The sequence below is a fragment of the Mycolicibacter sp. MU0083 genome, from assembly GCF_963378075.1.
In the GTDB taxonomy this organism is placed as follows: Bacteria; Actinomycetota; Actinomycetes; order Mycobacteriales; family Mycobacteriaceae; genus Mycobacterium; species Mycobacterium kokjensenii.
The window spans coordinates 3,086,297-3,200,964 of record NZ_OY726394.1 but is presented as its reverse complement, the minus strand read 5'-3'; the positions used below and the strand labels follow the sequence as shown (position 1 = coordinate 3,200,964).

General features: G+C 69.8%; 105 protein-coding genes, 1 pseudogene and 5 riboswitches (2 of these 111 running past the window's edge). Of the genes and pseudogenes, 58 read left to right on the top strand and 48 right to left on the bottom strand.

The genetic code is table 11. The features are described 5' to 3' along the window. The 3 genes in view from RCP38_RS15000 to rnhA are tightly spaced (at most 28 nt apart) and all read left to right on the top strand, a layout consistent with a single transcriptional unit that may run on beyond the window. Window positions 1–355, top strand: partial view of a DUF4436 domain-containing protein gene (locus RCP38_RS15000; protein WP_308477329.1) — the 3' portion only. 479 nt of this gene lie to the left of the window's left edge; the window shows 355 of its 834 coding nt (coding positions 480–834); its start codon lies beyond the left edge, outside the window; the stop codon is at window positions 353–355. Between the two features lie 28 nt (window positions 356–383). After that, on the top strand, window positions 384–1,010 hold the full coding sequence (locus RCP38_RS14995) for a VOC family protein (RefSeq protein ID WP_308473722.1): 627 nt from the start codon (window positions 384–386) through the stop codon (window positions 1,008–1,010). Beyond that, entirely contained in the window at window positions 1,007–1,495 is a 489-nt protein-coding gene (gene rnhA / locus RCP38_RS14990) for a ribonuclease HI (protein WP_308473721.1), read from the top strand. The genes RCP38_RS14995 and rnhA overlap by 4 nt, the downstream gene beginning before the upstream one ends. Window positions 1,496–1,523: 28 nt before the next feature. Here rnhA and RCP38_RS14985 read toward each other — a convergent pair whose 3' ends face one another. The 3 genes from RCP38_RS14985 to RCP38_RS14975 are packed head-to-tail and all read right to left on the bottom strand — an operon-like array spanning window position 1,524 to window position 4,554. Continuing rightward, entirely contained in the window at window positions 1,524–1,886 is a 363-nt protein-coding gene (locus RCP38_RS14985; protein ID WP_308473720.1) for a hypothetical protein, read from the bottom strand. Next, entirely contained in the window at window positions 1,883–2,620 is a 738-nt protein-coding gene (locus RCP38_RS14980; RefSeq protein ID WP_308473719.1) for an SDR family NAD(P)-dependent oxidoreductase, read from the bottom strand. The genes RCP38_RS14985 and RCP38_RS14980 overlap by 4 nt, the downstream gene beginning before the upstream one ends. Then, window positions 2,617–4,554, bottom strand: a complete 1,938-nt coding sequence (locus RCP38_RS14975; RefSeq protein WP_308477327.1) for a flavin-containing monooxygenase — start codon at window positions 4,552–4,554, stop codon at window positions 2,617–2,619. Before RCP38_RS14975 ends, RCP38_RS14980 begins: the two co-directional genes overlap by 4 nt. A gap of 199 nt (window positions 4,555–4,753) precedes the next feature. On the opposite strand from RCP38_RS14975, the gene RCP38_RS14970 reads away from it, so the two are divergent. From RCP38_RS14970 to groL, 9 genes are all read left to right on the top strand, one after another. Beyond that, entirely contained in the window at window positions 4,754–6,196 is a 1,443-nt protein-coding gene (locus RCP38_RS14970) for an NAD(P)H-hydrate dehydratase (RefSeq protein WP_308473718.1), read from the top strand. A gap of 10 nt (window positions 6,197–6,206) precedes the next feature. After that, window positions 6,207–7,592 (top strand): glutamate decarboxylase, encoded by a 1,386-nt coding sequence (locus RCP38_RS14965; protein WP_308473717.1) that lies wholly within the window; start codon window positions 6,207–6,209, stop codon window positions 7,590–7,592. A gap of 130 nt (window positions 7,593–7,722) precedes the next feature. Beyond that, window positions 7,723–8,877 carry an alanine racemase gene (alr, locus tag RCP38_RS14960; protein WP_308473716.1) on the top strand — a complete coding sequence of 385 codons (1,155 nt, stop codon included), beginning with the start codon at window positions 7,723–7,725 and terminating at the stop codon, window positions 8,875–8,877. Then, window positions 8,867–9,973 (top strand): alpha/beta fold hydrolase, encoded by a 1,107-nt coding sequence (locus RCP38_RS14955; RefSeq protein ID WP_308473715.1) that lies wholly within the window; start codon window positions 8,867–8,869, stop codon window positions 9,971–9,973. Before alr ends, RCP38_RS14955 begins: the two co-directional genes overlap by 11 nt. Next, the gene (tsaE, locus tag RCP38_RS14950; protein ID WP_308473714.1) at window positions 9,966–10,427 is read left to right on the top strand and encodes a tRNA (adenosine(37)-N6)-threonylcarbamoyltransferase complex ATPase subunit type 1 TsaE; all 462 of its coding nucleotides are present in this window, start codon (window positions 9,966–9,968) and stop codon (window positions 10,425–10,427) included. The genes RCP38_RS14955 and tsaE overlap by 8 nt, the downstream gene beginning before the upstream one ends. Then, window positions 10,424–11,512 carry a tRNA (adenosine(37)-N6)-threonylcarbamoyltransferase complex dimerization subunit type 1 TsaB gene (gene tsaB / locus RCP38_RS14945; RefSeq protein WP_308473713.1) on the top strand — a complete coding sequence of 363 codons (1,089 nt, stop codon included), beginning with the start codon at window positions 10,424–10,426 and terminating at the stop codon, window positions 11,510–11,512. The genes tsaE and tsaB overlap by 4 nt, the downstream gene beginning before the upstream one ends. Continuing rightward, window positions 11,509–12,555, top strand: coding sequence for a tRNA (adenosine(37)-N6)-threonylcarbamoyltransferase complex transferase subunit TsaD (gene tsaD / locus RCP38_RS14940; protein ID WP_308473712.1), 1,047 nt, complete (start codon window positions 11,509–11,511; stop codon window positions 12,553–12,555). Before tsaB ends, tsaD begins: the two co-directional genes overlap by 4 nt. Window positions 12,556–12,827: 272 nt before the next feature. Beyond that, entirely contained in the window at window positions 12,828–13,130 is a 303-nt protein-coding gene (gene groES / locus RCP38_RS14935; RefSeq protein ID WP_047321158.1) for a co-chaperone GroES, read from the top strand. 92 nt (window positions 13,131–13,222) lie between these two features. Next, entirely contained in the window at window positions 13,223–14,845 is a 1,623-nt protein-coding gene (gene groL, locus RCP38_RS14930) for a chaperonin GroEL (protein WP_308473711.1), read from the top strand. Between the two features lie 63 nt (window positions 14,846–14,908). Here groL and RCP38_RS14925 read toward each other — a convergent pair whose 3' ends face one another. The 3 genes from RCP38_RS14925 to RCP38_RS14915 form a co-directional block, all read right to left on the bottom strand. Further along, complete coding sequence (locus RCP38_RS14925; protein ID WP_308473710.1) at window positions 14,909–15,133, bottom strand: hypothetical protein; 225 nt, start codon at window positions 15,131–15,133, stop codon at window positions 14,909–14,911. Between the two features lie 91 nt (window positions 15,134–15,224). Beyond that, window positions 15,225–15,737 carry an HXXEE domain-containing protein gene (locus tag RCP38_RS14920; protein WP_308473709.1) on the bottom strand — a complete coding sequence of 171 codons (513 nt, stop codon included), beginning with the start codon at window positions 15,735–15,737 and terminating at the stop codon, window positions 15,225–15,227. Window positions 15,738–15,850: 113 nt separating this feature from the next. Continuing rightward, entirely contained in the window at window positions 15,851–16,825 is a 975-nt protein-coding gene (locus RCP38_RS14915; protein WP_308473708.1) for a PE-PPE domain-containing protein, read from the bottom strand. A gap of 210 nt (window positions 16,826–17,035) precedes the next feature. On the opposite strand from RCP38_RS14915, the gene RCP38_RS14910 reads away from it, so the two are divergent. Next, window positions 17,036–18,136 carry a ferritin-like domain-containing protein gene (locus RCP38_RS14910; protein ID WP_308473707.1) on the top strand — a complete coding sequence of 367 codons (1,101 nt, stop codon included), beginning with the start codon at window positions 17,036–17,038 and terminating at the stop codon, window positions 18,134–18,136. On the opposite strand, the gene RCP38_RS14905 is transcribed toward RCP38_RS14910, so the two are convergent. Continuing rightward, entirely contained in the window at window positions 18,133–18,702 is a 570-nt protein-coding gene (locus RCP38_RS14905; protein ID WP_308473706.1) for a TetR/AcrR family transcriptional regulator, read from the bottom strand. The genes RCP38_RS14910 and RCP38_RS14905 overlap by 4 nt on opposite strands. Before the next feature lie 151 nt (window positions 18,703–18,853). Here RCP38_RS14905 and RCP38_RS14900 point away from each other — a divergent pair, with 151 nt between their 5' ends. From RCP38_RS14900 to RCP38_RS14880, 5 genes are all read left to right on the top strand, one after another. Then, window positions 18,854–19,810, top strand: a complete 957-nt coding sequence (locus tag RCP38_RS14900; RefSeq protein ID WP_308473705.1) for an oxygenase MpaB family protein — start codon at window positions 18,854–18,856, stop codon at window positions 19,808–19,810. 41 nt (window positions 19,811–19,851) lie between these two features. Then, on the top strand, window positions 19,852–20,232 hold the full coding sequence (locus tag RCP38_RS14895; protein WP_308473704.1) for a carboxymuconolactone decarboxylase family protein: 381 nt from the start codon (window positions 19,852–19,854) through the stop codon (window positions 20,230–20,232). Further along, complete coding sequence (locus RCP38_RS14890) at window positions 20,229–21,110, top strand: NAD(P)-dependent oxidoreductase (RefSeq protein ID WP_308473703.1); 882 nt, start codon at window positions 20,229–20,231, stop codon at window positions 21,108–21,110. Before RCP38_RS14895 ends, RCP38_RS14890 begins: the two co-directional genes overlap by 4 nt. Before the next feature lie 93 nt (window positions 21,111–21,203). Beyond that, complete coding sequence (locus tag RCP38_RS14885) at window positions 21,204–21,503, top strand: GlsB/YeaQ/YmgE family stress response membrane protein (protein WP_308473702.1); 300 nt, start codon at window positions 21,204–21,206, stop codon at window positions 21,501–21,503. A gap of 29 nt (window positions 21,504–21,532) precedes the next feature. Next, window positions 21,533–21,811 (top strand): hypothetical protein, encoded by a 279-nt coding sequence (locus tag RCP38_RS14880; protein ID WP_308477325.1) that lies wholly within the window; start codon window positions 21,533–21,535, stop codon window positions 21,809–21,811. 141 nt (window positions 21,812–21,952) lie between these two features. On the opposite strand, the gene RCP38_RS14875 is transcribed toward RCP38_RS14880, so the two are convergent. Beyond that, the gene (locus RCP38_RS14875; protein ID WP_308473701.1) at window positions 21,953–22,243 is read right to left on the bottom strand and encodes a WhiB family transcriptional regulator; all 291 of its coding nucleotides are present in this window, start codon (window positions 22,241–22,243) and stop codon (window positions 21,953–21,955) included. Window positions 22,244–22,496: 253 nt separating this feature from the next. On the opposite strand from RCP38_RS14875, the gene RCP38_RS14870 reads away from it, so the two are divergent. Continuing rightward, on the top strand, window positions 22,497–23,282 hold the full coding sequence (locus RCP38_RS14870; RefSeq protein ID WP_308473700.1) for a hypothetical protein: 786 nt from the start codon (window positions 22,497–22,499) through the stop codon (window positions 23,280–23,282). A 15-nt stretch (window positions 23,283–23,297) separates the two neighbouring features. On the opposite strand, the gene RCP38_RS14865 is transcribed toward RCP38_RS14870, so the two are convergent. Continuing rightward, window positions 23,298–23,702, bottom strand: coding sequence for a DUF5319 domain-containing protein (locus RCP38_RS14865; RefSeq protein WP_308473699.1), 405 nt, complete (start codon window positions 23,700–23,702; stop codon window positions 23,298–23,300). 284 nt (window positions 23,703–23,986) lie between these two features. Here RCP38_RS14865 and guaB point away from each other — a divergent pair, with 284 nt between their 5' ends. Both guaB and RCP38_RS14855 read left to right on the top strand, forming a co-directional pair. Next, window positions 23,987–25,453, top strand: coding sequence for an IMP dehydrogenase (gene guaB / locus RCP38_RS14860; RefSeq protein WP_308477323.1), 1,467 nt, complete (start codon window positions 23,987–23,989; stop codon window positions 25,451–25,453). A gap of 83 nt (window positions 25,454–25,536) precedes the next feature. Continuing rightward, window positions 25,537–26,685, top strand: a complete 1,149-nt coding sequence (locus RCP38_RS14855; protein WP_308473698.1) for a GuaB3 family IMP dehydrogenase-related protein — start codon at window positions 25,537–25,539, stop codon at window positions 26,683–26,685. A 58-nt stretch (window positions 26,686–26,743) separates the two neighbouring features. Here RCP38_RS14855 and RCP38_RS14850 read toward each other — a convergent pair whose 3' ends face one another. Continuing rightward, window positions 26,744–27,334 (bottom strand): TetR/AcrR family transcriptional regulator, encoded by a 591-nt coding sequence (locus RCP38_RS14850; protein WP_308473697.1) that lies wholly within the window; start codon window positions 27,332–27,334, stop codon window positions 26,744–26,746. 94 nt (window positions 27,335–27,428) lie between these two features. Between RCP38_RS14850 and RCP38_RS14845 the strand changes: the two genes are divergently transcribed. The 4 genes from RCP38_RS14845 to RCP38_RS14830 all read left to right on the top strand — a co-directional run bounded on the left by RCP38_RS14845 (window position 27,429) and on the right by RCP38_RS14830 (window position 33,703). Then, window positions 27,429–29,447 carry a molybdopterin-containing oxidoreductase family protein gene (locus RCP38_RS14845; RefSeq protein ID WP_308473696.1) on the top strand — a complete coding sequence of 673 codons (2,019 nt, stop codon included), beginning with the start codon at window positions 27,429–27,431 and terminating at the stop codon, window positions 29,445–29,447. Then, on the top strand, window positions 29,447–30,484 hold the full coding sequence (locus RCP38_RS14840) for an NAD(P)H-dependent amine dehydrogenase family protein (RefSeq protein ID WP_308473695.1): 1,038 nt from the start codon (window positions 29,447–29,449) through the stop codon (window positions 30,482–30,484). Before RCP38_RS14845 ends, RCP38_RS14840 begins: the two co-directional genes overlap by 1 nt. Before the next feature lie 135 nt (window positions 30,485–30,619). Beyond that, a complete protein-coding gene (locus RCP38_RS14835) occupies window positions 30,620–31,912 on the top strand; it encodes a PE-PPE domain-containing protein (protein ID WP_308473694.1) in 1,293 nt (430 codons plus the stop codon). 60 nt (window positions 31,913–31,972) lie between these two features. Next, on the top strand, window positions 31,973–33,703 hold the full coding sequence (locus RCP38_RS14830; RefSeq protein WP_308473693.1) for a GMC oxidoreductase: 1,731 nt from the start codon (window positions 31,973–31,975) through the stop codon (window positions 33,701–33,703). On the opposite strand, the gene RCP38_RS14825 is transcribed toward RCP38_RS14830, so the two are convergent. Both RCP38_RS14825 and RCP38_RS14820 read right to left on the bottom strand, forming a co-directional pair. Continuing rightward, entirely contained in the window at window positions 33,700–36,060 is a 2,361-nt protein-coding gene (locus RCP38_RS14825; RefSeq protein WP_308473692.1) for a glycoside hydrolase family 65 protein, read from the bottom strand. The genes RCP38_RS14830 and RCP38_RS14825 overlap by 4 nt on opposite strands. A gap of 10 nt (window positions 36,061–36,070) precedes the next feature. Next, entirely contained in the window at window positions 36,071–36,805 is a 735-nt protein-coding gene (locus RCP38_RS14820) for a beta-phosphoglucomutase family hydrolase (protein ID WP_373692368.1), read from the bottom strand. A gap of 111 nt (window positions 36,806–36,916) precedes the next feature. On the opposite strand from RCP38_RS14820, the gene guaA reads away from it, so the two are divergent. Together guaA and RCP38_RS14810 are read left to right on the top strand one after the other, a co-directional pair. After that, window positions 36,917–38,470 carry a glutamine-hydrolyzing GMP synthase gene (gene guaA / locus RCP38_RS14815; protein WP_308473691.1) on the top strand — a complete coding sequence of 518 codons (1,554 nt, stop codon included), beginning with the start codon at window positions 36,917–36,919 and terminating at the stop codon, window positions 38,468–38,470. Between the two features lie 22 nt (window positions 38,471–38,492). After that, entirely contained in the window at window positions 38,493–39,410 is a 918-nt protein-coding gene (locus RCP38_RS14810) for a phytanoyl-CoA dioxygenase family protein (protein WP_308473690.1), read from the top strand. Window positions 39,411–39,418: 8 nt separating this feature from the next. On the opposite strand, the gene RCP38_RS14805 is transcribed toward RCP38_RS14810, so the two are convergent. Next, window positions 39,419–40,021, bottom strand: a complete 603-nt coding sequence (locus RCP38_RS14805) for a TetR/AcrR family transcriptional regulator (RefSeq protein ID WP_308473689.1) — start codon at window positions 40,019–40,021, stop codon at window positions 39,419–39,421. After that, window positions 39,999–40,871, bottom strand: coding sequence for an oxygenase MpaB family protein (locus RCP38_RS14800; RefSeq protein WP_308473688.1), 873 nt, complete (start codon window positions 40,869–40,871; stop codon window positions 39,999–40,001). The genes RCP38_RS14805 and RCP38_RS14800 overlap by 23 nt, the downstream gene beginning before the upstream one ends. Before the next feature lie 195 nt (window positions 40,872–41,066). On the opposite strand from RCP38_RS14800, the gene RCP38_RS14795 reads away from it, so the two are divergent. The 5 genes from RCP38_RS14795 (at window position 41,067) to RCP38_RS14775 (ending at window position 45,184) form a co-directional block, all read left to right on the top strand. Then, a complete protein-coding gene (locus RCP38_RS14795; protein ID WP_308473687.1) occupies window positions 41,067–41,762 on the top strand; it encodes a hypothetical protein in 696 nt (231 codons plus the stop codon). Between the two features lie 12 nt (window positions 41,763–41,774). Continuing rightward, window positions 41,775–43,373 carry a DNA polymerase Y family protein gene (locus tag RCP38_RS14790; RefSeq protein WP_308473686.1) on the top strand — a complete coding sequence of 533 codons (1,599 nt, stop codon included), beginning with the start codon at window positions 41,775–41,777 and terminating at the stop codon, window positions 43,371–43,373. Between the two features lie 57 nt (window positions 43,374–43,430). Continuing rightward, window positions 43,431–43,640 (top strand): DUF2191 domain-containing protein, encoded by a 210-nt coding sequence (locus RCP38_RS14785; protein ID WP_308473685.1) that lies wholly within the window; start codon window positions 43,431–43,433, stop codon window positions 43,638–43,640. A 38-nt stretch (window positions 43,641–43,678) separates the two neighbouring features. Further along, a complete protein-coding gene (locus RCP38_RS14780; RefSeq protein ID WP_308473684.1) occupies window positions 43,679–44,053 on the top strand; it encodes a PIN domain nuclease in 375 nt (124 codons plus the stop codon). Window positions 44,054–44,182: 129 nt separating this feature from the next. Next, window positions 44,183–45,184 carry an NAD(P)H-dependent flavin oxidoreductase gene (locus tag RCP38_RS14775; protein WP_308473683.1) on the top strand — a complete coding sequence of 334 codons (1,002 nt, stop codon included), beginning with the start codon at window positions 44,183–44,185 and terminating at the stop codon, window positions 45,182–45,184. Here the strand turns inward: RCP38_RS14775 and RCP38_RS14770 are convergent. The 3 genes from RCP38_RS14770 to RCP38_RS14760 are packed head-to-tail and all read right to left on the bottom strand — an operon-like array spanning window position 45,144 to window position 48,615. Further along, complete coding sequence (locus RCP38_RS14770) at window positions 45,144–47,183, bottom strand: SDR family oxidoreductase (protein WP_308473682.1); 2,040 nt, start codon at window positions 47,181–47,183, stop codon at window positions 45,144–45,146. The genes RCP38_RS14775 and RCP38_RS14770 overlap by 41 nt on opposite strands. Window positions 47,184–47,214: 31 nt before the next feature. Further along, entirely contained in the window at window positions 47,215–47,877 is a 663-nt protein-coding gene (locus tag RCP38_RS14765) for a TMEM175 family protein (RefSeq protein ID WP_308473681.1), read from the bottom strand. Window positions 47,878–47,898: 21 nt separating this feature from the next. Continuing rightward, complete coding sequence (locus tag RCP38_RS14760) at window positions 47,899–48,615, bottom strand: histidine phosphatase family protein (protein ID WP_308473680.1); 717 nt, start codon at window positions 48,613–48,615, stop codon at window positions 47,899–47,901. An 89-nt stretch (window positions 48,616–48,704) separates the two neighbouring features. Between RCP38_RS14760 and RCP38_RS14755 the strand changes: the two genes are divergently transcribed. Beyond that, window positions 48,705–49,574, top strand: a complete 870-nt coding sequence (locus RCP38_RS14755; protein WP_308473679.1) for a MaoC/PaaZ C-terminal domain-containing protein — start codon at window positions 48,705–48,707, stop codon at window positions 49,572–49,574. 160 nt (window positions 49,575–49,734) lie between these two features. Here RCP38_RS14755 and otsB read toward each other — a convergent pair whose 3' ends face one another. After that, window positions 49,735–50,826, bottom strand: coding sequence for a trehalose-phosphatase (gene otsB / locus RCP38_RS14750; protein ID WP_373692367.1), 1,092 nt, complete (start codon window positions 50,824–50,826; stop codon window positions 49,735–49,737). An 81-nt stretch (window positions 50,827–50,907) separates the two neighbouring features. On the opposite strand from otsB, the gene RCP38_RS14745 reads away from it, so the two are divergent. Continuing rightward, on the top strand, window positions 50,908–51,780 hold the full coding sequence (locus RCP38_RS14745) for a universal stress protein (RefSeq protein WP_308473677.1): 873 nt from the start codon (window positions 50,908–50,910) through the stop codon (window positions 51,778–51,780). Window positions 51,781–51,787: 7 nt separating this feature from the next. On the opposite strand, the gene RCP38_RS14740 is transcribed toward RCP38_RS14745, so the two are convergent. Both RCP38_RS14740 and RCP38_RS14735 read right to left on the bottom strand, forming a co-directional pair. Next, window positions 51,788–54,703 (bottom strand): MMPL/RND family transporter, encoded by a 2,916-nt coding sequence (locus RCP38_RS14740; protein WP_308473676.1) that lies wholly within the window; start codon window positions 54,701–54,703, stop codon window positions 51,788–51,790. Beyond that, entirely contained in the window at window positions 54,700–55,131 is a 432-nt protein-coding gene (locus RCP38_RS14735; RefSeq protein WP_308473675.1) for an MmpS family transport accessory protein, read from the bottom strand. The genes RCP38_RS14740 and RCP38_RS14735 overlap by 4 nt, the downstream gene beginning before the upstream one ends. A 114-nt stretch (window positions 55,132–55,245) precedes the next feature. Between RCP38_RS14735 and RCP38_RS14730 the strand changes: the two genes are divergently transcribed. Together RCP38_RS14730 and RCP38_RS14725 are read left to right on the top strand one after the other, a co-directional pair. Continuing rightward, entirely contained in the window at window positions 55,246–58,542 is a 3,297-nt protein-coding gene (locus tag RCP38_RS14730) for an error-prone DNA polymerase (RefSeq protein ID WP_308473674.1), read from the top strand. A gap of 22 nt (window positions 58,543–58,564) precedes the next feature. Beyond that, the gene (locus RCP38_RS14725; protein WP_308473673.1) at window positions 58,565–59,212 is read left to right on the top strand and encodes a nitroreductase family protein; all 648 of its coding nucleotides are present in this window, start codon (window positions 58,565–58,567) and stop codon (window positions 59,210–59,212) included. Window positions 59,213–59,300: 88 nt separating this feature from the next. Here RCP38_RS14725 and RCP38_RS14720 read toward each other — a convergent pair whose 3' ends face one another. Next, complete coding sequence (locus RCP38_RS14720) at window positions 59,301–59,765, bottom strand: tRNA (cytidine(34)-2'-O)-methyltransferase (protein ID WP_308477319.1); 465 nt, start codon at window positions 59,763–59,765, stop codon at window positions 59,301–59,303. A gap of 250 nt (window positions 59,766–60,015) precedes the next feature. Here RCP38_RS14720 and RCP38_RS14715 point away from each other — a divergent pair, with 250 nt between their 5' ends. From RCP38_RS14715 to RCP38_RS14695, 5 genes are read left to right on the top strand one after another with little or no spacing between them, the layout of a single operon-like run. Further along, entirely contained in the window at window positions 60,016–62,781 is a 2,766-nt protein-coding gene (locus RCP38_RS14715; RefSeq protein WP_373692366.1) for a HAMP domain-containing sensor histidine kinase, read from the top strand. Further along, a complete protein-coding gene (locus RCP38_RS14710) occupies window positions 62,781–63,239 on the top strand; it encodes a roadblock/LC7 domain-containing protein (RefSeq protein ID WP_308473672.1) in 459 nt (152 codons plus the stop codon). Before RCP38_RS14715 ends, RCP38_RS14710 begins: the two co-directional genes overlap by 1 nt. Next, window positions 63,239–63,637 carry a DUF742 domain-containing protein gene (locus tag RCP38_RS14705; protein ID WP_308477315.1) on the top strand — a complete coding sequence of 133 codons (399 nt, stop codon included), beginning with the start codon at window positions 63,239–63,241 and terminating at the stop codon, window positions 63,635–63,637. Before RCP38_RS14710 ends, RCP38_RS14705 begins: the two co-directional genes overlap by 1 nt. Beyond that, the gene (locus RCP38_RS14700) at window positions 63,615–64,220 is read left to right on the top strand and encodes a GTP-binding protein (RefSeq protein WP_308473671.1); all 606 of its coding nucleotides are present in this window, start codon (window positions 63,615–63,617) and stop codon (window positions 64,218–64,220) included. Before RCP38_RS14705 ends, RCP38_RS14700 begins: the two co-directional genes overlap by 23 nt. After that, complete coding sequence (locus RCP38_RS14695) at window positions 64,217–64,780, top strand: pentapeptide repeat-containing protein (RefSeq protein WP_308473670.1); 564 nt, start codon at window positions 64,217–64,219, stop codon at window positions 64,778–64,780. The genes RCP38_RS14700 and RCP38_RS14695 overlap by 4 nt, the downstream gene beginning before the upstream one ends. Before the next feature lie 8 nt (window positions 64,781–64,788). On the opposite strand, the gene RCP38_RS14690 is transcribed toward RCP38_RS14695, so the two are convergent. Both RCP38_RS14690 and RCP38_RS14685 read right to left on the bottom strand, forming a co-directional pair. Further along, window positions 64,789–67,539: an ATP-binding cassette domain-containing protein gene (locus RCP38_RS14690; RefSeq protein ID WP_308473669.1), complete on the bottom strand. Its 2,751-nt coding sequence runs from the start codon at window positions 67,537–67,539 to the stop codon at window positions 64,789–64,791. Between the two features lie 11 nt (window positions 67,540–67,550). Beyond that, window positions 67,551–68,735, bottom strand: coding sequence for an NADH:flavin oxidoreductase (locus RCP38_RS14685; RefSeq protein ID WP_308473668.1), 1,185 nt, complete (start codon window positions 68,733–68,735; stop codon window positions 67,551–67,553). 76 nt (window positions 68,736–68,811) lie between these two features. Here RCP38_RS14685 and RCP38_RS14680 point away from each other — a divergent pair, with 76 nt between their 5' ends. After that, on the top strand, window positions 68,812–69,660 hold the full coding sequence (locus RCP38_RS14680; RefSeq protein ID WP_308473667.1) for a bifunctional methylenetetrahydrofolate dehydrogenase/methenyltetrahydrofolate cyclohydrolase: 849 nt from the start codon (window positions 68,812–68,814) through the stop codon (window positions 69,658–69,660). Next, window positions 69,657–69,950 (top strand): DUF3017 domain-containing protein, encoded by a 294-nt coding sequence (locus RCP38_RS14675; protein ID WP_308473666.1) that lies wholly within the window; start codon window positions 69,657–69,659, stop codon window positions 69,948–69,950. The genes RCP38_RS14680 and RCP38_RS14675 overlap by 4 nt, the downstream gene beginning before the upstream one ends. A gap of 8 nt (window positions 69,951–69,958) precedes the next feature. Here the strand turns inward: RCP38_RS14675 and RCP38_RS14670 are convergent, their stop codons facing one another. After that, the gene (locus RCP38_RS14670; protein ID WP_308473665.1) at window positions 69,959–70,402 is read right to left on the bottom strand and encodes a DUF732 domain-containing protein; all 444 of its coding nucleotides are present in this window, start codon (window positions 70,400–70,402) and stop codon (window positions 69,959–69,961) included. A gap of 359 nt (window positions 70,403–70,761) precedes the next feature. Here RCP38_RS14670 and RCP38_RS14665 point away from each other — a divergent pair, with 359 nt between their 5' ends. Next, on the top strand, window positions 70,762–72,264 hold the full coding sequence (locus RCP38_RS14665) for a PE-PPE domain-containing protein (protein ID WP_308473664.1): 1,503 nt from the start codon (window positions 70,762–70,764) through the stop codon (window positions 72,262–72,264). 103 nt (window positions 72,265–72,367) lie between these two features. Here the strand turns inward: RCP38_RS14665 and RCP38_RS14660 are convergent, their stop codons facing one another. From RCP38_RS14660 to RCP38_RS14650, 3 genes are read right to left on the bottom strand one after another with little or no spacing between them, the layout of a single operon-like run. Then, on the bottom strand, window positions 72,368–73,114 hold the full coding sequence (locus tag RCP38_RS14660; protein ID WP_308473663.1) for a class I SAM-dependent methyltransferase: 747 nt from the start codon (window positions 73,112–73,114) through the stop codon (window positions 72,368–72,370). After that, window positions 73,111–74,244, bottom strand: a complete 1,134-nt coding sequence (metX, locus tag RCP38_RS14655; RefSeq protein WP_308473662.1) for a homoserine O-acetyltransferase MetX — start codon at window positions 74,242–74,244, stop codon at window positions 73,111–73,113. The genes RCP38_RS14660 and metX overlap by 4 nt, the downstream gene beginning before the upstream one ends. A gap of 11 nt (window positions 74,245–74,255) precedes the next feature. Continuing rightward, complete coding sequence (locus RCP38_RS14650) at window positions 74,256–75,596, bottom strand: bifunctional o-acetylhomoserine/o-acetylserine sulfhydrylase (protein ID WP_308473661.1); 1,341 nt, start codon at window positions 75,594–75,596, stop codon at window positions 74,256–74,258. 133 nt (window positions 75,597–75,729) lie between these two features. Then, window positions 75,730–75,850: riboswitch (SAM riboswitch) on the bottom strand. 144 nt (window positions 75,851–75,994) lie between these two features. On the opposite strand from RCP38_RS14650, the gene RCP38_RS14645 reads away from it, so the two are divergent. The 4 genes and pseudogenes from RCP38_RS14645 to RCP38_RS14630 all read left to right on the top strand — a co-directional run. Beyond that, a complete protein-coding gene (locus RCP38_RS14645; RefSeq protein ID WP_308473660.1) occupies window positions 75,995–78,229 on the top strand; it encodes an NADP-dependent isocitrate dehydrogenase in 2,235 nt (744 codons plus the stop codon). A 44-nt stretch (window positions 78,230–78,273) separates the two neighbouring features. Beyond that, window positions 78,274–79,857, top strand: a complete 1,584-nt coding sequence (locus RCP38_RS14640; RefSeq protein ID WP_308477313.1) for a PPE family protein — start codon at window positions 78,274–78,276, stop codon at window positions 79,855–79,857. A 10-nt stretch (window positions 79,858–79,867) separates the two neighbouring features. Continuing rightward, window positions 79,868–80,050, top strand: a riboswitch (cobalamin riboswitch). Between the two features lie 75 nt (window positions 80,051–80,125). Further along, window positions 80,126–81,781, top strand: a complete 1,656-nt coding sequence (locus RCP38_RS14635; RefSeq protein WP_308473659.1) for a PPE family protein — start codon at window positions 80,126–80,128, stop codon at window positions 81,779–81,781. Then, window positions 81,760–81,861, top strand: a pseudogene (locus RCP38_RS14630) (PPW family C-terminal domain-containing PPE protein); the annotation flags it as partial. The gene RCP38_RS14635 and the pseudogene RCP38_RS14630, both read left to right, overlap by 22 nt. A gap of 45 nt (window positions 81,862–81,906) precedes the next feature. On the opposite strand, the gene RCP38_RS14625 reads toward RCP38_RS14630, so the two are convergent. Genes RCP38_RS14625 through RCP38_RS14610 form a run of 4 tightly spaced genes read right to left on the bottom strand, consistent with a single transcriptional unit; the run spans window position 81,907 to window position 86,472 of the window. Beyond that, entirely contained in the window at window positions 81,907–82,485 is a 579-nt protein-coding gene (locus RCP38_RS14625) for a DUF7676 family protein (RefSeq protein WP_308473658.1), read from the bottom strand. Between the two features lie 14 nt (window positions 82,486–82,499). After that, window positions 82,500–84,248 (bottom strand): ATP-binding cassette domain-containing protein, encoded by a 1,749-nt coding sequence (locus tag RCP38_RS14620; protein ID WP_308473657.1) that lies wholly within the window; start codon window positions 84,246–84,248, stop codon window positions 82,500–82,502. Next, window positions 84,245–85,285, bottom strand: coding sequence for an iron ABC transporter permease (locus RCP38_RS14615; protein WP_308473656.1), 1,041 nt, complete (start codon window positions 85,283–85,285; stop codon window positions 84,245–84,247). Before RCP38_RS14615 ends, RCP38_RS14620 begins: the two co-directional genes overlap by 4 nt. Next, entirely contained in the window at window positions 85,282–86,472 is a 1,191-nt protein-coding gene (locus RCP38_RS14610) for an ABC transporter substrate-binding protein (RefSeq protein WP_308473655.1), read from the bottom strand. The genes RCP38_RS14615 and RCP38_RS14610 overlap by 4 nt, the downstream gene beginning before the upstream one ends. 37 nt (window positions 86,473–86,509) lie before the next feature. Then, a riboswitch (cobalamin riboswitch) is annotated at window positions 86,510–86,700 on the bottom strand. A 3-nt stretch (window positions 86,701–86,703) separates the two neighbouring features. Then, a riboswitch (cobalamin riboswitch) is annotated at window positions 86,704–86,849 on the top strand. Window positions 86,850–86,876: 27 nt separating this feature from the next. On the opposite strand from RCP38_RS14610, the gene cobN reads away from it, so the two are divergent. The 4 genes from cobN to RCP38_RS14590 are packed head-to-tail and all read left to right on the top strand — an operon-like array spanning window position 86,877 to window position 93,398. Then, complete coding sequence (cobN, locus tag RCP38_RS14605; protein WP_308473654.1) at window positions 86,877–90,458, top strand: cobaltochelatase subunit CobN; 3,582 nt, start codon at window positions 86,877–86,879, stop codon at window positions 90,456–90,458. Then, on the top strand, window positions 90,455–91,192 hold the full coding sequence (gene cobF / locus RCP38_RS14600; RefSeq protein ID WP_308473653.1) for a precorrin-6A synthase (deacetylating): 738 nt from the start codon (window positions 90,455–90,457) through the stop codon (window positions 91,190–91,192). The genes cobN and cobF overlap by 4 nt, the downstream gene beginning before the upstream one ends. Continuing rightward, the gene (locus RCP38_RS14595; RefSeq protein WP_308473652.1) at window positions 91,192–92,667 is read left to right on the top strand and encodes a cobyric acid synthase; all 1,476 of its coding nucleotides are present in this window, start codon (window positions 91,192–91,194) and stop codon (window positions 92,665–92,667) included. Before cobF ends, RCP38_RS14595 begins: the two co-directional genes overlap by 1 nt. Continuing rightward, the gene (locus RCP38_RS14590) at window positions 92,667–93,398 is read left to right on the top strand and encodes a cobalt-precorrin-6A reductase (RefSeq protein ID WP_308473651.1); all 732 of its coding nucleotides are present in this window, start codon (window positions 92,667–92,669) and stop codon (window positions 93,396–93,398) included. The genes RCP38_RS14595 and RCP38_RS14590 overlap by 1 nt, the downstream gene beginning before the upstream one ends. Here RCP38_RS14590 and RCP38_RS14585 read toward each other — a convergent pair. Continuing rightward, window positions 93,384–93,830, bottom strand: coding sequence for a hypothetical protein (locus tag RCP38_RS14585; RefSeq protein ID WP_308473650.1), 447 nt, complete (start codon window positions 93,828–93,830; stop codon window positions 93,384–93,386). The two genes, RCP38_RS14590 and RCP38_RS14585, sit on opposite strands and share 15 nt — an antisense overlap. 122 nt (window positions 93,831–93,952) lie before the next feature. On the opposite strand from RCP38_RS14585, the gene RCP38_RS14580 reads away from it, so the two are divergent. Together RCP38_RS14580 and RCP38_RS14575 are read left to right on the top strand one after the other, a co-directional pair. Beyond that, the gene (locus RCP38_RS14580; protein WP_308473649.1) at window positions 93,953–94,243 is read left to right on the top strand and encodes an antibiotic biosynthesis monooxygenase family protein; all 291 of its coding nucleotides are present in this window, start codon (window positions 93,953–93,955) and stop codon (window positions 94,241–94,243) included. A gap of 11 nt (window positions 94,244–94,254) precedes the next feature. Continuing rightward, window positions 94,255–94,680 (top strand): nitroreductase family deazaflavin-dependent oxidoreductase, encoded by a 426-nt coding sequence (locus RCP38_RS14575; RefSeq protein ID WP_308473648.1) that lies wholly within the window; start codon window positions 94,255–94,257, stop codon window positions 94,678–94,680. A gap of 5 nt (window positions 94,681–94,685) precedes the next feature. Here the strand turns inward: RCP38_RS14575 and RCP38_RS14570 are convergent, their stop codons facing one another. The 6 genes from RCP38_RS14570 to RCP38_RS14545 all read right to left on the bottom strand — a co-directional run bounded on the left by RCP38_RS14570 (window position 94,686) and on the right by RCP38_RS14545 (window position 101,641). Continuing rightward, window positions 94,686–95,174, bottom strand: coding sequence for a hypothetical protein (locus RCP38_RS14570; RefSeq protein WP_308473647.1), 489 nt, complete (start codon window positions 95,172–95,174; stop codon window positions 94,686–94,688). Between the two features lie 122 nt (window positions 95,175–95,296). Further along, a complete protein-coding gene (locus tag RCP38_RS14565) occupies window positions 95,297–95,731 on the bottom strand; it encodes a GNAT family N-acetyltransferase (RefSeq protein ID WP_308473646.1) in 435 nt (144 codons plus the stop codon). Beyond that, window positions 95,728–96,669, bottom strand: coding sequence for a cobalamin biosynthesis protein (locus RCP38_RS14560; protein ID WP_308473645.1), 942 nt, complete (start codon window positions 96,667–96,669; stop codon window positions 95,728–95,730). The genes RCP38_RS14565 and RCP38_RS14560 overlap by 4 nt, the downstream gene beginning before the upstream one ends. After that, complete coding sequence (locus RCP38_RS14555) at window positions 96,666–99,020, bottom strand: cobyrinate a,c-diamide synthase (protein WP_308473644.1); 2,355 nt, start codon at window positions 99,018–99,020, stop codon at window positions 96,666–96,668. The genes RCP38_RS14560 and RCP38_RS14555 overlap by 4 nt, the downstream gene beginning before the upstream one ends. Before the next feature lie 15 nt (window positions 99,021–99,035). Continuing rightward, window positions 99,036–99,650, bottom strand: coding sequence for a cob(I)yrinic acid a,c-diamide adenosyltransferase (gene cobO, locus RCP38_RS14550; RefSeq protein WP_308473643.1), 615 nt, complete (start codon window positions 99,648–99,650; stop codon window positions 99,036–99,038). Further along, complete coding sequence (locus RCP38_RS14545) at window positions 99,650–101,641, bottom strand: magnesium chelatase subunit D family protein (protein ID WP_308473642.1); 1,992 nt, start codon at window positions 101,639–101,641, stop codon at window positions 99,650–99,652. The genes cobO and RCP38_RS14545 overlap by 1 nt, the downstream gene beginning before the upstream one ends. A 20-nt stretch (window positions 101,642–101,661) precedes the next feature. Then, a riboswitch (cobalamin riboswitch) is annotated at window positions 101,662–101,810 on the bottom strand. A gap of 23 nt (window positions 101,811–101,833) precedes the next feature. Between RCP38_RS14545 and RCP38_RS14540 the strand changes: the two genes are divergently transcribed. Both RCP38_RS14540 and cbiE read left to right on the top strand, forming a co-directional pair. After that, window positions 101,834–102,631, top strand: a complete 798-nt coding sequence (locus RCP38_RS14540; protein WP_308473641.1) for a dienelactone hydrolase family protein — start codon at window positions 101,834–101,836, stop codon at window positions 102,629–102,631. Window positions 102,632–102,645: 14 nt separating this feature from the next. After that, window positions 102,646–103,845: a precorrin-6y C5,15-methyltransferase (decarboxylating) subunit CbiE gene (gene cbiE, locus RCP38_RS14535; RefSeq protein ID WP_308473640.1), complete on the top strand. Its 1,200-nt coding sequence runs from the start codon at window positions 102,646–102,648 to the stop codon at window positions 103,843–103,845. 64 nt (window positions 103,846–103,909) lie between these two features. Here the strand turns inward: cbiE and cobM are convergent, their stop codons facing one another. The 5 genes from cobM to RCP38_RS14510 all read right to left on the bottom strand — a co-directional run bounded on the left by cobM (window position 103,910) and on the right by RCP38_RS14510 (window position 108,466). Continuing rightward, window positions 103,910–104,680 carry a precorrin-4 C(11)-methyltransferase gene (cobM, locus tag RCP38_RS14530; protein ID WP_308477311.1) on the bottom strand — a complete coding sequence of 257 codons (771 nt, stop codon included), beginning with the start codon at window positions 104,678–104,680 and terminating at the stop codon, window positions 103,910–103,912. Beyond that, window positions 104,668–106,188, bottom strand: a complete 1,521-nt coding sequence (locus tag RCP38_RS14525; RefSeq protein WP_308473639.1) for a precorrin-2 C(20)-methyltransferase — start codon at window positions 106,186–106,188, stop codon at window positions 104,668–104,670. The genes cobM and RCP38_RS14525 overlap by 13 nt, the downstream gene beginning before the upstream one ends. Then, a complete protein-coding gene (locus tag RCP38_RS14520) occupies window positions 106,185–106,850 on the bottom strand; it encodes a precorrin-8X methylmutase (RefSeq protein ID WP_308473638.1) in 666 nt (221 codons plus the stop codon). The genes RCP38_RS14525 and RCP38_RS14520 overlap by 4 nt, the downstream gene beginning before the upstream one ends. Beyond that, the gene (locus tag RCP38_RS14515; protein WP_308473637.1) at window positions 106,847–107,659 is read right to left on the bottom strand and encodes a nitrite reductase; all 813 of its coding nucleotides are present in this window, start codon (window positions 107,657–107,659) and stop codon (window positions 106,847–106,849) included. Before RCP38_RS14515 ends, RCP38_RS14520 begins: the two co-directional genes overlap by 4 nt. A gap of 147 nt (window positions 107,660–107,806) precedes the next feature. After that, a complete protein-coding gene (locus tag RCP38_RS14510) occupies window positions 107,807–108,466 on the bottom strand; it encodes an enoyl-CoA hydratase-related protein (protein WP_308473636.1) in 660 nt (219 codons plus the stop codon). Window positions 108,467–108,543: 77 nt separating this feature from the next. On the opposite strand from RCP38_RS14510, the gene trpS reads away from it, so the two are divergent. Continuing rightward, window positions 108,544–109,563, top strand: a complete 1,020-nt coding sequence (gene trpS / locus RCP38_RS14505; RefSeq protein ID WP_308473635.1) for a tryptophan--tRNA ligase — start codon at window positions 108,544–108,546, stop codon at window positions 109,561–109,563. After that, window positions 109,560–110,474, top strand: a complete 915-nt coding sequence (gene yhjD, locus RCP38_RS14500; protein ID WP_308473634.1) for an inner membrane protein YhjD — start codon at window positions 109,560–109,562, stop codon at window positions 110,472–110,474. Before trpS ends, yhjD begins: the two co-directional genes overlap by 4 nt. A 19-nt stretch (window positions 110,475–110,493) precedes the next feature. Here yhjD and RCP38_RS14495 read toward each other — a convergent pair whose 3' ends face one another. The 5 genes in view from RCP38_RS14495 to RCP38_RS14475 are tightly spaced (at most 24 nt apart) and all read right to left on the bottom strand, a layout consistent with a single transcriptional unit that may run on beyond the window. After that, complete coding sequence (locus RCP38_RS14495) at window positions 110,494–110,814, bottom strand: GNAT family N-acetyltransferase (RefSeq protein ID WP_308473633.1); 321 nt, start codon at window positions 110,812–110,814, stop codon at window positions 110,494–110,496. Window positions 110,815–110,823: 9 nt separating this feature from the next. After that, complete coding sequence (gene nagA / locus RCP38_RS14490) at window positions 110,824–111,966, bottom strand: N-acetylglucosamine-6-phosphate deacetylase (protein WP_308473632.1); 1,143 nt, start codon at window positions 111,964–111,966, stop codon at window positions 110,824–110,826. After that, window positions 111,957–113,387: a sugar porter family MFS transporter gene (locus tag RCP38_RS14485; protein ID WP_308473631.1), complete on the bottom strand. Its 1,431-nt coding sequence runs from the start codon at window positions 113,385–113,387 to the stop codon at window positions 111,957–111,959. Before RCP38_RS14485 ends, nagA begins: the two co-directional genes overlap by 10 nt. A 24-nt stretch (window positions 113,388–113,411) precedes the next feature. Next, a complete protein-coding gene (locus tag RCP38_RS14480; RefSeq protein ID WP_308473630.1) occupies window positions 113,412–113,810 on the bottom strand; it encodes a DUF4345 domain-containing protein in 399 nt (132 codons plus the stop codon). Then, on the bottom strand, window positions 113,804–114,668 hold the 3' portion of the coding sequence (locus RCP38_RS14475) for a D-alanyl-D-alanine carboxypeptidase family protein (RefSeq protein WP_308473629.1). Its footprint extends 359 nt past the window's final position; 865 of the gene's 1,224 nt are visible here — the last part of the coding sequence; its start codon lies beyond the right edge, outside the window; its stop codon occupies window positions 113,804–113,806. The genes RCP38_RS14480 and RCP38_RS14475 overlap by 7 nt, the downstream gene beginning before the upstream one ends.

Below are 114,668 nucleotides of genomic sequence, written 5' to 3'. Positions count from 1 at the left end.
GGACGAGGAGACCGGTGGCCCCTACCGGGTGACGCTGCACCGGTCGCCGAGCACCGTGGCGTTCGGCGCCGTCGTCGTCGGCGTGCTGGTCGCGCTGGCAGCGGTCGGCGTCGTGGTCGCGCTGCTGACGTTCGGGGGCTGGCGAAAATTCCAGCCGCCGATGACGACCTGGTATGCCGCAATGCTTTTCGCGGTGGTTCCGCTGCGCGAAGCGCTGCCCGACGCGCCGCCGATCGGATCCTGGATCGATGTCACGGTCACCCTGTGGGTGATCGTGGCGCTGGTCATGTCGATGCTGCTGTTCATCTTCTGCTGGTGGCGTGACCTGAAGCCCGATCCGGTCACCCAAGCCTGACGGGATGCGCGGAAGTACTGTGAGCGGCATGTCCGTCACCGTCGACGAACTCCATCTCGCCGATTCGGCCGGCACCTGGCGGTCGGCCGGGTTCAGCGTGGACCCCGACGACGTCTGCCGGGTGGGTGAGGTTCGGCTGCGGCTGACCGGCAGCGGCACCGGCATCCTCGGGTGGGCACTGCGGGGTCTGCCCTCCGACGGCCCGCTCGACGGTATCCCCACCGTCCGTTCCGACGCGGCGGCCACCGAACCGGCCGTGCATCCGAACGGCGTCACCTCAATCGATCACGTTGTGCTGTTGTCTCCCAACCTGCCTCGCAGCGTCGAGGCGTTGGCGGCCGTCGGGCTGCAGGCGCGCCGGGTCCGCGACGCCGAACTCGGCGGCCGGCCGATGCGGCAGATATTCTTCCGGCTGGATGCGGTGATCCTCGAAGTCGTCGGGGCGCCCGATGCGGCGGCGGACGGCCCGTCATCGCTGTGGGGAATCACCTACACCGTCGCCGATATCGAGGTGACGGCGTCGTTCTTCGGCGAGCGCACCTCGCCGGTGAAGGACGCTGTGCAGCCCGGCCGCCGGATCACCACGCTGCGGCATCGCGAACTGGGCATGTCGGTCCGCACCGCGATGATCTCGCCCCCTATTCTCAGCCGATGACCGAATCCACCGATGACGTGGTCGTCATCCACACCGACGGTGGGTGCCGCCCCAACCCGGGCCCCGGTGGCTGGGGCGCGGTGCTGCGTATGCGCCACCACGTCCGCGAGATGTGCGGTGGGGAACCCGGCGAGACGAGCAACAACCGGATGGAGCTGACCGCCCCGATCGTGGCGCTGGAAGCCCTCACCCGTCCCGTGGTGGTACATCTGCACACCGATAGCACCTACGTGCGCAACGGCATCACCAAGTGGGTGTCGGGTTGGGAGCGCAACGGCTGGCTGACCGCGGCGAAGCAGCCGGTGAAGAACGTCGACCTGTGGAAGCGACTTCAGGCCGCCTGCGCGCGTCACCAGGTCGAGTGGTTCTGGGTGAAAGGCCATTCGGGGGTCGCCGACAACGAGCTGGCCGATGAGTTGGCGACCCGGGGCCTACACCAGGCGATCGCCGAGGCGGCCACGCGCACCGCGACCGGCATGGAGTGACTTCCGGAATCGGGGTCCCAGCGGGCCGTCAGCCGCCCACCGCGGTGAGATAGCCTCCGATGCCCGCGGCGCAGGCCGCGGCGGTCAGCGCGAATGTCGCCACAGCAAACGGCCAGGCCGGGCGGCGGCGCACCAGTCGCACGATGGTCAGGGCCATCCCGATCAGACCAAGCGCCGCGGCGACGCCGAACCCGGCCGTGATCGCCGTGACGCCGGCGTCGATATCACAGGTCGCCGGTGGGCAGTTGTCGGTGAAGGCCACCATCATCAACCCCAGCAGCGCGGCGGTAGCGGCCCCGACGACCGTCAGGACCAGAGCCGTGACCGAGCCGATGAGATCCGCCCGCGAGACGGGTGGCTTCGGGGGCGGGTCGCTCGGGGGCATCGTCATGGATGCCGCGCGGTGACTCCACCGTCGACGACGATCTGGGTGCCGGTGACAAACGACGCCCTCGGCGACATCAGAAACGCCACGGCCTGGGCGACTTCCTCGGGCCGGCCGATACGCCCCAGCGGCGCGGCGGCTACGAAACCCGCTGCGACCTCCTCCACGTCGAGCGCGATCTGCAGCATCGGGGTTTCGATGAAGCCCGGGCAGACCGCGTTGACGCGGATCCCGGCCGGGCCCAGTTGCGCGGCCATCGACCGGGTCAGCCCCAGCAGGCCGGCCTTGGAGGCGCAGTAGGCCGGGATGAACGGATTGGCGGTCAGTCCCTCGATGCTGGAGATGCCGACCACCGCCGGACCGCCACCGGCCCGCGCCACCGCCTCCAGGTGCGGCAACATCAACTGCACCAGCATCGCCTGGGCGCGCAGGTTGACGTCCATGACGGCATCCCAGGACTCGCCGCTATAGGCGCCCACCGGTTCGGGCAGCACCCGGCCCGCGGCATGCACCAGGCCGTCGATGCCGTCCAGTGCGTCGGCAGCGGCCGCGACCGCCGCCGGCAGGCCGGCGTCGTCACAGACGTCGACCACCGCGCCGGGCATCCCCATGCTTTCGGCGACGTCGGTCACGGCGGGTGCGATGTCCCACAACGCAACCCGCCGCCCCTCGGCGACCAGTGCCTGCGCACACGCCCGGCCGATCCCCGATGCCGCCCCGGTGACCACCACACCGCTCACTTCGCCGCTCCTTCTTTGACGACGAACTGAGACCAGTCCGGTTCCCGTATCGCCGACCAGTATTCGTCGAGCCGCCACGGGCTCACGGTGTGGATCTCGCCGTCGGCGTTCTTGAAATAGGAATGCTTGACCGCCGGATGCGCCCACACCGTCTTCTTGATCTCGGCCTGGGTGGCCCGATGCCATTCGGCGGCCGCCTCGGCGGTGGGTTCCACCGAGTGCAGTCCCTCGTCGGCCAGCTTGGCCAGGCAGGCGTCGATGTAGCGCATCTCCAACTCGGAGTTGAAGATCAGGCTGCCGCCGTGGGCCAGATGCGCCCCCGGCCCGTAGAGCAGAAAGAAGTTCGGGAAGCCGGGCACCGTGATGCCCAGATACGCGAACGGTTTGCTGCCCCACAGGGCGTGCAGGTCGGTGCCGTCGCGACCGGTGACGCGCATCGGCCACAACACGTCGGTGTGCCGAAATCCGGTGGCGTAGACGATCACATCGACATCGTGGTGAACCCGGTCCGCGGTCTCGACGCCGGTCGGGGTGATCCGGCGGATCGGGGTGCGGTCCAGTTCGACGTCGTCGCGGCGCAGGGTCTTCAACCAGGTGCCGTTGTCCTGCAGGGTGCGTTTACCGGTCGCCGGGTAGTCGGGGAGCACCTTGGCCAGCAGTTCCTCGTCGTCACCGACCTGATCGGTGATCCACCCGGTGAACATCTGCCGGGCCAGCGCGTTGATCTCACTGACCGCGAAGTCCTGATCGGGATAGTCCGGATCCACCCGGGCCGCCTCCAAGCCCTTGTCGGCGCCGGGCCACAACAGCAGCAACCGGTACCAGCGGCCGTAGAACGGCAGGTGCTGCAACGCCCAGCGCACCCCGTCGGGGACCGCGTCGTGATACATCGGGTTGGGGAACATCCACTGCGCGGTGCGCTGAAACACCGTCAGGTGCTCCACGCGATCGGCGATGGCCGGCGCGATCTGAAATCCGCTGGCACCGGCCCCGATCAGGGCCACCCGCTTGCCGGTGAGGTCCACGCTGTGATCCCAGGCCGCGGAGTGAAACGCCGGCCCGGCGAAGTCCTCGGCGCCCTCGATGTCGGGCAGGTTCGGCCGGTTGAGCTGGCCGACCGCGGTGATCACCGCCCGCGCGGAGGCCGTGGACACCGCACCGTCGGAGGTGCGCACGGTCAGCGTCCACGTCCCGGTCGCCTCGTCCCAGACCGCGTCGGTCACCTCGGTGCCCCACCGGATGTGGGCGTCCAGTCCGTGCTTGGTGACCAGGTCGGCGAAATAGGCCCGCAACTCCGGCTGTTCGGCGAAGTAGTGGCCCCAGTCGTTGTTGGGTTCGAAGCTGTAGCAGTAGAAGTGGTTCGCGACGTCCACCCGGGCACCCGGATAGTCGTTCTCCCACCACGTTCCGCCCGGGCCCGCGTTCTTCTCGATGATCGTGAAGGGAATGCCGGCCTGCGCCAGCCGGATTCCGGCCAGCACACCCGATTCACCGCAGCCGATCACCACCACCGGCAGCTGCGTCGCGGCATCGGCTTTCAACACCGTCGGGCGCCGCGGGTCGACACCGTCGAGGTCGAGTTCCTCGGTCAGCAACCCCAGGTAGGCCTCCGGAACGGTTTCGCAGGCCGCCCAATCCATCATCTCCTTGATCAGTTCGGCGGGCAGCGGTGCGGGCTGCGGGCACCCGCGGTCGCGGTAGTCGATGATCACCGGCAGTGCCTCGGCGCGGGCCCGCGCCTTGTCCTCCTCGGACATGAAGCCCTGGATCTCGTTGAGGAAGATTCCGTTCTGGGCGAAGTCCCGGATGAACCGGGGATCACCGGTGATGTGTACGCACGACAGCAGCAGGGTCGGGATCGAGACCTGTTCCAAAGCGGTGGCGATCTCGGTGTCGGTGCTGGTGAACGGTTCCCCGGCATAGCGGTTGCGCAACAACTCGGCCTTTCCCTCTATTCGCTACTGAGCGGCGCGAAATTGGTTCGGACGATACGCGAGCGACGGTGGTCGATCAAGGATTCTGCGGCGCGGTTGCCGCGACCCGCCACCGTCCGCTGCGACATCGCCCGGGCATCGCCGGCGGCCACTAGCCTGGCAACCGCGAGGACGGGCGATCACCGGTGAGGAGGGTGGAGTGCGGCACTACTACAGCGTCGAGGTCATCCGTGCCGCCGAGGCACCCCTGCTGGCGAGCCTGCCCGACGGCGTGCTGATGCGCCGGGCCGCGTTCGGCCTGGCGACCGCGATCGGCCGGGAACTGGCCGCCCGCACCGGGGGAGTGTCCGGGCGCAACGTGTGCGCGGTGGTGGGTTCCGGCGACAACGGCGGCGACGCACTGTGGGCGGCCACCCTGCTGCGCCGGCGTGGCGCGGCGGCCGCCGCGATCCTGCTGGATCCCGAGCGTTCCCACGCCAAGGGCCTGGCGGCGTTCCGGCGCGCCGGCGGCCGGATCGTCGATGCGGTGCCGTCGGCAACGGATCTGGTGATCGACGGCGTGGTGGGCATCTCCGGGCGGGGCGCGTTGCGTCCGCACGCCGCCGAAGTGTTCGCCGATGTCGCGACCCGGGGTATCCCGGTGGTGGCCGTCGACATCCCCAGCGGACTGGACCCGCACACCGGCGCCGCGGAGGGTGCGGCCGTGCAGGCCGCGCTCACCGTCACCTTCGGCGGCCTCAAACCGGTGCATGCGCTGGCCGATTGCGGTCGGGTCGAACTCGTCGACATCGGCCTGCAGCTACCGGCCACCGACCTGCACTCGTTGACCGCGGCCGACGTCGAGAAATGCTGGCCGGCGCCGGGCCCCCGCGACGACAAGTACACCCAGGGCGTCACCGGAATCCTGGCCGGCTCGGCGACCTACCCGGGAGCGGCCATCCTCTGCACGGGTGCCGCGGTGGCGGCCACCTCGGGCATGGTCCGCTACGCGGGAAGCGCAGACGCCGAAGTCGTCTCGCACTGGCCGGAGGTGATCGCGGCCCCGAACCCGGCCGCCGCCGGGCGGGTGCAGGCCTGGGTGGTGGGGCCGGGCCTGGGCACCGGCGAGCAGGCCGCCGCTGCGCTGTGGTTCGCGCTGGGCACCGATCTTCCGGTGATCGTCGACGCCGACGCCCTGACCATCCTGGCCGCCCACCCCGACCTGGTCGCCGGGCGCAGCGCCCCCACCGTGCTCACGCCGCATGCCGGGGAGTACGCCCGGCTGGCCGGTCACCCGCCCGGTCCGGACCGGGTCGGCGCGGCCCGGGAACTGGCCGACCGCTTCGGGGCCACCGTGCTGCTCAAGGGCAACGTCACCGTCGTCGCCGAGCCGGCAACGGGATCGCCGGACGGGTGCGGCCGGGTCTATCTCAACGAGGCGCACGGATCCTGGGCCGCCACCGCGGGCTCCGGCGACGTGCTGTCGGGGATGATCGGCGCCCTGCTGGCGTCCGGTCTGCCGGCCGGCCAGGCCGCTGCCGCCGCCGCCTTCGTACACACCCGGGCCGCCGCCGCCTCGGCCGGCGATCCCGGACCCGGCGCCACGCCCACGTCGGCGTCGCGCATCCTGGCCCACATCCGTACCGCCCTTGCCCAGTTGTAGAGGAGTAGTTGTGACCCATTCCCATCCGTCGGTCCCCGCGAACACGGTCGCCCCGGCCTACACCGGTCGGCTGTTCACCGCGCCGGTGCCGGCGCTGCGGTTGCCCGAAGACCCGATGGACGCGCAGGCCGCCTACCGCTTCATCCACGACGAGCTGATGCTCGACGGCAGCTCCCGGCTGAACCTGGCCACCTTCGTCACCACCTGGATGGATCCGGAAGCCTCGGCGCTGATGGCGGAGTCGTTCGACAAGAACATGATCGATAAGGACGAATACCCGGCCACCGCGGCCATCGAACAGCGATGCGTGTGCATGGTCGCCGACCTGTTCCACGCCGAGAACCTGCGTGCCGACGATCCGGCCAGTGCGGTGGGTGTGTCGACCGTGGGATCCAGCGAAGCGGTGATGCTCGGCGGGCTGGCGATGAAGTGGCGCTGGCGGCAGAAGGTCGGCGACTTCAGCGGCCGCACCCCCAACCTGGTGATGGGCTCCAATGTGCAGGTGGTGTGGGAGAAGTTCTGCCGCTACTTCGACGTCGAACCCCGCTACCTGCCGATGGCGCAGGGCCGCTATGTGATCACGCCCGAACAGGTCGCCGACGCCGTCGACGAGAACACCATCGGCGTGGTGGGCATCCTGGGCACCACTTACACCGGTGAGCTCGAACCGGTCGAGGCGATCTGTGCGGCCCTGGACACCCTGGCCGCCGGCGGCGGGCCGGACGTACCGGTGCACGTCGACGCGGCCAGCGGCGGATTCGTGGTGCCGTTCCTGCACCCGGACCTCAAGTGGGACTTCCGGCTGCCCCGGGTGGTGTCGATCAACGTCAGCGGCCACAAGTACGGGCTGACGTACCCCGGTATCGGCTTCGTGGTGTGGCGCAACGCCGACCATCTGCCCGAGGAGTTGGTGTTCCGGGTCAACTACCTCGGCGGGGACATGCCCACGTTCACCCTGAACTTCTCCCGCCCGGGCAATCAGGTCGTCGGCCAGTACTACAACTTCCTGCGGCTGGGCCGCGGCGGCTACACCGAGGTGATGCGGACCCTGTCCGACACCGCCCGCTGGCTGTCACACCAACTGGCCGCCTCGGGTCATTTCGAGGTGATCAGCGACGGCTCGGCGATCCCGGTGGTCAGCTGCCGGTTGGCGGGGGAGCGCGGCTACACCGAGTTCGACGTCTCCCATGAGCTGCGCACCTACGGTTGGCAGGTCCCGGCCTACACCATGCCCGAAGGCGCCGAGGACGTCGCGGTGCTGCGGGTGGTGGTCCGCGAGGGCCTGTCGGCGGACCTGGCCCGGGCGCTGTTCGACGACATCATGAAGACGGTGACCACGCTGGATCGGCTCAAGCCGGGTGGCCACTTCGACGACCAGCAGCACTTCTCGCACTAGACGGCGCCATCCGCTGTCACTGTCGCCGAGCGTGTGACTGTTGCGAATTTTCGCCCCATTTATCGCACTGGTTACACGTTCGGCGGCCTGATCGGGGCAGTCCGCCGGTTCTGGGAGAATCGAGACCGACATGACTGCCATATCCCGAACGTCCGGCCTGCTCGGCGAGGCGCTGGTGGACCTGGACGCCATCGCCCACAACGTGCGGGTGCTGGTCGAGGCCGCCGGCGGCGCGAAGGTGATGGCCGTGGTCAAGGCCGACGGCTACGGCCACGGGGCCGCCCAGGTGGCCCGCGCCGCGCTGGCCGCCGGCGCGGCCGAACTCGGGGTCGCCACCGTCGAGGAGGCGCTGGCTCTGCGGGCGGCCGGCATCAGCGCCCCGGTGCTGGCCTGGCTGCACGGGCCGGGGGCCGACTTCGTGCCCGCACTGGCCGCCGACGTGCAGATCGCGGTCTCCTCGGTACGACAGCTGGGTGAGCTGCTCGACGCGGTGGGCCGCACCGGGCAGACCGCGACCGTGACGGTCAAGGCCGACACCGGAATGAACCGCAACGGGGTGGGTGCCGCCGAATTCCCGGCCTTGGTGACCGCGCTGCGCAAGGCCGTCGCCGACGACGCGGTCCGGGTCCGTGGGCTGATGTCGCACCTGGCCTGCGCAGACGAGACCGAGAATCCGGCGAACAACCTTCAGGCGCAACGATTCTCCGGCCTGCTGGAACTTGTCCGCGAACAGGGGCTGCCGTTCCCGGTTGCGCACCTGGCCAACTCGGCGGCGGCGCTGACCCGCCCGGACCTGGCCTACGACATGGTGCGGCCGGGAATCGCCGTGTACGGGCTCAGCCCGATCCCGGAGCGCGGCGACATGGGACTGATTCCGGCGATGACGCTGAAGTCGATTGTGGTGCTGGTCCGTTCGATCAAAGCCGGTGACGCGGTGTCCTACGGCCACACCTGGGTCGCTCCGGTCGACACCACCGTGGCGCTGGTGCCGATGGGCTACGCCGACGGAGTGTTCCGGCCGTTGAGCGGACGGTTCGACGTCCTGATCAACGGACGGCGCCGACGCAGTGTGGGACGGGTGTGCATGGACCAGTTCGTCGTGGACCTGGGCCCCGGCCCCGTCGACGTCGCCGAGGGTGACGAGGTGATCCTGTTCGGGTCGGGCGCGAACGGCGAACCGCTGGCCCAGGATTGGGCCGACGAGCTGGGCAGCATCCACTACGAGGTGGTGAACAGCCCGCGCGGGCGGGTCGCCCGGACCTATCGGGGCACCGATGGCGGCTAGTCGGCGCGGATCCTGGCGGGCCGGCGGCTGGCTGGCGGGGGCGGCCGGCCTGGCCGCGGTCGGCACCATCGCCGGCACCACCATCGCACGGTCGGTGACTCGACGCACCACCGCCGAAGACGCTTACGCCGACGAGGATTTCGAGATCCTCGCCCACGACCACAGCTCGGTGGTGGTCACCGACGACGGAGTGGAACTGGCGGTACGCGACGTGGGACCGCGTAATGCGCCGCTGACCGTGGTGTTCGCGCACGGCTTCTGCCTGCGGATGGAGTCCTTCCATTTTCAGCGCGCCCGCCTGGCCGCCGAATGGGGCGAGCAGGTGCGGATGGTCTTCTACGACCAGCGCGGCCACGGCGACTCCGGTGCGGCACCACCGGACACCTACACCGTGCCGCGCCTCGGCCGGGATCTGGAGGCGGTGCTGACCGCGACTGTGCCCCGCGGGCCGGTGGTCCTGGTCGGGCATTCGATGGGTGGCATGACCGTGCTGTCGCACGCCCGCCAGTTCGGCAGGCACTACGGCAACCGGATCGTCGGTGCGGCGTTGATCTCCTCGGCGGCCAAAGGGGTTTCGCGGTCACCGCTGGGGGAGATCCTGCGCAATCCCGCGCTGGAAGCCGTCCAGTTCAGTGTGCGTTACGCGCCGAGTCTGGTGCACCGCGGTCGTGGTGCGGCCCGACGGGTGATCGCCCCGATCCTGCGCGCGGCCTCCTACGGCACCGATGAGATCAGCGCGAGCGTGGTGGGTTTCTCCGAGGAGATGATGCACTCCACACCGGTGGCCACCATGGTCGGCTTCCTGCATGCGCTGGAGGTGCACGACGAGAGCGCGGGACTGCAGGCCCTGGCCAAGATCCCGACCCTGGTGGCCTGCGGCGACCGCGACCTGCTCACCCCGCCGGGGTACTCGCGGGCGATGGCGGCCACGCTGTGGGATTGTGAGCTGGTGATCGTGCCCGGTGCCGGGCATCTGGTGCAGTTGGAGGAACCCGATGTCATCGATGAGGCGCTGGTGCGACTGGTGGAGCGGGCCACCCCGCGGCGGGTCGTGCTGACCCGCCGGCTGCGGCGGAAGGCCGGGCGCGATGGCTGAGCGACAGGACGCGACGCTGGACACCGCCGAGGACACCGTCGCGCTGGGGCAGCGGCTGGGCGGCCAGTTGCGTGCCGGCGACGTGGTGGTGCTGTCCGGGCCGCTGGGGGCCGGAAAGACCGTGTTGGCCAAGGGGATCGCGGCGGCTCTCGACGTCGACGGACCGGTCACCTCGCCGACGTATGTGTTGGCGCGGGAACATCGGGCGCGCCGCGCCGGAGCTCCGGCGATGATCCACGTCGACTTGTACCGGCTGCTCGACGAGGCCGGGCTGGACCTGTCGGCAGAACTGGACTCCCTGGACCTCGACACCGAACTCGACGACGCCGTCGTCGTGGTGGAGTGGGGCGAAGGGCTCGCCGAGCGGCTGTCCGAACGGCATCTCGACATCCGATTGGATCGCGCACCGGACTCCGATACGCGCACCGCGACCTGGCGGTGGCACACGCCGTGACCGTCGCGATTCTGACCATCGACACCGCCACGCCCGCCGTCACCGCGGGCCTGGTGGCCGCCGACCGCCGCACCGTGCTGGCCGAGCGGCTCACCCTCGATGCCCGCGCCCACGCCGAACGACTCACCCCGAACGTGCTGGCCGCGCTCGCCGACGCCGGACTGGGCATGACCGACCTGGGCGCGGTCGTGGTCGGCTGCGGGCCGGGGCCGTTCACCGGGTTGCGGGTCGGGATGGCCAGCGCTGCGGCGTACGGCCACGCGCTGGGGATCCCGGTGTACGGCGTGTGCAGCCTGGACGCGATCGGGATAGCGGCGGCTGCGGCGGCCGAAGGGGAGCTGCTGGTGGTCACCGATGCCCGGCGCCGTGAGGTCTACTGGGCGCGCTATCGCGACGGTGCCCGGATCGCCGGACCGGCGGTATGCGCCCCGGCCGACGTCGATCCCGGCGACGCCGTCGCGGTGGCCGGTTCACCCGCGCATACCGCGCTGTTCGACCTTCCCGACCTCGGCATCGGCTATCCCTCGCCCGCGGGACTGGTTGCCGCGGTGCGGGATTGGAACAGTGAACCGGAGGCCCTGGTGCCGTTGTACCTGCGCCGCCCCGACGCCAAACCGTCGGCGGCCGCGGTGCCGCCGGTGGTGCTGGGCGCCCTTGGACATCACGACGCGGGGCGCTGCGCCGAACTGGAGGCCCAGTTGTTCGGCGGCGACGACCCGTGGCCGGCCGAAGCCTTCGACCGGGCCATCGAGGCGGGTGACAATCACTACGTCGGCGCCCGGATCGGCGACACCCTGGTGGGCTACGCCGGCATCGCGCGGTTGGGGCGTACCCCGCCGTTCGAATACGAGGTGCACACCATCGGGGTCGACACCGCCCACCAGGGGCGCGGCATCGGCCGGCGACTGCTCGCCGACCTGCTGGACTACGCCGACGGCGGCGTCGTGCACCTGGAGGTCCGCACCGACAACGCGCCGGCCATCGCGCTCTACCGGGACGTGGGTTTCGTCGAGACCGGTCTGCGCAAGCGTTACTACCGCAACGGCGCCGACGCCTACACGATGCGACGGGAGGCTACCTCGTGACGATCGTCCTGGCCATCGAATCCTCTTGTGACGAAACAGGTGTCGGCATCACCCGGCTGAACCCCGACGGCACCTTGACCCTGCTGGCCGACGAGGTGGCCTCTAGCGTCGCCGAGCACACCCGCTTCGGCGGGGTGGTGCCCGAGATCGCGTCACGGGCACATCTGGAGGCGCTGGGGCCGGCCATGCGGCGGGCGCTGGCGGCGGCAGGACTGGGAGAGGGCCGCCGCCCGGACGCAGTCGCGACCACCATCGGTCCCGGTCTGGCCGGGGCCCTGCTGGTGGGAGTGGCCGCGGCCAAGGCCTACGCCGCGGCCTGGGGGGTGCCGTTCTACGGCGTCAACCACCTGGGCGGACACCTGGCCGCCGACGTCTACGCGCACGGCCCGCTGCCGGAATGCGTGGCCTTGCTGGTCTCCGGCGGCCACACCCATCTGCTGCACGTGCGGTCGCTGGGGGAGCCGATCGTCGAACTGGGCAGCACCGTCGACGACGCCGCCGGCGAGGCCTACGACAAGGTGGCCCGGCTGCTCGGGCTGGGCTATCCGGGCGGGCGGGTGCTCGATGAGTTGGCCCGCACCGGAGACCGCGACGCGGTGGTGTTCCCGCGTGGCATGACCGGCCCGCGCGATGATCCGTACGTGTTCAGCTTCTCCGGGCTGAAGACCGCCGTCGCGCGCTATGTAGAGCGCACCCCCGACTTCAGCCCGGCCGATGTGGCGGCCGGTTTCCAGGAGTCGGTCGCCGACGTGCTGACCGCCAAGGCGGTGCGCGCCGCCACCGACCTGGGGGTGGGCACCCTGCTGATCGCCGGCGGGGTGGCCGCCAACTCCCGGCTGCGGGAACTGGCCGAGCAGCGCTGCGCGGCGGCCGGGCTGGCGCTGCGGATCCCGCCACTGCGGTTGTGCACCGACAACGGGGCCATGATCGCGGCCTTCGCCGCCCACCTGATCGCCGGCGGGGCGGCGCCGTCGCCGCTGGATGCGGCCACCGATCCCGGCCTGCCGGTGGTCTGCGCCCAGGTGGCGCCCTCCCCTGCGTGAGCGTGCGTGTCTGCACACGACACGCCGGGCCCAGGCGTACAACTACGCACGCTCGCGGCGGATCGGAGGTGACGTCGGGGAAGCACCGGGGTGCCCTTGAGTGCTAGCACTCTCATGTATAGAGTGCTAGGTGGCAGTCGCTCGATCTTCTCGCTCGGCACCCGCGACGACGACGCGAGGGTTCGCACGAATGCCGAACACCTTAAGTAAGTACGTTCCGATGGGCTCGGCGTGTGCCGGGTCGCATCCAGACAATGTGGAGGGCTCCAATCGTGGCGAGCGTGAACATCAAGCCACTCGAGGACAAGATCCTCGTTCAGGCCAACGAGGCCGAGACCACGACCGCTTCCGGTCTGGTCATTCCGGACACCGCCAAGGAGAAGCCGCAGGAAGGCACCGTTGTCGCCGTCGGCCCCGGCCGGTGGGACGAGGATGGCGACAAGCGGATCCCGCTGGACGTCAAGGAAGGCGACGTCGTCATCTACAGCAAGTACGGCGGCACCGAGATCAAGTACGGCGGTGAGGAGTACCTGATCCTGTCCGCCCGCGACGTGCTGGCCATCGTCGGCAAGTAGCCACAAGCTAACCACCGTGACCGCCCCGGAGATCCCCGTTTTACGGGTGATGTCCGGGGCGGCACGCGTAGAGAAAAGGGCTTAAACAGCTTATGAGCAAGCAGATTGAGTTCAACGAGGCCGCGCGCCGGGCCATGGAGGCCGGCGTGAACAAGCTCGCCGACGCGGTCCGGGTGACGCTGGGGCCGCGCGGTCGCACCGTGGTGCTCTCCAAGTCCTTCGGTGGCCCGACGGTGACCATGGACGGCGTGACCGTCGCCCGCGACGTGGACCTCGACGACCCGTTCGAGAACCTCGGTGCCCAGCTGGTGAAGTCGGTGGCCACCAAGACCAACGACGTGGCCGGCGACGGCACCACCACCGCCACCGTGCTCGCCCAGGCGATCATCTCCGGCGGGCTGCGCAACGTCGCGGCCGGCGCCAACCCGATCGCGCTCGGCGCCGGTATCGCCAAGGCCGCCGACGCGGTCTCGGAGGCACTGCTGGCCGCGGCCACCCCGGTCTCGGGCAAGGAGTCCATCGCCCAGGTCGCCAACGTGTCCTCGCGCGACGAGGAGATCGGTGAGCTGGTCGGCGAGGCGATGACCAAGGTCGGCAGCGACGGCGTGGTCAGCGTGGAGGAGTCCTCGACGCTGCACACCGAGTTGGAGATCACCGACGGCGTCGGTTTCGACAAGGGCTTCCTGTCGGCCTACTTCGTCACCGACTTCGACTCCCAGGAAGCCGTCCTCGAAGACGCGCTGATCCTGCTGCACCAGGACAAGATCAGCTCGCTGCCGGACCTGCTGCCACTGCTGGAGAAGGTCGTCGAGGCCAACAAGCCGCTGCTGATCATCGCCGAGGACGTCGAGGGCGAGCCGCTGAGCACCCTGGTGGTCAACGCGATCCGCAAGACCCTCAAGGCCGTCGCGGTCAAGGCGCCCTACTTCGGTGACCGCCGCAAGGCGTTCCTGGAGGACTTGGCGATCGTCACCGGCGGTCAGGTGATCAACCCCGACGTCGGCCTGACGCTGCGGGAAGCCGGCCTGGACGTGCTGGGCACCGCGCGCCGCGTGGTCGTCAGCAAGGACGATACCGTCCTGGTCGACGGCGCCGGCACGCCCGAGGCGATCGCCGGACGGGTCAAGCAGCTGCGCTCCGAGATCGAGGCGACCGATTCCGACTGGGACCGGGAGAAGCTCGAGGAGCGGCTGGCCAAGCTGGCCGGCGGGGTTGCGGTGATCAAGGTCGGTGCGGCCACCGAGACCGCGCTCAAGGAGCGCAAGCACCGCGTCGAGGACGCGGTGGCGGCGGCCAAGGCCGCGGTCGAGGAGGGCATCGTCACCGGCGGCGGTACCGCGCTGGTGCAGGCCCGCGCCGCACTGTCGGAGCTGGCGTCCTCGCTGAGCGGTGACGAGAAGCTGGGCGTGGAGGTGTTCGCCGCCGCGCTGAGCGCGCCGCTGTACTGGATCGCCGCCAACGCCGGCGTCGACGGTGCGGTGGTGACCAGCAAGGTCGCCGAACTGCCTGCCGGGCAGGGCTTCAACGCCGCGACGCTGACCTACGGTGACCTGGCCGCCGACGGCGTCATCGACCCGGTCAAGGTGACCCGGTCTGCGGTGCTCAACGCCGCCTCGGTGGCGCGGATGGTCTTGACCACCGAGACAGCGGTGGTGGACAAGCCCGTCGAGGTCGACGAGCACGCCGGGCACGGACACCACGGGCACGCGCACTAACCGGTTCGACGAGAACACCCCGGTCCTGTTGGGCCGGGGTGTTTTTCGTCGGGCACCGCATGGTCACGAATACGGCCCGAACCGGCTGGTGCACGGCGCGAAGACGTTGATCCACCCGACGCCGGGGCAGTACCGCTCCACCATGTGGGGGCCGTCGGCATCCGGCAGCAGTCGGCATTGCTCGACCGACGGCAGGATGCAGTCCGAACCGTAGCCCGGGGTCGCTTGTGCCGGTGGTGCGAACATCGTCAGGCCCAGTGCCGCCAGGGCGACGGTGGCCATCCGCATCGGTGGTCCTCCTTGCGCGTCGGTGCGTGGTTGTCCGGGGTTTCCCGAAGTCGAGTAAACCCCCGGGCACCGACAAGGCGGACCCGGCGGATCAGGTGGCGAAGTGAAACAGCCCGTACCAGACGACGAAGGCGAACAACGCCAGTCCGGCGACGACGGCCGGGAAGAACTGGCGCGGGGTGAGGATCTTCTCCTTGACGACGACGATGCCGACCAACAGGCATATCGGGTAGTAGAGCAGCGCGGCGGTGACGAGGCCGGGGGAGTACCTGTTGAGAACGGGCGTCATCCCGATATGAAAGAGCGCGTCCCAGAACAGGTTGCCGCTGGCGAAGGTGGCCAGCAGAATACCTCGGATCGGCGTCTGCTTGCGGAAATTCGCGGCGACCAACGTCACCAGGATCGCCATGAACGCGAGGTTGTTGGCCGCGAACGCCGCGTCGTCGAACCTGCCGTGGACGTCGTCGGTGACCCATTTCGGGAATCCGCCGAGGTACTCCTCGACGATGTGCACGAGGTAGGCGGCCGGCATCAGCCAGATGACTCCGCGGAAGGGCGGCAGCCTGACCCACAGACGGTGTTCCGGGGAAGAATCGATGTTCACGTTGACGATCATCGCTGCGATGGCCCCGCCCGAGGGGGCGTTTCACTCGGCAATTCAGCCGAATCGGCCACCGAAGCGCACGCTGGGCACGCGCCGCACCCGCACCCCGGGGATCAGAACAAGATCGTGAACAGGTTCTCCACGAAGAACACCAACGAGTCCCACACGCTCTGGAAGGGATCGCTGTCGGCGACCCCGTGCTCGAACAGCGCGCTGGCCCACGCCGCGAAGGCGTCGATCTCGCTGTTGTCGATGTTGACGTAGGTCAGGGCGCCGTCGGTGACGACGGTGTTGTCGGCGATCTGGTCCGGGGTCAGACCCAGGTACTCCACGTGCGGGCCGAAGATGCCGCCGAGGGCGCCCCACAGACCGTCGGCTGCGTAGGCGTCTTTGAAGTTGGCGACCGGATCGTCGGGCAGGCCGTAGATGGTCGCCGCGTACAGATCGTTCGGGGTCGAATTGCCCAGCGTCTCAGTCATCCCGAGCAGCTTGAGCAGAAAATCCGCCAGATCCTCGCCGAACGTGGCGTCCATGGCCGCGTCCAGGTGCTGCCACACGCCGTCGGGGGCGGAGGGGTTGCCGATGAACACGAAGTGCAGGGCGTCCAGCGGGATGCCGTCTTCGTGGAGTTGCTCCATCGCGATCGACTCGGCGGTGGCGCCCTGCGAGTAGCCGAAGATGGTCAGCGGGTGCTCGGCGTCGAACGCGCCGGGGTTCTGCTCGAACTGGTTCTTGACCGCGTCGACGATCAACGCCGCGCCGTCGTAGCTGCTCTGGCCCTGCTCGAACAGCATGGGCGTGGTCAGCACCTGCAACGGCGCGCTGCAGGGGTCGGTGCCGTCCATGTGGCAGACCGTCGAATCGGTCTCGCCGCCGAGGAAACCCAGCGGGTTCAGGTACAGGTTCGCGGCGGACTGGGCGAACGTCTCCGACGGCGTCGGCTGGCCCGTTCCGCCGACGATGATGGCGACCTCGCTGCCCGCCAACGGGCCGGTGGTGGCCAGCAGCGTCGTCCCGAGGTGCAGTGGCCCGACCGGGTGGCTGATCGCCGCGCCGGTCCCGGCGAGCAGCAGGCCGGCTGCGGCCAATTGCGCGACCGCGGCGCGTCGGGTGCTACCGATATTCGTCTGTGGTGCTACCTGAGCGGCAGCGCATCCCCCCGTATGCATTGCATTTGAATACCACGTCGCGATCTTGAAGTCGAGAGTAGGCGCCGCTCTTGACGGTTCGTCTTGTTGGGCGCAGTGTGAGACAGGTCGTTGGACAATTGACCACATCCGGTAATAAGGCGGCAGTTCATGACCACGAGGGACAGATACACGACGGTGCCCGAGCCGTTTTCCCGGGAGTTCGCCAGCGCGGGAGATGCCCGCTTCACCTGGGAGTACGACGACGGTCGGGCCCGACTGCTGTCGCTGTACCAGAAAGGCAAGGACAAGCAGTGGGACGCCCAGTCGCGCATCGACTGGTCCCAGGACGTCGACCCGATGAACCCGACCGGATTGCCCGACGAGTTCCACCCGTTGTTCGGCAGTCCGGTGTGGGAGGCCGCCGACGACGCGCGTCGTGCCGAGATGCGCAGGCACTCCCAGGCCTGGCAGTTCTCCCAGTTCCTGCACGGTGAGCAGGGTGCGATGGTCTGCGCGGCCAAGATCGTCGAGGTGGTCCCGGACCTGGACGCGAAGTTCTACGCGGCCACCCAGACCATGGACGAGGCCCGGCACGTCGAGGCGTTCTCGAAGTTTCTGCAGGACAAGGTCGGCATGGTCTATCCGATCAACACGAACCTGACCGCACTGCTGGACGACACCCTGCGCGACTCGCGGTGGGATATGCCCTATCTGGGCATGCAGGTTCTCATCGAGGGGTTGGCGCTGGCCGCCTTCGGGGTGCTGCGTGATCTCTCGGCGCCGGACTCGTTGGCCAAGAAGGTGTTGGCCTATGTCATGCAGGACGAGGCACGGCATGTGGCCTTCGGTCGAATCTCGTTGAAGGACTACTACTCCGAGCTGACCGAGGCGGAGCGCAACGACCGCGAGGAGTTCGTCGTCGACGCCTGCTATCTGATGCGGGACCGCTTCCGCGGCGAAGAGGTCTTCGAGACCCTGGATCTGGACGTCAAAGAGTGTGCGAAATGGGTGGATTCGTCGCCGGTGATGATCCAGTTCCGGTCGCACCTGTTCAGCCGGATCGTGCCGATCGTCAAGGACATCGGACTGTGGGGGCCCAAGGTGCAGAACGCGTTCCGGGATATGGGGGTGTTCGACATGGGCGGCTTCGATATCGACGCACTGATGCGGGCCGACGAGGACCAGGCCGAGGCCCTGGACCGGGCGCACGCCGAGATGGCCGTGCGCGCCGAGGAAGTCGACGAGGTGATCGCCGCCGGCGCGGGCTAACTCGGCGGGGCGGGCGCCAACAGTCCGGTCGAGGCGAATTTCAGTCCGGCCCGCAGGTCTTCGAGCGAGATGGGGTCGTCGGACTCGATGTAGCGCATCGTGGTGGCCACCGCCATGTTGAAGAACAGCCAGGCCAGGGCGCTCGGGCTCAGTTCGCTGCGGTAGTGACTGCGGTAGTGACTCATGTGCAGCGTGGTCATCGCCAGCAGGGTGGCGTTGAGCCCGGAGGCGTTGTCGAGTGCGCGCAGGTTGTCGGGGCGCTGCGCGAGGTAGCGGATCAATCGGCGGTTGGCGATCGTGTAGTCGATCAGGATGTCGATCGATGCCTCCATGGCGGAGACCGGGCGGTCCAGGGTGATGGCGCGGAGCATGGCCTCGATGGCGGGGGCCTGCTCGGCGGCGAGTCGCTCCACCGCGGCGTCGATGATCTGCTCTTTGTTGGCGAAATACTGGTAGATGGAGCCCTTGCTGACGTCGGCCTGCTCGGCGATCAGGTTGGTGGTGATCTGCTCGGGCGGGTACCGGTGCAGCAACGACGCCGTCGATGTCACGATTTTTGCGACCATCTCGCGAGAGCGCGCCTGTTGAGGGGATTTGCGGCGCCGTGAACTGGGATTTTCGGGATTCATCCGACCTCCAAACGCGACTTGTATGCGACCGTATGTGCAGATTAGCGTCGGCGCCACCATTGGGGCGGCGGGGACGACAGGAGCAACCATGACCTCCACACCGGATCTTGCGGCGCACAATCCCGTCGAGGATTTCGACGGCGTCGAGGAGATCGAGCTCATCCCGCCGGATTCGCTGACCGCGGAGCACACCGGACACTGGACGTTTCTCATCCTTGAGGGTGCGGCGTTCATGATGCAGGCCATGCACCCGGTGATCGCCGAGGTCACCGGCAAGTACTCCGCGGCCTTCCACGGCGACCCGGGTGGTCGGGCGATCCGGTCGGTGGATTCGGTGCTGCGGTGGACCTACGGCGGCACCGAGGCCCGGGCCGAGGGTGACCGGGTGCGTGCCCTGCACAAGCCGATCACCATGAAGAGCGCCGAAACCGGTAAGCAGATCAGCGCGTTGAACCCCGAGGCCTACCAGTGGGTGATCGCCACCGGCTACGTCGTCAACGCTCAGGCCGGGCGGTTGATGATCGGCCGCGAATTCACCGATGCCGAGAAGGAGGAACTGCTCCGCGACAACCGCCGGCTGGCGCGCCTGCTGCACGTCCCGATGAACGGCTACCCGCAGTCGCAGCAGGAGATGGCCGACTACTACGAGGCGATGATCGACCGGCTGCGCGGGACACCGCAGGCGTTGCAGTTGATCGGGGATCTGAAATCCGGCAAGGCCGAACTGCCGCCGACGGTGCCGAAACCGTTGGTGCCGCTGGTGCAGGCCGTGCTGCGGCCGGCGATCAGGTTCAATTACCTGTCGGTGGTGGGGCTGCTCGATCCGCGGCTGCGCGAGAAGCTCGGGGTGTCCTGGAGCGCGGCAGAAGAACGTCAACTCACCCGGATCTACACCGCGATCCGGATCGCCTACCGGGTGTTGCCCGAACGCCTCACCTACTTCCCACTGGCCTACCACGCCCGCAAGCACCACCAGTGCCTGCAGAAGATGAAACAGCGCCAGCAGAAGTCGTTCGCCTACAACCTGCCCAAGCGGACCGGCTAAACCCGTGGTCGCCGGGCTCCCGGTGGCTAACGTTGGGCGGTATGGACCAAGACACCTATGACAGGGGCCGACAGATCCGCACCGCGGTGCTGGGGGAGGCCTACGTAGCGCAGGCGGCCGGCGGCGACGATTTCACCAAGCCGTTCCAGGACCTCGTCACCGAGTACTGCTGGGGTGCGGTCTGGGGACGAGAGGGCTTGTCGCGCAAGACCCGGAGCATGCTCAACCTCGCGATGATCGCGACCCTCAACCGGCCCAACGAACTGCGCACCCACGTCAAGGGCGCGCTCACCAACGGAGTCACGCGCGAGGAGATCCGTGAAGTCCTCATGCAGGTCGCGATCTATGCGGGCGTGCCGGCCGCGGTGGACGGTTTCCGGATCGCCCGCGAGGCGTTCGCCGAATACGAGGCGCAGCGGTGACGGTCGGATTCGTCGGATTGGGCAACATGGGCCGGCCCATGGCGCAGCGCCTGGCCGAATCCGGGCGTGAGCTCGTCGTCTACGACACCCGCGCTGAAGTCATCGATCGCGCAGTTCAGTTCGGTGCCCGGCCCGCGGCGACACCGCGCGAGGTGGCCGATCGCGCCGAGACCGTACTGGCCAGCCTGCCCGCACCGCACGCTTCGGCGGAAGTCGCCGAGGCGGTATCGGCGGGATCGGCGATCCGGCTGTTCATCGACATGTCCACGGTGGGAAGCGCTGTCGCGCAACGCAACAGCGAGGTGCTTTCCGCCTGCGGAGTCGCCGCGCTGGACGCGCCGGTCAGCGGCGGCGTCCGCGGTGCCGAACACGGTGCGCTGGCCATCATGGTGTCGGGGCCGCGAGCGGAGTTCGACGGTGCAGCGGAGCTGCTGGCCGAACTCGGCCGCCCGATCTTCGTCGACGAGAAGCCCGGCGCCGCGCAGACGATGAAACTGGTGAACAACCTGATGGCGGCCACGACGTTGGCGGCCACCGCCGAGGTCATGGTGCTGGGGGTCAAGTCGGGTCTGGATCCGCAGGTGATGCTCGACGTGCTCAACGCCGGCTCGGGCGCCACCCATGCCAGCCGGGACAAATTTCCCAAAGCGGTGCTGCCGCGCACCTTCGACTTCGGTTTCGCCACCGGGCTGATGGTCAAAGACGTCCGGCTCTACCTGGCGGAGGCCGAGGTGCTCGGGCTACCGAGCCGGCTGGCCGACGCCGTCGCCGGCCTGTGGGAGGCGACGTTGCACCAGGAGGGCGCCGACTCCGACTTCACCTCGATCGTCAAAGTGCTGGAGCGGGGGTCGGGGGTGACCGTCGCAGCGCGAACCTGATCAACCGGACGTGATTAGTGATCGTCGGGAACGGGTATGGAGACCTCACGACGTCGACGACGACGGCGCCCACGGTGTGAAAAGGAGATCACCATGAACCCAATGGCGGCCACCGAGTTCCTGGCCCGTTCGACAACACTGACCAGTGTGGGGTGGATCGGCTACATCATCATCGGCGGTATCGCAGGCTGGATCGCGGGGATTGCCATGAAGACGAAGTTCGGGCTGCTCACCGATGTGGTGGTGGGTGTGGTCGGCGCGTTGATCGGTGGTTTCCTGTTGAGCTTCGCCGTCGACACCGCAAGTGGCGGTTGGTGGTTCACCCTGTTCACCGCGGTGCTCGGCTCGATGATCCTGCTGTGGCTGCTGCGTGTGGTCGGCCGCGGCGAGTAAGGGGAGGTAAGACCATGACGATCATGACGATGAAACATGCAGCGGCCGTGACGATGGCGCTCGGCGCGGTGCTGTCCGGTGGGTGTTCTGCTTCGCAGGTCATCAACACCGGCGGCGACACGAGATGCAAGGACTTCGTCGAGCAGGATCAGCAGAAGCAGGACGACGAGATCAGCAAGATGCTCAAGGACAGTGGCGGTGCCGAGCCCGCCAATCTGGAGATCTCGGCGACCCGGCTGTCGGTGACCACGTACTGCAAGACGCTGGGCAAGCCGGACAGCAAGATATCCGAGGCGCCGCACGGCTGATCGGTGGTCGGGGGATGGGCCGACCGCACCTCGGAGCGGCGGCCACCCCTGAGACGGGCGAACAGCCCCCGGCGAACCGGGGGCTGCTCTGGAAGACCCGTGGGCCGCGGATGTGACGCCGTCGGCCGGTGGGAAAAGCGTTTAGCCGCTGGGGCGTAGATTGCAGCGCAGTGCGGCGTGTCGTTCCGCTTCGGACATACCGCCCCAGATGCCGTAGGGCTCGCCGACTGCGAGCGCATGCGTGCGGCACTGTTCGAGCACCGGGCAGCCGCTGCACCACTTCTTGGCGTTCTGTTCACGTTGCGCACGGGCACGGCCGCGCTCCCCGTCGGGCGGAAAGAACACCGACGAGTCGACCCCCCGACAAGCCCCCCGGAGCTGCCAATCCCATTCGTCCGCATTGCGGCCGGGCAGCTGCTCAACCAGTGGCATGGGAACCCCTCTCAAAACGCGGGCCGGCCGGATCTGCGATACGGCCGGTGGAGCGGTGTCTCGGTGGTGCGCGTAGAACAGCGCCGGCAGTTTCCCGGCGCCGAGGGGACCGTAGCCAAACGATCTGAAGTAATACCAACGCAATGGTTAAGAAAGGCTGGCCTAAACGAGTGGACATTCCGTGAGAGTGGATGTTATTCCGCATTCTGTGGATTGGTGGGGGTGCGGCGGCACCGCGTAACGTCCCGCAGCGATGAGCGAGGATCCCGACACCGTCCTGACGGCCGCCGCATTCGGTGACCGACCCGACTGCTGGCCGCTGCCCGCGGCGACGACCCCGCGCCGGTTATGGCTGCGGGCGGTCGCCGCCGGCGGGCAGGGACGCTACGCCAGTGCGGTCGCCGACCTGGCCGCGTTGCTGCGTGACGAACCCGCCGGCCCGCTGGCGTCGCTGGCCTACAGCACCCGGGGATCGTTCCTGCGTCAACTCGGCGGCCACGACCTGGCCCGTGGTTTGGACGGGCACGCGTTGGCGCTGGCCGGCGATGCCGGCACGGCACGGGCGGACGCCCTGGTGGGGCTGGCCGCCGACGCCCTGGGGGTCGGCCGGTTCGCGGCGTCGGCGGCCCTGTTGGCCCGCGCCACGGCCGAAGCGCCCGCGGTGCCGCAGCGGTTGGCGATACGTCGGCACTGGGTGACCGCGGAACTGGCGATGGTCACCGGCGACGGTGTCACCGCGGTGCGCAACGCCGAACGGGCGGTGGAGCTCACACCGGCCACGATGGTGCGGCACCGGGTGAAGAGTCAGGTGGTGCTGGCCGGTGCGCTGTGCTGTGCCGGTGATGTCGACCGGGCCCGGGCGGTGGCCGATACGGCGCTGGCCGACACCGGCCGGTTCGGGCTGGTGCCGCTGCGCTGGGCACTGGCGTGCATGTTGACCGACGTCGGGAGTGCGGACTTCACCGCCGAGGAATTACGTGGTCTGCGTGATGAGGCCGCCGAACTGGTGCGCCACCGCGGCGGCGCCTGGCGGGCCTGATCGGGCGCTACCGGATCAGCGGTAGCCGTCGGCCTCCGAGGTCGCCCCGTTGAGCGACGCGTCGGCGTAGCCGCGGCAGTAGTCCCAGGTCACGTAGCTGTCGGGTTCCGGGTCGTAGGCCGGCTCGTGCGGGCGGACGGTGCCGTCGATGAGCAGCTGCAGCAGGTTCGCGCGCAGCATGTCCCAGTCGTGATAGTGGTCCTGTTGGCAGTCGTCGCAGCACACCACCAGGCCGCGGATGCCCCGGTGTGCCAGCAGTGCCTCATAGACCGCCAGATCGGCCAGGTCGGCCTCCACCGCGGTCCGTTCCTGCGGATCCAGCGGTTGACCGGGCTCGACGTCGTCCAGCGCGAAAGACGGGTCGTGGGGATCGTCGGCGAACGGGTCGGGCGGCAAACCGGGTGGCAGGTGGTCTCGCACGCCCATCAGGGTACGCAGTCGCCCTGACAGAAAGCCAGCGGCGGGGCGCGAACGGCCGCGGCTCGCGCGCCAAGGTGGTGGCGGGCGAAAGCGCCCGCGGGTCGCGATTAAGATGGTGTTCTCACCCCCCGGCTGCGTAGTGGAGGCTCGTAGATGACCGTTGGTTATCCGAAACGGAAGTCAGTGCCCAGATGACCGGGGCCCATGCGAACGGTGCGGCCGGCTCGGTCGATGACCTGGTGTACGCGGGGGGCGCCTTCGGCGGGCAGGCCCCCAAGATCGCCATGCTGGGGCTGACGTTCGACGACGTTCTGCTGCTCCCGGCGGCCTCGGACGTCATTCCGGCCACCGCCGACACCGCCAGTCGGCTCACCCGCAACATCGCACTCAAGGTGCCGTTGGTGAGCTCGGCGATGGACACCGTCACCGAGGCGCGGATGGCGATCGCCATGGCCCGCGCCGGCGGGATGGGTGTGCTGCACCGCAACCTGCCCGTCACCGAGCAGGCCAGTCAGGTCGAAACGGTCAAGCGCTCCGAGGCCGGCATGGTCACCGACCCGGTGACCTGCACCCCGGAGAACACCCTGGCCGAAGTGGACGCGATGTGCGCCCGGTTCCGGATCTCGGGGCTCCCGGTCGTCGACGGCAACGGCTCACTGGTCGGGATCATCACCAACCGGGACATGCGTTTCGAGGTCGACCAGAACAAGCCGGTCGCCGAGGTGATGACCAAGACACCGCTGATCACCGCGCAGGAGGGCGTCTCCGCCGACGCCGCACTGGGATTGTTGCGCCGCCACAAGATCGAGAAGCTGCCGATCGTCGACGGCCACGGCAAGCTGACCGGGCTGATCACCGTCAAGGACTTCGTCAAGACCGAGCAGCATCCGCTGGCCACCAAGGACAGTGACGGCAGGCTGCTGGTCGGGGCCGCCGTCGGCGTCGGCGACGACGCCTGGGTGCGGGCGATGACGTTGGTGGACGCCGGGGTCGACGTGCTGATCGTGGACACCGCGCACGCCCACAACCGCGGCGTGCTGGACATGGTCGGCAAGCTGAAGGCCGAAGTGGGGGACCGGGTGGAGGTGGTCGGCGGCAACGTCGCCACCCGCAGCGGAGCCGCCGCACTGGTCGAAGCCGGTGCCGACGCGGTGAAGGTCGGGGTCGGGCCCGGCTCGATCTGCACCACCCGGGTGGTCGCCGGCGTGGGTGCCCCGCAGATCACCGCCATCATGGAGGCCGTAGCCGTCTGTGCGCCGGCGGGTGTGCCGGTGATCGCCGACGGCGGGCTGCAGTACTCCGGTGACATCGCCAAGGCGCTGGCCGCCGGTGCGTCCACGGCGATGCTCGGGTCGCTGCTGGCCGGCACCGCCGAGTCGCCCGGTGACCTGATCTTCGTCAACGGCAAGCAGTTCAAGAGCTACCGCGGGATGGGATCGCTGGGCGCCATGCAGGGCCGCGGCGGCGCCAAGTCCTACTCCAAGGACCGCTACTTCCAGGACGACGCGCTGAGCGAGGACAAGCTGGTGCCCGAGGGCATCGAAGGCCGGGTGCCGTTCCGCGGTCCGCTGAGCACCGTCATCCACCAGCTCACCGGTGGGTTGCGGGCGGCGATGGGATACACCGGATCGGCGACCATCGAGCAGTTGCAGCAGGCGCAGTTCGTGCGGATCACCGCCGCGGGCTTGAAGGAGAGCCACCCGCACGACATCACCATGACCGTCGAAGCGCCGAACTACTACGTCCGTTAGCGCCGAGACCGACGTTTCGCAGGCCGCTCCTCGGACTTGTGCTGCACAACGTCGGTTTCGCCGAGAAATGAGGTTGACCGCCCATGCGTGACATGGTTGAGATCGGCATGGGCCGCACCGCCCGTCGTACCTATGAGCTCGACGACATCAACATCGTCCCGTCCCGGCGTACCCGGTCCTCCAAGGACGTCTCGACGGCCTGGCAGTTGGACGCCTACCGGTTCGAGATGCCGGTGCTGGCCCACCCCACCGACGCGCTGGTCTCCCCGGAGTTCGCGATCGAGTTGGGCCGACTCGGTGGCTTGGGCGTGCTCAACGGTGAGGGACTGATCGGCCGGCATGCCGATGTGGAGGCCAAGATCGCCCAGGTGATCGACGTCGCCGCCAAGGAGCCGGAGCCCGCCGCGGCGACCCGGCTGCTGCAGCAACTGCACGCCGCGCCGCTGGACCCGGAACTGCTCGGCGCCGCGGTGGCGCGCATCAGGGAGTCCGGGGTGACCACCGCGGTGCGGGTGAGCCCGCAGAACGCCGCCGCGTTGACCCCGGCGCTGGTGGCCGCCGGTGTCGACCTGCTGGTCATCCAGGGCACCATCATCTCCGCCGAGCGGGTCGCCCTGGACCGGGACGGGTCCGAAGAACCGATCAACTTGAAGACCTTCATCTCCGAGTTGGACATCCCGGTGGTGGCCGGCGGGGTGATCGACCACCGCACCGCGCTGCACCTGATGCGCACCGGCGCGGCCGGCGTCATCGTCGGCTACGGCTCCACCTCCGGGGTGACCACCTCCGACGAGGTGCTGGGTATCTCGGTGCCGATGGCCACCGCGATCGCCGACGCGGCCGCCGCGCGCCGCGAATACCTCGACGAGACCGGTGGACGCTACGTGCACGTGATCGCCGACGGCGATATCCACACCTCCGGCGATCTGGCCAAGGCGATCGCCTGCGGGGCCGACGCGGTGATGTTGGGTACGCCGCTGGCCGGTGCCGCCGAGGCGCAGGCCGAGGGCTGGTACTGGCCGTCGGCGGCGGCCCACCCGTCGCTGCCGCGCGGCGCACTGATGCAGGTCGCCTACGAGGAGCGCCCGAGCCTGGCGCAGGTGCTCGAGGGGCCCTCCGATGACCCGTTCGGCTCGCTGAATCTGGTCGGCGGCCTGCGCCGGTCGATGGCCAAGGCCGGCTACTGCGACCTCAAGGAATTCCAGAAGGTCGGGCTCACCGTCGGCCACTAGCCCACGGTGATTTCGGCGCGCTAGTGCCCGCTGAGCGGGAGGAATCGCGCCGAAATCGCTAGGGTGCCAAGCCACGCAGCAGGGTGTCGACCGCGTCGCGGATCAGCGTGTCCTCCAGCGGGTCGATCATCGTGTTGTTGGCCAGGATCGCGATGCCGTGCAGCATGGCGAACATCAGCGTCCCGATCCGGGTCGGGTCGCCGGCGGCCAGCTCGCCGCCGGACTGACCCGCGTCGACCAGCTCCGTCACCGCGGTGAACGCGGTATCTCGCGCCTGTTGCAGCTCCCGGGGCGCGTCGGCCAGATACCTGTTGGCCGACATCAGGTCGACGAGTGCGGGATTGGCGGTGGCGAACCGCACGTAGGCCACCGCGACGTTTTCGAAGGTTTCGACGAAGCCGGTGGGCTCATTCGGCGTCGCTGCCTCGGCCAGCGCCACCCCCAACTGCCGGAAGCCTTCGGCGGCCAGCGCATCGAGCAGCGCGACCTTGTCCGCGAAATGCCGGCGCGGCGCACCGTGGCTCACACCCACCTCGCGGGCCAGCTCGCGCAGGGACAACCCGTCGACGCCGGAGGTGCGCAGGGTCTTCTCGGCCTGGGCGAGCAGAGCGGTCCGAAGGTCGCCGTGGTGGTAGCGACGATCGGTCATGGCAGCACCCTAACAACAATGTTGTCATTGACAGCATTTGTTGCCACTGTCTACATTCACTGGAGTTGCCCGCAGCCGAGACGAGGAGGGCGCGGTGGCCGCCGAGAATGTCCGCACGGTCCGTAGCTTCTGCCGGATCTGTACCTCGCTCTGCGGAATCCTGGTCGACATCGAGGCCGGCCCCGACGGTGACACCGTCGTCGACGTCCGCGGTGATCGCGACCATCCCCGATCCAAGGGCTACACCTGTCCGAAGGGCCGGGCGCTGGCCAAGATGCACCACCATCCGAATCGGCTCGAACACCCGATGCTGCGCGTCGACGGCGCGCTGGTGCCCACCACGTGGCAGGAGTGCCTCGACGACCTCGGCGGGCGGTTGCGCCGGATCATCGACGAGCACGGCCCGGCCTCGGTCGGGATCTTCTTCGGCAGCGGGCTGGGCATGGACGCCACCGGATATCGGCTGGCGCAGGGGTTGCACGCCGCGATCGGCACCCCGGCGAAGTTCAGCCCGATGACCATCGACGGCACCGCGAAGGTGCTGATCGCCGATCTGATGGGCGGCACCTCGGCACTGTCCGGCCGGCCGGACTACGACAACACCGAACTGCTGCTGCTCGTCGGCACGAATCCGGTTGTGTCGCACGGGCACAACATCGCAATGCCGAACCCGAGAGGCTATCTGCGCGAACTGACCGCCCGTGGCGGTCTCTGGGTCGTCGATCCCCGCCGCACCGAGACGGCACGTATGGCGACCGGGCACCTGGCTCCCCGTCCGGGGACCGACTATGCGGTCCTGGCATACCTGGTGCGCGAACTCTTGGCCGACGGTGCCGACCGCGACTTCTTGCGGCACCACACCCAGGACGGTGCCGCGCTGGCCACCGCGGTCGAACCGTTCACCGTCGAACACACCGCCGCGCTCACCGACACCGATCCCGCACTGCTCGCCGAACTGCTTGCCGCGGTGCGGGCTACCGGGCGGATCTCGGTGGAGACCGGTACCGGGGTGACGATGTCGGCCACCGCCAACGTCACGCAATGGCTGGCGTGCGCGTTGGCGGCGGTGACCGGATCGTTGAACCGGCCCGGCGGCACCTGGTTCCATCCCGGTTACTGGTATCAGCTCGAAGGCTTCGAACTGCCGATCTCAGGCCCCGGCGGAACGTTCGGGCCCGGGCCGTCCAGCCGCCCGGAGCTGCAGTCGATGCTCGACGAATGGCCTTGTGCGGCACTGCCCGACGAGATCGAAGCGGGAAACATCCGCGCCGTTCTGAACCTCGGCGGCAGCATGGTCACCGCCTTCCCGGACGCCGGCACGCTGACCGCGGCGCTGCGCAAACTCGACGTGCTGGCCACCTGGGAGATCATCGGGAACGAGACCACCGCGCTGTCCACACACGTGCTGGCCACCAAAGACCAACTGGAGCGCCCCGACGTCAGCCTGTGGGATGTGCTGATGACCGAGGTTGGCGCGCAGTACACCCCCGCGGTCCTCGACCCGGTCGGTGACCGACGGTCGAGTTGGTGGGTGCTGGCCGAACTCGGCCGCCGACTGGGCCACCAACTGGCCGACACCAGCGGCCAGGTCACCGACGACGCGATGCTCGCGGGGGTGACCGCGGGAGCGCGTGCACCGATGGAGCAACTGGTCGAACAGCGCTGCATCCGATTGGGATACCAGGTGCCCGCGCCGTGGGTGGACCGGCACATCGAGCGCCTCGGTGGCTGGCGGCTGGCCCCGCCGGCGCTGGTCGAACAGCTGGCCGCGCTGGACTCACCGGCCCCGCTGGTCCTGGTGCCGCGCCGCCAACGCGGCAAGCTCAACTCCCAGCTGGACTACCTGGGTGAGCCCACCGAGGTGCATCTGCATCCCGACGACGCGGCATCGGCGGGTGTCGCCGACAACCAGAAGGTGACGGTGTCCAACGGCAACGGAGAACTGGCCGGGATCGCCAAGGTCGATCCGACGATTCGGCGCGGTGCCGTCGCGATACCGCACGGGCACGCCCATGACGCCAACGTCAACCGGCTCACCAGTAAAGACACCGTCGACATCCTCACCGGGATGACGCACTATTCCGGTGTCCCGCTCTCGGTCAGGCCGGCCTGATGGCGGGCCGCCGCTATCGGGTGGCGCAGTGGGCCACCGGGACCATCGGCCGCTATGCGTTGCGCGGCGTGATCGAGCACCCCGAGCTCGAGCTGGCCGGGGTCTACGTCTACGGGGCGGACAAGGTCGGTCGCGATGCGGGTGAGCTCTGTGGGCTGGACTCCACCGGGGTGGTGGCCACCGGCAGCATCGAGGCGATCCTGGCCGCCGAAGCCGACTGCGTGCTCTACATGCCCGCCGTCCTGGATGTCGACGAGGTCTGTCGGCTGCTGGCCGCGGGGGTCAACGTCGTCACCACCTGCGGGCAGTTCCACCACCCGGCGGGTATGGATGCGGGCCTGCGGGCCCGCATCGAGCAGGCGTGCGCGGCCGGCGGCACCTCGATCCACAGCACCGGCAGCAGTCCCGGTTTCATCTCCGAGGCGTTGCCGCTGGTGCTGACCTCGGTCCAGCGTCGGCTCACCGGCTTGAGGATCGACGAATACGCCGACCTGTCCCGACGTGATTCCCCGGAGATGTTGTTCGGGCACATGGGATTCGGGCGGCCCGCGGCGCAGTTCGAACAGGCCCGGGCCGACTACCTGCGATCGAGTTTCGGGCCGTCGCTGCGATTGGTCGCCGACACCGTCGGCCTGTCGCTGGACGCGGTGACCGCCACCGGGGAACTGGCCACCGCCGCCCGGACCGTGCAGATTGCCGCGGGCACCCTGCCCGCTGGAACCGTGGCCGCGCAGCGCATCGTCGTCGCCGGGATCCGAGACGGGGCGACGCTGATGTCCTTCCGGGCGACCTGGTACTGCACCACCGAGCTCGAGCAGGACTGGGATCTGGCCCCCACCGGGTGGCATGTCGCCGTCGACGGTGACGCGCCGCTGGATGTCGCCGTCCGGATGCCCGTACCACTGGAACGAATGGCGGAGGTGTCGCCGGCCTACACCGCCAACCGGGCGGTCAACCTGGTGGCGGCGGTATGTGCGGCGGCCCCCGGAATCCGGTCCGGCGTGGACCTGCCGCTGGCGGCCCCGGTCCTGGGCTGACGGTCCGATCCCGCCGTCCGCGGATTATTTATCCGGCGTACTTCTCACATTTGTGGCCGTCGTGGTAAATACTCACTACATGATGTGAACTGCGGTTCGTTGTGCATGGCAACGCTTTCGGGAGGTTGGGGCCAGATGACGATGCTGATTGACCGGGCGCTGCGTGCGTCCACCGGGGGGCTGGCCGTAATCGTGGCCGCGGGGCTGGCCTGCCAGCCGATCGCGCAGGCCGCGGTACCCGATCCCGCAGTGACCCCGGGCGTCTCCCTGACCAGCGGCTGGAGCGGAGATCCCGACGTCGCGCAGGCGTTCGTCATGGGTGCCACCGGGTTCTCCACCCCCTCGCCATTCTTCGCCGATACCGCCGCCGAGCTGTACCTGAGCCGCAGCGGGTTCACCGGTGTCCCGCAGTCGCTGACCACCCCGCAGCTGGCCAACAACTACGGGGCCTCAGAGCATGAGGGCGCCGACATCCTGGTCAAGGCGATCCAAGACCGGATCGGCGAGGGCGGCATCGACGAGGACAACCCGATCTACGTGTTCGGCTACTCGCAGAGCGCGGCGATGTCGACCTATGCCATGGAGCAACTCGACGACGCCGGGGTCGATCACGACTGGGTCCGCTTCGTGATGGTCGGCAACACCGCCAACCCCAACGGCGGACTACTGACCGCCTTCGATCTGTTCGGCACGCATCCGTTCATCCCCGGACCGAACGTCACCCTGGACCAGGCCACCCCGGACGGCCTGTACTCGGCCGCGGTCTACACCCTCGAATACGACGGCTGGGCGGACTTTCCGCGCTACCCGCTGAACTTCATCTCGGTGCTCAACGACATCGCCGGCATGGCGATGAACCATCCGCTGTACCTCGGGCTGACCCAGGACCAGATCGACAACGCCGTACTGCTGCCCACCGAAGGCGAGTCGGACGTGGACTACTACATGATCCGCTCCGAGATCCTGCCGCTGCTGGCACCGGTGCGGCTGATGCCGTTCTTCGGAAAGGCGCTCTACGACCTGTTCGAACCGGTCACCCGGATCCTGGTCAACCTCGGCTACGGCAACATCGATCACGGCTGGAACGACGGGCCGGCAAACGTGGCGACCCCGATCAGCTTCGGGATGCCGGACCTGAACTGGAACGAGGTCATGGCCGCGCTCAACGCCGCCTGGCAGCAGGGGATGGCGGCCTACAACGCCGACGTGCCCACCATGTTCACCCCGGAGGCGTTGATGGACAACCCGGTGATCGCCGCGGTGGTCGAGTCGATGTACGGCGGTGGGGGCATCACCGACGCGGACCCGGATTCCTGGATGGACCTGTTCAACTCGATCGTGATCAGCCAGCCCGGCGAACCGGTGCAGGACATCGGTGACCTGCTCGAGACGGGATCCCTGGCCGGACTGCTCAGCGCGCTGCTCTGAGGCCGCAGAATCCCGATACCCGCGGTTCCGGTTGGGTGCGGGTAGGGCCATAATTGTGCGATGGTCTCCGAACGCCAGCCCGATTACGACGTCCTGATCATCGGCTCGGGATTCGGTGGCAGCGTCAGTGCGCTGCGACTGACCGAGAAGGGTTACCGAGTCGGCGTGCTGGAAGCGGGGCGGCGTTACTCCGACGCCGACTTCGCCAAGAACTCCTGGCACCTGCGCGAATTCCTGTGGGCGCCGAAGCTGGGTTGCTACGGTATCCAGCGCATCCACCTGCTCAACAACGTGATGGTGCTCGCCGGTGCCGGCGTGGGTGGCGGCTCGCTGAATTACGCCAACACGCTCTACGTGCCGCCGGAGCCGTTCTTCGCCGACAAGCAGTGGGCGCACATCACCGACTGGCGCGCCGAGTTGATGCCGCACTACGACCAGGCGCAGCGGATGCTCGGAGTGGTCAAGAACCCGACGTTCACCGACGCCGACCGCATCGTCAAACAGGTCGCCGACGACATGGGGGTCGGCGACACCTTCGTGGCCACCCCGGTCGGGGTGTTCTTCGGCCCGGACGGGGCCGACGGGCAGAAGGCTCCGGGTAAGACGGTCGAGGACCCGTTCTTCGGCGGTGCCGGGCCCAAGCGCACCGGTTGCATCGAATGCGGCGAGTGCATGACCGGATGTCGTTGGGGCGCCAAGAACACCCTGGTGAAGAACTACCTGTACCTGGCGGAATCGGCCGGCGCGCAGGTGCATCCGATGACCACCGTGACGGCGTTCGAGCAGGACGGAGACGGACTCTGGCGGGTGCAGACGGTGCGCACCGGGATGGGACTGCGCCGGCGCCGCAAGACCTTCACCGCGCGGCATCTGATCCTGGCGGCGGGCACCTACAACACCCAGCGGCTGCTGTTCAAGATGCGGGACAGCGGGAAACTCGCCAAGCTGTCGAATCAACTCGGTGTGCTGACCCGCACCAACTCCGAATCCATCGTGGGCGCAGCGACTTTGAACGTCAACCCGGATCTGGACCTGACCCACGGTGTGGCGATCACCTCCTCGATCCACCCGACCCCCGACACCCACGTGGAACCGGTGCGCTACGGCAAGGGTTCCAACGCCATGGGGTTGCTGCAGACCCTGATGACCGACGGGTCGGGGCCGCAGGGTACCGACACCCCGCGCTGGCGGCAGCTGCTGGACCAGGCCGGCGAAGACCCCGCCCACATCCTGCGGTTGCTCAACCCGCGGCACTGGAGCGAGCGCACCGTGATCGCGCTGGTCATGCAGCACCTGGACAACTCGATCACCACCTTCACCAAGCGCGGCCGGCTGGGCATCCGCCGCTACACCAGCAAGCAGGGACACGGCGAACCGAACCCGAGCTGGATTCCGGTCGGCAACGAGGTGACCCGCCGGATCGCCGCCAAGATCGACGGCGTGGCCGGTGGCACCTGGGGCGAGCTGTTCAACATCCCGCTGACCGCACACTTCCTGGGGGGTGCGGCGATCGGTGACAGCCCGCAGCACGGCGTCATCGACCCCTACCAGCGGGTGTACGGCTACCCGACGCTGGCCGTGATGGACGGCGCGGCGGTCTCGGCGAACCTCGGCGTCAACCCGTCGTTGTCGATCACCGCTCAAGCCGAGCGCGCCGCGTCGCTGTGGCCCAACAAGGGCGAGGACGACCAGCGGCCGGCCCAGGGCGAACCCTACCGGCGGCTGGACCCGATCGCCCCCCGCAACCCCGCGGTGCCCGAACGCGCCGTCGGCGCGCTGCGCTGGGCTTAACGCGCCACCTGATGCCGGTGGTTCGGTGCGCGGCCGGGCGGCTGTTGCGGCGGGGGTAGCAGCGCCACCCGCCGGCGCACCGGGAGCGTGGTCGGCGAGTCGGTGCTCAGTTCGAGTTCCTCCCCGGCATGGTTGATGGTCAACCGCTGCTCGGGTCCGTCGCGCAGGGTGTAGGTCACCGCGCTGTGGCCGGCCTCGACGGTCAACCGGAATCCCCGCCAGCGCAGCCGGAATCGAAGGCGTGAAATGCCTTCCGGCAGCGCGGGATCCAGGCTCAACACGCCGGTGTCGTCACGCAGGCCCCCGAAGCCGGAGACCAACGCCAGCCAGGTTCCCGCAAGTGCCGCCAGATGCAGGCCGTCCCGGGTGTTGTCGTGCAGATCGCGCAGGTCGACGAACGCGGTCTCGTAGGTGTAGTCGTGGGCCAGTTCCAGATGCCCCACCTCCGCGCACATCACCGCCTGGGTGCATGCCGACAACGATGAGTCCCGCACCGTGCGCCGTTCGTAGTAGTCGACGTTGCGGGCCTTCTGCTCGGCGGTGAACGCGTGGCTGCGCCACTGCATGGCCAGCAGCAGGTCGGCCTGTTTGACGACCTGGGCCGGATACAGCCGAACATAGGGTTCGTTGAGCAGCAACGGGTAGGTGTTGCGGCCGTCGAAGTCCCACTCCGCGGCCGAGGTGAAGCCCTCGCACTGCGGATGCACCCCGAGTTCCTCGTCGTAGGGGATGTGCGCCGCGTCGGCGGCGTCCCGCCAGGCGGCCATCTCCTCGGTGGTGACCCCCAATTCGTGCGAGGCGTCGGGATGACGGGCGCACGCGGCGGCGGCGGTGCGCAGATTGTGCGCGGCCATCAGGTTGGTGAAGACGTTGTCCCGCACAATCGCGGTGTATTCGTCGGGTCCGGTGACCCCGGACAGATGCCACACGCCGTGCCGGTCGTGGTGCCCCAGCGAACGCCAGAGCCGGGCGGTCTCGACCAGCACCTCCAACCCACACTCGGCCTCCACCGTGTCATCCCCGGTGACCACCCGGTACTGCTCGAACGCCGCGGCGATATCGGCGTTGATGTGCCAGGCGGCGGTGCCCGCCGGCCAGTACCCGGAACACTCCTGGCCGCGAATCGTCCGCCACGGGAAGGCCGCCCCGGACAGCCCCAGTTCGGCGGCGCGTCCCCGGGCCAGTTCCAACGTGCTCGCCCGCCACCGCAGCGCGTCCGCGACCGCGTACGGGGCGGTGTAGACCAGCACCGGAAGGATGAAACTCTCACTGTCCCAGAAGGTATGGCCGTCGTATCCGGTGCCGGTCAGCCCCTTGCTGGGGATGGCGCGGCGTTCGGCGCGGGCGCTGGCCTGCAGCAGATGGAACAGGGCGAAGCGCACCGCCTGCTGGCAGTCGGGGTCGCCGTCGACCTCGACGTCGGCGCCGTCCCAGAACTCGTCGAGGTAGCTCCGCTGGGACTCCAGCAGTCCCTGCCAGCCGCTGTAACGCGCACCGGTCAGCGCCGCGATGGTCTGGTCGCGCAGCGCCGGCCGGGACCGTTCACTGGACCAGCCGTAGGCCAGATATTTCACGATGCGCAGTTTCTGCCCCGGCCGCAGGCCGCAGACCACGGTCGTCGCGGCCACGTCGGGAATCGTCATGGTGTTGACCTGGACCCGGCCGGGCACCTCGACCTCGTGGTCCATCGCCGCGGCCATCATCAGTTCGCTGGATCGGGTGCGGTGTACCAGCACCGCGGCGGTACCGGTGTTCTCGCGTTCGACGGCCTCCAGCGGGTTCTCCAGGATCGCCGCGACCCGGGGGTCGTCGGAGGTCGGCGGCTGGTCCTCGTTGGCGACCAACTCCGATTGCACCGTCACCCGGGTGAATTCGTCGACGGCCTCGACGATGTATTCGATGGCGGCGACGCTGCGATAGGCCAGTGACACCAGCCGGGTCGACTGCACCTTGATCTGCTTCCCGGCCGGGGAACGCCAGTGGATGCGCCGGGTCAGGGTGCCCGCCCGCATGTCCAGGGTGCGCTCGTGGTCGAGCAGGGTGCCGTAGCGGACGTCCAGCGGTTCGTCGTCGACCATCAGCCGGATGATCTTGCCGTTGGTCACGTCGACCACGGTCTGCCCGGCCTGCGGATAGCCGTAGCCCGCCTCGGCGTGTGGCAGCGGCCGCACCTCGTAGAACGAGTTCAGGTAGGTGCCGGGCAGGCCGTGCGGTTCGCCCTCGTCGAGGTTGCCGCGCAGGCCGATGTGCCCGTTGGACAGGGCGAACAGCGACTCGGTCTGCCCGAGCAGATCCAGATCGAGGTGCGTCTCCCGGATCCGCCATGGTTCGATCGGAAAGTAGTCCTGCGCGATCATCGGTCGGTCCTCACAACAGTTCCTCCAGATCGGTGACGACGACGTCGGCGCCGTGGCTCAGCAATTCGGCCCGCTGGCCCACCCGGTCGATGCCGACCACGACACCGAACCCGCCGGCCCGGCCGGCCGCCACGCCCGCGAGCGCATCCTCGAACACCGCGCAGGCCGCCGGGTCGACGCCGAGCAGTTGCGCGGCCCGCAGGAACGAATCCGGGGCCGGCTTGCCCGCGATGCCCTCGGTACGCAGCGTCACGCCGTCGACCCGCTCGGCGATGAACCGGTCCAGCCCGGTGAGCGCCAGCACGTCGCCGGCGTTGGCACTGGCCGAGACCACCGCGGTGGCCAGGCCCGCCGCGGTGACCGCCGACAGGTAGCGCCGGGATCCGTCGAACACCTCCACCCCGTCGGCCTGCAGGGTCGCCTGGAACGCCACGTTCTTGCGGTTGCCCAGGCCGTGCACCGTCTCGGCCTCGGGCGGATCGTCGTCGGTGCCGTCGGGCAGCGTGATGCCGCGGCTGGCCAGGAACGAACGCACCCCGTCGTCGCGTTTCCGGCCGTCGACGAAGCGCTGATAATCGCCCACCGGGTCGAACGGCACGAACGGCTCTCCGGTGCGTTCGGCGTGTGCCGACAGGTAGGCGTCGAACATGGCCTGCCAGGCGCGGGTGTGCACACTCGCGGTGTCGGTGAGCACCCCGTCGAGGTCGAACAGGCAGGCCCGGACCGTTTCGGGCAGACCCAGCACGGTGCCCCTCCTTTTCGATGGTGCGGCGCGCTCGCTTCGGATACGTACCTGCTCCACTTCACCATGCCGCCGTCGCTCCGGCGAACTTTTGCCGCCACTAGACTCACTGCGGTGTCATCACCATCGTCTCGCCCCGTGCTGGTCATCGACTTCGGCGCGCAGTACGCCCAACTGATCGCCCGCCGGGTCCGGGAGGCCCGGGTGTTCTCCGAAGTCGTCCCGCACACCGCGACCGTCGAAGAGATCGCCGCGCGCGACCCGCGGGCGATCGTGCTGTCCGGCGGCCCGGCCAGCGTCTACGCCGAGGACGCCCCGCGGCTCGATCCGGCGTTGTTCGACCTCGGCATCCCGGTGTTCGGCATCTGCTACGGCTTCCAGGCCATGGCTGCCGCGCTCGGCGGCACCGTCGAGCGCACCGGAACCAGTGAGTACGGCCGCACCGAGCTGACGGTGACCGGCGGGGAGTTGCACTCGGGGCTGCCGAGCACCCAACCGGTGTGGATGAGCCACGGCGACGCCGTCACCGCCGCCCCGGACGGGTTCACGGTGGTGGCCGCTACCGCGGGAGCCCCGGTGGCCGCGTTCGAGCACCGCGCCCGCGGGCTGGCCGGGGTGCAGTACCACCCCGAGGTGCTGCACACCCCCTACGGGCAGCGGGTGCTCAGCCGCTTCCTGCACGAGTTCGCCGGTATCGACGCGTCCTGGACGCCGGCCAACATCGCCGACGCGCTGATCGAGCAGGTGCGTGAACAGATCGGCGACGGCAACGCCATCTGCGGGCTGTCCGGCGGGGTGGACTCCGCGGTGGCCGCGGCCTTGGTGCAGCGGGCCATCGGTGACCGGCTGACGTGTGTGTTCGTCGACCACGGGCTGCTGCGCGCCGGGGAGCGCGAGCAGGTGCAGAACGACTTCGTGGCCGCCACCGGAGCCAAACTGGTCACCGTCGACGCCGAAGCCGTCTTCCTCGACGCGCTGGCCGGGGTGACCGATCCCGAGGGCAAACGCAAGATCATCGGGCGGCAGTTCATCCGGGCCTTCGAGGGCGCGGTACGCGACACACTGGGGGACCACGACGTCGAGTTCCTGGTGCAGGGCACGCTGTATCCGGACGTGGTGGAATCCGGCGGCGGTGCCGGCACCGCGAACATCAAGAGCCACCACAACGTCGGCGGGCTGCCCGACGACTTGAAGTTCAGCCTGGTCGAGCCGCTGCGGCTGCTGTTCAAAGACGAGGTGCGCGCGGTCGGGCGCGAGTTGGGGCTGCCGGAGGAGATCGTTGCCCGGCAACCGTTCCCGGGGCCGGGACTCGGCATCCGGATCGTCGGCGAGGTCACCGGCGAGCGGCTGGCGACGTTGCGGCAGGCCGACGCGATAGCCCGCGAGGAGCTGACCGCCGCCGGTCTGGACCATCAGATCTGGCAGTGCCCGGTGGTGCTGTTGGCCGACGTCCGTTCGGTGGGGGTGCAGGGCGACGGCCGCACCTACGGGCATCCGATCGTGCTGCGGCCGGTGTCCAGTGAGGACGCCATGACCGCCGACTGGAGCCGGCTGCCCTACGAAGTGCTGGAAAGGATCTCGACTCGGATCACCAATGAGGTGCCCGACGTCAACCGCGTGGTGTTGGATGTCACCAGCAAACCGCCCGGCACTATCGAGTGGGAATAGCCACCGAGTTGGAGTAGTCACGATGAGCGCTGCGCTGTCGGTCGACGACGTTTCGCGCCGTGAGTTCTGGGTTCGGATGTGCCCGGGAGTGTCGATAGAGGCCGGGGGGACCTGTGCACCCGCGGTGGTCGGTGAGTTCGCCACCCGGATGGCGGTTTTGAAGCGGGAGGGCTACGTCCAGGTTCCCGACGCCCTTCCGGAATCGGTCGTGGCGCCCATCCGGGCTGCGGTGTCCACGCTGTTCCAGCGGGGGATCCCGTTGGCGTTCGCCTTCGTCTACGACGAGCTGTGGCAGGCCTTCCGGTCACTGTCGGAGTTCCTCTCCCACGTGCTGGGCCCGGGGTATCGCGCGCTGCCGGACTTCTGGGTCTGGCACGTCAACCCCAGCGACGACGCGGTGGGCTGGGGGCCGCACCGCGACCGGCTGAGCGCGACCCTCGATGACGACAACTCGCCGCGGACGCTGACGGTATGGCTGCCGTTCTCCGATGCCACCCCGCTCAACGGATGCATGTACATGCTGCCCGCCCACCGCGATCCGCGCTTCGTCCAGCGCCGGTGGGACGGGGAGGACAACACCGTCGTCCGCAATCTCCAAGACATTCGGGCTCTGCCCGCCACGGCCGGCACCCTGTTCGCCTGGAATCAGGCGGTGCTGCACTGGGGTGGGCGCGGCAGTGATCTCGGGGCCGCGCCGCGCATCAGTGCCGCCTTCGAGTTTCAGCGGTCCGACTGCGCGCCGTTCAACAGTCCGTTGCTGGACCCGTGCCGGGTGCCGACGTTCACCGAGCGGCTCGGGCTGATCGGCAAACAGGTGCTGCAGTATCGCCACATGTATCCGCTGCCCGGCGACATCGAGGCGATCGCGACCGTGCTGGCCGAGCGCTATCTGCCCGAGGTCGTCGAGTCCTCGGCGGGGGTTGCGGCGGCGCGTTGGTGAACCGGGAGCTACACCGGCGTTTCACGTAGTGCCGCAGGAAGACTGGGCAGGAAATGCGCGGTCGCGAAGCGGCGGACGTCCTCGGCTGAGACCAGCGGTTCACGGGCCGGCAACAGCAGCACCATCGCCGCGTAGCGCAGGATGGTGTCGGCCAGTTCGGTGAGCACCTGCGGGCCGAGGCGGTCGGCGAATCCGGCCGGGAAGATCACCCGCAGCGCATCGCACATCCGGTCCACGATCGCGCTGTAGTGCTGTCGGGAGAGTTCCAGCACCAATGCCGGTTCGTCGGTGATCATCCGGTTCAGCACCCGGTGCCGACGGAACTGCATGATCGCCGAGGTGAACGACTCGACATAGTAATTCGCTTGAGGTGGAGACTCTTTCAGCTCGGCGGCGATATCGGCGTAGAGCGCGGCGTTCTCCCGGTCGATGACCGCGGCGACCAGCTCGTCGCGACCGGCGAACCGGCGGTAGATGGTGGTGCGGCTGACCCCGGCGCGGCGGGCGACGTCATCGAGTGCGACTCGCCGGATGCCGTGCTGCTCGAACTCGGCGACCGCGGCATCGAGGATGGCGGTGGTCGCCGGGTCAGTCCCGGGTGTAGCCGGCATAGGCGAACTCGTTGTAGCGCAGTCGCATCGGCAGATGGTCCCACACCCAGTTGACCGGCCGCGACCGGCAGACCGCGGCGAGCCGCTGATAGCGGCGCTCCTGCCGGTCGCTCCACGGCAGGCCCAGTTGGGCGCGGGTGCTCGGCGGCATGCCGCCGGTGGTCAGAAACGCCGCGAGCGGGTTGAAGATTTTTGCGATCACCCGCCACAGTGCCGGTGACACCCCTTTGGGGCAGGGGAAGCCCTTGGTGACGTAGCCGACGCCGTACCGGGCGGTGGGGTGGTCGACGATGATCTTGTCCAGCATGTGGTTCCAGTACCGCTCGAATTCGGCATAGTCGGCCGGCATCACCCGGTCGCTGACGCCGTAGCGGCGGTACCAGGTCTTCGATTCGAGGTAGATCTGCTCTTTTTCGGCGCGGGTCAGTCGTTTGACGAAGGTGTCGGCGAAATACAGCACCTGGTCGACGAAGGTCGCGTGCGCCCAGAAGTAGGTCTCGGGGTCCAGGGCGTGATAGCGGTTTCCGTCCGGCATCTGCCCCTTGATGTCGCGGTGGAAGTCGCGCACCTGCTGGCCGGGGTTGTCGGATTCGGCGCCGTAGACGGTCATGAAGATCGGCGGCAGCGAACGCTTGATGCGGGCGGCGGTGTCGCTGAAGAACACCGAGTGGTCCAGTACGCCCTGGCCGAGTTCGGCGAGCATGTTCTGCAGCACCGCGGGCCGCGGGCCGATCAGATACATCCGGTTGTCGCCGAAGTAGCGCCACACCAGGGACTCCGGTCCCAGCGGCAGGGCGTCGACGGTCTCGACGGTCTCGTCGGTCTCGTCGGTCTCCACGGATCGGGTCATGCGGAACAGTGTTACATATTTTGAACTTTGTACTAAAAGGCCCGGCGAGGCCTCGTCGATGTGGTGCGAATGTGGCTCGCGGGACCGGTGGTGCGCCGGCGGGAAGGCCGGCTTGACGTTTGTCGGTGGGGGAGTGTTCACTCGGGTCAATCGAACATATTTTCGATCATATTCGAGTTCTTTGCGGAGGCGGTCATGACGGCGGTAGTGGGCCTGGGGCGACGCCGAATCCTCCCCGAAGAGCGCGCTGAGCAGCTGGAACAGCTGCGGCAGCAGATGGCCGTGGTGGCCGGGAAAGTGGGTGCCGGCCGGCAGGGGCCCGGTGCGGGGCCGGTCATCCCGACCGCGGAAACGGTGTTGCCGGTTCCGTCGTTGCTGGCCGGGGTGCTGCCCGCCGGACTGCCGCGGGGCACGGTGGCGGTGCTCTCCGGGGCCCGGTCGCTGATGTTGGGCATGGTGGCCGCGGTGACGGCGGCCGGCGGTAACGCGGCCATCGTCGGCCAGCCGGACGTCGGACTGCTGGCCGCGGTGGAGATGGGTGCCGACCTGAGCCGGCTCGCGGTGATCCCCGACCCCGGCAACGATCCGGTGGAGGTGGCCACGGTGCTGATGGACGGCATGGATCTGGTGGTGCTCGGGCTCGGCGGCCGCCGGGTGTCGCCGGCGCGCACCCGGGTCGTGCTGGCCCGGGCCCGGCAGCGGGGATGCGCCCTGCTGCTCTCCGGCGGGGACTGGCAGGGGTCGGCGCTGCGACTCGATGCCCGGGTCAGCGGTTACGAGGTGGCGAGCGGCGCGGGTTGCGCGGCGGTTCCCGGGTTCGGGCGGATCGGGGCGGTGCGGCTGGAGGTACGGGCCGCCGGGCGCGCCGCCGGTCGGACCAGGGCCGGGTAGCGGAGTCCGGTCATGGCTGACTCTCGAGTGCTGGCGCTGTGGTGCATGGACTGGCCCGCGGTCGCCGCGGCTGCCGCGGCGGGACTGCCGGCCACCGCACCGGTCGCGGTCACCCTGGCCAACCGGGTGGTCGCCTGTTCGGCGGGGGCCCGCGCGGCCGGGGTACGGCGCGGGCTACGGCGGCGGGAAGCCGCCGCCCGCTGTCCGGTGCTGCACGTGGTGGCCGCCGACACCGACCGCGACGCCCGATTGTTCGAGCCGGTCCTGGCCGCGGTGGATGACCTGATCCCGGCCGCCGAGGTGCTGCGGCCCGGACTGCTGGTGGTTTCGGTGCGCGGTGCGGTGCGCGCGTTCGGGTCCGAACAGGTCGCTGCCGAACGGCTCATCGACGCGGTGGCCGCGGTGGCGAATGCCGAATGTCAGGTCGGGATCGCCGACGGGCTCTCCACCGCGGTGCTCGCCGCCCGGGCCGGCGCCGTGGTGCCGCCCGGCACGGACGCCAGGTTCCTATCGGCGCTGTCGATCCGGCAGCTGGCCGCCGAGCCCAGCCTGTCCGGTCCGGGGCGTGACGGACTGGTCGATCTGTTGTGGCGCCTGGGGATCCGGACCATCGGACAGTTCGCCGCGCTGCCCCGCCCGGACGTCACCTCGCGGTTCGGCCCCGACGCGCTCACCGTGCACCGGTTCGCCCGTGCCGAGCCGGAACGGGGGCCGTCCGGGCGGGAGCCCACCCCGGACCTCGACGCGGTACTGCACTGCGACCCGCCGATCGACCGGGTGGACGCCGCGGCGTTCGCCGGCCGGTCGCTGGCCGCCGTGCTGCACCGGACGCTGATGGCCGCCGGCGTCGGCTGCACCCGGCTGGCCATCCATGCCGTCACCGCCACCGGGCAAGAGCTGACCCGGGTGTGGCGGTGCGCCGAGCCGTTGACCGAGGACGCCACCGCCGATCGGGTGCGCTGGCAACTGGACGGCTGGTTGAACAGTCGCATCTCCTCCGAGCGTCCCACCGGCCCGGTGACGCTGCTGCGGTTGGCTCCGGTGGAGCTGCTCTCGGCGACCGAGGCGCTGCAACTGCCGTTGTGGGGCGGCCTCGGCGAGGAGGATCGACTGCGGGCCCGCCGTGCCCTGGTACGGGTGCAGGGTCTGCTCGGCCCCGAAGCGGTGCGGGTACCGGTGCTCTCCGGCGGCCGCGGTCCCGCGGAACGCGTCACCTTGACCCCGTTGGGTGACGAGCCGGTACCGATGGCCGACCCGCGCCAACCGTGGCCCGGCCGGCTGCCCGAGCCGTCGCCGGCGGTGCTGCTCGACGATCCGGTGGAACTTCTTGACGCCGAACGCAATCCGATCCGGGTAACCGGCCGGGGACTGTTCACCGCCGACCCGGCGTGGCTGGTCGCTCCGGGCCGGGAAGATCGGCTGCGCTGGTGGGCCGGACCCTGGCCGGTCGACGAACGGTGGTGGGATCCGCAGCGCGAGGGGCCCGGATCGGGGCGCACCGCACGGGTGCAGGCGCTGCTGGAGGACTCACCTGAGAACGGGGCGCCCGGGCGGGCGCTGCTGCTGTGCTACCGGCTGCGGCGGTGGTACCTGGAGGGCAGCTATGAGTGACCCGGCGCAGAGGCCACAATGGATATCCATTCATGCCCTATTGGATATACTCGACGGATGACGAAGCGGTTGATCGATGTCGATGACGACCGGCTTGAGCAGGTGCGGCTGTTACTCGGCACGTCGACGGTGAAGGCGACGGTGAACGAGGCCCTGGCCGAGGTGTTGGCGCTCGCCCAGCGCCGTGAGGCCCTGCTGCAACCTGAGGCGGTGGCGGGCAGTGCTGAGCTGGCCGCCGATGAGCAGCGCAGGTCTGCGTGGGCTTAAGCGCCTATTTTCTCGGCGACACCTCCGCCGTAGCCCGGGTGACCAAGCCGGCCGTCGCGCAGCGACTCATCCCGCTGATGGAGGCCGGGCTGGTGGCCCGCTGCACCATCACCGACCTCGAAGCCGGGGTCAGCGCCCGCAACGGGGCGGACTGGAAACGCACCCGGCACGCTCGATCGCCCTGGCCCCAGGCGACGGTCGATCAGGACGTGATGGACCGCGCATTCGAGGTGCAAGGTGCGCTCGCTGCCGAAGGTCTACACCGCGCGGTGAAACTCGGCGATCTGCTCATCGCCGCGGCTGCCGAACGTGCCCGGCTCGTGGTGCTGCACTATGACCGAGACTTCGATCGGATAGCGACCATCACCGGTCAGCCCACGGAATGGGTGGCGCCACCGGGAACCGTTGACTGAGGAAGAGTTCTCGGGCTTGCGGCCGAACACGCCCCCGCCGGATGGTGACACTGCGGGCGGTCCTGCCGGCGGATGATCGGGAGGGGACCGCGGGCATACGCTCGCATCTGCACTGGCCGGGAGGAAACGATGACGCTCACCACGCGCCTTACCGAATATTTCGGCATCGAACACCCGATCCTGTCGGCGCCGATGGCGCTGGCCTCCGGCGGGCGCCTGGCGGCAGCGGTGACCGGGGCCGGCGGGCTGGGGCTCATCGGCGGCGGCTACGGCGATCCGTCGTGGCTACGCACCCAGATCACCGAAGCCACCGGAGCTCGCGTCGGCTACGGGTTCATCACCTGGCGGTTGACCTCGGGGTCGGAAGCCCTCGATCTGGCGCTGGCGCACCGGCCCGCGGCGGTCATGCTGTCCTTCGGGGATCTGCATCCGTTCGCCGACCGGATCCGGGGTGCCGGGGTACCGCTCATCGGGCAGATTCAAACGGTGGCTCAGGCGCGTCGGGCACTGCAGGCCGGCGTCGACGTCCTGGTGGCGCAGGGCGGTGAGGCGGGTGGGCACGGGATGAGTGCCCGTTCCACTTTCACCCTGCTGCCCGAGGTCGCCGATCTGGTCGCCGCACATGCCCCGGAAACATTGGTGGTGGCCGCCGGTGGAGTCGTCGACGGGCGAGGGCTGGCGGCGGCCCTGATGCTGGGGGCCGACGGAGTGCTGGTGGGCACTCGGCTCTGGGCGTCTCGGGAAGCACTGGTGTCACCGCGGGCACAGCGGCGGGCGTTGGACGCCGGCGGTGACGACACCTACCGGACCGGTGTCTATGACATCGTCCGGGGACTCGATTGGCCGGCGGAGTACACCGCTCGTGCGCTGCGCAATTCCTTCGGCGACACCTGGCACGGGAGGGAAACCGAGCTGCGGGGGGCACTCGGCGAGGCGGTAGCCGACTACCAGCGGGCCGTTGCGGACGAAGATTTCGATACCGCCGCCGTCCTGGTCGGGGAGGGGGTCGGTCAGATCGGCATGGTTCGCTCGGCCGCCGACATCGTCGAGGACATGGCCGCGGATGCCGAGCGCATCCTGCGCCGGGCCGTCACCAGTGCACGCCCGGCACCAACCGCACCGCCCGCTTGATCGCCCGCGGCACCCGTACCTGCGGGATCGCCCGCGACGGCCGCTTCGGATGGCGGGGAGTCGGCTGGGCCGCAACGGGTGTGGCGTCTTCAGTCGACGCCACACCGCGAGCGGCCGGTGAGTCCGGGTAGCCCAGATAAAGCTGGTGCAGCATCCGGCGGGCCAGCCCCGGTGCGACGTAATTGCCGACCTCGGCCAGCGTGCCCAGCGGGGTGTCGATCCGATCCGGCTTCTCGACCAGACCGCGGATCACCATGGCCGCCGCGTGCTCGGCGCTGATCGCTCCCATCGGGACCAGGTTGCCGGTCGGCGCGATCATCGGCGTGGCCACCAGCGGCATGTGGATGGTGGTGAAAGTGATGTGATCCGACAGCGTCTCGGTCGACACCACATCGGCGAACGCGTCCAACGCAGCCTTGGTGGGCACGTACGCGCTGTATTTGGGACTGTGTGCCAGCACCCCTTCGCTGGAGACGTTGACGACGTGACCGAATCGGCGTTCCCGCCAGTGCGGCAGCAACGCCAGCACCATCCGCACCGCGCCGAAGTAGTTGACCGCCATCGTGCGTTCGTAGTCGTGCAGTCGGTCGCTGGCGTTGACCACCGAGCGACGGATCGACCGGCCGGCGTTGTTCACCAGGTAGTCGACGTGCCCGAACCGCCCCAGGATGTCCTTGACGGTGTGCTCCACCGACGCCGAATCGGTGATGTCACAGGTGAATGCGTGCGCCTGCCCGCCGGCGGCCCGGATCTCGGCCACCAGATCGTCGAGTGCAGATCCGCTGCGGGCCAGCGCGAAGACCACACCGCCGCGCTCGGCCACCGCTATCGCCGAGGCCCGCCCGATTCCGCTGGACGCCCCGGTGATCACCACGTGCCGCCCGACCAGCGGCCCGGCCGGATCGTCGCGGCGGGCACGGTCGGGGTCCAGGTGAGCCGCCCAGTACCGCCACAGCCGCGGGGCGTAGTCGGCGAAGTCGGGCGACTCGACGGCGGTCGCACCCGCCCGTGCCAGCGCGGCACGGGTGGCGTCGGCGACGAAGGTCGGCCGCAGATTCACCAGATCGAGCACCTCGGCGGGCAGACCCAGCTGGGTGGCGATCATGTTGCGCCACACCCGGGCCCGGCCACCGACGTTGAGCACCGGGGCGGCCACCGCGCCGGGCAGGGTGGCGCGCAGCGGCGGCAGTCCGGCCTCGGTCGCGACGGCCCGGTAGATGTCGGGCAGCCCGATCGACTTCGGCGCGGTCAGATGGAAGGTGCGCCCGTCGTAGCCGTCGGCGTGCATCAGTTCGAGCAGTGCGTCGACGACGTAGTCGACCGGAACCACATTGGTGCGACCGGTGTCGGGCACCGCCATCGGGGTGAGCCGGGGCAGTGCCGCCAGCCTGGCCAGCAGCGGAAAGAAGTAGTAGGGCCCGTCGATCTTGTCCATCTCGCCGGTGCGGGAATCGCCCACCACCACCGCCGGACGGAACACCCGGTACCGCAGTCCCGGCGCCGAGCGCACCAGCGCTTCGGCTTCGAACTTGGTCTGGTGATACGGGGTCGGTAACTGCTGGCCGATGTCGAAGTCGTCTTCGGTGAACTCGCCGGCGTAGTCACCGGCCACCGCGATCGAGGAGAGATGTGACAGCGTGGCGTCGAGTCGCTTGGCCAGTCCGATCACCGCACGGGTGCCCTCGACGTTGGCCGCCTGCTGCTCGGCCGCACCGGCGGTGATGTCGTAGATGGCCGCGCAATGCAGCACGTGGTCGATGTCGCCGAGTTCGGCGATCGCGGTGTCGCTCAGCCCGAGATTCTCCGCGGTCAGGTCGCCCACCAGCGGGGTTACCCGATCTCCCCATCCCTGGCCGTCTTGCGCCGCCAGCGCCTCGAAGCGGCCCAGTGAGGCGCGCCGCACCAGCAGCCACACCTGCGCCTCCGGTTCGGTCGTCAGCAACCGCGACACCGCCCGCCGCCCAATAAACCCGGTACCGCCGGTAACGACATAACGCATGCGGCCATGGTGGCCCCTCCCGGCGGCCACGTCAACCGTGGTCAGCGAGCCGGGCCATCCCGGGGATGTTGAGCGCGTAGAACGCCGGCATCACCACGAACACCGCCAGCGCCAGCAGCGGCGAGAACATCACCCCGATCGCCCCGGCGGACAGGTAGGCGATCAGCCCCGCCATCGACCGGAAGCGTTGCGCGGCGAACATGCCCGGATCGGCTCCGTCGGCGGCCAACCGCTCGGGACACCGCGCGACCCGGTTGAACAGCAGCAGCCAACTCGCGCACATGGCGGACAGGACGCCGGCGTACAGGGCCACCGCGGTACGGGCGTCGGGGGTGTCGGCGCCGTCGATGAACGCGTGGGAGAGCACCGCGGTCGGAAACGGGACCAGCGCCGTGGTGAACAGCAGAGCCAGGTTGGCCAGGTGCACGCCCCGGTCGACCCGTCTGATCGCGGTGAAAGCCTGGTGGTGGTTGAGCCAGATCACCGCGACGTAGCCGAACGACGCGAGGTAGCCGAGATAGGCCGGCCACTGCCGCAGCAGCCCGTCCAGCAGCTGGCCGGGGGCGTGCTCGGGTGCTTTGAGGTCGAGCACCAGCAGTGTCACCGCGATCGCGAACACCCCGTCGCTGAACGCCTCCACCCGTCCCGTGTCGCTCAGGCCACCGTGCGCATCGGGCCCATCGGGTGTGCTCATCGGCGCTCGGGCGACCGAAGATCAGAACGCGCGAATTCCATCCCAGTCCACCAGTTTCCAGCCGGTGGTCGGGCTGCCGGTGATCACCACCTTGCCGATGTTGGGCAGCGGGTGGTCGAACAGCAACTCGTCGCGGGGATTCTTGACGTTCATCAGCGTCCACGTCATGATCGACGCCCCGTGTGCGAACGCCACCGGGTTGGCGTCGCCGGTGTCGTAGATGTGCTGGACGGCGGCGCCGAACTCGTCGTTGAACCGGTTGCCGTCGATCGAGCCGGGGATGGCCGCGGTCCGGTCACCGTGAATCCAGGCCAGCGGGGCCAGCAGATACGCCGAGTCGGCGATCGACCCGGGCTTGCCCGCGAACCAGCCGGCGCCGATCTCCCGCAGGCCGGGCAGAACCTGGACTTGGCGGCCGAGTTCGCGCGCCAACGGGGCGGCGGTCTGCTGGCTGCGGGCCATCGAGGAGGCGTAGACGCCGTCGTAGTGGTTGTGCGAGAGCAGCTTTGCGATCTCCTGCGCCTGGGTGCGGCCCTTGTCGCTCAGGTCCGGACCCGGCACCGACGTATCGAGGATGCCGGCGGCGTTGCTCTGCGACTCGGCGTGCCGGACCAGTGTCAGCGTGATGGTGCGCGTGCGCGGTGTCTCCGAACAACCGCTCAACGCCAAGGCCGCGGCCAGCATCACCGCCAGCATTGCGAACACGGTTCCGGTGCGGTTCCAGGTGCGCTTGCCCATGCCCCACAGCCTGCCGTGCCGATAGCGTCGACGGGGCCGGTTCTGCTGAAATGATCGCAGTCCTATTCATTCCAGGTGAAGGAGAATCCGTGGCACTGGACCCGACGGCCATCGGAGCAACCGCCGATCCCATGCTGGTCGAATGGACCGAGCGCGACACCATGCTCTACGCGCTCGGTGTCGGCGCGGGGACCTCCGATCTGGCGTTTACCACCGAGAACAGCCACGACACCCCGCAACAGGTGCTGCCCACCTATGCCGTCATCTGCTGCCTGGGTTTCGCGGCCGCCGGCAAGATCGGCACCTTCAACCCGGCGTTGCTGCTGCACGGCTCCCAGGAGGTGCGACTGTTCGCGCCGCTGCCCGCCGCCGGAAGCCTGCAGGTGGTCGCCGAGGTCGCCGATATCCAGGACAAGGGGGAGGGCAAGAACGCCATCGTGATGCTGCGGGCCCGCGGCACCGACCCCAAGACCTCCGAGTTGCTGGTCGAGACCCTGGTCACCGTGGTCATCCGCAAGGCCGGTGGTTTCGGTGGGGAGCCCGGGCAGCGGGCGATCGCGCCGCAGATCCCCGACACCGAACCGGATTCGCGCACCACCTACGTGACCCGGGAAGACCAGGCGTTGCTCTATCGGCTCTCCGGCGACCGCAACCCGTTGCACAGCGACCCCTGGTTCGCCACCACGCTGGCGGGCTTCCCCAAGCCGATCCTGCACGGGTTGTGCACCTACGGCTTCGCCGGTCGCGCCCTGGTCGCCGAACTCGGCGGCGGTGACGCCGACCGGGTCCACGCCATCTCGGCGCGGTTCACCGACCCGGTGTTCCCGGGGGAGACGCTGACCACCTCGATCTGGCGGACCGAGCCGGGCAAAGCGGTGTTCCGCACCGAGGCCGCCGGTCCCGACGGCACCAACTGCCGGGTGGTGCTCGACGACGGGGTGGCCGAGTACCGGGACTGAGGTTCGCCGAATCGGGTGCCCGCATCGCCCCGTCACTTCCCGTGAAGGTGCGTAGTTGTACGCAAAACCGCGGCGTGTCGTGTGCAAACACGCTCCCCCGCAAGCGGGGGGGACCCCCAGCTGGCGGGGGAGAGGGCGGGGAGAGGGGCGGGGTCGGGGCTTACTGCGCGGCGAGGCGGGCGGTGAACTCCACCGCCTGCGCCGGGCTGTCCAGCGCATAACGCGCGGCGGTGGCGCGGTCACCGTCGTCGTTGTGCCGCACCAGAATTCCGGCACCGCCGGATTCGGCCACCGCGTCGAACGCATCCTCGTCGGTGATGTCGTCGCCGAGGAACACCGGCGTGGCGACCCCGGGCATCCGATCCAGCAGCCAGCGCAGCGTGCGTCCCTTGTCCCAGTCGAGCTCGGGCCGCAACTCGATCACCTCGCGCCCGGTGGTCACCCGCAGGCCGTCGCGCCGTCCGGCGTCGCGCACCGCCGCCAGCACTTCACTCACCCGGTCCCGCGCGGCATTGCGGTAGTGCACCGCAACCGCGAACCGTTTGTGCTCCACCATGATCCCCGGAAGCGCGCCGAGCCGTTCGCGCAGCGCGACCGCCGCAGCGGCCAGCACCGGCACCGCGCCGGCGGCGGTGTCGTTCTGGTGGTGGGTGCCGTCCGGGCCGGTCAGCTCGAAGCCGTGACTGCCCGCATACCAGATCCCGTCCAGACCCACCCGGGCCCGCACGTCGGCCAGGTCACGGCCGGACAGCACCGCGACCGGGCATCGGGCGGCCAACGCGGCCAGCGCCGCCACCGCCCCGGCGACCGGCCGGGCCGCGTCGGGATCGTCGACGATCTCCGAAAGGGTTCCGTCGAAGTCGAAGAACACCGCCGGACGGTCCAGGTGGCGCAACCCGGATGCCGTCATGGCGTCGGGCAGGACCGACATCGGCCGGTCGCCGGTGCGCACCCGCACGGTGCCGGGGGAGTCCACCCGCGCGTCGCCGCCGTCGCGTCCCACGCCGATCACCAGCGCGAATCCGGCACTGCGCGCAGCGGTTACACCCGATTCGGTGTCGGCCAGGACCACGCAACGGCCCGGCCGCACGCTCAGCCCGGCGGCGGCCGCCACCAACTCGGCGCCCGAACCCACCGTGCCCACCCGCACACCGGCCTGCCGCAACCGCTGGGGCAGATCCCCCGTGTCGGCGTCCCCGCCGAGGCACAGCAGCACCGCGTCGTGGCGACGAGGGTCGATCAGGACCGACATGCCCACCATCCCACCACGGTGCCACAGCCCGACTCGGATTAGCGTGGTAGGGGTACGGACCAACAGCGCAAGGAGAACCCGATGTCGTCTGCTTCCGGAATCCTGGTCGGTGTCGACGGCTCGCCGTCGTCGGTCGCGGCGGTCGACTGGGCGGCACACGCCGCCGCTTTGCACAACCTTCCGCTCACCCTGGTCCACGTGCTGGCCTCGCCGGTGGTGATGACCTTCCCCGAGACCCCGATGCCGCCCGGATACACCGAGTGGCAACGCGAGCAGGGCGAGCACCACCTGCGCGACGCCGTCAAGGTCGCCGAGGCGGCCGGGGCGCCGCGGGTCGTCGCCGAGATCGTGGTGGGTTCCACGGTGCCGATGCTGGTGGACCTCAGCCGCGGGTCCGCCCGCCTGGTGGTCGGATCCCGCGGGCACGGACTGCTGCGCCGCCGGCTGCTCGGTTCGGTCAGCTCGTCACTGGTGCGGCACGCGCACTGCCCGGTCGCGGTCGTGCACGAAGGCCAGCCGGAAGAGCACCCGAGTCCCGGCCCGGCGCCGGTGGTGGTCGGCATCGACGGCTCCGCGGTGTCGGAGGCCGCCACCGGGCTGGCCTTCGAAGAGGCGTCGCTGCGCGGGGCGGAACTGGTCGCGGTGTACGCCTGGCACGACACCGGCCTGCTGGACTTTCCCGGCATCGACACCGCCGCGATGGAATCCGACGGCGAACTGGTGCTGGCCGAGCGGCTGGCCGGCTGGCGGGAGCGTTACCCGGACGTCACGGTGCGCCGGGTGGTGGTGGGCGACCGGCCGGCCGATCAACTCATCGAGCAGTCCCGCCAAGCCCAGCTGGTGGTGGTGGGCAGCCACGGCCGCGGCGGCTTCACCGGCATGCTGTTGGGTTCGGTCAGCCAGGCGGTGGTGCAGGCGGCGCATGCGCCGGTGATCGTCGTCCGGCCGACCTGACCCAGCCTCAGCCGACGGTCAGCGCGTCGGCCTCCCGGCGTGCCGCGACGGCCTGCTGCGCGGCCGGTGACGGCCGGGGCAGCACCCGCTGCGGCCACCAGAACCAGCGGCCCAGCAGCGCGGCGATCGACGGCGTCATGAACGAGCGGATCACCAGGGTGTCGATCAGCAGGCCGAGCCCGATGGTGGAACCCACCTGGCCGATCACCTTCAGGTCGGAGACCAGCATCGACATCATGGTGAACGCGAACACCAGACCCGCCGAGGTGACCACCGAGCCGCTGCCGCCCATCGCGCGGATGATGCCGGTCTTGAGTCCGCCGTGCAGCTCTTCCTTCATCCGGGAGACCAGCAGCAGGTTGTAGTCCGAGCCCACCGCCAGCAGGATGATCACGCTCATCGCCAGCACCATCCAGTGCAGATCCAGCCCGACGATGTGCTGCCAGATCAGCACCGAGAGACCGAAGGATGTGCCCAGCGAGAGCAGCACCGTGCCGACGATCACCGCCGAAGCCACCACCGCCCGGGTGATCAGCAGCATGATGATGAAGATCAGGCAGAGCGAGGCGACGCCGGCGATGATCAGGTCGTAGGCCGACCCGTCCTTCATGTCCTTGAACATGGCCGCGGTGCCGCCGAGATAGACCTTGGAGCCCTCCAACGGGGTGCCTTTGAGCGCCTCGTGCACGGCGTGCTTGATCGGTGCGACGTGGCTGACGCCCTCCGGCGACATCGGGTCGCCCTCGTGGCTGATGATGAACCGCACCGCGTGCCCGTCGGGCGACAGGAACATCTTCATGCCGCGCTTGAAGTCGGGGTTGTCGAACGCCTCCGGCGGAAGGTAGAACGAGTCGTCGTTCTTGGACTCGTCGAACGCCTTGCCCATGGCGTTCTGGCCCTCCATCATCTTCTCCATCTGCAGCTGCAGGCCCTCCATGGTGGACTGCATCTTCAGCTGGGTGGTGCGCATGTTCGACATCGTCTCGATCATCGGCGGCATGATCTCGAGCATCCGCGGCATCAGCCGGTCGAGGTTGTCGATGTCGGGCAGGACCTTTTCGAAGTCCTCGGTCATCGCGTCGATGCCGTCCATCATGTCGAAGATCGACCGGATCGACCAACAGATCGGGATGTCGAAGCAGTGCGGCTCCCAGTAGAAGTAGCTGCGCATCGGACGCCACATGTCGTCGAAGTCGGCCATCTCGTCGCGCAGTTTCTGGATGTCGTCGAGCATGATGTGCATCTTGGTGGCCATGCTGTGGGTGGTCGCCGACATCTCGCGGGTCACGTCGAGCATCTGCTTCATGCTCTCGATCGAGACCAGCATGTCGTCGCCCATCTTGAGCATGTTGCGCATGCTGTCGAGCTGGTACTTCATGTTCAGCTGCTGGGTGGTGCCCTGCATGCTGATCGCGAACGGGATCGTGGTGTGCTCGATCGGGGTGCCCTGCGGGCGGGTGATGGCCTGGACCCGGGCGATGCCCGGCACCTCGAACACCCGCTTGGCGATCCGGTTGATGACCAGGAAGTCGGCCGGGTTGCGCAGGTCGTGGTCGGTCTCGATCATCAGCAGTTCCGGGTTCATCCGGGCCTGGGAGAAATGCCGGTCCGCGGCGGCGTAGCCGATGTTGGCCGGCACGTAATCCGGCATGTACACGCGGTCGTTGTAGTTGGTCTGGTAGCCCGGCAGGGTGAGCAGCCCGATCAGGCAGACCCCGGTGGTGGCCGCCAGCACCGGGCCCGGCCAGCGCACGATCATCGTGCCGATCCGCCGCCAGGACCGGATCCGCATCGCCCGCTTGGGCTCGAGCATGCCGAAGCGGCTGGCCAGCGCGACCACCGCGGCGCCGAAGGTCAGCGCCGCCACGACCAGGACTACCATGCCGATCGCCAGCGGAATGCCCAGCGACTGGAAGTAGGGCAGTCGGGTGAAGTGCAGGCAGAAGGTGGCGCCGGCGATGGTCAGCCCCGAGCCCAGGATCACGTGCGCGGTGCCGTGATACATGGTGTAGAAGGCCGTTTCCTTGTCCTGCCCGATCGCTCGGGCCTCCTGGTAACGGCCGAGTAGGAAGATCGCGTAGTCGGTCGAGGCGGCGATGGCCAATGTCACCAGCAGGTTCACCGCGAACGTCGAGAGCCCGATGATGTTGTGGTAGGCCAGCAGCGCCACCACGCCGCGGGCGGAGCTCAGCGAGAACACCACCATGCCCAGCACCAGCAGCACCGTGCCGATCGACCGGTAGATGGACAGCAGCATGGTGATGATCACCACGAACGTCAGTGCGGTGATGAGCTGCAGGCTCTTGTCGCCGGCGATGTGCTGGTCGGCGTTGAGGGCGGCGCCGCCGGTGACGTAGGCGTGCACCCCCGCAGGCGCCGGGGTGTCGGCGACGATCTTCTGGACGGCCTCGACCGACTCGTTGGCCAGGGTCTCGCCCATGTTGCCGGCCAGATACACCTGGACATAGGCGGCCTTGCCGTCCGGGCTCTGCGAGCCCGCCGCGGTCAGCGGGTCGCTCCAGAAGTCCTGGACGTGCTCGACGTGGGTGTGGTCGGCCTCCATCTTGGTGACCAGCTCGTCGTAGTAGGCGTGCGCGTCCTCGCCGAGCGGTTCGTCGCCCTCGATGACCACCATCGCCGAGCTGTCCGATTTGAACTCGTCGAACACCTTGCCGATGCGCATCATCGAGATCATCGACGGGGCATCCTTGGGCGCCATCGAGACCGCGCGGAGTCTGCCGACCTCTTCGAGCTGCGGCACGATGACGTTCACCAAAACGGTGATTGCCACCCAGGTCAGGATGATCGGGATCGCCAGTCGGCGAATCCATTTGGGAATACCGCCGCGCTCGGGTCGCCGCGCGGCCGGCAGGGTGTCGGTCGGAGCGTCGGGGGCGGAGTCGTTGCTGGTGTGTTTGCTCATGCGGATTTCACAATGCAGAAGGTCTGGGCGCTGACGGGGCCGGTGGCGATGCGTTCGTCTTTGACCTCACCGTCGATGGTGACCCGGCAGCCGATGGTGGCGCCGTCACCCTGCGCGACGATGTTGGGGCTGACCGCCGGGTTGGTGGTCGACAGGGTCAGCGACCACGGCAGGCTGGCCCCGTCGAGGCGTTGCGGGGTGGCGTCGAGGTCCAGGTAGTTGATGTCGGCGTAGGTGCCGTCCGGACTGAAGATCTCGTAGACCACGATCTTGGGGTGAAAGGGCTTGGTGTCCTCGAACGGGGCAGCGCTGGAACTGCTGTCGTCGCCGCCGAAATAGCTGCGGACTCGGTGCACGACACCCACGCCCACCGCGAGAACCACAACGATGAGCAGGGGGAGCCATGCGCGTCTGAGAACGCCGAACATGAAAGCGGTGGCCCTTTCGGATCGTGCCTGAATCTGACACAGATTAGTGCATCAAAGTTCTTTTTCACACCCGACGAAGCCTTGATCGAATATATGTTCGATATTCTGTGGGGTGTGGGTTGGGATAGTGGGCCGCCGAGCTGGGCGGAGATGGAGCGAATACTCGATGGTAAGTCTCGTCACACCGGTGTTTCGGCCGGTGCGACGCGGGATCGCGACCCGTCGATCTCCCGTCCGGAACCACCACCCCGGCCGGTGTCGGCGCACCCCTACGCCGAATTGCATGCGCACTCGGCGTACAGCTTCTTAGACGGGGCCAGCAGCCCGCAGGAGCTGGTCGCCGAGGCCGCCCGGCTGGGGCTGCGGGCGATCGCGCTGACCGATCACAACGGGTTGTACGGAGTGGTGCGGTTCGCCGAGGCCGCCGCCGAGCTGGCGGCCGAGGGGCAGCACGTCGCCACGGTGTTCGGCGCCGAGCTGTCGTTGGGGGCGTCCGTCTCCGCGCGGGCCCGCACCGAGGACCCGGACCCGCCCGGCCCCCATCTACTGGTGCTGGCCCGCGGCCCGGAGGGCTATCGGAGATTGTCCCGGCAGATCGCCGCCGCGCACCTGGCCGGCGAGAAGGGCAGGCCGCGTTTCGACCTGGACGCGCTGACCGAGGCCGCCGGTGGACACTGGCACATCCTGACCGGCTGCCGCAAGGGGCACGTCCGCGCGGCGCTGGCCGCCGGCGGGGTCGAGGCCGCCTCCGCCGCGCTGGCCGACCTGGTGGACCGGTTCGGAGCCGGCCGGGTCGCTGTGGAGCTGACCCGGCACGGCGAGCCGTGCGACGACGAACGCAACGCCGCGCTGGCCGGCCTGGCGCCCCGGTTCGGGGTAGGGCTGGTGGCCACCACCGGTGCGCATTTCGCCCGGCCGGACCGGGGCCGGCTGGCGATGGCGCTGGGTGCGGTGCGGGCACGCCAGTCGCTGGATGACGCGGCCGGGCGACTGGCCCCGCTGGGCGGGTCGCACCTGCGGTCCGGCGCGGAGATGGCCCGACTGTTCGCGGCCCACCCGACGGCGGTGCCGGCGGCGGCCGAGCTCGGCGAGCGGTGCGCGTTCCCGCTGGCGCTGATCGCCCCGCAACTACCGCCCTTCCCGGATGTACCGGCCGGCACTACCGAGGACGGCTGGCTGCGGCGGTTGACCCTGGCCGGCGCCGCCGGGCGCTACGGCCCGCCCGAGCGGGCGCCGGCCGCCTACTCCCAGATCGAGCGTGAGTTGGAAGTCGTTGCGCAACTGGGTTTCCCCGGATACTTCCTGGTGGTGCACGACATCACCCAGTTCTGCCGGCGCAGTGACATCCTGTGCCAGGGCCGGGGATCGGCGGCCAACTCCGCGGTCTGCTACGCCCTCGGCATCACCGCGGTGGATCCGGTGGCCAACGGGCTGCTGTTCGAACGGTTCTTATCCCCGGCCCGCGACGGCCCGCCCGACATCGACATCGACATCGAATCGGATCGGCGCGAGGAGGTGATCCAGTACGTCTACGCCAAATACGGTCGCGACCACGCCGCCCAGGTGGCCGATGTCATCACCTACCGGGGCCGCAGCGCGGTACGCGACATGGCCCGTGCGCTGGGCTATTCGCCGGGGCAGCAGGACGCCTGGAGCAAGCAGCTGAGCCGCTGGGGGAGGGCCGGCCGGGAGGCCGCCGATCTGCACGGCATCCCCGAACAGGTGGTGGAGCTGGCCGACCAGGTCGCCGATCTGCCGAGGCATCTGGGCATCCACTCCGGTGGCATGGTGATCTGCGATCGGCCGATCGCCGACGTGTGCCCGGTGGAGTGGGCCCGGATGCCCGGGCGGAGCGTGCTGCAGTGGGACAAAGACGACTGCGCCGCAATCGGTTTGGTGAAATTCGACCTGCTGGGGCTGGGCATGCTTTCGGCGTTGCACTACGCGATCGACCTGGTGGCGCAGCATTGCGGTGTCGAGGTGGACCTGGCCGCGATCGACCTGTCCGAACCGGCGGTCTACGAGATGCTGGCGCGCGCCGACACCGTCGGGGTGTTCCAGGTGGAGTCGCGCGCCCAGATGGCCACCCTGCCGCGGTTGCGCCCACGGGAGTTCTACGACCTGGTGGTGGCGGTGGCGCTGATCCGCCCCGGGCCGATCCAGGGCGGGTCGGTGCATCCCTACATCCGCCGCCGCAACGGCATCGACCCGGTGACCTACGAGCACCCGTGTATGGCGCGAGCGCTGGAGAAAACCTATGGGGTGCCACTGTTTCAGGAGCAGTTGATGACGCTGGCGGTGGACTGCGCCGGGTTCACCGCCGCCGAAGCCGACCAGCTGCGCCGTGCCATGGGATCCAAGCGCTCCCCGGAGCGGATGCGCCGGCTACGGGACCGGTTCTACGACGGGATGGCCGAGTGTCACGGCATCACCGGAGCGGTGGCGATGCGGATCTACGAGAAGCTGGAAGCCTTCGCCAACTACGGATTTCCGGAGAGCCATGCGATGAGCTTCGCGTCGCTGGTGTTCTATTCGGCCTGGTTCAAGCTGCACTATCCCGCGGCGTTCTGCGCCGCGCTGCTGCGGGCTCAGCCGATGGGCTTCTACTCACCGCAGTCGTTGGTCGCCGACGCCCGCCGGCACGGGGTGCCGGTACACCGCGGTTGCGTCAACGCCAGCCTGGTACACGCCACATTGGAATGCGGCGGCACGCAACTCCGGCTCGGCCTGGGGGCCGTGCGGGGCATCGGCACCGACCTTGCCGAGCGGCTGGTGGCCGACCGGGAAGCGCATGGACCGTTCACCTCGATGCTGGATCTGACCGCCCGGGTGCAGCTTTCGGTGCCGCAGGCCGAGGCGCTGGCGACCGCCGGCGCATTCGACTGCTTCGGCGGGAATCGCCGGGAGGCGCTGTGGGCGGCCGGGTCGGTGGCGGGGCAGCGGCCGGACCGGCTACCCGGGGTCGGCGTCGCCACCGGTACCCCGGCGCTGCCCGGGATGAGCGAGATCGAGCTGGCCGCCGCCGATGTCTGGGCCACCGGGGTCTCACCCGACAGCTTCCCGACCCAGTTCCTGCGCGCCGATCTCGATGCGCTCGGGGTGATTCCGGCCGAGCAGCTGGGAGGCGTCCCCGACGGCACCCGGGTATTGGTGGCCGGGGCGGTGACGCACCGGCAGCGGCCGGCGACCGCCCGCGGGGTCACCTTCGTCAACCTCGAGGACGAGACCGGGATGGTCAACGTGCTGTGTACGCCGGGAGTGTGGACGCGCCATCGCAAGCTGGCGCAGACCGCGACGGCACTGCTGGTCCGTGGCCGGGTGCAGAACGCCGCCGGGGCGGTCACCGTGCTGGCCGATCGGCTGGGCTCCCTGGAGTTGACCGTGGGTTCGCGCTCCCGGGACTTCCGGTAGCCGCCGGCGGTAGCCTCCATTCATGAACCTCAACTTGTCCGCCGACGAAGTCCTGACCACCACCCGATCGGTCCGCAAGCGTCTCGACCTCGACAAGCCGGTTCCCCGCGAGGTGCTGATGGAATGCCTCGAGATCGCCTTGCAGGCACCCACCGGTTCCAACGCCCAGGGCTGGCAGTGGATGTTCGTCACCGACCCGGTCAAGAAGCAGGCGATCGCCGATATCTACCGCGCCAACGCCCTGCCCTACCTGAACCAGGAGAAGCCCGGCTACGGCGAGGGTGACGTGCGCACCGAACGGATGGGGTTCGTCAGCGATTCGGCCAAGTATCTGGCCGAGAACCTCCAGGACGTGCCGGTGCTGCTGATCCCGTGCCTGGAGGGCAAGCCCGACACCGGGGGACTGGGGTTCAGCGCGTCGTTCTGGGCCTCGCTGTTCCCGGCGGCCTGGAGCTACTGCCTGGCGCTGCGTAACCGCGGACTGGGTTCCTGCTGGACCACTCTGCATCTGCACGGCGACGGCGAGAAGCAGGCCGCCGAGGTACTCGGCATCCCCTACGAGCAGTACAGCCAGGGCGGGCTGTTCCCGATCGCCTACACCAAGGGCACCGACTTCAAACCGGCCAAGCGGCTGCCGGCGGACCGGGTGGTGCACTTCGACACCTGGTGATCCGGCCGGCGATCACGGCGCCACTGTCGGGTTATGTCACGCCCTCCGGCCGATCGCGTGCCATAACCCGACATTCGGTGCGGCCGAACTACACCCCGCCGGGAAAGCCGTGCTGGCGCCACGCCTCGTAGGCCGCCACCGCGGCGGCGTTCGACAGGTTCAGCGACCGCCGTCCGGGCAGCATCGGGATGCGAAGCCGCCCGGTGATGTGCGGGTCGGCCAGGGTCTGCTCGTCGAGCCCGGTGGGTTCGGGACCGAACATCAGGACGTCGCCGGGTTCATAGCGCACGTCGGTGTAGGCGGTGGCCGCGCCGGTGGTGAACGCGAAGACCCGGGCGTCGCCGAGGGCCTCCCACGCCGCCGGCAACGACGGGTGGACCCGCACCCACGCGAGGTCGTGGTAATCCAGACCGGCCCGCCGCAGTTTCGGCTCGGACAGATCGAATCCCAAGGGCTCCACCAGGTGGAGTTCCGCGCCGGTCGCCGCCACCATCCGGATCGCGTTACCGGTGTTGGGCGGAATGCGGGGTGAGTAGAACAGCACCCGGATCATGGGGTCGATCATGACAGCCCGTCGATCTGTTTGCTCGACCGGAGTTCGCAGTGGCACGCGAAGGTCTCGAAAAGTGTTCTGTTAAGTAAAGATTCTGGTCATGCCTGGTACCGACTGTCATACTCGTGCAATTGCTATGCCGTGAATCACACCGCAACCCGCCGCGCGGGTGCGATGTCCGCAAGAGTCCGATGAATGAGGCGCAGACGGTGAGTTCCAGTCGAGCGGTCGGCGTACCGGCCACTGGCCGGTGACGCTCTTCGACCACCCGGAAGGGGTGGAGCAGGCCCCGGGCGACCCGGTAGACCGCGATCATCAGCCCGGTGCCGCGACAGTCAAGCGGCCGTCGCGATGGTCGGTGCGCAACTGGCCGGTGCGATGGAAGGTGCTGGCGATCGCCCTGCTGCCGCTGTCGCTGGCCGGGCTCTTCGGCGGCCTGCGGGTCTCGACCGCACTCGCGGACTCCAACCGGCTGCGGCTGATCGCCGACCGTGCCGAGATGATCCCGGCGATCACCAATTACATGTCGGCACTGGGTGATGCACTGGTGGCCGCATCGTCCGACGGCGACGCCGAGGGCGCCCGGAAGAACTTCGAGAACCGCAAATACGAGCTGCAGTCGAGACTGTCGCACACTGACGTGGCCGCCGACGTGCGGTCCGGGGTGGACACCCTGATCGACCGCGGCCAGGAACTGCTGACGCTGGTGTCGACCACCGGGGTCGGGCTGCGTGACGAGGTGACCGGCTACGCGCCCATCCTGCTGACCGCCGAAGACGCCATCATCGGATCGGTCCGGTCGGACGGTGAACAGATCCGGGCGCAGACCGAGGGATTGAGCCGCGCAGTCGGTGCCCGCGGCCAGATGATGATGCAGGAACTGCTGGTCAACCGTGGCGGTGAGCTGCCCGACCCGGAGTTGCGCACCTCGATGATGACGCTGGCCGGCACCGAGCCGTCCACGCTGTTCGGGATGGCCCAGGTGCTCGGTGTCGACTCACCGGAAGCCAAGTCCCTGCAGCAGCAACTGGTGACCCGGATGGCGATCATGTCCGACCCGGAGCAGGTGCTGCCGAACAACCCGGTGCTGCGGGACTCGATTCGCACCACCGACCAGATCGCCGCCCGGCTGATCGCCGAGAACACCGGCGCGGTCACCTCGGCCGTCGAGGACCGCGCCGAGGCCCGCCGCGCCGCCGCGTTGCGCGACGTGGCGCTGGTGCTGGCCGCGATCACCGCCACCCTGCTGGCGGTGTGGCTGGTGGCGCGCTCGCTGGTGCGTCCGCTGCGCACTTTGCGGGACAGCGCCTTGCAGGTGGCCCACACCGACCTCGAGCAGGAGATCGCCCGGCTGCGTGCCGGCGAGCCCGGGTCGGATCGCGACCCCGACCCGTTGCCGGTCTACACCACCGAGGAGGTCGGACAGGTCGCCCACGCCGTCGACGAACTGCACGCGCAGGCCCTACTGCTCGCCGGGGACGAAGCCCGGCTGCGGCAGCTGGTCAACGAGATGTTCGAGACGATGTCGCGGCGCAACCGATCCCTGGTCGACCAGCAGTTGGCGCTCATCGACCAGCTGGAGCGCAACGAGGACGACCCCGACCGGCTGGAGAGCCTGTTCCGGTTGGACCATCTTGCCGCCCGGATGCGGCGCAACGGGGCGAACCTGCTGGTGCTGGCCGGTGCGCGCACACCCCACGAACGGGGCCGGCCGACACCGCTGGCGACGTTGATCAGTGCCGCCGCCTCGGAAGTCGAGGGCTACGACCGGGTGCAGACGGTATTGGTGCCCGACACCACGGTGACCGGCGCGGCCGCAGCCGACTGCGTGCACCTGCTCGCGGAATTGATGGACAACGCATTGCGCTATTCGGCGCCGACGGAACCGGTCCGGGTGGTCGCCGGATTCGAGAGCGACGGCGGGGTGGTGATCGAGGTGGTCGACGTCGGGTTGGGGATGACCGACGCCGACCTGCGGATGGCCAACATGCGGCTGGCGGCCGGCGGTGAGTTCAGCCCGGAGAACGCCCGCCACATGGGGCTGTTCGTGATCTCACGGCTGGCGCACCGGCACGGCATCGAGGTCCGGTTGTTCCCGGCGTCGCAGGGGTCGAGGGGTATCACCGCCGAGGTGTACCTGCCGGCGCACCTGCTGATCGGCGGGCCCGTCGAACAACCCATCCCGGTGGTCGCGGCTCCGCCGGTCCAGCCGATCGCCGACGTCGCCGAGACGCCGCAGCCCCAACCCGCGCCGTACGAGTCGTATGAGTCCTACGACCAGTCGGTGCAGTCCGAGCCCTACGACTACACCGACGCCGACGACGACGTCGACGTGGCCGATCCCGGTCCCGTCGTCTCGCTGCTGCCGCGCCGTAACCCGGGATCCAGCGGTATCACCGGGCCATCGGCCGGGCGACCCGCCGAACCGTTCGAGCGGGCGCCGCACGCAGCCGAGCCGGTCATCGAAAGGTCTTCTCCCGCCGACACGTCGGCGTATTTCGCGGCGCGATCCCGGGCCGCGGCCACGCCGGAGCCCGAGCCCGAGCCGGAACCCGCATCCGCGCCCGACACCGATTCGATCTATCAGCGGATGCTCTCCGAATCGCTGGGCAACGACCCCAACGAACCGGGTCTGCGCGCCGACCTGGACTGGCAGTCGGTGTGGGATCGCGGTTGGTCGGTGGCCGCCGAGGTCGAGAACGTGCCGGTCGTCGCCCACACCGAACACGGTCTGCCGGTCCGCGAACCCGGCGCCCGGCTGGTACCCGGGTCTGCTCGCGACGATGCACCAGAGGCGCTCGATACCTATGTCCCCGAACACGGTTCGGATGACCAGGGTGACCACGGTGAGCACCCGGCGTCCGACGGCGGACCCGGCGGGGCCGCCCGCCCGACACCGCAATGGGATCCCGCGGCGATAGGAACCTCGATCAGCAGTCACTTCAGCGGGGTGCACGCCGCACGAGCGCACGCCCGGGAAAACGGACACGACATCGACCAGGGACAGAACCGGTAATGACCTTCCCCACAGAACCCGCAGAACACCGTCGCCCCGCCGAAACCTCGCTGGACTGGCTGGTCTCCAAATTCACCCGCGAGGTGCCCGGGGTGTCCCACGCGGTACTGGTCTCGGTCGACGGGCTGACGGTCGCGGCCAGCGAACACCTGCCCACCGAACGGGCCGACCAACTGGCGGCCGTCGCATCGGGTCTGGCCAGTCTGGCGACCGGCGCGGCACAACTGTTCGAGGGCGGGCGGGTGCTGCAGTCGGTAGTCGAGATGGAGCAGGGCTACTTGTTGCTGATGCGGGTCGGCGACGGCTCGCACCTGGCGACCCTGGCGAGCGCGTCCTGCGATATCGGCCAGATCGGCTACGAGATGGCGGTTCTGGTGGAGCGGGTCGGCGCGGTGGTCCAGTCCGCGCGCCGATCGGCCCCGTCGGCCGGCCGCTCGCGGGGTGCCGGTGAATGGTGATGGACAGCGCGCAGCACCGCGGGTACCGGACCGCCCCGCAGACTCCCGACGTCGAGGCCAATCTGGTCCGTCCCTACACCCTGACCGCCGGTAGGACCCACACCGACGTTCCGCTGCCGCTGGAAGCCCCGGTGCAGACCCTGCACGATGCGCAGCCCAACCAATGGCCGGTCAGTGATCCGCGCGGCCGGATCGTCGAACTCTGCCGGGCGGCTCCGTCGGTCGCCGAGATCTCCGCCCGGCTGGATCTGCCGCTGGGTGTCGCGCGCGTCCTGGTGGGCGATCTGGTCACGTCGGGATACCTTCGGGTGCGCGCGACGCTGACCGAGGCGTCCACCCGGGACGAACGCCGGGAATTGATAGGAAGGACGCTTCGTGGCCTACGAGCGCTGGGATAGGCCCCCGGACACGTCCGCCGCCCCGCGGGATTCCGCCTCGACCAAGATCGTCATCGCCGGCGGATTCGGGGTCGGCAAGACCACCTTCGTCGGCACCGTCTCGGAGATCATGCCGCTGCGCACCGAAGCGCTGGTGACCGATGCCTCGGCCGGCATCGACGGGCTGGAGGCCACTCCCGACAAGCGGACCACCACGGTCGCAATGGACTTCGGCCGCATCACCTTGGCCGACGATCTGGTGCTGTACCTGTTCGGCACGCCGGGCCAGCGCCGGTTCTGGTTCATGTGGGACGACCTGGTGCGCGGTGCCATCGGCGCGATCGTCATGGTCGACTGCCGGCGACTGCAGGACAGCTTCGCCGCGGTCGACTTCTTCGAGCACCGCAACCTGCCGTTCCTGATCGCGGTCAACGAGTTCGACGGGGCGCCGCGCTACCCGGTGGCCGCGGTGCGCAAAGCGCTGGCCCTGGCCGATCACATCCCGGTGATCGCCGTCGACGCGCGCGATCCCCGATCGGCCCGGGGTGCGCTCATCGCGATCAGCGAATACGCACTGTCCACCCTGGCGCCGACGTCCGGTTGACCGGCGCCCGGCACTGGGTCGACCGCGAGTTCGTCGGCCACGATTTCCGCGACGAGGATCTCTCCCGGCTGCACACCGAACGGACGGTCTTCGACGACTGCGATTTCAGCGGCGCGAACCTGGCCGAATCGCAGCACCGCGGATCGGCCTTCCGCAACTGCCGGTTCGAACGGGCATCGCTGTGGCACAGCGAATTCCATCACTGCAGCCTGCTGGGCTCGGTGTTCGTCGACTGCCGGCTACGGCCGATGGTCCTCGACGAGGTCGATCTGACCCTGGCGGTGCTGGGCGGCAACGATCTTCGCGGGGTGGATCTGGCCGGGTGCCGGTTGCGGGAAGCGGGCCTGGTGGAAACCGACCTGCGCAGAGCGGTTCTGCGCGAGGCCGACCTGACCGGTGCTCGCACCGCCGGTCTGCGGCTCGAGGAAGCCGATCTGCGGGGTGCCCGCGTCGACCCGACGCTGTGGACCACCGCGGCGCTGACCGGCGCGCGCATCGACATCGCCCAGGCGATGACCTACGCGGCCGCCCACGGGTTACGGCTCGACGGCGCGGACTGACACTGCGGCTACCGCTTGAGCCGGATCTTCCACCACACCAGGGTGCTGTAGAACACCGACAGCAGCGCCAGCATGCCCATGTCGAGCAGCCAGATGCCCTTGGTGTGCTTCCACAGCCCGTCCTGGGGGATCTGTTTGACCTGGACCGCCGGGGTGCAGCCGTCCGGCACGGCCGGATCGGGGTTCTGCGGGGTCGGCAGCGGCATGCAGTCCTTGGGGATCGAGTCGTGATGCAGCAGCGTGTTGAAGTCGATCGTCGACGCGCCCGCCGCATAGCCCCAACGGCTGGGAGTCACCCACGACATCTGGTCCAACCCGATCCGCCCGGTCACCGGGATCATGCCGCCGCTGAGCACCAGCTGCGACATGATCGAGACCACCAGCATCGGCATGATCTGCTCGTTGGACTGCGCGAACGCCGACAACGCCAACCCCAGGATCGCCGAGGCCACGCAGGTGGCCGCGACGGTGAGGAACAGCTCGAAATTGGCGCTGGCGAACAGCGGCTCGAAGGTACTGGTATCGCTGGTCGGCGTCCCCTTCTTGGGGCCGCCCTTGCCGAGGATCACGATGGTGGTGGCGATCGCGGCCTGCGCGACGGCGAAACCGCAGAAGACCGTGATCTTGGCGAGTAGGTAGGCCACCGTGGACAGGCCTACCGCCTGTTCTCGTTTGAAGATGGGTCGTTCGCTGACCAGGTCGCGGATGGTCAGTGCGGTGCCCATGAACACCGCTCCGAGATTGAGCAGCACCATGATGTACTGCGGCTCGGTCGGCGCATCGAGGCCCGGCATCTGCAACCCGTGTTTGCCCTTGACCGTCAACGACAGCATGCCGACCAGGAACGGCAGGATGCCCAGGAAGATCGAGTAACCGCGGTCGGAGACGATCAGCCGGACCTGACGGCGTGCGATCGTGGACAGCTGCTTGCGCAGGCTCTCCGGCGGGGGACTGCCCAGATCGGCCGGCGGGGTCGACGGAACGGCGGCCGCCGGACCCTGCGCGCCGCCTCCGGTGCGCTCCAGGAAGCGCCGGTTGGCTTCGTCGGGGTCGGCGCCGACACTGGCGAAGATGTCGGCGTAGTTGTCGGCGCCCATGGCCGGGAAGACCTCTTTGGGCGGGCCGCAGAATGCGGTCTTTCCACCGGGGGCGACCAGCAGGATCTGGTCGCAGACATCGAGGTAGGACACCGAGTGGGTGACGACCATGACCACCCGGCCGGCGTCGGCCAGCCCGCGCAGCATCAACATCACCTGCCGGTCCAGGGCCGGGTCCAGGCCCGAGGTCGGCTCGTCCAGCAGCAGCAGCGACGGCCCGGTCAGCAGTTCCAGCGCCACCGAGGCGCGTTTGCGCTGCCCGCCGGAGAGCTTGTCCACCCGGGTGTCGGCGTGCTTGGTCAACTCGAGTTCCTCGAGGACCTGTGCGACGGCCTTGTCCCGGTCGGCCTTACTGCTGTCCGGCGGCAGTCGCAGTTCGGCGGCGTAGCCCAGTGCCTGGTTGACCGTGAGCTGCCGGTGCACCACGTCGTCCTGGGGCACCATCCCGATTCGACTGCGCAGCGAGGCGTATTCGGCGTGGATGTTGTGGCCCTCGAAGGTGACCGATCCGCTGGTGGGTTTGGTGTAGCCGGCGATCAGCCGCGACAGCGTGGTCTTGCCGGCCCCCGAGCCGCCGATGATCGCGGTCAAGGTGCCCGGTCGGGCGGTCAGGGTGATGTTGTTGAGCAGTCGCTTGCCGCCCTCGACGTCGAAGCAGACATCACGGACCTCCAGGCCACCGGTGCGCGAAGCGGCGTCGGTGCGGCGCAGCAGGGTGCCGCCGGTGAACTCCAGGTCGACGTTGCCGATCGTGACCAGGTCGCCCTCGGACAGGATCGCCGAACCGATCCGGACACCGTTGACGAACGTCCCGTTGATGCTCCGGCTGTCCCGGATCTCGGTGCCCAGCGTGGTCTGGATCAGCATGGCGTGGTGCCGGGAGGCCAGCACGTCGGAGATGACGATGTCGTTGTCGGTGGCCCGGCCGATGGTCAGGGCCCCGGCCGGTGCATCCGGCGCCGAGCTCGTGGTGGGCCGCAGGATGTCGAACATCCGGGTGGCGATGTTGCCGGTTACCGGCGGGGTCGCGACCGCGGGCGCCATCCGGGTGGCCGGTTGCTGCGGCGGGAAGACCTCGGCCGGCGGCGGCGGGGGATAGCCGGGGCGCAGCGCCGCGTCGCCGCCCGGTCGGGGCGCGTGCGGCGGCGGTGGGGGCGCGGCCGGTTGATAGTGCGGCTGCATGCCGGGTTGGCCGGCCGAACGTGGATCCGGGTAGTGCACGGGCTCGGGAGCAACCGGGTAGTGCGGCGGCGGCGGCGGCGGTGACGGTGGCGGCGGTGGACCCGGGCGGTGCGCGCCGGGCGGCGGCAGCTGGATCGAGACGGTCTGCGGCGGGCGGCCGGCCTGGCCCTGGTGCCGGCCCACCTCGAAGGCGACCCGCGGCCCGTCCGGATTACCGAGGTTGACCGCCTGGCCGTCGTGGATGTCGACGACGGGCACTCGCTGGCCGTTGACGTAGATCCCGTTGAGGGAGCCGTTGTCGATGCCCCGCCACCGGCCCTGCTCGAAACGCAGCAACAGGTGGGCGCGGGATACCAGCGGATGGGGGATCCGGATGTCGGCCCGTAGATCCCGTCCGATCACCACGTCGTGGCCTGCGGCGAAGGTGCCTTGCGTGCCGTCGTGGCGGACGGTCAGCACTGGCGGCGCGGGGTGATTCATGACGTCCAACCTTAGCTAACTTCGTCGGGTGCGCCGGTAACGACGCAACGGGTGCGGCGGTAGATCGTGGGCATGCACTGGTTGCAGTGGATGCATGCCGACCGGGTGGACGGTTCGGCGGCGATCCGGTTGATCAGATCCGGTTCGGCCAGCAACGCCCGGGCCATGGCGACGAACTCGAATCCCTCGGACATCGCGGTGTCCATCGTCTCGCGGTCGGTGATGCCGCCCAACAGGATCAGCGGCATCGACAGCTCGGCCCGGAACAACCGGGCATCACGCAGCAGATAGGCGTCGTGGTAGGGATATTCGCGCAGGAACCGGTTGCCGGTCATGCGCATACCCCAGCTCAACGGCGGGGGAAACACGGCGGCGAACTCCTTGATCGGAGCATTCCCGCGGAACAGGTACATCGGGTTGACCAGCGAACTGCCCGCGGTCAGCTCCAGGGCGTCCAGACCGCCGTCGTCCTGCAGCCACTTCGCGGTGGTCAGCGACTCGTCCAGGCTGATCCCGCCGCGCACCCCGTCGGTCATGTTCAGCTTGGCGGTCACGGCGATCTGCCCGCCCACCGCACGGCGGACGGCCTGCACCACGCCGCGGGCCACCTTGGCCCGGTTCGCCAGTGATCCCCCGAACTCGTCGGTGCGGCGGTTGATCAGCGGACTCAGGAACGAACTCGCCAGGTAGTTGTGGCCCAGATGGATCTCGACGGCGTCGAACCCGGCGTCGACGGCGTAGCGGGCGGCGTCGGCGTGCTGGGCGATGACGTCGTCGATGTCGTCGCGGCTCGCCTTCTTCGCGAAACGCATCCCGATCGGGTTGAAGAACCGGACCGGGGCCAGCGCCCGGGCCTTGTTGGAACGCGCGTCGGCGACCGGACCCGCATGGCCGATCTGCGCACTGACCAGTGCACCCTCGGCGTGGATGGCCTCGGTCAGTCGGCGCAGGCCCGCGACGGCCTCCGGGCGCATCCACAGCCCGTCGTCGGAGGTCCGCCCGCCGCGGGAGACCGCGCAGTAGGCCACGGTGGTCATACCGACCCCGCCCGCGGCCGGCAACCGGTGGTACTCGATCAGGTCGTCGGAGACCAGTGCGCCCGGGGTCCGGTTCTCGAACGTGGCAGCCTTGATGATCCGGTTGCGCAGCGTGAGCGGTCCGAGCTTGCCGGGACTGAAGACGTCGGGGACGGACATAGCGGGAGCCTACAAGTCACCCGCTGGGAACATTCGCACAAACGGTCCCCGACCGGTACGTGCCACAATGTCCGGCGTGGGTGCAATCACGTTGGACGGCAAGGCGACGCGCGACGAGATCTTCGTCGACCTTCAGAAGCGGGTAGCGGCGTTGTCGGCCGCCGGGCGCACACCGGGGCTGGGCACCGTCCTGGTCGGTGACGATCCGGGTTCGCACGCCTACGTGCGCGGCAAGCACTCCGACTGCGCCAAGGTCGGTATCACCTCGATTCGTCGTGACCTGCCCGCGGATTGCAGCACCGCGCAACTCGAGGACACCATCGACGAGTTGAACGCCAACGACGAGTGCACCGGCTACATCGTGCAATTGCCGCTGCCCGGACACCTGGACGAGAACGCCGCGCTCGAGCGCATCGACCCGGCCAAGGACGCCGACGGGCTGCACCCGACGAATCTGGGCCGGCTGGTGCTGGGCACGCCGGCGGCGCTGCCGTGCACGCCGCGCGGGATCGTGCACCTGCTGCGCCGCTACGAGGTGCCGCTCGCCGGCGCCCACGTGGTGGTGATCGGACGCGGGGTGACGGTCGGTCGCCCGCTGGGGCTGCTGCTCACCCGCCGGTCGGAGAACGCCACCGTCACGCTGTGCCACACCGGCACCCGTGACCTGCCGGCGCTGACCCGCCAGGCCGACATCATCGTCGCCGCGGTCGGGGTGCCGCACATGCTCACCGCCGACATGGTGCGTCCCGGTGCGGCGATCGTCGACGTCGGGGTGTCGCGGACCGACGCCGGGCTGGTCGGTGATGTGCACCCCGACGTGTGGGAGGTGGCCGGCCACGTGTCGCCGAACCCGGGCGGGGTGGGGCCGCTGACCCGGGCGTTCCTGCTGACCAACGTCGTGGAAAGCGTCGAGAGCACGTTGTGACGGCCGCCGTTCACGTCCGTCGGGTGATCGCCGCGCAGTGGCCGATCCTGCTGGTGGGGCTGATCTTCACGGCGGCGTTCGTCCTGGCCGGGGCGAACTTCTGGCGGCGCGGTGCGCTGCTGATCGGTATCGGGACCGGCGTGGCCGCCGTGCTGCGACTGGTGTTGTCCGATGATCGGGCGGGGCTGCTGGTGCTGCGGGACCGCGGACTGGATTTCGCGACGATGACGACGGCGGCCACCGTGATGCTCTATGTGGCCGCGACCATCGACCCGCTCGGGACCAGCTAGCGGCCCTGCTAGGCGCGCGGGATCGCCGGGATCGCCGGGATCGCGGGAACCCCGTCGGACAGACCGGGAATACCGACGGCCATCCCGGGAATCTGCGGTAGCTCCGGCACTTGGCCGCTGGCCAGTTGCGAGAGCATCTGCGGGCAGTACACCTGCACCGCGATCTCGGTGAACAGGCGAGCCATCTCAGGCGACATGGCGGGTCCGCCGCCCATGGCGGCGACGGGGGCGGCGACCGAGGCCGCGGTGCCGGCGGGTTCGCTCAACATGGGGCAGACGGACTGGCCGAGAGACGCGGTGGCGGCCGGATCGGCGACCGGGATGCCCGCTCCGGTCAGGTCGGACAGGAACGACGTATCGACCGGACTCGCCTGCGCCGGTGCGACGAATCCCGCGGTGGCCAGCAGTGCGGCCGCCGTTGCGCAGCCCGCGTCGACCAAGAATTTCCCCATGCGTCCCCCTCGTCGTCGTCCGGTGCCCCGAAGATCTCCGAAGGCCACCGCACGTCCCCGTTGAAATTCTGCATCAAAGCGGTAACGCCGACGAGTCCATCGGGTCACGGTTTGCCTACGGGGTTCCGGAGTGGACCGGCGACGCGGGCCCCCGATCGGAGTCCACCATCAACTGGTTTCGCCGCCCGATCCGAATCATCAGTCGCATTATGAGCGTGCAAGCCGGAAGAATGCCCCGAACAATGGAAATTTATACAGTCAAAAGTTTGAAATATTCATACGTGTTTCAGGTTTTTGTAATGTTATAGATAGGCTTAGGCAAGCAATAAGCAGTTCTGCGTTCGCTGCCGGAGGTCGTCGTGAAGGTAAGCCCCACGTTCCGTTCGTTGAGCACTGCCGCGGTGGCCGTCTCCGGTGCCGCAGCTCTGGTCGCTTCGCCGATCCTGGTGCCCGGATCGGTGTCCCCATCGCCGACGGTGACCGCCGACGTGGCACTGATGGACAACGTTGCCCTGATCATGGGCGGCAGCGGTACGCCGATCCCGGGAGCGTTGGACTTCGCCTGGGCCGAGCGTTACCTCGGGCACCTCGGATACGGCGACTACACCATGCACGGCGTCTTCACCCCGGAAGGCCTGTACCCGGGCACCGGGGTCAAGAGCCTGCCGCTGGACGTCTCGGTGGACCAGGGTGTGCGGATTCTCGACCAGACGATCCTCGACCACATCCAGGCCGGCGACAAGGTGGTGGCCTACGGCGTCTCGCAGAGCGCGGTGCTGGCCTCGCTGACCATGAACGACCTGGCCGCGCTCGGCGCCGGCGCACCCGACGTCGACCAGTTGTCGTTCGTGCTGCTGGCCAACGAGATGTTCCCCAACGGCGGCCTGCTGTCCCGTTTCGCGCTCCCGGACGTCCCGCTCTACATCCCGTCCCTGGGCATCGACTTCTACGGGGGCACGCCGGGCGACACCCCGTATGCGACCGACATCTACATCGCCGAATACGACGGGTTCGCCGACTTCCCGCGGTACCCGCTCAACTTCCTGTCGACGCTGAACGCCGTGTTGGGCATCGCGATGGTGCACGGTCCCGGCTACTCCAAAGACGGTGCCATCGACTCCGCGGAACTGCTGCTGGGCTCCACCAACTACGACGGGCCGCTGGAGCTTCCCGAGGGCGTCTCGGCCGCGGCGAACACCGACTACTACGTGATCCCCACCGAGACGCTGCCGCTGCTGCAGATGCTGCTGGGCATCCCGGTGATCGGACAGCCCCTCTATGACCTGCTGGAGCCGGTCACCAGGATTCTGGTCGACCTCGGCTACGGCAACGTCGACACCTATGTCGACGGGGAGCTGACCCACGGCGGCTGGGACATGGGTCCGGCGAACCTGACCACCCCGTTCGGGGTGTTCCCCGAGGACATCGATGTGATGGAGCTGCTGACCTCACTGGGGCAGGGACTGCAGCACGGGGTCAACGCCTTCATCTACGACCTCGGGCACCTGTCGTTCGGCGACGTCTCCGAGGCGGCCGGTTCGCTGACCGACTTCGCGTTGCCCAGCCTCCTCGACGTCGTCAACACGATCTCCGGTGCGGCCGCCACGATGTATTCGGTGCTGCTGCCGACGGCCGACATCATCAACGCCCTGCTGACCACCATGCCCGCCTACAACGTGAGCGTCTTCTTCGACTCGCTGATGGGCGACGACGACCTGCTGACCAATCTGGTGAACGCGATCGGGCTGCCCATCGCCGCCGACGTCGGGTTGGTGACCACCGCGATCGGGTTCCAGTTGTTGAGCGTCGGCGCGGCGCTGCAGTCGATCGTGGGCGACTTCACCGACCTGTTCAGCGCCTAAGCCCCGCCGGCCGGCCCGATGTGCGGTGAGCGTGCGGGTCTGCACGGCGACGCGCCGTGAATTCTGTACAACCGCGCACGCTCGTCCGCGGGGAACGCGGCCCTCAGCTCAACGTGGCCCGCATGCACACGGTGACGTAGGGCATCGACAGTCCCGCCGCGCCGGCCAGTGCGGGATGGGTGGCCAGCAGTGTGCGGACCCGGTCCAGCGTCTTGGTGCGCACCGCGTCCGGCGAGGTGATGCAGTAACTACGCGAGGCGACCAGGTCGAGCAGTGCCTGCGGCGTCAGATAATTGGTCCACTCCACCTGGTGGCTCTCGATCTCGCCGAACGGCGCGGGCAGGTGCACACCGGCCTCCACCACGTCACGGGCGTCCTCGCGGCCGATGATGTTGCCGAGTTCCTTGACCCAGCCCAGACGTTCGTCGCGGGTGTTCCAGACCAAGCCCAGCCGACCGCCCGGGCGCAGTACCCGCACCAGCTCGGGGATGGCCCGGGTGGCATCGAACCAATGCCAGGCCTGGGCCACCAGGACCGCGTCGACACTGTTGTCCGGCAGGGGGATCTGTTCGGCGGAACCGAGCAGCGCCGGGGTGCCGGGCAACGCGGTGGCCAGCACTTCGAGCATTTCCGCGATCGGATCCACGGCCACCACGTCCAGGCCCCGCTCCACCAGGCGTGCGGTGAGCTTGCCGGTGCCGGCGCCCAGGTCGAGGACATCGCGGGCCCCCGGCGGCAACAGCCAGTCGATGGCGTCCGGGGGATAGGACGGCCGGCCCCGTTCGTAGGCGGCGGCCTGCGAGCCGAACGACAGCGAGCGGTCGCGGCGTCCCTGCCCGGCCGGGCTCATCGCCGCTGCGCGCTTTCGGCCAGGGCGAGCGTCCTGCGGATCAGCTCGCCGACCGGCTCGGTCTCCAACAGGAAGCCGTCGTGCCCGTTCACCGAGTCGATGACGTCCAGCCCCGCACAGCCCGGCAGCGACTCGGCCAGTTCCGCCTGCAGCCGCAGCGGGTAGAGCCGGTCGGAGGTGATTCCGGCGACCACCGCGGGCACCGGGCAGCCCTGTAGCGCCGCGGCGACCCCGCCGCGGCCGCGCCCGACATCGAAGCCGGACAGCGCGTCGGTCAGGGCTACGTAGCTGCCGGCATCGAACCTCGACACCAGCTTGTCGCCGTGATGCTGCAGGTAGCTCTCCACGGCGTAGCGGCCCCCGGCGGCCGGATCCTCGCCGTCCTGGGAGTCGTTGGCGAACCGGCGGTCCAGTTCGGTCTCGCCCCGGTAGGTCAGGTGCGCGATGCGCCGGGCCAGCGCCAACCCGGCGTCGGGGTGACGGCCGGTGCCGTGATAGTCGCCGCCCTGCCAGTTCGGGTCGGCTTTGATGGCCGCGACCTGCGTGCTCTGGGTGCCGATCTGGTCGGCGGTCGCGCGGGCGCCGACGGCCAGCAGCAGCCCGGCGCCGACCCGGTCGGGGTGGCCGACCATCCACTCCAGGCCCCTGGCGCCCCCCATCGAGCCGCCCAGCACCGCGGCCACCTCGGTGATACCGAGTGCGGCCAGCGCGGCGATGTCGGCTTCCACCTGGTCGCGAATCGAGATCGCCGGAAACCGCGAGCCCCACGGCTTGCCGTCGCGGGCCAGCGATGCCGGGCCGGTGGAGCCGCAGCAGCCGCCCAGGGCGTTGGTGGCCACCGCGCACCAGCGGTCGGTGTCGATCGGGGCGCCGGGCCCGATGATCCCGTCCCACCAGCCCGGGGTCGGATGCCCGGGGCCGGCGGGACCGGCGACATGGGAGTCCCCGGTGAGTGCGTGCAGCACCATGACGACGTTGTCGCGCCGGGGCGACAACTCGCCCCAGCGCTGCACCGCGATGTGTACGTCGTCGAGTACCGCGCCGCTCTCCAACACCAGCGGCCCGATGCCGACCACGCCGGTCTCTCCCACGGCGGGCAGCGCCTGCCTGGATACGTCGGAGATCGTCACCGGGACTCGCCTCAACGAGCCGCCAGCGCCGACGAGTCGCCGAGCTTGGCCGCGGCCGCGGCGAAGCCGAGCTCCAGGTCCGCCAGGATGTCGTCGATGCCCTCGATGCCGACCGCGAGCCGCACCAGGCCCGGGGTGACGCCGCTGGCCAGCTGCTCTTCGGCGCTGAGCTGGCCGTGTGTCGTCGAGGCCGGGTGGATCACCAGCGACCGCACGTCACCGATGTTGGCGACGTGGCTGTGCAGCTGCAGTGCGTCGACGAACGCCCGGCCCGCCTCGATACCGCCGGCGAGCTCGAAGGACAGCACCCCGCCGACGCCCTTGGGCGCCAGTTGCTTGGCCAGGCCGTGCCAGGGCGAACTGGGCAGCCCGGCGTAGTTGACGCTGAGCACGTCCTCGCGGGCTTCCAGGAACTCCGCGACCCGCTGGGCGTTGGCGACGTGCCGCTCCACCCGCAGGCTCAACGTCTCCAGGCCCTGGGCGATCAGGAAGGCGTTGAACGGCGAGACGGCCGCACCCAGGTCGCGCAGCAACTGCACGCGGGCCTTCAACGCGAACGCCGGTGCGCCCAGGTCGGCGAAGACCGCCCCGTGGTAGCTCGGGTCGGGGGTGGTGAAGCCCGGGTGGCGGCCCTGGGTCCAATCGAAGTTCCCGCCGTCGACGATCACGCCCGCGATCGTCGAGCCGTGCCCGCCCAGGTACTTGGTGGCCGAGTGCACCACGATGTCGGCGCCGTGGGCCAGCGGCTGGATCAGGTAGGGGGTGGCGACGGTGTTGTCGACGATCAGCGGGATGCCGTTGTCGTGGGCCACTCCCGACACACCCGGGATGTCCAGCACGTCGATCTTCGGGTTGGAGATCGTCTCGGCGAAGAACGCCTTGGTGTTCGGTCGCACCGCCGCCCGCCACGACTCCAGGTCATCGGGGTCTTCGACGAAGGTGGTCTCGATGCCCAGTTTGGTCAGCGAGTAGTGCAGCATGTTGTAGGTGCCGCCGTAGAGGCGCGGGCTGGACACGATGTGGTCACCGGTGCCGGCGAGGTTGAGGATCGCGTACGTCGCCGCAGCGGAACCGGATGCCAGCAGCAACGCCGCGACCCCACCCTCGAGGGCGGCGATGCGCTGCTCGACGACATCGTTGGTCGGGTTCATGATCCGGGTGTAGATGTTGCCCGGAACCTCCAGGCCGAACAGCTTGGCCGCGTGATCGGTGTTGTCGAACGTGTAGGAGGTGGTCTGGTAGATCGGCAGCGCGCGGGAGTTGGTCGCGGCGTCGGGGGTCTGCCCGGCGTGGACCTGCTTCGTCTCGAAGGACCAGCGTGCCGTCGGGTCGGAGGTGTTCTCGGCGGTCATGTGGGTAAAGGCTTCCTCGGTAGTGGTTGTCGCTGGAATATCACGTGGGTTCAGCGACAACAGCCACCGACGAGCGGCCGCAATGAGGCACGCATCAGGTTCCCCTGTTCTACTCGGGGGGCCCGTTGTGGCGGACCCGCGCTTGCCGCGTAGCCGATAGGTGGCTACTCAACCCGGTCATCACCCGGGGCACCCCACCGCGGTTGGAGGGTTGCCGGCCAGCAAGCCGGGGCTTCGCGCTGACACTCATGACCGTCAGGAAGCCTATCGCATCTTTCGGGACCGTCGCCACAGGCTCACCGGCGGCGGGTGCGCGGGTGAGGTACGCGATACTGATGCGGCTGTGTACCACGCAGCACAAAACGTTCGTTTCAGAACCTGACGCCGGGAGAACAGCCATGTGCGCCGACAAGCCGACCATCATCTACACGTTGACCGACGAGGCGCCGCTGCTGGCGACGTACTCCTTCCTGCCGATCGTGCAGGCCTTCACCGGCCCCGCGGGTATCGACGTCACGCCCAGCGACATCTCCGTGGCGGCCCGCATCCTGGCCGCGTTCCCCGACTACCTGACCGAGTCGCAGCGGGTCCCCGACAACCTCGCCGAACTGGGTCGGCTCACGCAACTGTCGGACACCACCATCATCAAGCTGCCCAACATCAGTGCGTCGGTGCCGCAGTTGGTCGCCGCCATCAAGGAGCTGCAGGACAAGGGGTTCAAGGTTCCCGACTACCCGGAGGACCCGAAGACCGAGCAGGAAAAGGACATCCGCGACCGTTACGCCAAGTGCCTGGGTAGCGCGGTGAACCCTGTTCTGCGGGAAGGGAACTCGGACCGTCGTGCGCCCAAGGCGGTCAAGGAGTATGCGCGTAAGCACCCGCACAGCATGGGTGCGTGGTCGATGGCGTCGCGCACGCACGTGGCCACGATGCGCCACGGCGACTTCTACCACGGCGAGAAGTCGATGACTCTCGACCGCGATCGCGACGTCAAGATGGAGCTGAAGACCCGCAGCGGCAAGACGATCGTCCTCAAGGAGAAGGTGGCGCTGCTCGACGGCGACGTCATCGACTCGATGTTCATGAGCGTCAAGGCGCTGCGCGAGTTCTACGAGGAGCAGATGGAGGACGCCCGCAAAACCGGGGTGATGTTCTCGCTGCACGTCAAGGCCACCATGATGAAGGTCAGTCACCCCATCGTGTTCGGCCACGCCATCAAGGTCTTCTACAAGGACGCGTTCGCCAAGCACCAGGAACTCTTCGACGAGTTGGGCGTCAACGTCAACAACGGTCTGTCCGACCTCTACGGCAAGATCGAGACGCTGCCGGCGTCCAAGCGTGAAGAGGTCATCGAAGACCTGCACGCCTGCCACGAGCACCGTCCCGAGCTGGCGATGGTGGACTCGGCCAACGGCATCTCCAACTTCCACTCGCCGTCGGACGTGATCGTCGACGCGTCGATGCCGGCGATGATCCGTGCCGGCGGCAAGATGTACGGCGCCGACGGCCGCCAGAAGGACACCAAGGCGGTCAACCCCGAGTCGACGTTCGCGCGGATCTACCAGGAGATCATCAACTTCTGCAAGACCAACGGGCAGTTCGACCCGGCCACCATGGGCACCGTCCCCAACGTCGGCCTGATGGCACAGAAGGCCGAGGAGTACGGCAGCCACGACAAGACGTTCGAGATCCCCGAGGACGGTGTCGCCGACATCGTGGACCTGGCCACCGGGGAGGTGCTGCTGAGCCAGAACGTCGAAGCCGGTGACATCTGGCGGATGCCGGTGGTGCGCGACGCGCCGATCCGCGACTGGGTGAAGCTGGCCGTCAATCGCGCGCGGGTCTCGGGCATGCCGGTGGTGTTCTGGCTCGACGACGAGCGTCCGCACGAGAACGAGCTGCGCAAGAAGGTCAAGAAGTACCTCGCCGATCACGACACCGAGGGCCTGGAGATCACCATCCTGCCGCAGGTCTGGGCCATGCGGTACTCGCTGGAGCGGGTGATCCGCGGTCAGGACACCATCGCCGCGACCGGCAACATCCTGCGCGACTACCTCACCGACCTGTTCCCGATCCTGGAACTGGGCACCAGCGCCAAGATGCTGTCGATCGTGCCGTTGATGGCCGGCGGCGGTATGTACGAGACGGGTGCCGGCGGTTCGGCGCCCAAGCACGTCAAGCAGCTGGTGGAGGAGAACCACCTGCGCTGGGACTCGCTCGGCGAATTCCTCGCGCTGGGAGCCTGCTTCGACGACCTGGGCGCCAAGACCGGCAACACCGCAGCCAAGATCCTCGGGTCCACGCTGGACGCGGCGATCGGCAAGCTGCTCGACGCCAACAAGAACCCGTCGCGCAAGACCGGTGAGCTCGACAACCGGGGCAGCCAGTTCTACCTCGCGAAGTACTGGGCCGAGGAACTGGCCGCGCAGACCGAGGACACCGCGCTGGCCGAGCACTTCGCCGGGCTGGCCGATGCGCTGGGCAAGAACGAGGACGTCATCGTCTCGGAGCTGGCCGAGGTCCAGGGCAAGTCGGTGGACATCGGCGGCTACTACGCACCGGACCGCGACAAGACGTCGGCGGTGATGCGGCCCAGCGCGACCTTCAATTCCGCGATCGGCGCAGCGGACTGAAAAACCGACGCTGACCGGTCATGACGTGCGATGATTCGCACGTCATGACCGCGCCGATCTGGATGGCGTCTCCTCCCGAGATCCATTCGAGCCTGTTGGCGGCCGGCCCCGGGGCCGGACCGCTGCTGGCGTCGGCATCGGCGTGGACGGCGTTGAGTGCCGAATACGGCGCGGTCGCCGACGAGATGACCGCGGTGTTGGGTGCTGTGCAGGCGGGGGCGTGGCAGGGGCCGGCGGCCGAGGCATACGTGGCCGCCCACCTGCCCTACCTGGCCTGGCTGGTGCAGGCCGGTATCGCCGGCGCGATCACCGCGGCCGGGCAGCAGACCGCGGCGGCCGCCTATACGGCCGCGCTGGCGGCGATGCCGACGATGGCGGAGTTGGTGGCCAACCACACCACCCACGCGGTCCTGGTGGCCACCAATTTCTTCGGGGTGAACACCATCCCGATCACGCTCAACGAGGCCGACTACGGCCGGATGTGGCTGCAGGCCGCCACCGTGATGGCCACCTATCAAGCCGTGGCGGGGACCGCGGTGGCGTCCAGCCCGCAGTCGGTCGCGGCACCGCAGATCGTCACGGCCGGGTCGGCCGACGCGAGCGCACCGTCGCTGCCCCCGGACCGGCAGAACGACATCATGGAATGGCTGCAGAACAGCGGCTACAACGACTTCTTCAACGACGTGCTGCAGCCGATGATCACCGCGTTGTCGAACAACCCCTACCTGCAGTCGATCTTTGCCGGCTTCGACCCCTGGCTGACGTTGACCGGTAATCCGCTCAGCTTCTTGAGCCCCTACAACATCGCGTTCGCGCTCGGGTACCCGATGGATTTCGGATCGTTCGCCGCCTACCTGTCGCAGACGTTCGCGTTCATCGGCGCGGATCTGACCGCGGCGTTCGCCTCCGGCAATCCCGGCACCATCGCCTCGACGCTGCTGTTCACCGCCGTCGAGGCCGTCGGCACCATCATCACCGACGTGATCGCCCTGCTCAAGACGTTGCTGGAGCAGGCGGTGGTGCTGATCCCGATGGTGCTGCCGATGCTGACCACCGCCCTGGCGCCGCTGGCGGCGGCCCCGTTGACCGGTCTGGCCGGACTGTCGGGTCTGGCCGCCCTGCACGCCGTACCGGTCCCGGCGGCCCCGGTGGTGCCCCCGCCGTTCGCCGGGGTGACGGTCACGCCCACCCCGCCGGCGCCGGTACCGGCGCCCGCGCCCGCCGCGGCGCCGATGCCGGCCCCGCCGCCGGCGCCACCCGGCGTCGCACCCCCGCCACCGCCGGCGCCGCCGCTGGCCCCGGTGGACGGACTGGCCGCGATGTACCTGGTCGCCGGTCTGAGCCGGCAGGCCCGCCGGCCGGCCGGCACCGCCGCCCGACGCCGTCGGGCACCCGAACCCGACCGGGATGCGGTCCCGGCGCCTACGGTGCCCGTCGAGGCGCCGGCCCGGGTTCGTCGGCGACGGCGCGCCAAGGCCGGCATGCTCGGCCGCGGCTACGAATACATGGATCTGGAGGACGGAGATGCCGGGACACCGGCACCCGGCGGGCTCACCGCGCTGGCCGGGGATTCCTTCGGCGGTGCCGCCGGCGTACCGATGACGCCGGGTACCTGGACACCTGAATAGCACGTGCCGCACCGCGGACGTGCGATAATGCCCGGGTACGGCAACGATGGTGCAGGAAGCCGGTGTGAATCCGGCACGGTCCCGCCACTGTGATCGGGGAGCGACCCTCAAACGCCACGGCTCGAACAGGGCTGGAAGGTGAGGCGAGCGTTGATCCGAGAGTCAGGACACTCACATCGTCGCATCCTGCGACCCGGGGCGGTGTACCCCGAGAGAGCTGACCAGCACCCATGTATCGCATTCCCGGGGTGGCATCCGGCGGTCCGTCATGACCGCACCGATCTGGATGGCCGACCCCCCTGAAGTTCATTCGACGCTGCTATCGGCCGGCCCCGGGCCCGGCCCGTTGTTGTCCTCGGCGGCGGCCTGGAGCGCGCTGAGCACCGAATATGCCGAGATCGCCGACGAGTTGACGGCGGTGCTCGGCGCGGTGCAGGCGGGATCGTGGCAGGGTCCGTCCGCCGAGTCGTTCGTGGCCGCCAACGCCCCCTACCTGGCGTGGCTGCTGCGGGCGGTCGCCAACAGTGCGGCCACCGCCGCTCAGCACGAGACGGCCGCCGCCGGTTACACCGCGGCGCTGGCGGCGATGCCGACCATGGCCGAACTGGTCGCCAACCATGTGACCCACGGGGTGCTGGTGGGCACGAACTTCTTCGGGATCAACACGATCCCGATCGCGCTGAACGAGGCCGACTATGCGCGGATGTGGGCGCAGGCCGCCACCGTGATGGCCACCTATCAGGCGGTGGCCGGTTCGGCGATGGCCTCGGCGGCCGCGGCCCGCACCGAACCCGCGCCCATGGTGCTCAAGACCCCGGGCAGCGCCGAGGAGACCGCGCCGCCGGAGCCGCCGCAGTGGTTCCTCGATTTCGTCAAATGGGCCGAAGGGCTGGTCCCGCATCCGCCCTACCCCGACAGCAGCCAGTACCCGCTCTACATGGAGCTGCAGGAGTTCTTCAACAAGATCGGTTTCACCGGAATCGCGGACCCGCTCGCGGACTTCTTCGCGGGCCTGCAGGGCGGCTCGTCGCTGCTGCCGCCGTGGGGTGTTCCGGGCTCCTGGCTGGGTTGGACCGGAAACCCGTTGAGCTACTTCAACCCCGGAAGCCTGGCGTACATCTTCTCGGTGCCGCTGGACCCGGGCTCGTACTTCGCGTTCACCAGCATCGTCATCATCGACGACCTGCTGGCGATCATGTACACCGCGTTGTTCAATCCCCAGGGGCTCGGGCTGGTCGTCCCGTTGGCGATCGTCGAGATCATCGGCTCCACGATCGGCAACACCATCCAGGCGATGAACTACCTGATCACCCAGACCGCACTGCTGCCGGCGCTGTTGTCCGGTGTTGCGGCCAGCACCGTGCTGGCTCCAGCCGGGGTGATCGGGGGCCTGGGCATCGGGGCGATGGCGCATCACGCGCTCGCGACGCCGGTGCCGCCGGCTCCGCCGCCGCCCGGGCTGGCGATGGCTCAACCGCCGGCCCCGGCTCCTGCGCCGGCCCCCGCCCCGGCGCCGGCTCCCGCGCCGCCCCCGCACCGGCCGCCGCCGCCCCACCGCCACCCGGTGCACCGCCGCCGACCCCGGCCGGGCCGCCGTCGGTCACCATGCCGGCCTACATGTACATGGTCGGAGGCCTGGACATGGGTGCGCGGCGCGGCTCGGGCACCAGTTCCCGCAAGAAGGCGGCGCCGAAACCGGCCGCTGCCGCTGAACCGGCCGCCGAAGCCGCCGAGGAGCAGGTGGCCAAACGCCGGCGACGGAGGGCCAAGGTCACCATGCTCGGGCGCGGTCACGAATACATGGACCTGGACCAGGAGTTGGTGCCGGACCTGGCCGGGGCGGTCGCCTCGAGCCGGGGCGCGGGATCGGGTGGTTTCGCCGGCGGCACCCACCGGGTCGCGGCGGCGCGGCCCGGCGGGCTGACCGCGATCGCCGACGACGGATTCGGTGGCGGCGCGGTGAGCCCGATGATGCCGAACACCTGGCCGGCCGAAGGGGAGTAGCGGAGCCGGGGCGCGGTCTCGACGGCCGCGCCCCGCCGCACCCGCTCAGCCGCCGCAGCGTATCTGGTTGCCGCTGCGGTCCAGCGGGTCGGGCCCCAGGCTCAGGAACTTCTCGCGCAGCTTGTCCCACAACTCCAGCTGACCCCACTCGGGTTCGTCACGCATCTGCTGGTCGTTGGTGAGGAACGGGTTGGGCAGCATGATCGTCATCATCTGCTCGTCGCGGCCGTTGTACAGGCGCACGCCCCAGGACTGCGCGTTGCCGTCCTTGCCGATCCGGCGGTACAGCTCGGCGCGGGTACAGCGGCGGATCCGGCCCAGTTCGGAGCCGCTGGCGCGGTGCTTGCCGATGCACAGGTGGAAGTGCCAGCGGCCGAAGTCGATGGTGGCGTAGCCGTCGAGCATGGAGATCTTGCGCGGCGCGTTGGGGGCGGCCACCTCCCAGGCGGCGCCCTGCATGATGATGCCGAACCAGATCTCGTCCCAGTACTCGTCGAAGCACAGGTGCAACAGATCGAGCAGGCTCTGCTGATCGGTCGGCAGCGGCCAGAGCTGTTCGCGGCCGCGGTCTTCGGTGTCGACGATCGGCGGATCGGCGACGACGGTGGCGGTGTTCTCGGACATGGAAATCCTTTCCTCTAGGGGTTCTGGCGGACCTGGGGCTTGCGGGTCAGTGCGCAGTCGCCGCACAGTCCGCTGCCGGGTGTTCGGTAGAACAGGCAGCAGCTGGTCCGGCGATAATTGGTTCCGGAATCATTGAAACGTACTGTGCCGGAGAGTCGTTCGTCTTTACACAGGGTTCGCGCGAGTTCCCAGCTCGGCTCGGTCACCAGCTCGCCACCGTGATAGCGGTGCAGGGCACGGGCTGCACCCAGTGCGGCGACGGCGACGTTGCCGTCCAAGAGGCGCTGCGAGATCGGGCCGAGCCGTCGCACCGCATCGGCCAGCGGCGCCAGATGTTCGCCCAAGACCATGTCGGCCAGTGCCGATTCCAGATCGCCGGTGGCCGACGATCCCTGCCAGGCCACCGGATGCGGCAGATGCAGTCGCACCGTCCCGCCGGATTCGGCGTACCAGAGCTGGTCGGGGTCCAGATCCACCAGCAGGCCGTGTTCGGTCAGTCCGCCCATGCCGATGGACCACAGTCGCGCCGCGTACCCCAGGTAGAACGTCGACACCGCGACGCGCAGATCGGGTGCCCCGATGCGTTCTCCGACGTGCGCCACCGCGCCGGCGAGCGCATCGTCATCGGTGTAGAGCCGGGTCACCGGGCACCAGTCGGCGCCGTCGGCGGCCCCGGTCGACACCGCGAAATACGAACTGACATCGCAGAGTTCGGTCAGCGCCGCGGCCGTCTGCGCCTCCGGTGCGCAGCGGTGCGGGGTAGCCGGCAGCGTCCGCAGGAGCTGTGGCAGGTCACGCAGTGCGGTGACCCGGTTGCCGGTCGCGGTACGCACCGTGACAGCGTCGGAATCCGTTGCGGTCAAGACCGTTTCGGCTGAATCCGCGGTGACCCACCCCTCCCGGGAGACGATCCGGGCCAGCGCGGACCGCAGCGGTTCGGGGGCCTGGATACGCGCGGTACGGCCGGCACCGTTCTCGACGACGGTGAACACGCCGCTGGCCGGGTCGAACCGCAGCGCCTCATTGCCGAACATCTCACCGATGCGCCCGGACAACATCAACTCCTCACCAACCGTGTCGACCAGAGTCCCGGCCGGATCCATCAACCACACCCGGTCGGCGACCCGCAGCGCCAATTCCAGGTCATGGGTGCTCAGCACCACCGCCAACCGCTGATCGCGGGCCAGCTCGCGCAGCAGCCCGAACAGCGCGGCCCGGGACGACACGTCCAAGAACGCGGTCGGTTCGTCGAGGATCAGCAGCCCCGGTTGCTGGGCCAGTGCGCGCGCGGTCAGCACCCGCTGGCATTCGCCGTCGGACAATTCGGCGGCCGGCCGCGCCGCCAGATGCTGCGCCCCGGTGGCCTGCAACGCCCAGTCGACGATCCGTTCGTCGGCGGGTTGCAGCCGCGCGCCCAGGCCGAGATGCGGAATCCGGCCCAGCCCCACCAGTTCCCGCGCCGACAGCAGACCCGGGTCGATCCGCTCGGTCAGCACCACCGCGACCCGGCGGGCCAGCTCGTCACGCGGCAGCGCGGTCAGGTCGGCACCGTCGAGCAGTACCCGCCCGCCCAGGGCGGGCTGCAACCCGGCCAGGGTGCGGATCAACGTGGACTTGCCCGCCCCGTTGGGGCCGATCAGCACGGTCAACTCGCCGCGGCGGGCCCGGGCGGCCAGCCCGGACGCCACCGTCTTCGCTCGACGCCGGCTGCGGTAGCCGATCGCCAGATCGGCCACTTCCACCGCGGGGGTCGGCTGGTTCACGACGGCAGCCCCGATCCGCGGCGGGCCCGCAACAGCACGGTGATCACCACCGGTGCGCCGACCAGCGCGGTGACCGCGTTGATCGGGACCACCAGATCACTGGCCGGCACCTGGCTGACGATGCCGCAGCCCAGCGCCGCCGCCGCACCCAGCAACATCACCGCCGGCACCACCACCCGGTGATCGGAGGTGCCCATCAGGATGCGGGCCACGTGCGGCACCACCAGGCCCAGGAAGGCGATCGGCCCGCAGAACGCGGTCGTCACCCCGGCCAGCAACGACGCCGAGATGACCGTGACCACCCGCGCCCGGTGCACGTTGATGCCCATCGTGGCCGCGTAACTCTCCCCGAGCAGCAGGGCGTTGAGCGGGCGGATGGTCAGCGCCGCGGTCATCAGCCCGAGAGCCACCAGCGGCAGCAGCAGTCGCAGGTCGGCCCAGCCGGTGCCGGCGAAACTACCGAGGCCCCACAGCAGATATTGCTGCACGCGCTGCGGATCGGAGTACACCATCGCCAGGCTCACCAGTGCCGTGCTGGCCGCACCGATCATCACCCCGATCAGCAGCAGGGTCGCCGCCGAGCGGGTGAACCGGGACAGCACCAGCACCAGGGTGAGCATCGCCGCCGCACCCGCGGCCGCCGCGACCACCTCCGCCGCGCGCCCGGTACCGGCCACCGCGGTGGTGAACCCGCCACCGGCCGCGCCGCCGAACAGCACCACCGCCGCGACCCCGAGGCTGGCCCCGGAACTGACACCCAGAATGTAGGGATCGGCCAGGGTGTTGCGGAACAGGGTCTGCAGCTGCAGCCCGGCGACCCCGAGCGCGGCACCGGCGGCCAGTGCGGTGAGCACCCGGGGAAGGCGCATATTCGACACGATCACCTGCCAGCGCGGGTCCGACGCCGCACCGCCCAGCAGTATCCGCACGGTGTCGGCCACCGGCACCCGCACCGGGCCCAGCACCAGCCCCAGCAGGACCAGCGCCACCACCGCGACGGCCAGCGCGGTCAACACCCACGCGGCACGTGACCTCACGACGGCACCTGCCGGTAGAACTCGAAGTCGTGCCCGACGCCCAGGTCGGGATGCAGGATCGCCACCAGGTCCCCGAGCAGCAGATCCGGTCGCGCGGTGCCGCGCTCCCAGTACAGATTGCCGCCGCCGGGCGTCATGGCCTTGGTCGCCGACCAGACCTGCCCGCTGCGCACCGCGGTCAGTTCGCCGTAACGACTGTCCCGGGCCACCGCGTCACCGCGCGTCTGCCAGTCATCGGTCACCAGCCACAGCGGCGCGGTCCCGGCCCGGGCGTAGACGGATTCGAAGTTCAGCTGCAGGTTCTCGGCGCCGGTCTCCGCCAGCCACGGATAGCGCCCGCCGGCGTCGGCCACCAGCCGCCCCGAGTAGCTGTCCCCGGTGGGCATCGACCAGGTGCCCGAATACATGGTGCCGACCAGTACGTCGACGGGGTCGGCGTCCGCGGCCCGGGCGGCCAGGGTCCGGTAGCTGTCGCGGACGGACGCATAGGCCTGCGCGGCCCGCCGTTCGGTGCCGGTCAATGCGGCGAACATCTTGATCCACTCGGCCCGGCCCAGCGGAGTGGTCTCCAGCCATTCGGCGTCGGCCACCACCGGCAGGCCCGCCTCGCGCAGTTTGGGGTACCCGGGATCATCCATGCCCTCGGTGACCAGCACGTCGGGCCCGGCCGCCAGCACACTCTCGATGTTGAGCTGGCCGCCCGAGGCGTAACCGACGGTGGCCCCGGAATCGATATTGGCGCGGATGGCCGGATCGGCGACCGCGGCGGGGTTGGCCACCCCGGTGACCACGTCGGCCCGGCCGAGTTCGCCGATCATCGCCAGATGGGTGGTCGAGCCGGAATACAGGCCGCGGACCGGGATCGTGACCCGTTGGGCGTGGGCCAGTTCGCCGTCCAGTTGCGGCGCCGGCGCCCCGCAGCGCACCAACACATAGGAGACCGGTTTGCCGCCGTGATAGGGCCGGTGCACGGTCAGAACCTGGTAGCTGCGGTGGTAGTCGAGGCTGAAGTTGGTGGCTTCGGTCAGCGTCGACTTGTCCGGAAAGTAGTCGACGCCGGGGTCGAAGTCGGTGATGCAGTCGTCCCGCGCGGTCGCGGTCTGCGAGGAGGGATCGCCGGAGCAGCCGGCCAGGACTGTGGCCAGCGCCAACAGCAGTGCGGGTACTACCCGCAGCGCACGCGACATGGGCGTGTGTCAGCCTCCTCGGGGTACACCGCCCCGGTACGCAGGACGCGCTGACGTGAGTCTCCTGGCTCTCGGATCACTGCTCGCCCCGCCTTCCAGCCCCACAGATGGCGGGCCGTGGCTGATGGGGGTCGCTCCCCGATGACAGTGGCGGGACCGCGCCGGATTTCCACCGGCTTCCTCAATCGTCATCGCCTTACCGGCGATATTCTCGCACGCCGTGCTGGGCTAGGCTGGCGGCCGTCTCGTGGTGTCAGGAACCCGGTGTAATTCCCAGATGAATCCGGGGCGGTTCCGCCACTGTGAGGGGCGCATCGGGCCGGCATCGCCGGCGCTACGTGCTCTAAGCCAGATACGGCCACGAGTCATCCGACGACGAGGGGCGAGAACCCCGAGGAGGCCCGATGCCCGAGGCACGCCGTATCGCGTTGCTGTCCACATCCGACACCGACCTGCTGTCCGCGCGGGCCAGCGGTGCGGCATACCGGCTGGGGAACCCGGCACGCCACGACATCGCCCCACTGGTGGACGGCGTCGACGTGGTGGTGCTGCGGATCCTGGGCTCCTCGGCGGAGATCGCCGACGAGCTGACGCTGCTGCGGGCCACCGGGCTGCCGTTGGTGGTGCTCGGCGGGGAGCGCGCACCCAACGCCGAACTGATGGAGTGCTCCACGGTCCCGATCGGGTTGGCCGCCCAGGCACACGCCTATCTGGCCGAGGGCGGACCGGCCAACCTGGCGCAGCTGCACGCGTTCCTGTGCGACACGGTGCTGCTGACCGGCGAGGGCTTCGACGAGCCCGCGGTGATCCCGGAGTGGGGATTCGCGGACCGGGCGCCGGTCGATGCTCCCGATGCGGTGCGGGTCGGGGTGCTCTACTACCGGGCGCACGAGGTCAGCGGCAACGCGCGCTTCGCGCATGCGCTGGCCGACGCCATCGACGCCACCGGCCGGGCGGTCGGCGTGCCGATCTTTGCCGCATCGCTGCGCAACGCGCCCGACGAACTGTTCGCCGCACTGGGCGGGCTCGACGCGGTGGTGGTCTGCATGCTCGCGGCCGGCGGGGCGATGAACGCCACCGCCACCGTCGGTGCCGGCGACGACGACGGCGCCTGGGACATCGAACGGGTCGCCGCCCTGGACATCCCGGTGTTCCAGGGCCTGTGTCTGGCCTCGTCGCGGTCGGACTGGGAGGCCAACGACGACGGCGTCACCCCGCTGGACTCGGCCACCCAGATCGCCATCCCGGAGTTCGACGGCCGGATCATCACCGTCCCGTTCTCCTTCAAGGAGATCGACGACGACGGGCTGCCGCAGTACCTCGCCGACCCCGAACGCTGCGCCCGGGTCGCCGGCGTCGTGGTGAACCACGCCGTGTTGCGCCGCATCCCGAACGCGCAGAAGAAGCTGGCCCTGGTGCTCTCGGCCTACCCGACCAAGCATTCCCGGGTGGGCAACGCCGTCGGGCTCGACACCCCGGTGTCGGCCGTGCGGCTGCTGCACCGGCTGGCGGCCGAGGGCTACGACGTCGGGGACGGCTTCGGGGTGCTCGGCGTCGCAGATGAGACCCAGGCCGGCGACCGGCTGATCCACACCCTGATCGAAGCCGGTGGCCAGGACGAGGACTGGCTGTCCGCCGCGCAGCTCGACGGCGCCCAGGTGCGGGTCACCGCCGCGCAGTACGCGCAGTGGACCGCGGAGCTGCCCGACGACCTGCGTGACGCCATGGCCACCGCGTGGGGGCCGGCGCCGGGGAAGTTGTTCGTCAACGATGCCGGTGACATCGTGCTGGCGGCACTGCAATCCGGCAACGTCGTGCTGATGATCCAGCCGCCCCGCGGATTCGGGGAGAACCCGGTGGCGATCTACCACGACCCGGAACTGCCGCCCAGCCACCACTACCTGGCCGCCTACCGGTGGCTGGCGCACGGCTTCGGCGCCCATGCGGTGATCCACCTGGGCAAGCACGGCTCGATGGAATGGCTGCCCGGCAAGACGGCGGCGCTGTCGGCGTCGTGCGCCACCGACGCCATGATCGCCGACCTGCCGCTGATCTACCCGTTCCTGGTCAACGACCCCGGTGAGGGCGCGCAGGCCAAACGGCGGGCGCACGCGACCATCGTCGACCACCTGATCCCGCCGATGGCGCGCGCGGAGTCCTACGGCGACATCGCGCGCCTGGAACAACTGCTCGACGAGTACGGCAACATCGCGACCATGGACCCGGCGAAGCTGCCGGCGATCCGCGGCGAGATCTGGAACCTGATGCGCGCCGCGGAGATGCACCGCGACCTGGGCCTCGACGAGCGTCCCGAGGATGAGGAGTTCGACGACTTCCTGCTGCACGTCGACGGCTGGCTCTGCGAGATCAAGGACGCCCAGATCCGCGACGGCCTGCATGTGCTCGGCGGCGCACCGGCCGGTGACGCCCGGGTCAACCTGGTGCTGGCGATCCTGCGGGCACCGCAGGTGTGGGGCGGGGTGGACCACGCGGTGCCGGGCCTGCGGGCCGCGCTGGGGCTCAAAGACGAGGCCCCGGTGGCCGTCGTCGACGAGATCGAGGACGCCGCGCGGGCACTGGTGGAGGGCATGGAGGCCGCCGGCTGGGACGTCGCTGCCGCCGACAGTGCCCATCCCGACCCCGAAGTGTGCCGGGTGCTGAGATTCGCCGCCACCGAGGTGGTCCCGCGTCTGGCCGGCACGTCATCGGAGTTGGACGCGGTGCTGCACGCCCTGGCCGGCGGATTCGTGCGGCCCGGCCCGTCCGGGTCACCGCTGCGCGGGCTGGTCAACGTGCTGCCGACGGGACGCAACTTCTACACCGTCGACCCGCGTGCGGTGCCGTCGCGCCTGGCCTGGCAGACCGGGCAGGCGATGGCCGACTCGCTGGTGCGGCGCTACCTCGACGACACCGGCGGCTACCCGGAGTCGGTCGGACTGTCGGTGTGGGGGACCTCGGCGATGCGCACCTCCGGCGACGACATCGCCGAAGTGCTCGCACTGCTCGGGGTGCGCCCGGAATGGGATGAGGCATCGCGGCGGGTGTCCGGGCTGGCGGTGATCTCCCCGGAAGAGCTGGGCCGGCCCAGAATCGATGTGACGGTGCGGATCTCGGGCTTCTTCCGGGACGCCTTCCCGCACGTGGTGTCGATGCTCGACGACGCGGTGGCGATGGTGGCGAGCCTGGATGAGCCCGACGAGACCAACTTCGTCGCCGCGCACGCCCGCGCCGATCTGGCGGAGCACGGCGACCTGCGCCGCGCCACCACCCGGATCTTCGGATCGGCCCCCGGTTCCTACGGCGCCGGGATCCTGCAGGTGATCGAATCCGGGACCTGGCGTGACGACAAGGACCTCGCCGAGGTGTACACCGCGTGGGGCGGGTTCGCCTACGGGCGCGGCCTGGACGGTGCGTCGGCCGCCGATGACATGCGGACCAACTACCGCCGGATCAAGGTGGCCGCCAAGAACATCGACACCCGCGAACACGACATCGCCGACTCCGACGACTACTTCGTCTATCACGGCGGCATGATCGCGACCGTGCGCGCGCTGACCGGCGCCGACCCGAAAGCCTATGTCGGGGATTCGACGTCGACCGATGCCGTCCGAACCCGCACGCTGGCCGAGGAGACCGCCCGGGTGTTCAGGGCCCGGGTGGTCAACCCGCGCTGGATCTCGGCGATGCGCCGGCACGGCTACAAGGGTGCGTTCGAGCTGGCCGCCACCGTCGACTACCTGTTCGGCTTCGACGCCACCGCCGGCGTGGTGCACGACTGGATGTACGAGAAACTGGCCGCCGAATACGTGCTGGACCCGCAGACCCGGGAGTTCCTGGACACCTCCAACCCGTGGGCGTTGCAGGGCATCGTGGAGCGACTCCAAGAGGCCGCCGACCGCGGCCTGTGGGAGAACCCCGATCCGGAGACGCTGGCGGCGCTGCGGCAGGCTTACCTGGAAACGGAAGGCGATCTGGAGGACCGGTGAAGGTCTGGATTCTCGGTGTCGGGATGGGCCCGCAGCACGTGACGGCCGAAGTGGCCGAGGCGCTGCGCGGCGTCGACTACGTCGTGGCACCCGAGAAGTCCTCCGACGACGGTCTGCTGGCGCTGCGGCACGCGATCCTGGCCGCCCACGCCCCGACGGTCCCGGTCGTCGCCGTCGCCGATCCCCGGCGGGACCGGTCCCCGCAGTTGAGTACGGCCGAATACGAGCGTGCCGTCGCCGACTGGCATGCCGCCCGCGCCCGGCGCTACGCCGATGTGCTGGCCGAACGAGGGGGCACGGCGGCGTTTCTGGTCTGGGGTGATCCGTCGCTCTACGATTCGACGATCCGGATCGTGCAGCAGGTGAAAGACCTTGGTGTGCAGCTCGATTACGAAGTGCTGCCCGGGATCAGCGCACCGCAACTGCTGGCCGCCCGGCACGGAATCGTGCTGCACCCGGTGGGCCGTCCGGTGCACATCACCACCGGGCGGCGCCTGGCCGATGCGGTCGCCGATGGCCAGGACAACATCGTCGCGCTGCTCAACCGGGATCTGGGGGACGTGAGCGCGCTGGCGGACTGGACCATCTGGTGGGGAGCCAACCTCGGTGCCACCGGGGAACGGCTGGTCGCCGGCCGGGTCGGTGCGGTTCTCGATCAGATCATCGCCGCCCGCGACGCGACGCAGGACGAGGCGGGCTGGGTGATGGACATCTTCCTGGTGCGCAAACCCTGATGGCGGGCATCCTGATCGCCGGAACCACCAGCGACGCCGGTAAGACCGTGGTCGCCACCGGCGTGTGCCGGGCCCTGGCCCGCCGCGGGGTGCGGGTGGCGCCGTACAAGGCGCAGAACATGTCGAACAACTCCATGGTGGTCGCCGGGGCCGACGGCGCGATGGCGGAAATCGGCCGGGCGCAATGGATCCAGGCCTGCGCGGCACGCGTTGCACCGGAGCCGGCGATGAACCCGGTGCTGCTCAAGCCCGGCAGCGACCAGCGCAGCCACGTGGTGTTGATGGGCCGGCCGTGGGGCAGTTTGTCGTCGTCGAACTGGACCGACGGCCGGGCCGAACTGGCCGCCGGTGCGCACCGGGCCTACGACGAACTCGCCCGCCGCTACGACGTGATCGTCGCCGAAGGCGCCGGCAGCCCGACCGAGATCAATCTGCGCGCAGGCGATTACGTGAACATGGGGCTGGCGCGGCATGCCGGCCTGCCGGTGGTGGTCGTCGGTGACGTGGACCGCGGCGGGGTGTTCGCCGCGTTCTTCGGCACCGTCGCCCTGCTCTCACCGCAGGACCAGGCGCTGGTGGCGGGGTTCATCGTGAACAAGTTCCGGGGGCGGTTGCAGTTGCTGCAGCCCGGTCTGGCGGACCTGGAACGGCTCACCGGCCGGCGGGTGTTCGGCACGCTGCCGTGGCACCCGGAACTGTGGCTGGACTCCGAGGACGCCCTCGACCTGGACGGCCGGCGCTCGGTGCGCACCGCGGCCCGGCGGGTGACGGTGGTCCGGCTGCCGCGGATCAGCAATTTCACCGACCTGGACGCGCTGGGGCTCGAACCCGACCTGGATGTGGTGTTCGCCTCCGATGCGCGCGCGGTGTCGGATGCGGACCTGGTGGTGCTGCCCGGAACCCGGGCCACGATCAGCGATCTGGCCTGGTTGCGTGCGCGCGGCATCGATGCCGCGATCGCCGCACACGTCGCCGCCGGCAAACCCGTGCTGGGGATCTGCGGAGGATTCCAGATGCTCGGGCGGGTGATCGGCGACCCCGACGGGATCGAGGGCACCCCCGGCGAGGTGGCCGGGCTGGGACTGTTGGACGTCGAAACCCGTTTCACCGCAGACAAAGTGCTGCGCCTGCCGACGGGATCCGGGCTGGGTGTGACGGCCACCGGCTACGAGATCCACCACGGGCGGATCACCGTCGGCGACGGGGCGCAGGAGTTCCTCGGCGGTGCGCGCGCCGGGCAGGTCTTCGGCACCATGTGGCACGGCGCGCTGGAGGGCGACGCGCTGCGCGGCGCATTCCTGGCCGAGGCGTTGGGGCTGGCGCCGTCGGGGGTGTCGTTCCCGGCGGCCCGCGAGCGGCGGCTCGACCTGCTCGGCGATCTGGTGGAGGAGCATCTGGACGTCGACGCCCTGCTGGATCTGGCGGTCGGCGGGCCGCCGCCGGAGTTGCCGTTCCTGGCGCCGGGGGCACCCTGATGCGTCTGCTGCTGCTCGGCGGCACCGCCGAGGCCCGAGCCCTGGCCGACCGGCTGGTGGCCGCGGGCGTCGCCGTCATGACCTCACTGGCCGGGCGGGTCGCCGACCCCCGGCTACCGGTCGGGCAGGTCCGCATCGGCGGTTTCGGGGGCATCGAGGGCCTGCGTGCCGCATTGGCCGACTACGACGCCGTCGTCGACGCCACCCACCCGTTCGCGACGACGATGTCGGCCAATGCCGCCGCGGCGTGCGCCGATGCCGGGGTGCCGTTGCTTCGGCTGGAGCGGCCCGGCTGGTCGGACCGGTCCCGGCCGTCCTGGCATTGGGTCGATTCCCATGCCGACGCCGCGCGGCTCGCGCACCGGCTGGGCCGGCGGCCGGTGCTGACCATCGGGCGTCAGCACCTCGCGGAATACCTGCCGGTGCTGTCCGACGCCGCGGTGCTGGCCCGGGTCGTGGAGGCACCGTCGATCGCGGTGCCGCCGGGCTGGTCGGTGATCCGCGACCGCGGGCCCTACGCGCTGGCGGGGGAGCTCACGCTGCTGCGCGAGCACCGCGCCGACGTCGTCGTCACCAAGGATTCCGGGGGCGAGTACACCTGGCCGAAGATGCTGGCCGCCGAAGAACTGGGCGTGCCGGTGGTGATCGTGCGGCGGCCGGCCCGGCCGGCGGGCGTGCGGACGGTGCACGACCCCGCGCAGGCGCTGGCCTGGGCGTTAACCGGCGACTGACGCGAACTGCAGGGCGGCGCCGGCGACCAGCAGCGCGGACACCTTGACCACTTCCAGTCCGGCGTAGGCGTAGTGGGCTCGCGAGCGTTCGATCATCCCGGCGGCCGGCGCGGTCTGTGCGGCCAGCACCGCATCGGAGCGCCGCCGCAGCCGGGGGCGGACCACCAGTGTCTGCACACTCAGCACGGCCACCGCCGCGAGCACCCCGGTCAGGGCGAGGGGTCCCGGCCGGCCGGCGGAGACCGCGACCACCACCACGGTGGCCAGCACGATCTCCACCGCGTTGAGGGCCTGGAACACCAGTCGGCCGATGCCCAGCCCCAGGGGAATGGTGATGCCCGGAGCCCGGAATTTCAGCGGCGCCTCCAGGAACGAGATCGCCAGCACCATGCCCATCCAGGCGAAGACGATCGCAGCCGCGAGAGCGTTCATTCCACCACCTCCAGGTTTATCTGTGTCTGTCGGTAGCAGATAACGTATCTGTGTCATTCGGTAACAGACAAGAGTCTTTAGGCGGTAATCCCGGTCACACGCGGTGGGGCAGACTGGCGGGCGTGATTGTCGAACATGGAGTACTGCCCATCCGTCCGGGAAGCGAAGCCGACTTCGAAGCCGCCTACGCCGAGGCCCGCCCGCTGATCGCCTCCCAACCCGGATTTCTGGGGATCACGATGTCGCGCTCGGTGGAGTCGCCGAACCTGTACCTGCTGCTGGTGCGGTGGGAGAGTGTGGAGGCACACACCGAAGGGTTCCGGAAGTCGCCGGAATTCCCCCGGTGGCGCGAGTTGTTGCACCCGTTCTACGAATCACCGCCGGTGATCGAGCACTTCGTGGATATCGGCTGAGGAGCTGCCCCGTGGACGCCAAACGCACCCTGGAGTTCAACGCCCGTAACATCGCCGAGTTCCGCAGCAGCGGCGGCAAACTGGGCGGCCCGTTCGAGGGCGCGCCGGTACTGTTGCTGACCACCATCGGCGCCAAGTCCGGCCAGCAGCGCACCAGCCCGATGATGTATCTGCCCGAGGGCGACCGGATCATCGTGTTCGCCTCCAACGAGGGCAAGGACGCCCACCCCAGCTGGTACTACAACCTGCGGGCGAACCCGGCGGCGACGGTCGAGATCGGCACCGAGTCCTTCCCGGTCACCGCCACCGAGATCACCGGTGCCGAGCACGACCGGCTCTATGACATCCAGGCCGAGCGGTACCCGGGCTTCGCGCTGTACCGCGAGCGCACCGCGCGGGTCATCCCGGTGGTGGAGCTGATCAGAACCGGCGACTGAGCGGATCAGGGGAGTAGACGGGAGAGCCACCGCCGCCAGCCACGTCGAGGCGGGCGGGGACGGTCGTACAGGGGCGACAACTTCGCCAGTTCCATGACGCGCGGAGAGACGGGTCGGCCGGTCCTCTTGCTGGCTTCTACGGCGACGCGGGCAGCGGCGATGCGGACATCGAGGTCTGTCACGGAATCCCGGCGTCCGGTGTCTTCAGGGGCGCCTTCGGTCGACATCGTTGCCCTCCTTATCGGCACGCCTTCGGTTGCGTGTTCTGCGATTACCTGGGCGATGTCATTGTCGTCGACGGTCGCCAGTCTAGACCGGATAAGGGTGGCCAGGATGTCCCAGCCGAGCCGGGCCTGGGCGTCGTTCGCACTGAACGTCCGCTCGAAAGCCCAGGTGGTGCGCCGCCACCATTCACTACGCCGGTCGGCCCGGTTCTTCTGCTGCCAGGTGACGATGACACCGATGGCCGCTAGGCTGCCGACGATCAACGTCACCCACGAATGGGGAGGCATGGACCCGACGCTAAAGTCGGCACGGCTTTTCGTCGGACTCCGGCGGCCCCGTCCCACTGTGAACTGTGAGCTGACCCGCAACTGGGGATAACCGCCCGCCGGTCTCAGTCCCGGATATGCGCCAACCGGCTGGGCCGCTCCATATAGGTCGCGTCCGGGGCGGCGAAACCGAACTGCGAATACAGCCCGTGTGCATCGGCGGTGTGCAGCGTCCACCGGAACTCCCGGCCGGGCCCGTCGTCGATCATCGTCCGCAACAACCCTTTGCCGATGGCGTGGCCCCGCTGATCGCGGGCGACGTACACGTCGGCCAGGTAGGCGAACGCGACACCGTCGGAGACCGCCCGGCAGAAGCCGACCATCGCGCCGTCGCCGGCCCGGTAGGCGCCCACCGTGCGCCAGGCACCGTCCAGCTGGCGGTCGAACATCTCGCGGGTGCGGTACTTCGCCCAATAGGTGTGCGCGACAAGCTCACTCCAGAGCCAGTCCCGATCCACCCGGGCGGCATCGTCGGAGAACACGACAGCATCGTCGGTCACCACCGTCGTCTCCTCGTCTCGTCCCGGCGCACGCACCACAGGGCCGCCGCGAGCAGGGCGCCCACACCCACGCGCCGGGCCAGCCGGGTCGTCCGCGGGATATCGGCCGGTTCCGGCGCCCGACCGTAACCCATCCGCGCGCGTTCTTCACGCCGATTTCCGTAGTAGGTGTTGACCCCGCCGAGCTGCAGTCCCAGCGCCCCGGCGAAGGAGGCCTCCACCACCCCGGCGTTGGGGCTGGGATGGTGTCGGGCATCGCGGTGCCACGCCCGCAGCGCGCCGACGGGGTCGGGCCCCAGTGCGGCGGCCAGCAGTCCGGCCGACCGCGCGGCGGGCAGGCCCAGCAGATCATCCAATCGTGCCGCCGCCCAACCGAACCGCTCGTATCGGGTGTTGTGATGGCCGACCATGGCGTCGAGCGTGTTCGCGGTGCGGTGTGCGACCAGGCCCGCAACGCCGGCCGTCGCACCCCACACCAGCGACGCCACCACCGCATCCGAGGTGTTCTCCGCCACCGATTCGACGACCGCGCGTGCGATCTCATCGGGGCCCAGGGCGGTGGTATCCCGACCGACCAGGTTGCGCACCTGCGTCCGAGCGGCCTCGAGGTCGCCGGCGGCCAGCTGCGCGTGCACCGCGTCGGCTTCACGCTCCAGCGAACGCCCGCCGAGCACAGCCCAGGTGACCGTCGCCGTCAGTGCAATGCGCGCCAACGGGTTTCGGAGCGACCGTTCGGCCACATAGCCCAGCCCGGATGCGGCGCCGACCAGAATCAGGACATGCCCGGCACCGGCCGCCCGGTCGTCACGGTAGAGACGCTGCTCCAACGCGTGCGCACACCGACCGAACCCGGCGACCGGATGCCACCGGCGCGGATCGCCCCAGACCCGGTCGGCGGCATAACCGAGCGCCAGTCCGAGCGCTCTGGTCGCGCTCACCGCCGGATCCGGTCGAGGGTCCCCAACAGGTGATCGGTCAGCTCCGGTGGCCGGACGGCGATCCGCACCCAGTCGCCGTCCAGGCCCGGAAAGGTGTCGGCGCGGCGCACCGCGATGCCGCTGTCCCGCAACGCGGTATGCACGCCGGCACCGACGCGGGCCAGCACATACGGTGCGGCACCGGAGACGAACGGCACCCCGAGCCCGGCCAGGCCCCGCGCCAGGTGTTCCCGCCAGCCCGCCAACCGCCGGGCCCGGTGTTCGCCTTCGCGTGCGGCCCGCTCATCGGAACAGGCCAGCATGGCCGCGACCGCCGCCGCCGACACCGACCACGGGATCTGCAGGCGGGCCGCGTCGGCCAGCAGGGCCGGATCGCCGAGCAGATATCCGGCACGCACCCCGGGAATCGACCAGTGCTTGGTCAGGCTCCGGCTCACCAGCAGTCCCGGATGGCTTTGCGCGGAAAGGCTTTCCGGTTCGCCGGGGATCGCGTCCAGGAAGGCCTCGTCGATCAGCACCACCCGACCGGGGCGCAACAGCCGCCGTAGCGTCGCCGCCGGATGCAACACCCCGGTGGGATTGGTCGGGTTGCCCACGATCACCAGGTCGGCGTGCTCGGGAATCTCGTCGGGATGCAGGGCGAACCCGTCCTCGGCCCGGCACAACACGGTGCCGACGTGGTGGCCGGCCGCGGTCAGTGCGGCGTGCGGACCGGTGTACTGCGGATGCACCACCACCGGGGCTCGCCACGGCCGCAACCGGGCCACCAGATCGAACGCCTCGGAGGCACCGGCGGTGGGCAGCACCTGCGCCTCGGTGACGCCGTGCCGCGCGGCCAGCGCGGCCCGGGCCTCAGCCGCATCGGGGTAGGCCGCCGCGTCGTCGATCGAAGCGTGCAACGCCTGCTCGAGCCAGTCCGGGCGCGGCCCGGCGTAGACGTTGACGGCGAAATCGAGCAGTCCCGCGCGCGCTTCGACATCACCGTGATGATGCAGATCCGGGCCGTTGAACCCGTGCACGGCGTCGGCGAAACGCTGCGCGAGGACCGGATGGCCGGCCCAATGCGTATGCAGATAGGAGGCATGCAGGCCGGGGCCCGCCGCACCGTCCGGGCCGCCGGGAAGCTGCCAGGCCGCATCGACGGCGCCGTCGTCGAAAACGACGTCGGTGCGGTGGAATTCGTGGCCGGTCACCTGATCGCCGGCCCGCGCCAGCAGGTTGTCGCCCGACGCGGTGGCCACCCGATACCCCAGGGTCAGGCGCGGGGTCATGGCCGCGGCACCCGGTAACACCCCGACCCCGACGTCCTCGCCGACCCGACGACACAGGTAGGCCAGCCCGCCGCACTCGGCGACGGTCGGCACACCGGCGGCGATCGCCGCCCGCAGCGCACCCAACAGCGCGGTGTTGGCGCCCAGCTGCTCGGCGTACACCTCGGGAAATCCGCCGCCCAGATAGATTCCGGCGGTACCGGCCGGCAGGTGGGTGTCGGTGAGCGGGTCGAAGCAGACCGTCTGGCACCCGGCGGCGCGCAGCAGTTCGAACGTCTCGGTGTAGCCGAACGTGAACGCCCGCCCCCCGGCGACCGCCACCACCGGCCGATCCCCCGAGGGCGCCGTCACCTCGGCCGCCGGATCCCAGGCATCACCGGCCAGTTCCGGGGCCCGTCGCGCCAGCGCCGCCACCGCGTCGAGGTCCACATGCTGTTCCAGCAACTCGGCCAGCCGGGCCGTCATGTCGGCGGCCTCGTCGCGTTCGGCGGCCGGCACCAGCCCCAGATGCCGCGACGGCGTCTGCACCCCGGTGTCGCGGGGCAGCACACCCAGCACCGGAATACCGCTGGGGCGCAACGCGGCGACCACCTCGTCGGCATGACGTGGGCTGCCGGCCTTGTTCAACACCACTCCGGCGATGCGCACCGCCGGGTCGAAACCGGCCAGGCCCGACACCACGGCGGCGTGGGTCCGCGAGGCGTGCGAGATGTCGACGACCAGCACCACCGGGCTGGCGGTCACCGCGGCCACATGGGCGGTGGAGGCGTCACCGTCGGCGCCCAGGCGCCCGTCGAAAAGCCCCATCACGCCTTCGATCACGGCGATGTCGGCACCGGATGCGCCGTGCAGCAGCAGCGGCACGATCCGCTCGACGCCGACCAGGTACGGGTCCAGGTTGCGGGCCGGGCGTCCGGTGGCCAGTGCGTGGTAGCCGGGGTCGATGTAGTCCGGGCCGACCTTGTGCCCGCTGACCGCCATACCGCGGGCGGCCAGCGCCGCCATCAGCCCGACCGCCACCGTGGTCTTGCCGTGCCCGGATGCCGGTGCGGCGACGACGATTCGGGGGAGCGGGGTCATGCCCCTACCGCGCCTTTACCATTCAATGCCGCGCTGGCCCTTCTGGCCGGCGTCCATCGGATGCTTGATCTTGCCCATCTCGGTGACCAGGTCGGCGGCTTCGATCAGCCGCGGATCGGCCCGTCGGCCGGTGATGACGACGTGCTGGTGGCCGGGCCGGTTGGTCAGGGTCTGCACCACGTCGTCGATGTCCACCCAGCCCCAGTTGATGGGGTAGGTGAACTCGTCGAGGACATACAGATCATGGGTCTGGTCGGCCAGGCGTTGTTTGATCTGGGCCCAGCCTTCGGCGGCGTCACCGGCGTGGTCCTCGACGTCGCCGGCTTTGCGGCTCCACGACCAGCCGGATCCCATCTTGTGCCATTCCACCGGCCCGCCCTCACCGGTCTCGGTGTGCAGGGCGCCCAGGCGCTCCAGCACGCTCTGCTCGCCGACCCGCCACTTCGCGGACTTCACGAACTGGAAGACCCCGATCCGAAAGCCCTGGTTCCAGCCGCGCAGCGCCAGCCCGAACGCGGCGGTCGACTTCCCCTTGCCGTCGCCGGTGTGCACCATCAGCAGCGGCCGGTTGCGGCGCTGCCGGGTGGTCAGGTTGTCATCGGGCACCGTCAACGGTTGTCCCTGCGGCATCAGGCGGCTCCTCTTCCGGTGGCATCGCGGACGACGTCGGTCAACGCTTCGGCACTGACCTGCGGCAGCGGAACGTATTCGGCCCGCAGGTGCTCGGCCAGCGTGCCCGCCAACCCGAGCCGCATCCGGCCGTTCTCGCAATCCACCACGACTGCCGAAACACCCTGCCGGGCAAGTTGATCGGCCGCCCGGTGCGACCGCCCCACGGCGTCGGCTCCGGCGGTGGCCCGGCCGTCGGTCAACACCACCAGCAGTGGACGGCACGCCGGGTCGCGCAGCCGTTCCCGCCGGATCACATCGGCGGCTTCGGCCAGGCCCTCGGCCAGCGGGGTGCGGCCGCCGGCGGGCAACTCATCGAGTCGGACGGCGGCGATCTCCACCGAGCCGGTCGGGGGCAACACCGACTCCGCCCCGGTATCCCGGAACGTCACCACCGCCACCCGGTCGCGGCGCCGGTAGGCGTCCAGCAGCAACGACAGGATGGCGGTCTTGACGTGCCGCATCCGCTCGACGGCGGCCATCGAACCGGAGGTGTCCACGACGAACAGCACCAGGTTGGCCTCGCGACCCTCCCGGACGGCGCGGCGCAGATCGCCGGCCTGCAGGAGCATCCGGCCCCCCACGCGGCCCCGGGCACCCTGGTGCGGTGCCGCGGCCCGCAGCGTCTCGAACAGGTGCAGGCCCCCGGCGGTGCCGAACGGGGTGGCGCCAACCCGGCGCCCGGAACTGGTGCGGGCCCGGCTGCGCCGGCCGGCGTGTCCCTCGCCGACGCCTTCGACGGCGAAAAGCCGTGCTCGGTAAGGGGAGTCGGCGGCAGTTGTCGATGTCGCCCCGGGCTGAGACGGAGTCGGGCCACGCTGCTCGGCCGGCGGCGGAGCACCGTCGCCACCCTCCGGCGGCCCGTCGGGCGGCCCCTCGGGATCCGGATCGGGATCGGGATCGGGCACCGGACCGCAATCCTCCGGCGGCAGCAACTCGTCGAGTTCGTTCTCGTCGAGGCCCGGGGCGTCGAACGGCTTGCGGCGCCGCCGGTGCGGCAGGGCCAGCCGCGCCGCAACCCGCAGGTCCTCGAGGGTGACCGCATCGCGGCCCTGCCAAGCGGCATGGGCGACCGCGGTACGGGCACACACGATGTCGCCGCGCAGGCCGTCCACGTCGAACGCCGCGCAGATCTCACCGATCTTGACCAGGGCGGCATCGGTGAGCGCCACCTGCGGCAGCACCTCCTGAGCGGTGCGGATCCGATCCCGCAGCCGCTCTTCGGCGGCGGCGTAGGTCGCGGCGAAGCCCTGCGGGTCGGCGTCGAACGCCAGGCGGCGGCGCACCGCCTCGGCTCGCACCAGCGGATCGCGCGGCGCCGAGACCTCGACGGTCAGCCCGAACCGGTCGAGCAACTGCGGGCGCAGCTCGCCTTCCTCGGGATTCATCGTCCCGACGATCACGAATCGGGCGGCATGGGTCACCGAGACCGAGTCGCGTTCCACCGTCAGCCGGCCCATCGCGGCCGCGTCGAGCAGCAGGTCCACCAGGTGGTCGGCGAGCAGGTTCACCTCGTCGACGTAGAGGATGCCGCGGTGGGCGCGGGCCAACAGTCCCGGCTCGAAGTCGACGGCGCCGGCGCTCAGGGCCCGCTCCAGATGGATGGACCCCACCACCCGGTCCTCGGTGGCACCGACCGGCAACTCCACCAGCCGAACCGGGCGGGTCTCGACGGCCGCATCGGCGGGGAACGGGCCGTCGGGGGAGAACGGGTGGGCTTCGGCGGGATCGGAGGAGAACCGGTCGCCGGCCACCACGTCGATGGGCGGCAGCACTTGGGCGAGTGCCCGTACCAGCGTCGACTTGGCGGTGCCCTTCTCGCCGCGGATCAGCACCCCGCCGATACCGGGGGAGATCGCGCTCAGGACAAGCGCCAGCGCCATGTCGTCGAGGCCGTCCGGGGCGTCCGGATCACCACCGAGGACGGCGGGGAAGGGATACAGCTGTTGCATGGAGGCTCCGCTCGTGATGCCGGTGTTGGCAACGCGAAGCCGGTATTCGGACTGACCGGAGCACGCATGCAGCGCGCCGCGGAACACCGTAGCGGGCCTGCGTCGGAGTCGCACCGACTTCCCTGGCACTTCGCGCCGATACCCTAACACTCAGCGCTGTTGGCCCCGCCCGACCGAAAGGACACCTGAGCTGTGAGTGCACCTGTAGCAGACCTGACCGGATGGGTCGCCGAGTCGTTCACCGGCGGCGGTTTCACCCACGACGTGTACCGCAAGGGGCAGGGTCCGGGCGTGGTGGTGATCCCGGAGATCCCCGGCGCACACCCCGGCGTGCTGGCGCTGGGAAATCACCTGGTGGAGAACGGGTTCACCGTGGTGATCCCGTCGCTGTTCGGGACCGCCGGTAAGGCGATCACGCCCGGCTATGCATTGACCACGATCGCGCGCGCCTGCGTGACCCGGGAATTCGCCGCGTTCGCCACCGACAAGCAGCGTCCGGTCACCCAGTTCCTGCGCGCACTGGCCCGCGACCTCAACGAGAAGACCCCCGGCAAGGGCGTCGGGGTGATCGGGCAGTGCTTCACCGGCGGCTTCGCACTGGCCGCCGCGGTCGACGACGCCGTGCTGGCCCCGGTGCTCAGCCAACCGTCGGTGCCGCTACCGCTGACGCTCAAACAGCGCCGCGACCCCGGGTTCTCCGAGGTCGAGATGGGGGTGATCGCCGATCGGGTCGCCAACGACGGCCTGTGCGCGCTCGGCCTGCGGTTCAGCGAGGACAAGATGGCCCCCGGCGACCGCTTCGCCACGCTGAAGGCGCGCCTCGGGGACGCCTTCGAGGTGATCGAGATCGACTCCTCGCCGGGCAACCCCGACGGCTTGTCCCGGATGGCGCACTCGGTGCTCACCGACCAGGTCCGCGAGGTCGACGGCCACCCCGCCTACGAGGCCCGCAAGCGGGTGGTGCAGTTCCTCACCGAACGGCTGAGCTAGCTACGATTCCGGCCATGCCCGCCGCACGCGTCACCGTCGTCGGAATCGGTGCCGACGGCTGGGCCGGGCTTCCCGAGCCGTCCCGCGACCTGGTGGCCGGCGCCGACGTCGTGATCGGCGCGCCCCGCCAACTGGGTCTGCTGCCGGCGGCGGACGGCCAGCGGCGGCTGAGTTGGCCGACTCCGCTGCACGCCGGGCTGCCCGCGCTGTTCGAGGAACTGGCCGGGCGGCGGATCGTGGCGCTGGCGTCGGGGGATCCACTGCTCAGCGGTATCGGCAGCACGCTGATCGGGCTGCTGGGAGCCGACCGGGTGACGGTGGTGCCGGCGGTCTCCTCGGTGACCCTGGCCCGCGCCCGGCTGGGCTGGCCCGCGGAATCGGTGTCGGTGGTCAGCGTCGTGGGCCGTGACGTGCATGCGGTGCTGCGCGAACTGGCACCCAACCGGCGGGTGCTGGTGTTGTCCTCGGACGAGACCACCCCGGGGCGTCTGGCCGCACTGCTGACCGAGCGCGGCTACGGGGCGAGCCGGTTGACGGTGCTGGCCGACCTGGGCAGTGCGGCCGAATCCCGGTTGGACACCACGGCGGCTGACTTCACCGGTGCCGTCCCGCGGCTCAACATCGTCGCGCTGGACCTGGTCGGCCCGCCGGCCCACGGCTGGTCCGCCGGGTTGCCCGATGACGCCTTCGACCACGACGGGCAGCTCACCAAACGCGACCTGCGCGCATCCGCGCTGTCCCGGCTGGCCCCGGCGCCCGGGCAGCTGCTGTGGGACGTCGGCGCCGGCGCCGGCTCGGTCGGCATCGAATGGATGCGCGCGCACCCGTCCTGCCGTGCCGTCGCCGTCGAAGCGAATGAGACCAGAGCCCAACGGATCTCGGCCAACGCCCGCCATCTCGGGGTGCCCGCGCTACAGGTGGTGCACGGCTCCGCCCCGGATGCGCTGGCGGAGTTGCCCGCACCGGACGCGGTGTTCGTCGGCGGCGGGCTGAGCCGCGACGGCGTGTTGGCCGCCTGCCTGGCCGCATTGCGGCCAGGCGGCCGGTTGGTGGCGCACGCCGTCACCCTGGAAACCGAGACACGGCTGATCGAGGCCTACCGGGAGCACGGCGGTGAGCTGACCCGCATCCACGTCGAACACGCCGCGCCGCTGGGTACCTTCACCGGCTGGACGCCGGGCCGCACCGTCACCCAGTGGGCGCTGGCGACCTAGCTTCGCCGCTGCACGGCCGCACCGCAGGCGAGCGGCCGAGCGGGCGGGTCCGCGTCGGCGGGCGCTAATCCTGGCGTGAGCGGTCCCGCGCCGGGTCGTAGAGGTGGCTCTCCCCGCCGCACGGGTCGGGCCGATCGGCCAGCGCCGGCCCGACGAGAATCACCGCGGCCGAACGCAGCCCCGCCGCCTCCGCCGCGTCGGCGATGTCGGCGACCGTGCCGCGCAGCACCAGCTCCTCGGGCTGCGAGGCGCGATAGACCACCGCGGCGGGGCAGTCCGGGCCGTAGTCGGGTGCCAGCTCGGCCATCAGGGCGCGGATCCGGGTGATCGCCAGGTGCAGCACCAGGGTCGCCCCGGTCGCGGCGAACGACGCCAGCGCTTCGCGTTGCGGCATCGCGGTCGAGGCGACCTGGGTGCGGGTCAGCACCACCGACTGGGTCACCAGCGGCACGGTCAGCTCACGGCCCAGCACCGCGGCCGCCGCCGCATACGCCGGCACCCCCGGCGTCACCTCCCACGGCACACCTGCGGCGTCCAGTCGCCGGGTCTGCTCGAAGACCGCGCTGTAGAGCGAGGGATCGCCGGAGACCAGTCGCACCACCGCGCGGCCGGCCCGGTGGGCGGTCACCAGCCGGTCGACGATCGCGTCCAGATCCAGCTTTGCGGTGTCGATCAGCTCGGCGCCCGGTGAACAGTGTTCCAGCACTTGCGGATCCAGGTAACTTCCCGGGAAGAGCACCACGTCGGCGTCGGCCAGCAACCGGGCGGCGCGCACGGTCAGTAGATCTGCGGCGCCCGGCCCGGCGCCGACGAACCGGATCGCTAGCGCACCCATCGCGGCGTCCAGACCCGCCCGGAACCCGTCACGCGGGTCGACGAAGCGCCAACCAGGACCAGGCATTTCATGTCGATGGTGTCGGTGTCCAGATCGCCGAGAGTGGTCACCGTCAACGATTCCTCGGCGCGCCCGATATCGCGGCCGACCACCACCACCGTCGCCGGATCACGGTGTTCCAGCAGAATCTTGCGGGCCGACGCGATCTGATCGGGGCGGGCCCGCGAAGCCGGGTTGTAGATCGCCAGCACCAGGTCGGCCTCGGCGACCGCCCGCAACCGCGACTCGATCACCGCCCACGGCTTGAGTCGATCCGACAGGCTCAGCACCGCGAAGTCGGCCCCGATGGGTGCACCGGCCGCCGCGGCCACCGCCTGCACCGCCGAGACCCCCGGTAGCACGCGTACCGAAACATGTTGGTAGCGATCGTCTTCGGCGTCGTCCAGGGCTTCGAACACCGCTGCCGCCATCCCGAACACCCCGGCGTCGCCGCCGGAGACCACCGCCGCCTTCTCGCCGCGGGCCGCCAGATCCAGGGCGAACCGGGCGCGGTCCACCTCGACGGTGTTGCCCGAGGTGTGCCGTTGCAGGCCCGCGCGCTGCGGTACCCGCGCCACGTAGGGGCCGTAGCCCACCACGTGGTCGACGGTCGCCAAGGCCGCCGCGGCCTCACCAGTCAGCCAGCCGTCGGGTCCCGGGCCGAGGCCGATGACCAACAGTTCGGCGGGTGGGGCCACGGGCTCGACGGTCGCCGGTACCGGGTCGGCCGAGGTCCGCGACCGCTGCCCGTTGCGGGAATCGCCGTCGACGACGATCAGCGACAGATATGGGACGCTCGCCTCGTCCACCTCGGTCACCGGCAGCCAGCGCTGCTGCGGATGGCTGGCGCGCTCCACGTAGTAGGCGTGCTCGAGGCGGCCCGCGGCGGCCAGCGCCCGGCGCACCGCCGGGAAGGTGCGGCCCAGCTTCATGATGATCGCGCCGTCGGTGTCGGCCAGCCGCATCGCCAACTCGTGCTCGTCGAGGGTGCCCGGCAGCACGGTCAGGATGTCGGTCTGGCGCACCAGCGGCATACCGAGCGCGGCGGTGGCGGCGGAGAACGCCGGTATCCCCGGAATGATCTCGGTGGCAAAGCGCGGCGAGAGCCGGTCGTGCATGTACATGAACGAGCCGTAGAACAGTGGATCGCCCTCGGTCAGCAGCGCCACGGTGCGGCCGGCCTGCAGGTGGGCGGCCAGGCGGGCCGCGGAGGCCTCGTAGAAGTCCGCGAGTGCGCCGGCGTAGCCGCCCGGGTGGTCGGTGACCCCGGTGGTGACCGGGTAGCGCAGCTCCTCTTCGAGTACGCCCGGGCGGATCAGCTCCGCGGCGATGGTGCGCGCATACGAGGCCTTGTTGACCCCGGCGTGATAGGCCACCACATCGGCGTCGGCGATGATCCGGGCCGCTTTGCGGGTGATCAGTTCGGGGTCGCCGGGCCCCAGGCCCACCCCGTAGAAGGTGCCGGTCATTCCTGCTCCGAGGCCAGGGCGTTCAGGGCCGATGAGGTGATCGCCGATCCGCCGCGCCGGCCGCGCACGGTCACGAACGGGATGTCGATGCCGTGGTCGGCGTGCAGGGCGGCCAACGCCGCCTTCGACTCGGCCGCCCCGATGAATCCCACCGGGCAGCCGACGATGACCGCGGGGCGCGGCCCGCCGTCGAGGATCATCTCCAGCAGATGGAACAGCGCGGTGGGGGCGTTGCCGATGGCCACCACGGCGCCGGCCAGCTCCGGCTCCCACAGCGACACCGCCGCCGCCGACCGGGTGGTGCCCCACTCGGCGGCCAGTGCCGGCACCCGCTCGTCGCGCAGGTAACAGCGCACCTCGTTGCCGGCCGGCAGGCGACCGGCGGTCACGCCGACCGCGACCATCCGGGCGTCGCAGAGGATGGGTGCCCCGCCGTCGAGTGCGGCGCGCCCGGCCGGGACCGCGTCGGGGTGGATCACCAGGTCGGTGGCGAGATCGGTCTGCCCGGAGCCGTGGATCATGCGTACCGCGAGCCGCTCGGCGGACGCCGGGATGTGGGACAGGTCCGATTCGCGGCGGATGGTGGCGAACGATTCGACGTAGATGGCCGGGCCGTCGTCGATGTAGTCGTAGTGCCGGGACGGGCGCGTGGGCCTGCTCACCGATTCGCCTCCTGGGCTTGGGGGATGTAGACACCCTGCCACGGCGTCACCACCAGCTCGGCATGCTCCAGCAGGGAGCGCGCCCGATCCGGTGTGAGCACGCCGTCGGGCACCTGCACATGGGTACCGCCGGGCACGCTGCCAAACGGTAACGGACCCGAGCAGGCGGGGATACGCGGGTCGGGGGCGACGGGCGACAGCAGCGGCGACGGCAGCTCACGGATGTGCCACGGCGCGTCCGGCCGGTCACCGCGCGCCGCCTGGAACGTTCCGGCCAGCTCCGCCAGCCGCTCGGCGGCGTCGGCGACATCGATCACCGGGCCCCAGTGCGCACCGACCCGCAACTGCGCCGCGCCGTCGCCAAGTGCCACCAGGCCGGCGTCGGCGGAACGGTCCAACAGGTCGCCGCGGCCGTCGTCGAGCACGAACAGGAACCGGCCGGGCAGTCGGGCCAGCCGGGGATCGGCGCACAGCAGGGTGTCCAACCGGGCCGCCACCGGCCGCAGGTCGGCCCGGCCGCCGGCGTAGCCGCTCTGCGGCGAGACCAGGATGTTGCGGACCAGTTCATGGCTGCGCGACGGCAGCAGTCCGGTCGACTCCACCGCGGCCACCGCCTCGGGGGCGAGTCGTCCGTCGTGGCCGGCCAAGCCGCGCAACTGCAGGTTGGCCCGGGCGGTCAGGTAGACCGATCCATCGGCGAATTCGTGGCTGACCTGCAGCAGCCGATCCAGTGCGACCGCGGGCAACCGGCCGCCGACCAGGCGCAGCCGCACCAGTAGGCCGTCGTCGGCGGGCCAGGGACGCAGCACACCCGGGCACCGATCGGCCCTCGTCCTCATCGGTCGTACTCCGGACACGGGGGAGGGCACATGTTCGGCAGCACCGCCTGATTGTCGCGCAGAGGCGGGCGGCAGCGGTGCCCGCGCCCTCCGGTGGACGGCCGGGGCGGCTGAGATCTAGCCGCCCAGGGCCGCGACCGCCGGGCCGAACATGCCGGTCTTGATCGCGCCCAGCGTGCCCGAATCCTTGCCGGCCAACGGGCGCAGCAACTCGAGAGCGGCCGGGGTCACCGCCCCCTCGCCGGCGGTGGCGTCGACGATCCCGAACGCCGCCGCGTCCACCCCACCGAAGCGCCGGCCGGTGGTCATCGAGGCGACCTGCGCCTGCGGGGTGAGCTTGGCCTGGATCAGCGCCGTCATTCCCGGGGTGAACGGAATCCGGATGTCGACCTCCGGGAAGCAGAAGAACCCGCGGTCGGCGCGCATCACCCGGAAGTCGTGCGCGATGGCCAGCATCGCCCCGGCGCCGAACGCGTGACCGACCACCGCCGCGGCGGTCGGGATCGGCAGCGTCAGCACCCGCGCCAGCAGCGCGTGCACCCGGCCGACATACCAGTCGGTGCGGTCCCCGTTGGCCATCAGCCAGTCCAGGTCCAGGCCGTTGGTGTAGAACTTGCCGGTCGCGGTGGTGACCAGCCCGTGCGCCCTGCCCGCGGCGCCCGCGGCCAGGACGTCGTCGAGCACACGGTCGATCTCGTCGAGGAAGTCCGGGGAGAACCGGTTCTCGCCGTCGCCGAGGTCCAGCACGGCGATGTTGTCCTCATAGCTCAGGTTCACGGGGCGATCCTTTCAGAGCCGTCGCGGTGTTACCAGGTGTGCCCGCCCGGCCCGTGTCGTGACAGGATCGAACGATCATGAGCACTAGCACTTCCCGCCCCGTCGTCTTCTCGGGCGTCCAGCCCACCTCCGACTCGATGCATCTGGGCAACGCCCTGGGCGCAGTCGCCCAGTGGACCGGGCTGCAGGACGACAACGAGGCGTTCTTCTGCGTCGTCGACCTGCACGCGATCACCGTGCCGCAGGACCCCGCCACGCTGCGCCGGCGCACCCTGGTGACCGCCGCCCAATACCTGGCCCTGGGTATCGACCCGGCGCGCAGCACCGTCTTCGTCCAGAGCCACGTGCCCGCGCACGCCGAACTGGCCTGGGTGCTGGGCTGTTTCACCGGCTTCGGGCAGGCCTCGCGGATGACGCAGTTCAAGGACAAGTCGCAGAAGCAGGGCACCGATTCGGCCACCGTGGGCCTGTTCACCTACCCGGTGCTGCAGGCCGCCGACGTGCTGGCCTACAACACCCAACTGGTGCCGGTGGGGGAGGACCAGCGTCAGCACCTGGAGTTGGCCCGCGATGTGGCGCAACGCTTCAACTCCCGCTACCCGGACACCTTCGTGGTCCCCGAGGTGATGATCCCCAAGGCCACCGCCAAGATCTACGACCTGCAGGATCCGACCGCCAAGATGAGCAAGTCCGCCGACAGCGACGCCGGGCTGATCAGCCTGCTCGACGATCCGGCGAAAAGCGCCAAGAAGATCCGCTCGGCGGTCACCGACTCCGAACGCGAGATCCGGTACGACCCGGAGGCCAAACCGGGCATCTCGAACCTGCTGACGATCCAGGCCGCGGTCACCGGTACCGATCTGGACGCCCTGGTGCGCAGCTATGACGGCCGCGGCTACGGCGACCTGAAGAAGGAGACCGCCGACGCCGTCGCCGAGTTCGTCACCCCGATCAAGGCCCGGGTCGACGAACTGCTCGACGATCCGGCCGAGTTGCAGGCGGTGCTGGCCGCCGGCGCCGACCGCGCCCGCGAGGTCGCCACGGCGACCATCGAGCGGGTGTACGACCGGGTGGGATTCCTGCCGCCGCGGTCATGAGCGACGCCGTGAACGAGAACGCCGAGACCGCCGGGCGGTCCAAGCCGGGAATCGTCGACCGGCTGCGGTCTCGTTACGGCTGGTTCGACCACGTGATGCGCGCCCAGGAACGCTACGACGAGTGCCAGGGCAACTTCTTCGCCGCCGGGATGAGCTACTACACCATCTTCGCGTTGTTCCCGCTGTTGATGGTCGGCTTCTCCGTCGGCGGGTTCCTGCTCTCGCGACGTCCCGAGGTACTGGACGACATCGAGGCGCGGATCAGGCACTCGATCCCCGGCGAATTCGGTGCCGAACTGGTGACGTTGATGGACACCGCGATCTCCTCGCGCGCTTCGGTGGGGGTGATCGGCCTGGCCACCGCCGGCTGGGTGGGGCTGACCTGGATGGCCAACCTGCGCGAGGCGCTCTCGGAGATGTGGGAGACCCGGTCGGAGAAGAAGGGCTTCGTCTCGAGCAAGCTGTCTGATCTGGTTGCGATGGTGTGGGCCTTCGCCGCAATGCTGGTCACGGTTGCGCTGACCGCACTGGCCGATCCGAAGCTGATGCGAAATATCTTGCGCTGGTTGGGGGTTCCCGACTTCGATCTGCTCAGTGCGGTGCTGCGGTTCGCGTCGCTGGGGATGGCGGTGGTGGTGTCGTGGCTGCTGTTCACCTGGATGATCGCCCGGCTGCCCCGCGAGTCGGTCGGTTTCGTCAGCGCGATGCGGGCCGGTGCGATCGCGGCCGTCGGCTACGAACTGTTCAAACAGGCGGGTTCGGTCTACCTGCAGTCGGTGATCAACGGACCGGCCGGGGCGGTGTTCGGGCCGGTGCTGGGATTGCTGGTGTTCGCCTACATCACCGCACGGCTCATCCTGTTCGCCACCGCCTGGGCGGCGACGTCGGCGGACAACCTGCGCGCGGACTGACCCGACGGGCCGTCGGGGCTCAGTGCTCCGCGGCGCGCACCGCCGCATCGGTCTGCTCGGTGACCGGGTCGGCGAGGTCGGCGAACTCCGGATGCTTGGCGATGTAGCCCGCCACGAACGAGCAGGACGGCACCGCACGTTTGCCCGCCGCCCGGGTGTCCGCCAGCGCGGCGCCCACCAGAATCCCGGCCAGACCCCGCCCGCCGAACGCCTTGTCGATCACGGTGTGGTGGAAGATCCGTTGATCGCCGGCCTCGATGTAGTCGGCGAATCCGGCCTGCTCGCCGTCGACGGAGATCCGGTACTGCCGATTGTCGTGGGTGACGGTCGGTTCGCTCATTTTCGCAGCTTAACCCACCCACGCGCCGCGCCGCATCACCCGCGACACCCGCCAATCCCGATCCAGCGCAACCAGGTCGGCGTCGCGGCCGGCGGCCAGCGTCCCGGTCCGGTGCAACCCCAGCGTGCGGGCCGGCGTGGTGGCGGTCATGCGCGCGGCGGCCGCCAGGGCGGTGTCGGCGTCGACCTGCTCACCGAGCAGGCGCACCGCGGTCGCGAACAACCGGTCCATGGTCGCCGTGCTGCCGGCGATGGTCGTCGTACCGCGCAACCGGGCCACCCCGTCGACGACGTCGACGTCGAGCCCGCCCAAGGTGAAGACGCCGTCACCGACACCGGCGGCGGCCATCGCGTCGGTCACCAGCGCGACCCGCTGCGGGCCCGCGGTCGCCACGATGTGCCGGATCGTGCCCTCGTGCAGGTGCACCCCGTCGGCGATCGCCTCGACGGTCACCCGGGGATCGGACAGCAGTGCGGGCACCGGTCCCGGATCGCGGTGGTGCAGTGCGCGCATCGCATTGAACAGGTGCGTCGCGACGGTCGCCCCGGCGTCGACGGCTGCCCGGGTCTGGTCGTAGTCGGCATCGGTATGCCCCACGGCCACAACGATTCCCGCCTCCACCAGTCGTCGGATGGTGGCCAGGGCGCCGGGCAGCTCGGGGGCCAGGGTGACCATCCGGATCGTGCCGTCACCGGCGGCCAGCAGAGCATCGACCTCCGCGGCATCGGGGGCGCGCAGCCAGGCGCGGTCGTGGGCGCCGCAGTGCACCCGGCTCAGCCACGGCCCCTCCAGGTGGATGCCGTCCACCACGCCGCGTCGCGTCGCGTCGGCCAGCGTGCGCACCTGCGCCAGCAGCGCCTTCGGGGCGGCGGTCACCAGGCTGGCCAATCCGCCGGTGGTGCCGTGTCGGGCGTGCAGCGTCGCGGCGCGGTCGATATCGGCGGGGGAGTCGGCATAGCCGCCGCCGGCGCCGCCGTGGACATGGATGTCGACGAAGCCCGGCACCACCACCGCCGCGCCCAGATCGACGTCCGGCGCCACCGGCGGCGGCCCGGCCCCGCAGTCGGCGATCCGCCCGTCGGTCACCGACAGCCAGCCGGGGCGGCAGACCCGGTCGCCCAGCACCACGGTGCCCGCGGCGATCACCGGCATGTCGAGGAATCCAGATCGGTGCCGACAGCGAGCTCATCGTCGGGCCAGCGGCCGCCGTTCTCCCAGAAGTGCCGGATGTCCTCGAGTTGGCGGCCCTTGGTCTCCGGCGCATAGCGGTACACGAACGCCAGACTCAGCGCGGCAAGCCCCCCGAACACCGCGAACGTTCCGGCACCGCCCAACGAGGTGAGCATGGTCAGAAACACCGCGGCCACGATCGCATTGGCCACCAGGTCGGAGGTCAGCATCGCCGACGACCCCATCGACCGCATCCGGGACGGCAGGCTTTCACCGGCGTACACCCACACCAGCGAACCGAATCCGAACGTATAGCCGACGGTGAACAGCAGCACTCCGCCGAATTTGAGTGCGGCCAACGCGTCCCCGAACACGTCGCCGGCGGCGAACACCGCCACCAGCAGCAGGTTGGCGGCGACCATCGTGGCGATACCGGACAGCAGGATGGGGCGACGACCCACCCGGTCGATCAACGTCAACGAGATCAGCATCGCCGCCAGCGCGGCCACCTGCACCAGCGCCGGCAGGATCAGCAGGGCGAAGTCCCCCTCGAAGCCCATCATCGCGAACAGTCGCGGGCTGTAGTAGACGATGGCGTTGATCCCGGTGATCTGAATGAAGAAGCCGAGCGTCACCACGAACAGGGTGGCCCGCAGATACGGTCGCCGCAGCATCTCGCGCAGCACCCCGACACCGCCCTGCTGTTCCTCCCGCAGGGTGCGGCCGATCTCGGTCAGCTCCCGTTCGGCGTCGGCGCCCGGTTCGATGCGGCGCAGGGTCGCGCGGGCGTCGTCGAGCCGGCCCTTGAGCAGATACCAGCGGGCGGTATCGGGCACACGCAGCAGCACCCACGTCACCAGTACGGCCGGGACGGCGGCCAGTCCCAGCATCGCCCGCCAGTTGCCGGCACCGGCCAGCAGGTAGGCGCACAGATATCCGGCGATGATCCCGAGCACGGTGGCCACCCCGTAGGTGACCAGCAACGCGCCCCGGGCCGCCGCCGGCGCGGATTCGGCGACGAACACCGGGACGACCACCACCGAGACCCCGATGGTGATCCCGAGCAGCAACCGGGCCACGGTCAGCATCGGCACCGACACCGCCGCGGCCCCCAGCAACGCGAACGCCGCATAGCCGATCGACACCGCCACCATCGAACGCTTGCGGCCGATCGTGTTGGCCAGCCACCCGCCGGCCGCGGCACCGGCGATCTCGCCGATCACCGTCGCGGTGGCCACCATCTCCTGCTGGGCTTCGCTCAGGCCGAACTCGCGCTCGATGAACAGCAGCGCCCCGGCGATGTTGGACAGGTCGTAGCCGTAGATGATGCCGACGCTGGCGGCCGCCAACCCCACCAGCAACGCCAGCGGTGAGGATCGGCGCAGTTCCCCGAATCGGCCCATGAGGCCCACGCTAGGGGATCGGTGCTACGCCGCGATGCCCGAGTCGCGGCGGTCGGCCAGGCTCGCATACCAATACGTCAGCGCCGCCGCGGCGAATTCGACCGCGCACGCCGCGGTGAACACCGGGTGCGGCATACCCACGTCGGCCATCGACATCAGCCGGGACAGTCCGAGCAGCGCCATGGTGGCGGCCAGCAGTCGTACCGCGCCGGCCGGCACGGGATTGCGCCGGAACGCCTCGAGATAGCCGACCCCGAAGCCGATGAGCAGTGCCCCGGCCGCCCGGGTCTCGCTGTCGACCGTCGCGTTCACCGGTTGGCCGTCGGGAATGGAATCCAGGGAGAACGCCATCCGGCTGATCCCCAGTGCGATCAGCAGCAGTCCGGTGAACCAGCCGAATATCCGCAGCGCCCTGATCACCATGCCGGCCCCTGTCCGGGGCGGCGATTCACCGCCCGGGCGCCCATGATGAGCGCGAACACGACGATCGTGCCGAAGATGCCCACCCCGACCCGGATCGGCACCGCGTCGTCGGACGGGGCCAGCATCATGGCCTGCGGGTTCGGCCCGTCCTCGGCGCCGCGGGGCGCCAGCAGGGCCGGGTCGGGTTCGATCAGGGTCCCGATCCGGGTCCCGGACGGGACGGCGAAACCGTAGTCGAGCAGGTGGGCGGCCTGCTCCCACGGCGGAATCGGCTGCCGGGTTCCGCGCAGCAGCACCGCGACCAGCCGGCGACCGTCCCGGGCCGCTGCGCCGACGAAGGTCTGTCCGGCGTCGTCGGTGTAACCGGTCTTGCCGCCGAGGGCGCCCGGGTAGTTGTAGAGCAGCTGGTTGTCGTTCTCCAACTGGTAGCCGGGCACGTCGCCGTAGCCGGGGAAGTCGAAGGTGCGGGTCGCCACGATGTTCGCGAACGCCGGATTGTTCCAGGCGTACCGGTAGAACAGCCCGATGTCGTAGGCCGAGGTGCTCATGCCGGGACCGTCCAGCCCGGACGGGGTGGCGACCCGGGTGTCACGGCCGCCGAGCCGGGCGGCCAGGGTGTTGATCTTGTGCAGGGCCACGTCCATGCCGCCGAGCTGGACGGCCAGCGCGTGCGCGGCGTCGTTGCCTGATCCCATCAGCAGCCCGTGCAGCAGTTGGTTGACGGTGAACGTGCCGTCGGGGCCCACGCCGACCCGGGTGCCTTCGGCGTTGGCGTCCTCCTGGGTGCCGGCGACGACCGCGGCCGGGTCCAGTTCGTTCAGCGTCGCCATCGCGGTCAGGACCTTGATCACGCTGGCC

Coding starts and splice junctions, on each gene's coding strand:
- RCP38_RS14595 (WP_308473652.1), top strand. CDS start 91,192: ATGGCGGGCATCCTGATCGCCGGAACCACCAGCGACGCCGGTAAGACC.
- RCP38_RS14840 (WP_308473695.1), top strand. CDS start 29,447: ATGGCGGGCCGCCGCTATCGGGTGGCGCAGTGGGCCACCGGGACCATC.
- RCP38_RS14850 (WP_308473697.1), bottom strand. CDS start 27,334: ATGACCGATCGTCGCTACCACCACGGCGACCTTCGGACCGCTCTGCTC.
- RCP38_RS14785 (WP_308473685.1), top strand. CDS start 43,431: ATGACGAAGCGGTTGATCGATGTCGATGACGACCGGCTTGAGCAGGTG.
- RCP38_RS14660 (WP_308473663.1), bottom strand. CDS start 73,114: ATGAGCCCGGCCGGGCAGGGACGCCGCGACCGCTCGCTGTCGTTCGGC.
- RCP38_RS14795 (WP_308473687.1), top strand. CDS start 41,067: ATGACGGCGGTAGTGGGCCTGGGGCGACGCCGAATCCTCCCCGAAGAG.
- RCP38_RS14525 (WP_308473639.1), bottom strand. CDS start 106,188: ATGACCGGCACCTTCTACGGGGTGGGCCTGGGGCCCGGCGACCCCGAA.
- cobN (WP_308473654.1), top strand. CDS start 86,877: ATGCCCGAGGCACGCCGTATCGCGTTGCTGTCCACATCCGACACCGAC.
- RCP38_RS14800 (WP_308473688.1), bottom strand. CDS start 40,871: ATGACCCGATCCGTGGAGACCGACGAGACCGACGAGACCGTCGAGACC.
- RCP38_RS14495 (WP_308473633.1), bottom strand. CDS start 110,814: ATGAGCGAACCGACCGTCACCCACGACAATCGGCAGTACCGGATCTCC.
- RCP38_RS14855 (WP_308473698.1), top strand. CDS start 25,537: ATGCGTGACATGGTTGAGATCGGCATGGGCCGCACCGCCCGTCGTACC.
- RCP38_RS14670 (WP_308473665.1), bottom strand. CDS start 70,402: ATGGGGAAATTCTTGGTCGACGCGGGCTGCGCAACGGCGGCCGCACTG.
- cobM (WP_308477311.1), bottom strand. CDS start 104,680: ATGGGTGCGCTAGCGATCCGGTTCGTCGGCGCCGGGCCGGGCGCCGCA.
- otsB (WP_373692367.1), bottom strand. CDS start 50,826: ATGTCGGTCCTGATCGACCCTCGTCGCCACGACGCGGTGCTGCTGTGC.
- RCP38_RS14810 (WP_308473690.1), top strand. CDS start 38,493: ATGAGCGCTGCGCTGTCGGTCGACGACGTTTCGCGCCGTGAGTTCTGG.
- RCP38_RS14745 (WP_308473677.1), top strand. CDS start 50,908: ATGTCGTCTGCTTCCGGAATCCTGGTCGGTGTCGACGGCTCGCCGTCG.
- RCP38_RS14585 (WP_308473650.1), bottom strand. CDS start 93,830: ATGAACGCTCTCGCGGCTGCGATCGTCTTCGCCTGGATGGGCATGGTG.
- RCP38_RS14485 (WP_308473631.1), bottom strand. CDS start 113,387: ATGGGCCGATTCGGGGAACTGCGCCGATCCTCACCGCTGGCGTTGCTG.
- RCP38_RS14610 (WP_308473655.1), bottom strand. CDS start 86,472: ATGTCGCGTGCGCTGCGGGTAGTACCCGCACTGCTGTTGGCGCTGGCC.
- groL (WP_308473711.1), top strand. CDS start 13,223: ATGAGCAAGCAGATTGAGTTCAACGAGGCCGCGCGCCGGGCCATGGAG.
- RCP38_RS14910 (WP_308473707.1), top strand. CDS start 17,036: ATGACCACGAGGGACAGATACACGACGGTGCCCGAGCCGTTTTCCCGG.
- RCP38_RS14885 (WP_308473702.1), top strand. CDS start 21,204: ATGAACCCAATGGCGGCCACCGAGTTCCTGGCCCGTTCGACAACACTG.
- cobO (WP_308473643.1), bottom strand. CDS start 99,650: ATGCCGCAGGGACAACCGTTGACGGTGCCCGATGACAACCTGACCACC.
- nagA (WP_308473632.1), bottom strand. CDS start 111,966: ATGCCGGTGATCGCCGCGGGCACCGTGGTGCTGGGCGACCGGGTCTGC.
- alr (WP_308473716.1), top strand. CDS start 7,723: ATGACTGCCATATCCCGAACGTCCGGCCTGCTCGGCGAGGCGCTGGTG.
- RCP38_RS14900 (WP_308473705.1), top strand. CDS start 18,854: ATGACCTCCACACCGGATCTTGCGGCGCACAATCCCGTCGAGGATTTC.
- RCP38_RS14480 (WP_308473630.1), bottom strand. CDS start 113,810: ATGGTGATCAGGGCGCTGCGGATATTCGGCTGGTTCACCGGACTGCTG.
- RCP38_RS14650 (WP_308473661.1), bottom strand. CDS start 75,596: ATGACCGCCGAGAACACCTCCGACCCGACGGCACGCTGGTCCTTCGAG.
- RCP38_RS14765 (WP_308473681.1), bottom strand. CDS start 47,877: ATGAGCACACCCGATGGGCCCGATGCGCACGGTGGCCTGAGCGACACG.
- RCP38_RS14985 (WP_308473720.1), bottom strand. CDS start 1,886: ATGACGATGCCCCCGAGCGACCCGCCCCCGAAGCCACCCGTCTCGCGG.
- trpS (WP_308473635.1), top strand. CDS start 108,544: ATGAGCACTAGCACTTCCCGCCCCGTCGTCTTCTCGGGCGTCCAGCCC.
- RCP38_RS14690 (WP_308473669.1), bottom strand. CDS start 67,539: ATGAATCACCCCGCGCCGCCAGTGCTGACCGTCCGCCACGACGGCACG.
- RCP38_RS14775 (WP_308473683.1), top strand. CDS start 44,183: ATGACGCTCACCACGCGCCTTACCGAATATTTCGGCATCGAACACCCG.
- RCP38_RS14705 (WP_308477315.1), top strand. CDS start 63,239: ATGGACAGCGCGCAGCACCGCGGGTACCGGACCGCCCCGCAGACTCCC.
- RCP38_RS14625 (WP_308473658.1), bottom strand. CDS start 82,485: ATGTCCGAGAACACCGCCACCGTCGTCGCCGATCCGCCGATCGTCGAC.
- RCP38_RS14770 (WP_308473682.1), bottom strand. CDS start 47,183: ATGCGTTATGTCGTTACCGGCGGTACCGGGTTTATTGGGCGGCGGGCG.
- RCP38_RS14685 (WP_308473668.1), bottom strand. CDS start 68,735: ATGTCCGTCCCCGACGTCTTCAGTCCCGGCAAGCTCGGACCGCTCACG.
- RCP38_RS14555 (WP_308473644.1), bottom strand. CDS start 99,020: ATGACCCCGCTCCCCCGAATCGTCGTCGCCGCACCGGCATCCGGGCAC.
- RCP38_RS14995 (WP_308473722.1), top strand. CDS start 384: ATGTCCGTCACCGTCGACGAACTCCATCTCGCCGATTCGGCCGGCACC.
- RCP38_RS14710 (WP_308473672.1), top strand. CDS start 62,781: ATGACCTTCCCCACAGAACCCGCAGAACACCGTCGCCCCGCCGAAACC.
- RCP38_RS14955 (WP_308473715.1), top strand. CDS start 8,867: ATGGCGGCTAGTCGGCGCGGATCCTGGCGGGCCGGCGGCTGGCTGGCG.
- rnhA (WP_308473721.1), top strand. CDS start 1,007: ATGACCGAATCCACCGATGACGTGGTCGTCATCCACACCGACGGTGGG.
- guaB (WP_308477323.1), top strand. CDS start 23,987: ATGCTGGGGCTGACGTTCGACGACGTTCTGCTGCTCCCGGCGGCCTCG.
- RCP38_RS14870 (WP_308473700.1), top strand. CDS start 22,497: ATGAGCGAGGATCCCGACACCGTCCTGACGGCCGCCGCATTCGGTGAC.
- RCP38_RS14790 (WP_308473686.1), top strand. CDS start 41,775: ATGGCTGACTCTCGAGTGCTGGCGCTGTGGTGCATGGACTGGCCCGCG.
- RCP38_RS14895 (WP_308473704.1), top strand. CDS start 19,852: ATGGACCAAGACACCTATGACAGGGGCCGACAGATCCGCACCGCGGTG.
- RCP38_RS14725 (WP_308473673.1), top strand. CDS start 58,565: ATGAACCTCAACTTGTCCGCCGACGAAGTCCTGACCACCACCCGATCG.
- RCP38_RS14835 (WP_308473694.1), top strand. CDS start 30,620: ATGACGATGCTGATTGACCGGGCGCTGCGTGCGTCCACCGGGGGGCTG.
- RCP38_RS14635 (WP_308473659.1), top strand. CDS start 80,126: ATGACCGCACCGATCTGGATGGCCGACCCCCCTGAAGTTCATTCGACG.
- RCP38_RS14735 (WP_308473675.1), bottom strand. CDS start 55,131: ATGTTCGGCGTTCTCAGACGCGCATGGCTCCCCCTGCTCATCGTTGTG.
- cbiE (WP_308473640.1), top strand. CDS start 102,646: ATGCCCGCCGCACGCGTCACCGTCGTCGGAATCGGTGCCGACGGCTGG.
- tsaE (WP_308473714.1), top strand. CDS start 9,966: ATGGCTGAGCGACAGGACGCGACGCTGGACACCGCCGAGGACACCGTC.
- RCP38_RS14905 (WP_308473706.1), bottom strand. CDS start 18,702: ATGGTCGCAAAAATCGTGACATCGACGGCGTCGTTGCTGCACCGGTAC.
- RCP38_RS14825 (WP_308473692.1), bottom strand. CDS start 36,060: ATGATCGCGCAGGACTACTTTCCGATCGAACCATGGCGGATCCGGGAG.
- RCP38_RS14760 (WP_308473680.1), bottom strand. CDS start 48,615: ATGGGCAAGCGCACCTGGAACCGCACCGGAACCGTGTTCGCAATGCTG.
- RCP38_RS14720 (WP_308477319.1), bottom strand. CDS start 59,765: ATGATCCGGGTGCTGTTCTACTCACCCCGCATTCCGCCCAACACCGGT.
- RCP38_RS14880 (WP_308477325.1), top strand. CDS start 21,533: ATGAAACATGCAGCGGCCGTGACGATGGCGCTCGGCGCGGTGCTGTCC.
- RCP38_RS14875 (WP_308473701.1), bottom strand. CDS start 22,243: ATGCCACTGGTTGAGCAGCTGCCCGGCCGCAATGCGGACGAATGGGAT.
- RCP38_RS14545 (WP_308473642.1), bottom strand. CDS start 101,641: ATGCAACAGCTGTATCCCTTCCCCGCCGTCCTCGGTGGTGATCCGGAC.
- RCP38_RS14645 (WP_308473660.1), top strand. CDS start 75,995: ATGTGCGCCGACAAGCCGACCATCATCTACACGTTGACCGACGAGGCG.
- RCP38_RS14830 (WP_308473693.1), top strand. CDS start 31,973: ATGGTCTCCGAACGCCAGCCCGATTACGACGTCCTGATCATCGGCTCG.
- RCP38_RS14740 (WP_308473676.1), bottom strand. CDS start 54,703: ATGAGCAAACACACCAGCAACGACTCCGCCCCCGACGCTCCGACCGAC.
- RCP38_RS14805 (WP_308473689.1), bottom strand. CDS start 40,021: ATGCCGGCTACACCCGGGACTGACCCGGCGACCACCGCCATCCTCGAT.
- RCP38_RS14640 (WP_308477313.1), top strand. CDS start 78,274: ATGACCGCGCCGATCTGGATGGCGTCTCCTCCCGAGATCCATTCGAGC.
- RCP38_RS14590 (WP_308473651.1), top strand. CDS start 92,667: ATGCGTCTGCTGCTGCTCGGCGGCACCGCCGAGGCCCGAGCCCTGGCC.
- RCP38_RS14925 (WP_308473710.1), bottom strand. CDS start 15,133: ATGCGGATGGCCACCGTCGCCCTGGCGGCACTGGGCCTGACGATGTTC.
- yhjD (WP_308473634.1), top strand. CDS start 109,560: ATGAGCGACGCCGTGAACGAGAACGCCGAGACCGCCGGGCGGTCCAAG.